Source organism: Streptomyces sp. NPDC001406 (genome assembly GCF_042895285.1).
In the GTDB taxonomy this organism is placed as follows: Bacteria; Actinomycetota; Actinomycetes; order Streptomycetales; family Streptomycetaceae; genus Streptomyces.
In genome coordinates, this window is record NZ_JBIAWG010000001.1 from 57,672 (window position 1) to 168,700 (window position 111,029).

Genomic DNA, 111,029 nt, shown 5'->3' on the forward strand with positions numbered 1-111,029 from the left:
ACTCGGCGAAGCCGTCCCGGCCGAGCAGTTCGGCCCGCCGCTTCAGCTCGGCGCTCAGGGACTGGGCGAACTCCCGCATACGCACCGGGTCGTTCGCGGTGAGGTGGGTCGTGACATGCGGGATGTCCGTGCAGACGCGCAGGCCCTCGCCGTGGCCGCCGGCCGTGCCGACGCCGTCCCGGCCGTCGATCAGGACGACACCCAGCCGGTCGGGGCGCTCGGCGGCGGCGAGCGAGGCGACGACCGCGCGCAGCAGCTCCGTACGGCCGCTGCCGGACGGCCCCTCGACCAGCAGATGCGGCCCGTCGGCCACCAGGTCCGCGCCGAGCGGGCCGCGCGGACCGGCGCCGAGCACGGCCACGGCCCGGCCGGCCGGCGACTCCGTGTCGTCGGCCGCGTCCGCCCAGCGCGCCATCAGCGACGCCGGGGTGGCCCGGGCCAGCCCCAGCTCGTCGAGCAGCCGTGCCGACTGCGGCAGCGGCGCGGCCACGCGCGCGTGCCGCTCGCCGACGGCACCGTCCGTGCGCAGCGGCGCCAGCGCCCGCGCGAACCGCTCGGCCCAGGCCGGGGAGACCGCGTCGACCGAGGCGACCGTGCCGGGGCCCACGGGAACGGCCGAGCCGCTGTGGGAGTCCGTGCGCGCCACCCGCATCAGATGCAGCGCCGTGGCCACGTCGCCGCCGAGCAGCGCCACGGCACCGCACTCACGGAACGTCGGCGCCACCGCGCACGCCGCCTCGTACGTCTCCGTCACCGGCGAGGCGGGCGAGGCGGGGTCCGTCTCGGCCAGACACACGACATGTATCCCGGCCCGGGGGCCCTCCAGCGCCAGCCGTGCCACCGCCTCGCGCAGACCGGCCCCGCCCGGGTCGCCGTCCACGACGACCACGGTGTACGGCCCGGCGAAGCCGTCCGTCCCGTCCGCGCCGAAGTCGTCCCGCGCCCAGGAGGGCCGCCGGGCCGGACGCCGCTCACCGTCGAGGGCCACGGACCGGGGGACGTCACGGGCCGCGGGCCGCGCCGCCGTCCCGTCGGCCACCTGCTCCTCCAGGCGGTGCAGGAGTTCCCCGGTGCGGGCTGCGGCCTGTTCGCGGTCGTGGGCGAGGAGCAGACGGCAGTCCTGGCCATGGCCCGGGCGCACATGCGGGAGCCAGCCGAGCCAGGACCACTCGGCGGTGCGCTCCTCCAGGGTGCGCGTGCGGTCCGCGCTGATCAGGACGATCTCCAGCGAGTCGGGGGAGTGCAGCGCGGCGAGCTGCGCCAGCACCGCGCGGGCCAGCCCGGACAGCCGCGCGCGCGGTCCGGCCAGGCCCAGCGCGCCCGCCTCGCGCAGATCGGCGGTCACCGGCACGCCGGGCAGCAGGCCCGCGCCGTCCGGGGTCGCCCGGTCGGCCGTGCCCAGCCGGACCGTGAGGGTCTCGGGGTGTCCCGGCCCGCGCTCCCACAGCCGCGGCCCGGGGCCCAGCGCCGTCAGCAGCAGGGCGGCCGGGTCCGGCCAGGTGTCGGGCTGCTGGGGGACGTCGGCCGCCGGGGCGGTGGCCTCACCGGTACCCCCCACGCCGTACGCCTCCCGCCCGGTGGCCGGCTGCTCCCCGCGGCCGCCGGTCAGCCGCCGCGCCCACGCGCCTATGCCGCCGCGCCTGCGCAGGCCCTGGGGCACCTCGGTGCCACGCAGGGGAGTGCCCTTGCGTCCGGCGGGAAGTCCGTCCTCACGCGCGCGTGCGTCGGAGTGGGGGGCGTCCGGTGCCGTGTCGTGTCCCGTCGTACCGGAGAAGGCGGCGCCCGTGGCGCCGGCTCCGAAGCGGCCGGCGTGGGTGTCCCCGCCCCGGCTCTCGATCCTGGGCGCGCCGCCCTGTTCCGGTACGACCGGCGGCTCCACGGGGAGGTGCTCCTGAGCACCCGGACCGCCGCCTGGGGAGTCCCAGCCGGCCGGGCCGTACGCGTGATGCGTGCGTGCGCCGGGAGCGTCGCCGGTTGCGGTGCCGTCCTCGCGCGCGTGGGGCGCCGGACCGTCGGGAGCGGTCCCCGGTTCTCCCGGGGTCACCCGGACGCACCCCTCCCCGTCGGGCACGGTCTCCACCCGCGCCCCCGGCCCCCCGGACGGAGTCAGCCGCAGAGCCGATTCGCCGATCCTCAGCAGGGCTCCCGGAGGGAAGCGCACCGGGCGCGTGTCCACCCGGGTGCCGTCCAGGGCCGTGCCGTTCGTGGAGTCGAGGTCGGCGACCGAGACACGGCCGTCGGCGGCCACGGTCACCGCACAGTGCAGCCGGGAGACGTCCGGGTCGTCGAGCGGGACGTCGGCGTCGGCGGAGCGGCCGATGGTGACCTGGCCGCCGTGCAGCAGATGGACCCCGCCCGCGTCCGGTCCCGCCACCACGTGCAGCTGGGTCGGGGCGTCGTCCAGCTCGGGATGCGCCTCGGGCTCGGCCGGTGCGCCCAGGGACAGCACGGCGCCGTCGACCAGCGGGGGCTCGCCGAGGGTGCGGCGCCGGGCGTCCAGCCTCTCCGCCCCCGCGTACAGCACGACCGCGGCGGCCGCGGACTCGCGGCCCAGGCTGCCGTCTCCGGAGACCGCCGAGGCCAGGGCCGACGCCACCGCCGCCAGGTCCGTGCCGGCGGGCGCCGTGACCAGCACGTCGCGGCTCGCGACGCGGCCCCGCCCCGGGGCCGGGCCCAGCGGGTCTACGACGGTCAGCCGGATCTGCATCGCCGTCAGCGGTCCCTTCTGCACGGGCGCGGACTACCCCCCACCCCACGAGCACGTCGGCCAGTACTGCAGGCATCCTCGCACCTGTCACTGACAATCCGCCCGCGACCCGGTATCAAGTGATCTTGATTGGTCAGCTCTGCCCCTAAAAGTGCCTGACCAGTACCTCGCCGACGATCACTTGAGATCGGTCACGTCCGGGCCCGGCAACCGGGCGGCCAAGGCGAGCGTCTTTCCATCGAACGTGCGGGGGAAGGCTTACGTAGTGCCCTACGGAGCGGCACTAGAGTGGATCGGAACACCAGCCATCAGCAGGGAGCGCATGACGTGCGGCCGGTAGGCAGCAAGTACCTCCTGGAGGAGCCGCTCGGACGCGGCGCCACCGGGACCGTCTGGCGAGCCCGCCAGCGTGAGACCGCGGGCGCCGAAGCGGCCGTGCCCGGACAGCCCGGTGAGACCGTCGCGATCAAGGTCCTCAAGGAGGAGCTCGCGAGCGACGCGGACATCGTGATGCGGTTCCTGCGGGAACGGTCCGTCCTGCTCCGGCTGACCCACCCCAACATCGTCCGGGTCCGCGACCTGGTGGTCGAGGGCGAACTGCTGGCCCTGGTCATGGACCTCGTCGAGGGCCCCGACCTCCATCGCTACCTGCGCGAGAACGGCCCCTTCACACCCGTCGCCGCGGCCCTGATGACCGCCCAGATCGCCGACGCGCTCGCCGCCAGCCACGCCGACGGCGTCGTCCACCGCGACCTGAAGCCCGCCAACGTGCTGCTCCAGCAGCGCGACGGCCAGATGCACCCCCTGCTGACCGACTTCGGCATCGCGCGCCTCGCCGACTCCCCGGGCCTCACCCGCACCCACGAGTTCGTCGGCACGCCCGCGTACGTTGCGCCGGAGTCCGCCGAGGGCCGCCCGCAGACCTCCGCGGTCGACATCTACGGCGCCGGCATCCTGCTGTACGAGCTGGTCACGGGCCGTCCGCCGTTCGGCGGCGGGAGCGCACTGGAGGTGCTCCACCAGCACCTCAGCGCCGAGCCGCGCCGCCCCTCCACCGTGCCCGACCCGCTGTGGACGGTCATAGAGCGCTGCCTGCGCAAGAACCCGGACGACCGGCCCAGCGCCGAGAACCTCGCGCGCGGGCTGCGCGTCGTCGCCGAGGGCATCGGCGTGCACGCGAACTCGGCGCAGATCGCCGCCGCGGAGGGCGTGGGCGCCCTGCTGGCCCCCGACCCGGCACCGGCCGCCGTGCCCGGTGTGCCCGGGGCCGCCGACCCGACCCAGGTGCTGCCGACGGGCTCGGCGCCGGGCGCGTACGACCCGAACGCGGCGACCAGCGTCCTGCCGCACACCGGTGGTCCGGCGGGCGCGGCCGACCCCACCGCCGTACTGCCGAACACCGGGGCGGCGGACCCGACCGCCGTCATGCCGCCGGTGCCGCAGCATCAGCCGGGCGGCGGGCAGCAGCCCGAGCAGCCGCACCCCTGGCAGACCCAGCTGCGCGCGGCCCGCGACCGCAACGAGCAGACGCAGATCCAGTACCTCGACCCGAACGAGGACCCGCTGCGCCGCCGGCCCCAGCGGCAGGTGGCCCGCCCCCAGCAGCAGCCGCGGCAGCAGCCCCAGCAGCGTCCGCAGCCGCGGCAGCAGCAGGGCCCGCCGCCCGGTTACGGCCGGCCGCAGCAGTACGCCCCGCAGCAGCAGCCCCAGCGGTACGCGCCGCCCGCCGCACCGGCGGAGCCCCGGCGCCCGGCGCGCGAGCCCCGGCAGCGCAGCGCCAACCCGATGAAGATCCCCGGGCTCGGCTGTCTGAAGGGCTGCCTGTTCGTGATCGTCATCCTGGTCGTCGCGGGCTGGCTCATCTGGGACCTGACCCCGCTGCACACCTGGATCGGGGAGGGCAAGGGCTACTGGCACCAGCTGCGTGACCTGGTGAGCACGGTGAGCGGCTGGGTCAAGGATCTGGGCAACGCCACCAGCGGCAACTGATCGCCAGTCTGTGGATTTGTCGACATCTGGCGGGTGATTTCTGTCTCCGTGGTGAAGGTCGGCACGTCGGACGCGTACTTTTAACGACAACACGCGTCTGTAGGAGCAGTCTTGGCACGGAAGATCGGCAGCCGGTACACCGCCAACCAGATCCTGGGGCGGGGCAGCGCCGGCACGGTGTGGCTGGGCGAGGGACCGGAGGGTCCCGTCGCCATCAAGCTGCTGCGCGAGGATCTCGCGTCCGACCAGGAGCTCGTCGGACGCTTCGTGCAGGAGCGCACGGCGCTGCTCGGACTGGAGCACCCGAACGTCGTGTCGGTGCGCGACCTGGTCGTGGACGGCAACGACCTGGCGCTCGTCATGGACCTGGTCCGGGGCACGGACCTGCGCACCCGCCTGGAGCGGGAACGGCGGCTGGCGCCCGAGGCGGCGGTGGCGATCGTGGCGGACGTCGCGGACGGGCTCGCCGCGGCGCACGCGGCCGGGGTCGTGCACCGGGACGTGAAGCCGGAGAACGTGCTGCTGGACATGCAGGGGCCGCTGGGCCCCGGCGGCGCGCACCCCGCCCTGCTGACGGACTTCGGCGTCGCCAAGCTGATCGACTCCCCGAAGCGGACCCGTGCCACGAAGATCATCGGCACGCCCGACTATCTGGCCCCGGAGATCGTGGAGGGGCTGCCCCCGCGCGCGGCGGTGGACATCTACGCCCTGGCGACCGTGCTCTACGAGCTGCTGGCCGGCTTCACGCCGTTCGGCGGCGGGCACCCCGGGGCGGTGCTGCGGCGGCACGTGACCGAGACGGTCGTACCGCTGCCCGGAATTCCGGACGAGCTGTGGCAGCTGATCGTGCAGTGCCTCGCGAAGGGGCCGGCGTCGCGGCTGCGGGCGTCCGAGCTGGCGGCGCGGCTGAGGGAGCAGCTGCCGCTGCTGGCCGGGATGCCGCCGCTGGACGTGGACGAGCCGGAGGCGGAGGCGGCCGAGGAGACGGAGTCCGCGGAGCCGGTTCCCGCGTCGGCGGGCGAGCCGGTACGACGGCGGGGAGCGGTGTCCCTCGTCCCCGGCGCCCGACCGGACTCCAACCGGGACACGCATACGTCGATGAGGGTGCCGGGCCCCGACGAGCTGGCCGGAGGCGCACGGGGAACGGCCCGGGCCCCGCGCGCCGCCGGAGCCCCCCGCCCCGGCTCCGCCCGCCATCGCGCCGTCGCCCGGCGCCGGAGGATCACCCTGGGGGTGGCGGGGGTGGTGCTGGCGGCGGCGGTCGGCGTAGGGGCATGGCTGGCGACATCGAACGACGACACGGAGACACCCCCACAGGACACGCACACGTCGTCGACCCCCTGACCCACCCCACCTCACCGGGCCGGAACCCCACCCCGGGGCCACGCCCCGACCCCCGTGCGCCCACCTACCCGGCCCGTCTCGGTGGGCTGTCAGGTCCCCACCTGGGGCTCCGCCCCAGACCCCGTTTGCCCACCCGCCCCGCCCGTGGGCTCCGCCCCAGACCCCGGCGGGGCTTCGCCCCTGCACCCCATCGGGGCTGTGCCTCAGACCCCGGATGGGGCTTCGCTCCGGACCCTGCCGGGGACCTGCCCCAGGCCCACCGAGGCACCCCTGCACCCCAGCGCAACCTCGCCCCCATCTCCATCCCCATCCCCGCACGTCACCGCACCCCCGGCGCCAGCCCCCGTCGCCAGTTCCCGCCCCCGCCTTCAGGCTTCCCGCCGTGAGGTCGTTCAGATCGATGCGGGGGGCCGGGGGGCGGCAGCCCCCGGGGTGGGCAGGGAGGGTGCCGGGGCACTCTCGGGCGGGGTCGGGCGGCGGAGCCGTTACGCTGGAGGCGTGGCAGTCCTCGATGTTTCCGAAGAGCTCAAGTCCCTCTCCTCGACCATGGAGTCGATCGAGGCCGTTCTGGACCTCGACAAGCTGAGGGCAGACATCGCCGTGCTCGAGGAGCAGGCGGCCGCGCCGTCCCTGTGGGACAACCCGGACGAGGCGCAGAAGATCACCAGCAAGCTGAGCCATCTGCAGGCCGAGGTCAGGAAGGCCGAGGCGCTGCGGGGGCGGATCGACGATCTCGCCGTGCTCTTCGAGATGGCCGAGGAGGAGGACGACCCGGACACCCGCGCCGAGGCGGAGTCCGAGCTCGCCGCCGTCCGCAAGGCGCTGGACGAGATGGAGGTCCGGACGCTGCTCAGCGGTGAGTACGACTCCCGCGAGGCGCTCGTCAACATCCGCGCCGAAGCCGGCGGCGTCGACGCCGCGGACTTCGCCGAGAAGCTCCAGCGCATGTATCTGCGCTGGGCCGAGCAGCGCGGCTACAAGACCGAGGTGTACGAGACCTCGTACGCGGAGGAGGCGGGCATCAAGTCCACCACCTTCGCCGTCCAGGTGCCGTACGCCTACGGAACGCTCTCGGTCGAGCAGGGCACGCACCGCCTCGTGCGCATCTCGCCCTTCGACAACCAGGGCCGCCGCCAGACCTCCTTCGCGGGCGTCGAGATCCTGCCCGTCGTCGAGCAGTCCGACCACGTCGAGATCGACGAGTCCGACCTGCGTATCGATGTCTACCGGTCCTCCGGCCCCGGCGGCCAGGGCGTCAACACCACCGACTCCGCCGTGCGCATCACGCACATCCCCACCGGCATCGTCGTCTCCTGCCAGAACGAGCGGTCGCAGATCCAGAACAAGGCCACCGCCATGAACGTGCTGCAGGCCAAGCTCCTCGAGCGGCGCCGGCAGGAGGAGCAGGCCAAGATGGACGCCCTCAAGGGCGACGGCGGCAACTCCTGGGGCAACCAGATGCGTTCGTACGTGCTCCACCCGTACCAGATGGTCAAGGACCTGCGGACGGAGCACGAAGTCGGCAACCCCGAGGCCGTGTTCAACGGTGAGATCGACGGCTTCCTGGAGGCCGGCATTCGCTGGCGCAAGCAGCAAGAGAAGTAGACGAGGCCAGTCAACTTGTCGACTTGGTAATCCCCGGCAACTGCCGCCCCCAAGGCGGCAGTTGCCATTTGTCTGGGTTTTACATCACAGTCACAAGCTCCATCCACCGGCAAACGCCCCACAAGTGGACATCACGCGCGCAACGGCCTTGACGTTGCTTTGAAAAATCGGAAGGGTAAAGCGTGGCATGCGTATCTCTGGGGCGCATGTGAACCGGGGGACTTGAGTTGTAGCGGATCTCGTCAGCCGCCCCCGTCGATCACCGCCGTCCCCAGGCGCCGCTCATCGACACTCAGCTACTGGGGGTAGCAACAGATGACCAACAAGACGCGGATCCGGATCGCGCGGATAGCCGCCGGTGCCGTGATCGCCGCGGGCGCCTCGCTGACCGCCGCGGGCGCCGCCTCCGCCGCGGAGTCGGACGACTGTGTGCTCGGCGTGCTGTGCGCCGACGAGTCGCCGAGCCCCGACCCGACCGACACGGGCGTCCCGACCCAGCTGCCGACGGAGACCACGGTCCCCACCGACGAGCCGACGGACCCCACGGAGGAGCCCACCGAGCCCACCGAGGAGCCGACCACCGACCAGCCCTCCGAGCAGCCCACCTCCAACCCGACGCACGGCAACGGCGGCGGGAACGGGAACGGGAACGGCAACGGCCAGGGTCATGGCAACGGCGGCGGCAACAGCAACACCGACCCCGACGGCGGCTCCGGCACCTCCGCCCAGGAGGAGGGCAGCTCCGCCCTCACCGACACGTCCTCCGGCACCCAGACCCAGGGCAACGGCAAGCAGCTCGCCGAGACCGGTGCCGGGCAGACCACGTTCCTGATCGTCGGCGCCGCCACCATGATCGCCGGTGGTATCGGCTTCCGCATCCTGCCGCGCCTCGTGGGCGGACGGGGCGGTGCGGCCGCCTGACGGTGGCCACACGATTACGGAACGTACCCGCGTCGTACGTAGAAGGGCCCGGAGCTTGCCGCTCCGGGCCCTTCAGCCGTCCTGTCGCCGCTCTACGCGGTCTGGTGCGCCAGCAGCGCCACCGCGGCGATCAGCACCGCCAGCAGCGCGATCAGCGCCATCGGGTTCAGTCCCGCGAGGAAGTTCTCCTGCTGCAGCCGCTCGCGGTTGGCGCGGCACACAGGGCACCGGCCCTCGTTCACGGGCGCCGCGCAGTTCGCGCACACCAACCGGTCGTACGTCATGCGCTCGCCCTCCTTGCACCGGCCTTCATCTACACAACGCTTCCCGGAACGAGAACGTTCCCCCTCCACTGTGCCAGGTTCCAAGGCAAAGGGCGCGGTCGTCCGGAGAGAGCTCCCCGGCACAAAAGCACACAACCCACACGCAACCCCTACCGGCGACTGCACTCACGCACCTGGTTCGCGTATGGTCACGCACACCTACCCCCGGCGACCCGTGGTGCATCCGTGATCCGATTCGACAATGTCTCCAAGGTCTACCCCAAGCAGACCCGCCCCGCGCTCAGGGATGTGTCCCTGGAAGTGGAGAAGGGCGAGTTCGTCTTCCTCGTGGGGTCCTCCGGCTCCGGAAAGTCCACCTTCCTGCGGCTGATCCTCCGCGAGGAGCGGTGCAGCCACGGTCAGGTGCACGTCCTGGGCAAGGACCTCGCCCGCCTCTCCAACTGGAAGGTGCCGCAGATGCGCCGCCAGCTGGGAACGGTGTTCCAGGACTTCCGGCTCCTGCCCAACAAGACGGTCGCGGAGAACGTGGCCTTCGCGCAGGAGGTGATCGGCAAGTCCCGCGGCGAGATCCGCAAGTCCGTGCCGCAGGTGCTCGATCTCGTCGGGCTCGGCGGCAAGGACGACCGGATGCCCGGCGAGCTGTCCGGCGGTGAGCAGCAGCGAGTGGCGATCGCCCGCGCCTTCGTCAACCGGCCCAAGCTGCTGATCGCCGACGAGCCCACCGGCAACCTCGACCCGCAGACCTCCGTCGGCATCATGAAACTGCTCGACCGGATCAACCGGACGGGCACCACCGTGGTGATGGCGACGCACGACCAGAACATCGTGGACCAGATGCGCAAGCGCGTCATCGAGCTGGAAAAGGGCCGCCTCGTCCGCGACCAGGCCCGCGGCGTCTACGGCTACCAGCACTGACCGCCCCGACGCTCCACGACGGAAAGGCTTAACCAGACGCCATGCGCGCCCAGTTCGTTCTGTCGGAGATCGGTGTCGGTCTCCGCCGCAATCTGACGATGACCTTCGCCGTCATCGTCTCCGTCGCCCTGTCCCTGGCCCTGTTCGGCGGTTCGCTGCTGATGAGCGACCAGGTCAGCACCATGAAGGGCTACTGGTACGACAAGGTCAACGTCTCGATCTTCCTCTGCAACAAGAGCGACGCCGATTCCGATCCCAACTGCGCCAAGGGCGCGGTCACCGAGGACCAGAAGAAGCAGATCATCTCCGACCTGAAGAAGATGTCGGTCGTCGAGAAGGTCAGCTACGAGTCGCAGGACGAGGCGTACAAGCACTACAAGGAGCAGTTCGGCGACTCCCCGCTGGCCAGTTCGCTCACGCCGGACCAGATGCAGGAGTCGTACCGGATCAAGCTCAAGAACCCGCAGAAGTATCAAGTGATCGCAACCGCCTTCGACGGACGTGACGGTGTCCAGTCCGTGCAGGACCAGAAGGGGATCCTGGACAACCTCTTCGGGCTGCTGAACCTGATGAACCGGGCCGCGCTCGGCGTGATGGCGCTGATGCTGATCGTCGCACTGCTGCTGATCGTCAACACGGTGCGTGTCTCCGCGTTCAGCCGTAGGCGCGAGACCGGGATCATGCGACTGGTCGGCGCCTCCGGCTTCTACATCCAGGCGCCGTTCATCATGGAGGCCGCGGTCGCCGGTCTGATCGGCGGCGGACTCGCGTGCTTCTTCCTGGTCGTGGGGCGTTACTTCACCATCGACCACGGCATGGCCCTGTCCTCGAAGCTCAATCTGATCAACTTCGTGGGCTGGGACGCCGTGTTGACCAAGCTCCCGCTGATCCTCGCCACGAGCGTGCTGATGCCCGCCCTTGCCGCTTTCTTCGCGCTGCGCAAGTACCTGAAGGTGTGATGCATGCCAAGAGGGCCGTACGGTCAACGAACCGTGCGGCCCTCCGCGTTGTCCTAGACTCACCCGCATGTCAGGCCGTGACCTGTTCTGTCAGCCCCGCCGTATCCGCCGCGGGGCGGCCCTGACGTTGGTCTTCGCCGGCGTGCTGGCCGCCGGCGCCGCGACCGGTGCCTTCGACTTCGATCATGCCGGCCGCAGGCCCGCACCGGACTCGGCCCGTACGGCCCCCCGGCACGACGCCGTCCAGCAGGCAGCCGCCGCGGCCCTGGCCGACGGCACGTCCCCCATGGAGGCCGCCGAGCGTGCCGTCAGCCGCAGCGGGGACCGCTGGGCCGCCGTCTACTCCGAGGGCGAGTACGAGGAGTTCCAGGAGGCCCTCGACGGCGAGTACACCGGTGTCGGCCTGTGGGCACGGCGCGAGCGCGACGGACGGATCGAGGTGACCCGGGTGCAGTCCGGGTCGCCCGCGGCCGAAGCCGGAATCCGCAAGGGCGACCGGCTGCGCAGCGTCGACGGCGAGAAGGTCGACGGGCGGCCCGTCACCGAGGTCGTCTCATTACTGCGCGGCGACGCGCACGACGCCCCCGCGGGCACCACCGTCCGCCTGGGCCTGGAACGCGGCACGCACGTGTGGAGCCGGACGCTGCGCCGGGCCCGCCTGTCCACCGACTCCGTCACCGTCCGCAGGCTCCCCGGCGATGTCCTGGTCATCAGGATCGCCGCCTTCACCAAGGGCTCCGGCGACGTGGTCCGCACCGTCGTACGGCAGGCCCCGGCCGGCGCCGGGATCGTCCTCGATCTGCGCGGCAACTCCGGCGGCCTGGTCACCGAGGCCGTCACCACCGCCTCAGCCTTCCTCGACGGCGGCCTGGTCGCCACCTACGACACCGACGGCGAGCAGCGCGCCCTGCACGCCGACGCCGGCGGCGACACCACCAGACCCCTGGTCGCGCTCGTCGACGGCGGCACGATGAGCGCGGCCGAGATGCTCACCGGCGCCCTGCAGGACCGCGGCCGAGCGGTCGTCGTGGGCTCCCGCACCTTCGGCAAGGGCTCCATCCAGATGCCCACCCGGCTGCCCGACGGCTCCGTGGCCGAGCTGACCGTGGGCCACTACCGCACCCCCGCCGGGCACTCCGTCGACGGCCGGGGCATCACTCCCGACCTGGAGGCCGGGCGGCAGCCGCTGCGGCGGGCGGAGAGCATCCTGGGCGGCCTGGGCGACGCCTCCTAGGCGCGTCGCCCGTTGTTAATCGGCTTCCCTCGCACCCCCTCCGTAGTGCGAAAATGGATGGCACTATGAGCAAGGGAATGTACGTACCGAAGGAGTCCCAGCAGAAGCAGGGGACGGCCGCCAAGTCCCGGGACGGCGAGAAGGGCGGCAAGCGCAAGATCGTCGCGCAGAACAAGAAGGCGCGCCACGACTACGCGATCATCGACACCTACGAGGCGGGTCTCGTGCTGACCGGCACCGAGGTGAAGTCGCTGCGTCAGGGGCGGGCCTCGCTGGTCGACGGCTTCGTGCAGATCGACGGGAACGAGGCGTGGCTGCACAACGCCCACATCCCCGAGTACAGCCAGGGCACGTGGACCAACCACTCGGTGCGCCGCAAGCGCAAGCTGCTGCTGCACCGGGAGGAGATCGACAAGCTGGAGGCCAAGTCCGGGGAGACCGGCCACACGATCGTGCCCCTCGCCCTGTACTTCAAGGACGGCCGGGCCAAGGCCGAGATCGCCCTCGCCCGAGGCAAGAAGGAGTACGACAAGCGGCAGACGCTGCGTGCCCATCAGGACCGCCGGGAGGCCGACCGCGCCATCGCGGCGGCGAAGCGCAAGCAGCGCGGAGCCTAGCGGCGGGGAATGCGCTGGCACCGACCGGCGTTGTTCACGTACGATGACATCTGCACCGCACAGCAGGTGTGAGGCCCTCTTCGGAGGGTTTGAAAAATCAACATGGGGATGATCGGTTTCGACAGCGGCTGTCGAGGCAGGGGAAGCGTGTCGAGAAAGCGGCCATGATCTCGTAAACCACAGGCCGAAAAAAATAATCGCCACTGTTAAGAGCGATTCTCCCGAGCGTTTCGCGCTCGCTGCCTGATAAGTAGCGACCAGCGAAACTCTCCTTAATGGGAGTGTCAGCCCGGGGCTGTTCCCGACCCGGATCCTGGCATCAGCTAGGGGACTAAACCTTGATCCCGGTCACGGGGTGAAGAGGGAAACCAAACAGTGACTGGGCCCGTCGGAGACTTGTCCGCGTGATCTCCGGGGCCGAGAAAATCGAAGCGGACTGCACACGGAGAAGCCCTGGTTCCGCACCGTTGGACGCGGGTTCGATTCCCGCCATCTCCACTCATCCCATGTGGGCAGAGGCCTCGTCGCTTTCGGGTGACGAGGCCTTCGTCATGCCCGGATTCGGCCTTGCCTGATGTCCGAGGTGCTGCGCATGGGCGGCCCGGCCATGTACGGCGTCGCGCAGGACGGACTCAACCCGTGATCGGAGCGAACATCGCATGACGTTCGAGGAACCGCGGAGCGTGCTCGTGCACGCCCGGGGCGAGTCCTGCCCGCTGTACGAGCCAGTGGATCCGCAGGCCCACGACGACCTCGGTGCCTTCACCCGCAATGTCCCGCTGGACGACGACCGCCTGGCCCTGCCGGCAGAACTCGTGGACGTACTGCGCTCCTGGTCGTCGGCCCGTCCCCCTACGGGTTTCCCCTCCCGCCCCGACCTGCGCAAGCACGTCGAGCAGGGGCTGGAGACAGCACAGCGACTGGCCAGGTGGCTCGGCCCGTCATGGTCCGTGCGCTACTGGGACGAGCGCCACAGGACGGCGAAATGGGTGTGCTGGGGCTGCGACCGCCTGCACTGGGAGCGTGACGGCCACGGCACACCGCCGCACCCGGTCGACCTCACGATCGAAGGCGAGTTCAAGTACGGTCCGTTGCGCGCCGAGGGATTCGGGGACTTCTTCCCCGACGACCCCGCCGCCGGGCTGGCCCTGTCCGACGCTCTCGTCGCCGATCTGTACACATGGGCGGAGAGCATCGACAGCACGCTGAACCTGGACCTGCGGGACCGGGAGGAAGGCAAGTACGACGCCCAGTGGCAGCGGCTGTTCCGCGAAGGGACGGAGCTGGCGAGACGAATCGCCCACGAGCTCGGCCCCGCCCGGACAGTTACCTACAAAGGTCTGGCCCATGGCGGTCCGGCCGCGTTGACATCGATCAGCTGGCAGGGAGACCGACAGTTGTGAGCGCGAGCCGAAGGTGCCCCGTCCTTGCCCTGGAGAACCCCGTCCGACGGGCACCTACCAGGACGGCGGCGCGGGAGCCTTGAGCTCGAACCAGACCGTCTTGCCGACGCCACCGGGACGAGGGCCGGCGCCCCAGTCGTCCGCCAGAGCTGCCACCAGTGTCAGCCCCCGGCCGGACTCCTCGTCGGGTGATGCCTCGCGGGGGGTCGGCGGCATGTCGTACGCGTCGGCCACCGAGATGCGCAGCCGACCTGCCTCCAGGACACAGCGCGCCCGGATCTCGCGGCCCGGTGGGGAGGCGCCACTCGATGTCCGTGCTCGTGGGGTTCCTTGCGTGTGATTCTCCGTCGTTCAGCGTGCTTGTACACGGTGTGGCAGCGGGAGGCGGGTGAGTGCGTGGCTTCGGGGGAGTCCCAGCAGGCGCAGCAGAACTGGCGGTACGCAGGGGCGGCGCCTGCCTCGAAGTCGCCGTCCGCCCCCGCACCATCCACATCCGAGACTCCAAGCTAGGCACTCAAAGCCCTCGCTTTGCCGTCCGCTGCGACGCCTGGGCCGCCTTCCTCGCGTACGCCTCGCGCGAGATCTGAGCCCCGGGTTCCGGAGGCAGTTCGACGGGCCGAACGGAGTGCCGTTGCCGAGGAGTTGATCAGCAGGGCCAGGGCGGCCGCCGTGACCGGTGCCGTGAAGGCGGTTGTCGGGGAGGTGTGTTCCGACAGGTAGCCGCCTGCCGCCGAACCGCAGGCTATGCCGGTCAGCAGGCCGGTGACGACGAGGCTCATGCCCTCGTTCAGACGGTCCTCGGGCGTGAGCCGCTGGACCAGCGTCATCGCCGTGACCATGGTCGGCGCGGTCGCCATGCCCGCGACGAGCAGGGCCGCGGCCAGCGCCCAGAGGGAGCCGGTCGTGAGCGCGGCCAGCAGCGGCAGGGACATCAGCGCGGTCATCGCGAGCAGACACCTCGACAGCCGCGGGGCGGCCGGCTTCAGCGCCCCGTACAGCAGCCCCGCCGCGCAGGAACCCGCCGCCTGGAGCGCCAGCACCGCACCCGCCGCCGAACGGTGGCCCTGCCCGTCCGCGTACGCGATGGTGACGACCTCCATCGAGCCGAACACCGCGCCCGTGGCGACGAAGCAGGCCAGCAGGGGCGCGATGCCGGGGGTGCGCAGCGGCGACGCGGCCCGGGTGCGCCGCCGGGGCGGCGGCTCGGTCGCGCGCTGTGCGGTGAACAGCAGCATGCCGGCCAGCAGCAGCGCGGCGCCCACGAGCGTGCCCGCCTCCGGGAAGAGCGCCCCGGTCAGGAAGGACGCCAGCACCGGGCCGAGCATGAAGCACAGCTCGTCCGCGGCCTGTTCGAAGGAGTTCGCGGTGTGCAGCGCGCCCGGGTCGTCGTGCAGTACATGGGCCCAGCGGGCGCGGGACAGGCCGCCGATGTTGGGAGTGGTGGCGGTGGCGGCGTACGCGGCGAACAGGGTCCAGTCCGGGGCGCCGAGGCGGACGCAGAGCAGCAGCGCGAGGCTGCCCAGCACGGCGGTGACCGTGGCCGGTACCGCGACCCGCGCCTGTCCGTGCCGGTCGACGAGCCGCGCGACCCAGGGCCCGGCCACCGCGGTCGCGGCCAGCCCCGTCGCGGTGACGGCGCCGGCGAGCGCGTACGAGCCCCGCGCACCGGCGATCATGACGACCGCGCTCACCCCGAACATGCCCATGGGGAGCCGGGCGATCAGATTCCCGGCGGTGAAGGCACGGGTGCCGGGGCGGGCGAAGAGACGCCGGTACGGGGCAAGGCGGAGCCGGGGCACGGTGAGCTGAGGCATGACCCCACCGTCCCCCGGAGTGGATCAAGGGGTCCAACACCTGATCCCTGCCGATTGACGCACCCACGTTGTAAATTCGCCGGATGCCCAACCCCGCCCACCTGGACCCCCGCCTCCTGCGCGCCTTCGTCACCGTCGCCGAGGAGCTCCACTTCACCCGCGCCGCGGCCCGCCTGTACGTCGCCCAGCAGGCGCTCAGCCGGGACGTACGGCGGCTGGAGCGGGAGCTGGCCGCCGAGCTGTTCGTACGGACCACCCGGCAGGTCACGCTGACCGCCGACGGCGAGCGGCTGTTGCCGTACGCCCGCCGGGTCCTCGCCGCCCAGGACGAGCTGCTCGCCGCGTTCGGACAGGCCCGCCCCCTGCTGGTGGACCTGAACTCCCCAGGCCTGGCCACCGGCCGCCGTGTGCTGCACCGGGCCCGGGAACTCGCGCCCGACTGCGAGCTGATGGCCCGCTACGAGAGCGGACTGACGGGCGCGGCCGCCGAACTGCTCGCCGGGCGCCTCGACGCGTCCTTCGGGCGGTTCGCGGGCCTGGCCCCCGCGCTGCGGGCCGGTCTCGCGCACCAGCCCGTGCGGTACGAGCCGATGGCCGTCGTGCTCCCCGACGACCATCCGCTGGCCCCGCTGGAGGCGGTGCCGCTGGCCGCGCTGGCCGGGGAGACCGTGTACGCCGGTGCCGGCAATCCGCGCACGCCCGAGTGGACCGACCTCGCCCACCACCTCTTCGAGGGACGCGGCATCCGGGTCGCCTCTCCCCTACCGCTGGCCGTCGGGGACGAGGAGTTCGAGCGGATCATGGCGAAGACGCGTAACCCCATCCTCGCCGTGGTGGACTTTCCGGCCATGCCTCGGACGGTGCTGAGGCCTCTCGTCGACCCCGTCCCGTTGTCGCCTGTGTCACTCGTGTGGCGAAAGGGGCTGGTCCATCCCGGGTTCGATGCCCTTCGACGGGCAGCGGCGGAGATCACCCGGTCCGAGGGCTGGCTGATACGGCCGGCCGATGGATGGATTCACGCCATGGACGAGGCATTCATGAATGCCCACAAATGACACGCCACGAACATCGGTCCTCATGCGTGCGCTACATTCGCGGCCTGAGCACGCTGTGGTACGAGGGGGCGCTCTGACCAGGTGGGGGCCTGGTTCTGTCGACGTGTGCTCGGGGTCGTCGGTGCACCCGGAACTGTCCCGTGGGGGGATGTACGCGCGTGAAGAAGTGGCGAGAAGACGCCCAACCGGAATGGTCTCAATTATCACCCGCGACCCGGAACATGCCGGTGACGCGGGGAGAGACCCAGGGGTTACTTCGGCGCGGTGGCGCCGGCGCTGATGTTCGCGGGCGGCTGGAACCCGGTGAAGGACCCGGACAACGGCGGCACCTGGGGCGTACTGAAGCTGATCGACTACGTGATCCCCGTCGGCGCCCCGCCGTTCCCCTGGCACATCGGCTCGAAGTCGGGCCTGCTGGAGGACACTTGGGCGGTACAGGCGGCGGGCCCGCTGTGGTACCTCCGCGCCTACCTCTGGTTCGTGCTGGCATCCCCCTTGCTGCTCCGGGCGTTCCGCAGGGCACCATGGCCAACGCTGCTCGCACCCCTTGGGCTGACGGCGACGATCGGCACAGGTCTGATGTCGATCCCGGGCGAGACGGGCAACGCGGTCACGGACTTCGCGGTGTACGGCGGCTGCTGGGTCCTGGGCTTCGCCCACCACGACGGCCTGCTGGCCCGCATCCCCCGCTACGTCGCGGTCTCCTGCACGGCCCTGCTGATGGCCTTCGGCCTGTGGTGGGCGTCGGGCCACCGGGGCCCCGACGGCTGGGACCTGAACGACATCCCCCTCGCCCAGGCCGCCTGGTCCTTCGGGTTCGTCGTCATCCTGCTCCAGTACTCCCCGTCCTGGCAGGAACTCCCGGGCCGCCTGCGCCGCTGGGACAAACTGGTCGCCCTGTCCAACAACCGTGCGGTGACGATCTATCTGTGGCACAACATGCTCATCATGGCGACGGTTCCGATCATCGACCAGGCGTACGACCTCCCGTTCATGCAGAGCGACCGCGCGGCGTCGGCCCTGGACTCGACGTACATGATCTGGATGTTCGTCCTGGTCCGGCCCCTGATCGGCCTGACGATCGCGGCATTCGGCTGGATCGAGGACATGGCGGCAAAACGAAGCCCGAGGCTCTGGCCCAACGGTCCGAGGAACCGCGCACACCGCAGGGCGTGACGCCCTCACTCGGCGCGCCTTCACAGAACCTTTGCAGCGGTCAACGGCCGGGCGGCCCCGGACTGCCGCATTGTCACAGATGGGTAATCATCCCCCTTTACTGAAGCGCCAGTTACCCACCCTCTGCCCTCCTGTGCCCCATTCGTCATACCGCCCGCAGAGCAATTCGCTCTGGTACAGCGACAGTCGGGCCCGATACCGTATAACGCTGCTTCTCAGACCCCAACCGCCCCACCAGGAGCCCACCGTGACCCGCCGACCCCGCCTGCTCACGACTGCCACCGCCGGTGTGACGGCCGTACTTCTGCTTGCCGGTTGCGGTGGGGGTGGGGGCGGGGGGAAGTCGAATGACAAGATTCCGGGGGCGGATACGGGGGGCAATGCGTCTGCTTCTCCCAGCGCTTCGGCCTCCGCGAACGGTGACCGCCCGAAGATCGAGATGCCGTCCGACTTGTCGTACACCTTTGACTGGCCCAAGACGGGCGACGCGGACAAGGATGCGGTCCTGTCCGACAGCGAGCAGTCCATCAAGGCGGTGGACCTTGCGATCGTTCACCAGAACGCGCTCGACAAGCCGTACCTCTACTACTACGAAGGTGAAGCTGCCGCCGGCACGCAGAAGTTCATCCAGAACTATGTGGACCACAAGGCCAGCATCACCGGTGTATATCGCTTCTACTCTCCTGCGGTGGCTGTCTCCAAGGACGGAACGGCCTCCCTCAGCTACTGCGAGGACCAGGGCAAGGCGTACGTCAAGTACCTGCCCAAGAAGATCAAGAAGACCGAGGTCACCGCAAAGAGCTACGTCAGCTACCACACGTCGCTCAAGAAGAACAGCAAGGGTGTCTGGGTGATCCAGAAGATCATTTCGCAGAGTGGGAGTGCCGAGTGTCAGCCCTGATGCGCAAACTGAAGACCCTCCCGCTTCTGGTCACCTTGGGGACGTGCCTGTCGCTTCTTTACCTTCCCGGCGTAGCCCATGCCGACGACACGCTGCCCGGCGGTACCCAGAACTCCGAGCCCGGCCCGAAGGGCGACAGCAGCCCCGACGGCACGATCGCGGCCAGCGCCTCAGGCATAGTTTTCGACCGGTCGAAGAACGGCTCCGGCAGTTCGGTCGGCCCCGTCACCTCAACCACCTCCTGGACCCCGCCGGCCTGCTGGTATGCCCCGAAGTTCACCCCCGACCAACTCAAGGCGTACCTGGAACCCATCTGGGAGGCAGGCTCCACAGGCCCTCAGTGGGATGCTGAGCAGCGCGATCGCTACGTCAACGGCCACCCCTACAAGGACTTCAACAAGGACAAGGCCGACAAGGGCTACTGGTGGGACTCGTTCGTCAACAAGTCGTTCCCGCCGGGCTGGGACAAGTGTGGCAAGCCCATTTTCTGGGTGGACAAGGGTGACCCCCCGCCGCCGGACATCGAAAACGCGGTGACGCCGAAGATCCTGGCTGAACTCGCATACAACGAGATCCGGGTCCCAACTACGAAGGTGACCCTGGCCCCCGCCAACGCGACCAAGGTCAACCTGCCCACTTGGGCTTGGCTGGACGGCGCCGCGTTCAAGCCCGTCTCGGTCACCGCCTCCGTCCCGGTGCTCGGCATCTCGGCAACGACCACCGCCGAACCGGTCTCCCTGAAGATCGACCCTGGCACGTCGGATGCGGAGACCTACCCGGCCTCGGGCGTCTGCCAGATCAACAACGGCAGCATCGGTGAGGCGTACGCCAAAGGCAAGGCCGACGAGACGCCACCCTGTGGAGTGAAATACCTGCGCTCCTCGGGGAGTGACGCGTACCCCCTGAAAGCGACCATCACTTGGAAGATCCACTGGACGGGCACTGGCGGGGCGGGCGGTGACCTGCCTGACGGCACGTTCGGAGCGACTCAGAATGTGGTCGTGCAGGAGATCCAGGCCGTCAACCGATGACAGCCCGCAGCACGGCCGAGGTATAGCCGGACGAAAACATGGATAGCGTGATTCCGCTTTCGGGCGAGGGCTGACAACCCAGGGGAGCGGAACACGTGGCAGACCGACTGACCGTCGACGACGACGAGCTGAAGCACTTCATGAAGTTGCTGAACAAGTCGAGCGACTCACTGAAGGGCCTGCGCAAGGCGCTCGGCGAAGCGACGGTCACCGGTCTCGGCACGGATGACCTGGACTCGGCCTGCGAGGACTTCCAGGACGACTGGAAGTACGGCACCGAACAGATCGGCAAGCAGACCGAGAGCCTTGCGAAGATCATCGGTCAGTGCAAGCACAGCTACCAAGAGGTCGACAAGGCGCTGGAAGCGGCGCTGAGGAAGGGCGGCCACGGCAAGGGCGGGGCCGGGAGGTGACGACCACCGCAGGTGTCGGGGCCGATCCCGGCTCGGACACCCATAGCCCCTACCCCCACCTCGGCTTCAACCCCGCCCCGGGAAGCACCGAGACGGTACGGGCCCTGCACAAGAAGCTCGCCTCCTGCGCCAGGGTCTTGGACGAGACGCACGGCCTGGTCGCCAAGCTGATGGACGGCAGCTACTGGAAGGGCGACGCCGCCGTGGCCTTCCGGGAGGAACTCCAGGGCGGACCACTGGCCCTCAACCTCAAGAACGCCGCGCACTCGGTCAGCAAGGCGGCCAGGCAACTCACCCGCTGGGAGGCCGAACTCGACGACTTCCAGCGCCGCGCCAAACGCCTGAACGACGAGGCGAAGGACGCCCAGGTCACCCTGGACATGGCCAAGAGCCAGGCAAAGAAGGCGAAGAGTACGCCCGACCTGGACCAGAAGGCCCTGACCCAGCTGAACACAGCGACAGAGAACGCCCAGGCCGACCTGGACAAGATCATCGGCAAGGCGAAGAAGCTGGCCGAGGAGCACAGGGAGCAGGCTCGATACCGGGCCGCAAAGATCCACGACGCCACCAGGAAACTGGCACCGCACGAGCCTGGCGCGTGGGACAAGTTCCTGGACTGGGTGGGCGACAACCTGCCTGACGTTCTCAGCTGGACCGCGGCCCTCATCGGCATCATCGCCCTGTTCGTGGCCACCGGTGGAACCGCCGCAGCGGCCCTACTGCTGACCGCCGCTGCTTTGAGCGCGGGAGCCGTCGCCGGAAGGCTGGCCGATCCGGTGGTGCGCGCATCCTTGTGGGACGGATTCCGGCATGGAGAGTTCGACGCGGACTTCTGGAGCAACGCGGTCGGCTTGGCGGCAGATGGGCTGGGCACGCTGCCCGGGTTGGGAGCCGTCGTGAAGGGTGCGCCTGCTCTCCTGAGGGGAGTTGGTGAGGCGGGGGAGGCGCTCACGGCCGGGCCGAGGATTGTCGCTGCCGGCGGAAAGACCATAGCGAGCGCCAGGGAGTTCACCGATTTGCACAACCCCGTGGCGACCTGGGTGGTGGAGAGGGCACCCCGGTTGAGGACGACCTTCGAGACCACCGAGACCGTCGCTCCGTGGGCCGGCTTCGCCACCGCCTCCTATGGGCTGGCCACGAGCAAGGTCGACTCGCTCGACAGCGACACGGCAGCGAACATCGGTACCTCGTTGGACGGTTACTTTCTCGGGCAGGTCGATGTGGGAGAAACCATCGACCTTGCCAGACGTGTCTTCCGCCAGTGATCCGGCCGCTCTGATTCCTCGATCGAGAATGAGGCAACCGCCAATGTATTCCACAGGCCACACCGCGGCGTGGGACCATTCATGGACTCGCGGCGCCTGGGCGATGCACATGTTCACGAACTTGGTCGGGCTCGTCGCTTGGCCCGCAGGGTGGATTGCACTGCTCGGTGTCTCGACGTTCACACCGAACTGGGTCGTGTGGATCTTCATGCCGTACTTCCTCTACGGCTTCTATCGGTTTTTCAATCAGCTCACCTATTTCCCCGCGGCCTTCCGTATGCGCCGGGTCTTGCGCGAGTACCCATGGCAGCTACTAGAGAAGGTTCCCAGTGGTCTCGGGAAGCATCCTGGGGCCCGAGACGACGGAATATGGTTCGAGTTCCGGAATCCGGCCGATCGTGACGAGATGATCCCCATGGTTTTCATCAAGCATCAGCGATCCTACTGGTGGCTGAAGCGCCTGGACGGACCTCGTACCAAACCCGAGCGCAGAGCGCAGATCGAACCTCTCTGGTTTGCAGGCGACCCGCGCTACCTCGCTGTCGTTGCCGCGCCCGCCGCAGGGGGTAAGGCACCGAAGCGCCTTCACCTTCTCTACCAGCGCTCGGTTTTCGATAGCCGTCATGCGCCTGCAAGTTGGGCTGCCAGTGCTGTTGACGTTGAGCGTGCTCGCCGAGCCGGCGCCGCGTATGTCGAGACGGTTCCGGAGTCCCATGCGTAGCACTGGGACCTTCGCGAATTCCTGGTCCGAGGAAGATGGTCTCCGGTTTGCCATCCCTCCCGGGTTCACCCCGCTGCCGATCGATAGCCTCCTTGCCTGCCCCGGCTCTCCCGAGGCGGAACAGTTGAATACGGCAGTGGCGTCCATCCTTGCCTCGGCGCCCGACGAAGCAACACGTGAACGGTTTGTCGTAAACCTGACTGCGGCTCAGCGGATGATTCGCGCGTTGCGAGTGAGTGGTACGGTCCACTGCTCGTTGGGCCTGCATCGCGATGACAGCGGGAGCGGTGACGCAGACGCTCTGCTGTCCCTGTTCACCATCACCTGGGTGGGTACCTCCTGGGCTCCAGGAGCCGTAATTGCTGCGCGGGCCCTTGCAACCTCTCAGGGGCACACGCATATCTCATCCGCCGAACTTGCCTGCGGCCCAGCAGCATTCAGTGAGGCATTGCGCACACCGATCCCGGAATCGGGGATTCCTGCAGCGCCGCTGCTCCAGTTCTACGCCCACCTGCCACACCCGGATGGCACCGGCTTGGCGCTGCTCACCCTGAGTACCACCGCCACGCTCCACCGCGACAGCTATCGCACGTTGCTACGCCGCATCTCCGAACTGGTCACCTTTGAGGAACCGTCTACACGCACAGCCGAGAACGCGAAGTCCCGATAACCAGGAAACCCCTGAGGTCATTGGAAGGTTTGGGTCACGCAGGAGGCCGGAGTGGCCAGGATGTAGGGGTTTGGCGTGGCCCGAATCTTCCGTTCGCCTCCCCCCTCGGCACAGGTCGCGGGTAGGTGCTACTCGTCGAACCACACCACCAAGCGGACGTTCTCCGTGCCATGTACCTCCGCCAGTGTGCCCTCGGGGCAGAGGTCGGGGATGCTGGAGGGGTCCGTCGTCAGCGTGTTGATGCCGCTCGCGCGGGCGAAGGCGCGGGGCCAGACCGCGGGGTCGGTCAGGTGGAGCGTGCCGTCGGGGGCGCGGTGGTAGCGGGCTATTCGGGTGGCTCCGGGGGTTGCCGGTTCGTTCCAGTCGATGGCCGATATCTCCGTCCAGGTCGGCCAGGTGGTGCCGAAGGCCGCGGCGCCCCAGGAGGACAGTTCGGCGCGGGTCGTGGTTGACGCGTCGGGTGGGAGGCCGCGGTCGGCCACGACCGGGCGCCACAGGCCGCTGTAGTTGCGTACGCCGAAGAGGCAGGCGAAGGCCTCGTAGTCCCTGGTCACCATGCCGAGCATCGTGAGGTCGATCGCCGCGTGCCAGGACGTTTCGCCGGCGTCCAGGCCGGGAGCCCAGGCGCGGCATTCGATCAGACCGTGGATGTCGGTTCCCATGCGGTGATTGTGCCGTGAGCAGTGACTGTTCCAAGGCTCTGCCAAGTTCCCGTCAACCGGGGCCCCTCGGCCGCCTCGACCCGTACCGGCGTGGAAAACTACCCGCGTTGCGCAAGTGAAGAGAGTGAAGCCGTCGGCGGGGGAGTGGGCACAGTGAGCAAGCGGCAAGTGCGGAAGATGTTGCAGTTGATGGCGGGCGGTGAGCCTGTTGCGCTCACCAACTCGATGGCTTCTGTGAAGAAGATCGCCCGACTCGCCTTCATCGCCCAGCAGTTCGGGTACGAGTACGCCGACGCCCAGTACACCGGGTCGCGCAACAACGTGCTGAAGATGCTGATCGTGCCGGACCACAGCCCGCAGGCCCGGGCCCGCGCCGCGCAGAACTGGGCGCAGTATCCGAACGCCGCGGACGGCGTCTCGCTGCCGCCCGTCGTGCCCGACGCCCTTGAACTCCTCAAGGCCCGCATCCAGTTCGACCTCACCGGCAAGAACGCCGAGAAGCGGATGCTGTGCGGCGCCGGTGGCATCACCCTCGGACTGATTCTCTACACGGTGCGGAAGGGTGGCGGCGCCTTCAACTTCATTGCTGCCGGAGCTGTTTGGGTCATTTTCATGGGCATCATGGGCATCGGGTTCCTCGTCACCCGGCGCCGCAACGCCAAGTTCGCCGCCCGGCTCCAGGCCGCCGGGTTCATGCCGGTGACCGATGAGGGCGGGAGGTTGCGTCATCTGCCGCCCGGCACCCAGGTTCCGGGACTCCAGCAATGGCAGCAGCCCCAGCCGCAATACGGGCAAACAGGGGCCTACACCGGCGGTCCCTATGGAAACCTCGGCAACTACGGCAACCCCGGCAACCCCGGTGGCTACGGCCAAGCCGCCGCCCCCGGGCCGTACAGCCCCCAGCAGTACCCGAACTGGCAGCAGCCTCCCCAGTCCCCCCAGCCTCCCCAGCCTCCCCAGCACTGATCCCGAGGCCTCCCGCAGTCCGCTCCCCTCCCCCCGCCCCCCCCACGCAATCGCCCTCACCGACGCCCCTCGCGCCGAGTGAGAGCAACGTTCCCTTCCGGTCACCCGCAGCCACAGTACGGAAACGCGTCCTCCCTACCTTCGGGCTCAGTCACTCGTGGAAAGACCGAGCCCCGGAGCACCGTGGAGGCGTCATGACAGCCCCTAGTACAGCCCCCGCCCCCAACAGCAGGGGAGGCCGCTGGATCGAGCACTGGGATCCGGAGGACGAGGCATTCTGGAACGCGACCGGCGAGAAGGTCGCCCGGCGGAATCTTGTCTTCTCGGTGCTGTCCGAGCACATCGGGTTCTCGATCTGGACCATGTGGTCCGTACTCGTGCTCTTCATGGGCCCGGAGTACGGGCTGACCCCGGCCGACAAGTTCCTGCTGACCTCGATGGTCACACTGGTCGGCGCCGTCGTCCGCGTCCCCTACACCTTCGCCGTGGCGATCTTCGGCGGGCGGAACTGGACGATCATCTCGGCCGGGCTGCTGCTCCTCCCGACCGCGGCCGCCTTCGCCGTGATGAAGCCGGGGACCTCCTTCGACACCTTCCTGCTGGTCGGCCTGCTGGCGGGCATCGGCGGCGGGAACTTCGCGTCGAGCATGACCAACATCAACGCCTTCTTCCCGCTGCGGAAGAAGGGGTGGGCGCTCGGGCTGAACGCCGGCGGCGGCAACATCGGTGTCCCAGTCATCCAGCTGGTCGCCCTCGCCATCATCGGAGCCAGCGGCGGTCCGCGTGTGCTGCTGGGCATCTACATCCCGCTGATCCTGATCGCCGCCGTCCTCGCCGCCCTCTTCATGGACAACCTCTCCAGCGTGAAGAACGACACCGGTGCCGCCAAGGACGCAGTCAAGGACGCCCACACCTGGATCATGTCCTTCCTCTACATCGGCACCTTCGGATCGTTCATCGGCTACGCCTTCGCCTTCGGGCAGGTCCTGCAGGTCCAGTTCGGGCGGACCCCGCTGCAGGCCGCGTACCTCACCTTCATCGGCCCGCTCCTCGGCTCGCTCATCCGGCCCGTGGGCGGCTGGCTCGCCGACCGGTACGGCGGCGCGAAGATCACCCTCTGGAACTACGTGGCCATGTCCGCGGCAACCGCCGGCCTCGTCGTCGCCAGCATGCAGAAGTCGCTGCCGCTGTTCGTCTCCGTCTTCGTCGTCCTGTTCGTGCTCACCGGGCTCGGCAACGGCTCGACGTACAAGATGATCCCCGGCATCTTCCAGGCAAAGGCCCTGGCCAAGGGCCTCACCGGTGAGGAGGCGGCCTCCTACGGGCGGCGGCTGTCCGGTGCCTCCATGGGGCTCATCGGGGCGGTCGGCGCGCTCGGCGGTGTCGGCATCAACCTCGCCTTCCGGCAGTCGTACCTCTCCTACGGCTCCGGCACCGGCGCCTTCGTCGCCTTCCTCGCCTTCTACGGCCTCTGCTTCGTGGTGACCTGGGCCGTATACCTTCGCCGCCCGGCCGCAGTGGCGCAGACCACGGCCGCCGCCGAGGCAAAGCCGCAGCTCAGCTACGCCGAGGTGTGACGTAACACCGGTGACATCAAGTCGAACCGAGCCTGTCACGCACCGTTGACAGGCTCGTTCGACATCCAGGTATCCAGCGGGACGAGAGCCATGTACGACGAACAGCAGCGACCAGAACACGGGCCCCTCGCGGGGTTCACCGTGGGCGTGACGGCCGCGCGCCGGGCCGACGAGCTGGGCGCGCTGCTCCAGCGGCGTGGTGCCGCCGTGCTGCACGCGCCTGCCCTGCGCATCGTGCCGCTCGCCGACGACGGTGAACTCCTCTCGGCCACCAAGGAGATCATCGACCAGGCACCGGACGTAGCCGTCGCCACGACCGCCATCGGGTTCCGCGGGTGGATCGAGGCCGCCGACGGCTGGGGGCTCGGCGAGCAGCTGCTCGGCCGGCTGCGCGGGGTGGAGCTGCTGGCCCGCGGGCCCAAGGTCAAGGGCGCCATCCGGGCCGCCGGGCTCACCGAGGAGTGGTCGCCGTCGAGCGAGTCCATGGCCGAGGTGCTGGACCGGCTGCTGGAGGAGGGGGTCGACGGGCGCCGTATCGCCGTACAGCTGCACGGCGAGCCGCTGCCGGGGTTCGTGGAGGCGCTGCGGGTTGGGGGAGCGGAGGTGCTTCCGGTGCCGGTGTACCGGTGGATGCCGCCGGAGGAGATCGGGCCGGTGGACCGGCTGATCGACGCGGCCGTCTCGCGCGGGCTGGACGCGCTCACCTTCACCAGCGCCCCGGCCGCCGCGTCCCTGCTGTCCCGGGCCGAGGAGCGGGGGCTGGTCGGTGAGCTGCTCGCCGCCCTCAACCACGATGTGCTGCCGGCCTGCGTGGGGCCGGTCACCGCCCTGCCGCTGCAGGCGCGGGGCATCGACACGGTCCAGCCGGAGCGGTTCCGGCTCGGGCCCCTCGTACAGCTGCTGTGCCAGGAACTGCCCGGCCGGGCGCGGTCGTTGCCGATCGCCGGGCACCGGGTGGAGATCCGGGGTCATGCGGTGCTGGTGGACGGGGCCCTGAAGCCGGTGCCACCGGCCGGGATGTCGCTGCTCCGGGCGCTGTCGCGGCGGCCGGGGTGGGTCGTCGCGCGGTCCGAGTTGCTGCGGGCGCTGCCGGGGGCCGGGCGGGACGAGCACGCGGTGGAGACGGCGATGGCTCGGCTGCGTACGGCACTTGGCGCGCCGAAGCTGATCCAGACAGTGGTGAAGCGGGGGTACCGGCTGGCGCTGGATCCGGCGGCGGATGCGAAGTACGCGGACGCGTGAGCTGGTGCGGGGTGCTGGTGTGACCGTCCCTGGGGGCTGCCGCCCCCAGGCCCCCGCTTCGGCCTGAACGGCCTCGTCCTCAAGCGCCGGACGGGCTGGTATGGCCGGCCGGGGACCAGGAGCGGCCGTACAGGATCAGCGCCCTCGCCAGGCACCCCAGCGCCACCGTCGACAGCAGGGCCCGTACGGCGTTCCACGCCACCCACGCGCTCTCGAACCGGTCCCGCAGGTCCGACGCGTCCCCGGTCCTGGCCAGCGCGTCGTTCAACGGGATGTTGAAGGCGATCGTGACGAGGAACGTCAGGGCGTACGCGGCGAGCCCCGCCCACACCCACCGGGCGCAGGACGCGTGCCGGAGCTGCCACGCCGACACGCCCGTCAGTACCAGTGCCCCCATGAAGCTCAGGAAGAACACGGGGTTCTGGATCACGTCGTTGATGTTCCGCATGACCTCGACATAGACGCGGTCGCCGCTGCGGTGCAGGGCGGGCATGACCGCGCACGCGAAGATGTAGAAGACCCCGGCGATCAGGCCCATGGTGACCGTGGCCGCGCCCAGGACGGCACCGGCGGTCGTCCGCCGTCTCATGCTGATGCTCTCTGTCATGTCCTTCAGTCAACCCGCGTGATCACCGACAGGACATGGCCGAGACGCGCGGCCGCATACGTGTGCGTCCAGCGCCGGTACGAGGGGTTCCGGACGCGCGAGCGGGCAGGCACTGTGAGAGAGGGAACGGTTCCCTGCCCTAGGCGGTGACAGGCACATGGCACTGGGTACGGCCACGGCCCCGTACGAGCTGCGGTTCGACGCCGGGCGGATCTGCCTGGATCTCCTTGCGACGAGCCATCCTGGTGAACGGCTGGACTCGGTCGCGCCGTTGCGTGCCTGGATCGTCGGCTCCGGGCTCGTCCCGGCGGGCACCGCGCTGGCGCACGCCGACAGCGGCTGGCTCGTGGGCTTCCGTGAACTGCGGGGGCACGTGGAGCTGTTGGTGCGGGGCGAGCTCGCGGCGGCCGACGGACGGTCGTACGGGCCGGCGCTCGGCCGTCTCAACGAGATCGCCCGCATCGCGCCCCCGGCCCCGCGTGCCGTGCGCGGCGAGGACGGCACGCTCATGCGGGAGTTGGACGGCCCGCCCGGGTGCGCGGCGCTGCTCGGGGCCGTCGCCCGGGACGCCGTGGAGCTGCTCACCGATCCTGTCGCGTGGGCGGCCGTGCGGGAGTGCGAAGGGGACAACTGCCCCATCGTGTACCTGGATACGTCCCGGGGACGCCGGCGGCGCTGGTGCTCCAGCGAGGTCTGCGGGAACCGTGAACGGGTGGCCCGGCACCGCCGCAGGGCGGCCCTGGCGCGAGCCTAGGTGTCCGCTTGGCGGCTTCTGTGCTTCGGTGACCACTTCGGCGCCGAAGTGATTTCGACAACACTGCGTTTGTCTTCGGTGTTGCACGGGCACGCGGCGCGCCGCAGGCAATGTGTCGGAAATGTAAAGATCATGCGGTGGGAATGTGCGGCCATGTCCCTCTCGTCATGGCACCCCTGAGAAAAGTGTCACGTCACTTTGAACACGTCGCGGCCCACCTGCGTACGTGTGGGCGAGCGACCGACTGGGGGAACCCCCGGACATCGGAGGTGGGCGTGCGCAAGGATTCCGTCGTGGCCAATGAACGTGGATCGAGGGCCCGACATCGCATGTCCCAGCCCTCGGAACCTGATGAGGAGCTGATGCGTGCTCTGTATCGAGAGCACGCCGGACCACTCCTTGCGTATGTCCTTCGGCTGGTCGCCGGTGATCGGCAGCGAGCAGAGGACGTCGTGCAAGAGACGCTCATCCGTGCCTGGAAGAACGCCGGCCAGCTCAATCGAGCGACCGGATCGGTACGCCCCTGGCTGGTGACGGTCGCACGCCGCATCGTCATCGACGGCCACCGCAGCCGGCAGGCCCGGCCGCAGGAGGTCGATCCGTCGCCGCTGGAGGTCATCCCCGCGGAGGACGAGATCGACAAGGCGCTGTGGCTGATGACGCTGTCTGACGCGCTCGACGACCTGACCCCGGCCCACCGGGAGGTGCTCGTCGAGACGTACTTCAAGGGGCGTACCGTCAACGAGGCGGCCGAGACGCTGGGTATTCCCAGCGGCACTGTCCGTTCTCGGGTGTTCTACGCCCTTCGGTCGATGAAGCTGGCACTGGAGGAGCGGGGGGTGACGGCGTGATGAGTGGATACGGGGGACACGGCGGATTCAGCACGGGTGGTCCGGGTATGTCTGGACCCATGAGCCCCAATCAGGGATCCGCGGTGCCCAACGAGCACGAGACAGTAGGCGCCTACGCCCTCGGGATTCTGGACGACGCCGAAGCAACCGCTTTCGAGGCCCACCTCGCGGGCTGCGATTGGTGCGCCCAGCAGCTCGACGAGCTCGCCGGGATGGAGCCGATGCTGGCCGCGCTCGCGGACCTGCCGGGCTCCGGCAGCACACCCGCGATCGGCGAGTCGCTGTCCGCCAGGCCCACCCCACGGCTGGCGGAGAAGCTGGTCGTCGAGGTCTCGGAGCGCCGTGCGGTCAAGCGCCGCCGGACCATGTTCATGCTCGCGGCATCCGCGGCGCTGATCGTCGGCGGCCCGCTGGCCGTGCTGGCGGCCGGCGGCGGCTCGGACAACGGCGGCAACGACAACATGGCGATGGGACCCGCCCAGGCGGCCTTCCAGACCATGACCGACAAGAAGACGGCCACGGACCCGGCGACCCATGTCACCGCGACCGTCGCCGTCGAGAAGAAGAACTGGGGCACCCACGCGGTCCTCCAGCTCAAGAACGTCACCGGCCCGGAGAAGTGCTCGCTCATCGCCGTGGGCAAGAACGGCGAACGCGAGACGGTGACCTCCTGGTCCGTCCCGAACTGGGGCTACGGCATCGCGAACGCCAAGTCGGAGGAGGCCAAGAACCCTCTCTACGTCCACGGCGGCGCGGCCTTCTCCCCGAACCAGATCGACCACTTCGAGGTCATGACCTTCGACGGCAAGAAGCTCGTGAACGTAGACGCGTAGCTTCCGCGGGTCCCCTTCGCGTACGGTTGACGGCTGCCCAGCACGTCAGAAGGGGGCCCGGTGGCCGCTCAGGCTCAACAATCTGCGGTCGGCTCGGTTCACGACGAGGTACACGACTCCGTACGGGACCGAGAGATCAGCGTCGAACAGGAACACCTCGACCGGGTGTACCGGCGCCTCGCGGAGAAGATCCACGAGGCCGAGTTCCTGATGAACGACGCGGCCAAGCGCGGCCAGGTCGGTACGCCCGGCGCGCTCGCCGAGCGGGACGCCCAGGTATTCAGGGCGGGCGTCCACCTCAACCGGCTCAACAACGAGTTCGAGGACTTCCTCTTCGGACGCATCGACCTGCTGCTCGGCAAGGACGGCAAGAAGGGGCCCGACGGCGCCTACACCGCCATCGAGCCGGCGGAGGGCGCCGTGCGCGCCGACAACACCGCCGACATCGCCGAGACGCTGCACATCGGCCGCATCGGTGTCCTCGACCAGGACTACGCCCCGCTGGTCATCGACTGGCGGGCGCCCGCCGCCGCCCCCTTCTACCGCTCCACCCCGGTCGACCCGGGACGGGTCGTACGGCGCCGGGTCATCCGCTCCAAGGGACGCCGGGTGCTCGGCGTCGAGGACGACCTGATGCGCCCCGAGCTCACGGCCTTCCTCGACGGCGACGAGCTGCCCGCCATCGGCGACGGCGCCCTGATGGCCGCGCTCGGCCAGGCCCGCAGCCACACCATGCGGGACATCGTCGCCTCCATCCAGGCCGAGCAGGATCTGGTCATCCGCGCCCCCGCCGCCTCCGTGACCTACGTCGAGGGCGGACCGGGGACCGGAAAGACCGCCGTGGCCCTGCACCGGGCGGCCTACCTCCTCTACCAGGACCGGCGCCGGTACTCGGGCGGCATCCTGATCGTCTCGCCGACCCCGCTGCTCGTGGCGTACACCGAGGGCGTGCTGCCCTCCCTCGGCGAGGAGGGCCAGGTCGCCATCCGGGCGATCGGCTCGCTGGTCGACGGCGTCGGGGCCACCTTGTACGACTCCCCGTCCGTGGCCCGGGCCAAGGGGTCGTACCGCATGCTGAAGGTGCTGCGGAAGGCGGCCCGGGGCGCGCTGGAGCTGGGGCCGGACGGTGCCGCATCCGGTGCCGCACGTCCGCGTCCCGCCGCCTCCGGACAGCTCGCCTTCGGTGACGAGGGCGCCGGCGCGGCACAAAGCGCTCCCGCCGGCCCGCCCACCCGGCTGCGGGTCGTCGCCTTCGGGCGCCGGCTGGAGCTGGCGGCGGCCGAGCTGGAACGTATCCGACGCAACGCCCTCGGCGGCACCGCGCCCGTCAATCTGCTCCGCCCGCGCGCCCGCAAGCTGCTCCTCGACGCCCTGTGGGCGCAGTCCGGCGGGGCCGGCCGGCACTCCGACCCGGAGCTGGCCGCCGAGCTGCGCTCGTCCTTCGACGAGGACGTCACCTCCGAGGACAGCTTCATCCGGTTCCTCGACGCCTGGTGGCCCGAGCTCACCCCGATGGCCGTCCTTTCGGCCATGGCGGACGAGCGCCGGCTCGGCCGCTGGGCCCGCCGCATCCTCAACCCCGGCGAGGTGCGCAGGGTCGCCCGGTCGCTGCGGCGCGACGGCCACTCCGTGCACGACATCGCCATGCTCGACGAGCTCCAGGCCGTCCTTGGCTCCCCGGCCCGCCCGAAGAAGAGACGCGAGCTGGACCCGCTCGACCAGCTCACCGGTCTGGAGGAGCTGATGCCCGTACGCGAGGAGTCGCAGCGGGAGCGGGCCGAGCGGCTGGCGCAGGAGCGCACCGAGTACGCGCACGTCATCGTGGACGAGGCCCAGGACCTCACGCCGATGCAGTGGCGCATGGTGGGCCGCCGCGGCCGGCACGCCACCTGGACGGTCGTCGGCGACCCGGCCCAGTCCTCCTGGTCCGACCCCGACGAGGCGGCCGAGGCCCGTGACGAGGCCCTGGGGACCCGCCCCCGGCGCCGCTTCGAGCTCACGGTGAACTACCGCAACCCGGCGGAGATCGCCGAGCTCGCCGCCAAGGTGCTCGCCCTGGCCATGCCCGGCTCGAAGTCCCCGTCGGCCGTACGCTCCACCGGGGTCGAACCGCGCTTCACGGTCGTCCGGGGCTCGCTGGAGAAGACCGTGCGGGCGGAGGCCGAACGGCTCCTCGACCAGGTCGACGGCACGGTCGGCGTGGTCGTCGCCATGAACCGGCGCGAGGAGGCCGCGCGCTGGCTCGCCGGGCTCGGCGACCGGGTGGTGGCGCTCGGCAGCCTGGAGGCCAAGGGCCTGGAGTACGACGCCACGGTGGTCGTCTCACCCGCGGAGATCGCCGACGAGTCGCCGGCGGGCCTGCGGGTGCTGTACGTCGCCCTGACCCGGGCCACGCAGCAGCTGACGGTGATCTCGGACGAACGGGACGAGCCGGACGCGGCCGGGGTCCCCGATCTGCTCAGGGACTGAATCACGGGGGTGAATCCTGTGAACTCTCCGTACGGGAATGGTTCCACGCGATCGGTTTGTTAGCCTGGCTGTGGCACCGGCTCGATCCAAGCCCCCGGGCCCAACCTTTGTCGCTACGAGCGACCACTTGCCGCGAGGCGAGCATGGCGGGTCGGTGTCATGAACGGTGAGGGGACCCACGTCATCCGTGACGTGGGTCCCTTTTTTCGGCAGTGCCCCGCGACATTTCGGCAGGCCCCGCGAACAAAACGTTCGCAATTCAGGACCGGCTAACGCCTACTCGACGGTAGGTGCGACGATCGGACGGCACATCTTCGCGACACGGTGAAAGAGGAAGTCGGCCATGGCAACGGCGCCCAGCGTCTCCTACTCGATGACCATCCGGTTGGAGGTGCCCGCGAGCGGAACCGCCGTCTCGCAGCTCACCACCGCCGTGGAGTCCTCCGGAGGCTCGGTGACCGGCCTCGACGTCACCGCGTCCGGCCACGAGAAGCTCCGTATCGACGTCACCATCGCGGCCTCCTCCACCGCGCACGCCGACGAGATCGTCGAGGAACTGCGCGGCATCGAGGGCGTCACGCTCGGCAAGGTCTCCGACCGTACGTTCCTGATGCACCTCGGCGGCAAGATCGAGATGCAGTCCAAGCACCCCATCCGCAACCGTGACGACCTCTCCATGATCTACACGCCGGGTGTGGCCCGCGTCTGCATGGCGATCGCCGAGAACCCCGAGGACGCCCGCCGTCTCACCATCAAGCGCAACTCCGTTGCGGTCGTGACGGACGGCTCCGCGGTGCTGGGCCTCGGCAACATCGGCCCGAAGGCCGCACTGCCCGTCATGGAGGGCAAGGCGGCCCTCTTCAAGCGCTTCGCCGGCATCGACGCCTGGCCGCTCTGCCTGGACACCCAGGACACCGACGCGATCGTCGAGATCGTCAAGGCGATCGCCCCGGGCTTCGCCGGCATCAACCTGGAGGACATCTCCGCGCCGCGCTGCTTCGAGATCGAGGCCCGGCTGCGCGAGGCCCTCGACATCCCCGTCTTCCACGACGACCAGCACGGCACGGCGATCGTCGTCCTCGCCGCCCTGACGAACGCACTTCGCGTCGCGGGCAAGGCAATTGAGAACATCCGCGTCGTGATGTCCGGCGCCGGCGCGGCCGGTACGGCCATCCTCAAGCTGCTGCTCGCGGCGGGCGTCAAGAGCGCCGTCGTCGCCGACATCCACGGTGTCGTGCACGCCGGCCGCGAGGACCTGGTGGACGCCGCCGCGGACTCGCCGCTGCGCTGGATCGCCGACAACACCAACCACGAGGGCCTGACCGGCACGCTGAAGGAGGCCGTGCGCGGCGCCGACGTCTTCATCGGCGTCTCCGCCCCGAACGTCCTCGACGGCGACGACGTGGCCGCCATGGCCGAGGGTGCCATCGTGTTCGCGCTCGCGAACCCGGACCCCGAGGTCGACCCCGCAATCGCCCGCCAGACGGCCGCAGTTGTGGCCACCGGCCGCTCCGACTTCCCGAACCAGATCAACAACGTGCTGGTCTTCCCGGGTGTCTTCCGCGGCCTGCTGGACGCGCAGTCCCGCACCGTCAACACGGACATGATGCTCGCGGCCGCGAAGGCCCTCGCGGACGTGGTGACCGAGGACGAGCTGAACCCGAACTACATCATCCCGAGCGTCTTCAACGACAAGGTCGCGGGCGCGGTGGCGGGTGCGGTGCGGGACGCGGCGAAGGCGGCCGGGGCGGCGGCGCAGCCCACCGTGCCGTAGTGTGCAAGTGCTGTGAGGATCGCCACGGCGGCCCCTCACAGCGGCGCGTCGCGGAACCCCCTACCGCCGGGCGCCCTCTAGGGTGACGGCCGACAGGCGCTTTTCGTGTGACTCCCTAGGGTGTTCTCACGACTCCTGCGGGTGCCGGATTGGCTTTCCCGCCGCAGGTAGGGGCAGGATGCGTCCACGGGCGCGAGCGCATCGGCTTCGCTGTGCCAGAGTGCGGCACCGCCGCCTGGCACACCCCAACGGCAAGAAGAACACGGGAGTAACAACATGAACCGCAGTGAGCTGGTGGCCGCGCTGGCCGACCGCGCCGAGGTGACCCGCAAGGACGCCGACGCCGTTCTGGCCGCGTTCGCCGAGGTCGTCGGCGACGTCGTCTCCAAGGGCGACGAGAAGGTCACCATCCCCGGCTTCCTGACCTTCGAGCGCACCCACCGTGCCGCTCGCACCGCGCGCAACCCGCAGACCGGTGAGCCCATCAACATCCCGGCCGGCTACAGCGTGAAGGTCTCCGCGGGCTCGAAGCTCAAGGAAGCGGCCAAGGGCAAGTAAGCGCTCCGCTGAGAGCGCGGTGGGTAACTGCCGCCGCATGTGGCTGGTCGCGCAGTTCCCCGCGCCCCTTGCGGGGCGCGTCCGCGGCGGGCGCGGACATATCACGATGGGGCGGCCCCTTTCGCCAGGGGCCGCCCCAACGTCATGGCGCTGAGGGCGCAGTGGGTGAGTGCGCGCCCGTCGTGGCTGGTCGCGCCCGCGCGGCGGAGCCGCAGATCGACACGGTCCCGCGCCCCTTCGGGGGCGCGTCCGCCGCGGGCGCGGACAACGACAAACGGGGCGGCCCCCTTTCCACAGGGGCCGCCCCATTGTCGTACTGGAAACTAGCCGAGTGCCTTGCCCGGCAGTTCCACCTTCGCGCCCAGCTCCACGAGCTTCTCCATGAAGTTCTCGTAGCCGCGGTTGATGAGGTCGATGCCGTGGACCCGGGACGTGCCCTGGGCCGCCAGCGCGGCGATGAGGTACGAGAAGCCGCCCCGGAGGTCCGGGATGACCAGGTCGGCGCCCTGCAGCTTGGTGGGGCCCGACACGACCGCGGAGTGCAGGAAGTTGCGCGCTCCGAAGCGGCAGTCGGAGCTGCCCAGGCACTCGCGGTAGAGCTGGATGTGGGCGCCCATCTGGTTCAGGGCGGAGGTGAAGCCCAGCCGGGACTCGTAGACCGTCTCGTGGATGATCGACAGGCCCGTGGCCTGCGTGAGGGCCACGACGAGCGGCTGCTGCCAGTCGGTCTGGAAGCCCGGGTGCACGTCCGTCTCCAGCGCGATGGACTTCAGCTGGCCGCCGGGGTGCCAGAAGCGGATGCCCTCGTCGTCGATCTCGAAGGCACCGCCCACCTTCCGGTAGGTGTTGAGGAACGTCATCATCGAGCGCTGCTGCGCACCGCGGACGTAGATGTTGCCCTCGGTCGCCAGCGCCGCCGACGCCCAGGACGCGGCCTCCAGGCGGTCCGCGAGGGCGCGGTGGGTGTAGCCGCCGAGTTTGTCCACACCGGTGATGCGGATCGTCCGGTCGGTGTCCATCGCGATGATCGCGCCCATCTTCTGCAGAACGCAGATCAGGTCCTCGATCTCCGGCTCGACGGCCGCGTTGGACAACTCCGTGACGCCTTCGGCGAGTACGGCCGTCAGCAGCACCTGCTCGGTCGCGCCGACGGACGGGTACGGCAGCCGGATCTTCGTACCGCGCAGCCGGTTCGGCGCCTCCAGGTACTGGCCGTCGGCACGCTTCTCGATCGTCGCGCCGAACTGCCGCAGCACGTCGAAGTGGAAGTCGATGGGCCGGCCGCCGATGTCGCAGCCGCCGAGGCCCGGGATGAACGCGTGGCCGAGGCGGTGCAGCAGGGGGCCGCAGAAGAGGATCGGGATGCGCGAGGAACCCGCGTGGGCATCGATGTCAGCGACGTTGGCGCTCTCCACGTGCGTCGGATCGAGCACCAGCTCACCGGGCTCGTCACCCGGACGGACCGTCACCCCGTGCAACTGCAGCAGGCCGCGTACGACACGAACGTCGCGGATGTCCGGTACGTTACGCAGTCGACTCGGCGCACTGCCCAGCAGGGCGGCGACCATCGCCTTCGGCACGAGGTTCTTCGCACCGCGGACACGGATCTCACCCTCCAGCGGGGTTCCGCCGTGGACAAGCAGGACATCGTCGTTGACGGTCATGAATCTCGCGTTCCGTGGAGTTGGGCAGGGGCCGGAGAGACAGCGTAATCGCCTACCGCCCCCCTGCCGTAAGCCCAAGTGCCACCCAGCATCGCCACAGCTCTGTCACAACACGAACCGTTCACTCCCGGGCACATGGGGTCACCGGCGCGGGCGTGCGCGTGGGGCGCACCGGTGCGCCCTGAGCTGCATTCACTCCCGTACCCGCATTGGCTCCCCACACGAGGGCAAGATGCGGGATCATGTCTGGCATGACCGAGGTGTCCTCGCTCACAGGGCGGCTGCTCGTGGCCACGCCCGCCCTGGCGGACCCGAACTTCGACCGTGCGGTGGTGCTCCTTCTCGACCACGACGAGGAGGGCTCCCTCGGTGTCGTCCTCAATCGTCCGACCCCGGTGGACGTGGGCGACATCCTGGAGGGCTGGGCGGAGCTGGCCGGTGAGCCCGGTGTCGTCTTCCAGGGCGGTCCGGTGTCGCTGGACTCCGCGCTCGGCGTCGCGGTCATCCCCGGCGGCGTGTCCGGCGACCGGGCCCCGCTCGGCTGGCGCCGGGTGCACGGTGCGATCGGGCTGGTGGACCTGGAGGCCCCGCCGGAGCTGCTCGCCTCGGCTCTCGGGTCGCTGCGGATCTTCGCCGGGTACGCCGGCTGGGGGCCGGGACAGCTGGAGGACGAGCTGGGGGAGGGTGCCTGGTACGTCGTGGAATCGGAACCGGGCGACGTCTCGTCCCCGGCCCCGGAGCGACTGTGGCGCGAGGTGCTGCGCCGCCAGCGGAACGAGCTGGCGATGGTGGCGACGTATCCGGACGACCCGTCGCTCAACTGATACGTGCGAGCTTCAGTACTCTTGGCGATATGAGCACTCTCGAGCCCGAGCGCGGGACTGGTACGGGGACCCTCGTAGAGCCGACGCCGCAGGTGTCCCACGGCGACGGCGACCACGAGCGCTTCGCCCACTACGTCCAGAAGGACAAGATCATGGCGAGCGCCCTCGACGGCACGCCCGTCGTGGCGCTCTGCGGCAAGGTGTGGGTGCCGGGCCGCGACCCGAAGAAGTACCCGGTGTGTCCCATGTGCAAGGAGATCTACGACTCCATGGGCAGCGCCGGCGACGAAGGCAAGGGCGGCGGCGACAAGTAGCACACCGCCCCGGTCCGACCCGATCCGGCACGGTGCGCAGGCGCGCACAGACCGCACGACGGGACCGAAGCGTGGCCGCGGTGCCCCTGCGGGGGCCGCGGCCGATGCTGTATGCGGGGGACGTACGAACGGGACCCTTGCTTGAATTGCCCGAATTGGTCGACGAGCTCAGCCGGAGGGGCTTCTGGGCGCCCGACCCGAGATGGCGGGGGACGGGGCGTGGTCCAACTGCATGACCCGAGGGTCGCGTTGCGGTGGGCACACGACAGCCAGTGGTGCGGGCAGGCTGGGCACTCGACGCGGCGTTGAAAGAGCGGGTCGGCAGCGCCAGTGAGCCGTGGGGCCCGTTGGAGCGGGCCAGGGATTCGGACGGCGGCAGATTGCTACGGGCGCGCGGGACTCTGCCGGAGCGCTGGGACCTCCTCCTCGCGCCGACACGGCTCGCTGTATGCCCGGCATGACCGGCCCGCGGAGGCGACACTGGGCTCCCGCCTTGCTTGGGCGCCACGCTGTTGCGACTCCCTCCGCCGAGGCTTCCGCCTTGCCGGCTCCCGTCCCGCCTGGGCATCCGTCTTGCCGGCCTGTCCTGCTTGGGCTCTGCCCTGCTGGGGCTCCCTCTCGCTGGATCCTTGCCTTGGTGGGCGCCGTCCTGCTGAGTCTTCCTCTCAGCGGCTTCCGTCCTGCTTGGGCTCCGCCCCGTTGGGACTCCCATCGCCTGGGCTCCTGCTTTGCTGGCCTCCGCCTTGCCGGGCCTCCGCCTTGCCGGGCTCTCGCTTTGCTGGGCCCCGCCCCGTTGGTCTCCACCCCGCTCGCCCCCGCCCCGCCGCCCTCCCCCTGCCGAGCCAACGGCTCGCGGCGCACGGGCGTGCAGTGGGCCTGAGTCTTTGTGGATTCGGTGCTGGGGCTTCGGGTGGCGGAATTCGGTTCTGGCTTCGTTCCGTGGCGGGGGATTCCGGTTCTGGTTCACGAGTGCGGGGGTTCGTGAATGGCTTCGAACGTGTTTACTGGCGTGGTGGATCTGATTCCCGAGCCCCGTCATGTGACTGCCTACGGTGCCAACTGGTTCGCGTTGGGCCCCGGAACCGGACTGGCGGCCGGTGAGGGTGCGGAGCGGACCGAGCGCTGGCTGCGGGCGACGTTGGGGGCGGCCACCGGGCTGCCGCTCGCGTCGAAGGAGTCGAGTGGGGACGATGTCATTCGGCTGTCCATCCATCCGATGGTCACCAAGGATCTCGGCGCCGAGGGCTACCGTCTCGCCGTCATGCCGACCGGCGTGCATCTGGTCGGCGGTGGTCCCGCCGGGCTTTTCTGGGGCGCCCAGACGCTGCGTCAACTGCTCGGCCCCGGCGCATTCCGGCGAGCCCCGATTTCCGGCTCCTGGCGGCTGCCGCTGATCCATGTCCAGGACTCGCCCCGATTCCGCTGGCGTGGACTGATGCTCGACGTCGCCCGGCACTTCATGCCCAAGGAAGGCGTCCTGCGGTACCTCGACCTGATGGCCGCGCACAAACTGAACGTCTTCCACTTCCATCTGACGGACGACCAGGGCTGGCGCGTCGAGATCAAGCGGTACCCGAAGCTGACCGAGACCGGTTCCTGGCGTGCGCGTACGAAATTCGGACACCGGGCCTCGCCGCTCTGGGAGGAGAAGCCGCACGGGGGTCACTACACCCAGGACGACATCCGGGAGATCGTCGCCTACGCCGCCGAGCGGCATATCAGCGTCGTCCCCGAAATCGACGTACCGGGCCACTCGCAGGCGGCCATCGCCGCGTATCCGGAACTCGGCAACACCGACGTCATCGACACCACGGCCCTCTCCGTCTGGGACAACTGGGGGATCTCTCCGAACGTACTCGCCCCCACTGACAACACCCTGCGCTTCTACGAGGGGGTCTTCGAGGAACTCCTCGGTCTCTTCCCCGCGGATGCCGCCGAGTTCTCGGCGTTCTTTCACATCGGCGGTGACGAATGCCTCAAGGACCAGTGGAAGCAGTCGCCCACGGCACAGTCCCGCATCAAGGAACTCGGTCTCGCCGACGAGGACGAACTGCAGTCCTGGTTCATCGGCCATTTCGCCAAGTGGCTTTCCGCGCGCGGGCGCAGACTCATCGGCTGGGACGAGATCCTGGAAGGCGGGCTTCCGGACGGCGCGGCCGTGTCGTCCTGGCGCGGCTACGAGGGCGGGGTCGCCGCCGCGCGGGCCGGGCACGACGTCGTGATGTGCCCCGAGCAGCAGGTCTACCTGGACCACCGGCAGGCGGCCGGCGCGGACGAGCCCGTACCGATCGGGTACGTGCGCACCCTGGAGGACGTCTACCGGTTCGAGCCGGTTCCGCCGGAACTGGACGAACAGCAAAGAGGCCGGATCCTGGGGGCCCAGGCCAACGTGTGGACCGAGGTGATGGAGGACCACGCACGCGTGGACTACCAGACGTTTCCCCGCCTCGCCGCCTTCGCCGAGGTGGCCTGGAGCCGTCTGCCCGCCCCCGGGGAACGGGACTTCGCCGCCTTCGAACACCGGATGGCCGCCCACTACCCGCGACTTGACGCCCTCGGTGTCGCCTACCGCCCGCCCGCCGGGCCCCGGCCCTGGCAGCGGCGCCCCGGTGTGCCCGGCCGCCCCGTCGACGGGCCGCCTCCGAACAAGTGATGGAAAAAGGCCTCAAGTGTCACCGAAGAGTGTCAATCGGCCCTCGGTGGCGATGAGGTATGAAAACGGACCATCTACCCGATGAAGTGGGCGAACGGCTCCTAGCGGACCCCCGCGCTCGAGTGTTGCGATGATGTGCCAGAGTTGCCACGTCCGCCCTGTGAGCACGTACCGTACGGCCACACAGGTGGGACCAGGGGGCAGCGGGAAGGGGCAGCCGGTTTGACCACGCACGCACCGCAGGCGGCGCAGGCCGTCACCCTGCCCACGACTCTGGACGAGGCCGTGGCAGCGCTTTCCGCCATGCCCGCGGCCGTTCCCGTGGCGGGCGGCACCGACCTCATGGCGGCCGTGAACTCCGGACAGCTCAGGCCCGCCGCCCTGGTGGGCCTCGGCCGGATCAGCGAGATCCGCGGCTGGCAGTACCAGGACGGCCACGCGCTGCTCGGCGCGGGACTCACGCACGCGCGCATGGGCCGCCCCGACTTCGCCGCCCTGATTCCCGCGCTCGCCGCCGCCGCGCGCGCCGCGGGCCCGCCGCACATCCGCAACGCGGGCACCCTGGGCGGCAACATCGCCTCGGCCGCGCCCACCGGGGACGCGCTTCCGGTCCTCGCCGCCCTGGAGGCGGCACTGATCGTCGCGGGCCCGGGCGGGTCCCGGCGGGAGATCCCGGTGTCCCACCTGCTGGCGGGCATGGAGATGCTGCGCGCCGGCGAGCTGATCGGCTACGTGCGCGTGCCGCTGCTGCACGCCCCGCAGGTCTTCCTGAAGGCGACCGGACGGACCGGACCGGGCCGTGCGACGGCCTCCGTGGCCCTGGTCCTCGACCCCGCCCGGCGTGGGGTGCGATGCGCCGTCGGGGCCATAGCGCCGATGCCGCTCCGGCCCCTGGACGCCGAGCAGTGGGTCTCCCGGCTCATCGACTGGGACAACGACCGCGCGATCGTCCCCGACGCGCTGAACGCCTTCGGGGAGTACGTCGCCGCGGCCTGCATCCCCGACCCGGCCCCGGAGGAGGACGGCTCCGTAGCACCGCTTCCGCCCGCCGTACTGCACCTGCGGCGCACCGTCGCCGCACTGGCCCGACGAGCACTGGGGAGGGCGCTGTCGTGACCGACGACCAGCACGGAGAGGGCGCGTCCCGGGGTCGTAGCCGCTGGGACCCGCTGCCCCAGGGTGACTACGACGACGGCGCCACCGCCTTCGTGAAACTCCCCGAAGGGGGCATCGAAGCCCTCCTGGCCGGCGACACTCCGCTCGCCGCGCCCGGTCACGGCTACGTACCGCCGCAGATAGCGGTGGCCCCCGGCCCGGACGCCGTGACCGACCCGGGGGCGACGGGCACCTGGTCCATGCCGGCCGACGGCGCCCAGTGGCCCGACCCGAACGCCATGCCCCAGGAGGCGGGCGCGGACGACCGGTTCACGTACAACCCCATGTCCACGCAGCAGTGGACCTTCGACGACCCCGCCACGCCCGCCACGCCTGCCGCGTCCGGTGCGCCTGCCGCGTCCGGTGCCGGCCACGACGTGACCGGCCAGTGGTCCATCCCCGTCGCCGGTGGCGACCTTCCGGACGAATCGGGCGAGTTCACCACATCTTCCCTGGTCGAGCAGTGGGGCGGCACCCCGCCGGCCACCCTCCCCGGCGGCGCGCCCGCGCCCTGGGCGACGGAGGGCGCCGGGCAGCCCTGGGGGCAGCAGACGGCGGACCCGCAGGCGGGTGAGACCCGGGCGGGCACCGGACACGCCGTCGTGGAGCGCCCGGACCGCGCGCCCGACGGCGGCTACCCGGGCGCCCCGGGTCGGTCCGCCCCGGAAGGCGGCGCGACCGGCGTCGGATACCCCGAGCCGCCGACCGACCACGACACCGGAACCGGGGCCGGACACGACGCCGACAGCCCGGCGGCACCCGGGGAGGAACCCGACGCCGACCACGCGTCCCGGCCCGCGCCCGCGTACGCCGCGCACGAGGCCGACGGGACGTCGGAGCCGGCCGAGGACGCCGAACCGGCCGAGGGGATCGGGGCCGAGGACGCCCACGAGGCCGAGGAGGCCCCTGAAGGGCCCACCGGCAGCCCCGCGGACCACGACGCCACCGCCGATGCCGAACCCGCCCCGGAAGCCCGGGAGGCGGCCGCCACGGGCGACGACGCGGCCCCGCAGGACCGGGCGCCCGCGCACGACGACCATCCCCTCGCCTCCTTCGTCCTCCGGGTCAACGGCGTCGACCGCCCGGTCACCGACGCCTGGATCGGCGAGTCCCTGCTGTACGTCCTGCGGGAGCGGCTCGGCCTCGCGGGCGCCAAGGACGGCTGCTCGCAGGGCGAGTGCGGGGCGTGCAACGTCCAGGTGGACGGCCGGCTCGTCGCCTCCTGTCTGGTGCCCGCGGTCACCGCGGCCGGCAGCGAGGTCCGCACGGTCGAGGGGCTCGCCGTCGACGGTCAGCCCTCCGACGTACAGCGCGCGCTCGCCAAGTGCGGTGCGGTGCAGTGCGGTTTCTGCGTGCCCGGCATGGCCATGACCGTGCACGACCTCCTTGAGGGCAACCCGGCGCCGACCGAGATGGAGGCGCGCCAGGCGCTGTGCGGCAACCTGTGCCGCTGCTCCGGCTACCGGGGCGTCCTGGACGCCGTCCAGGACGTCGTCGCCGAACGGGAGGCGCACGCCGCGGCGGAGGCCGAGACGGACGCGGACGAGGCACGTATTCCGCACCAGGCGGGCCCGGGTGCCGGCGGCGTCAACCCGTCGGCGTTCGAGGCGTCCGGACCGCCGGTCCCGCACGACCAGTCCTACGGGCACGACCAGTCCTACGGACAGGACCAGTCCTACGGACAGGACGGAGGCCAGGCGTGAGCAACGAAGCCGCCACCGCGGCCGGCGCCGCGGAGGCCGCCCCCGCCCCCGAGCCATTGCCGCACGGCCTCGGTGCCTCCCTGCTCCCGGCCGACGCCCGCGCCAAGACCGAGGGCACCTTCCCGTACGCGGCCGACCTGTGGGCCGAGGGCCTGCTGTGGGCGGCCGTACTGCGCTCCCCGCACCCGCACGCGCGCATCCTGTCCATCGACACCACCCACGCGCGCGAGATGCCCGGCGTACGGGCCGTCGTCACCCACGAGGACGTGCCCGGCACCCCCCGGTACGGCCGGGGCACGCCCGACCGCCCGGTGTTCGCCTCCGAGGTCGTACGCCACCACGGCGAGTCCATCGCGGCCGTCGCCGCCGACCACCCCGACACCGCGCGGATGGCCGCGGCGGCCGTCATCGTCGAGTACGAAGTACTCGATCCGGTGACCGACCCGGAGCAGGCCTTCGAGGCCGAGCCGCTGCACCCCGACGGCAATCTGATCCGGCACATCCCGCTGCGCCACGGCGACCCCGACGCGGCCGGCGAGATCGTCGTCGAGGGCCTGTACCGCATCGGCCGCCAGGACCCCGCCCCCATCGGCGCCGAGGCCGGCCTCGCCGTGCCCCGCCCGGACGGCGGCGTCGAGCTCTATCTGGCCTCCACCGACCCGCACACCGACCGCAACACCGCCGCCGCGGTCTACGGCCTGACCCCCGACCGAGTGAAGATCGTCGTCACCGGTGTCCCCGGCGCCACCGCCGACCGCGAGGACCAGGGCTTCCAGCTCCCGCTCGGTCTGCTGGCGCTGAAGACCGGCTGCCCGGTGAAGCTGACGGCGACCCGGGAGGAATCCTTCCTCGGTCACGTCCACCGGCACCCCACCCTCCTGCGCTACCGCCACCACGCCGACGCCGAGGGCAATCTGGTCAAGGTCGAGGCGCAGATCCTGCTCGACGCGGGCGCGTACGCCGACACCTCCTCGGAGGCCCTGGCCGCCGCGGTCTCCTTCGCCTGCGGCCCGTACGTCGTCCCGAACGCCTTCATCGAGGGCTGGGCCGTCCGCACCAACAACCCGCCCTCCGGCCATGTGCGCGGCGAGGGCGCCATGCAGGTGTGCGCCGCCTACGAGGCGCAGATGGACAAGCTCGCCAAGAAGCTCGGCCTGGACCCGGCGGAGCTGCGCCTGCGCAACGTGCTCGCCACCGGGGACGTACTCCCGATCGGCCAGACGGTGACCTGCCCGGCCCCCGTGGCCGAACTCCTCCAGGCGGTACGGGACTTCCCGCTTCCGCCGCTGCCCAAGGACACCCCCGAGGACGAGTGGCTGCTGCCCGGCGGCCCCGAGGGCGCGGGCGAACCGGGCGCGGTGCGCCGGGGCGTCGGCTACAGCCTGGGCATGGTGCACATGCTCGGCGCTGAAGGCGCCGACGAGGTCTCCACGGCGACGGTGAAGGTCCACGACGGCATCGCCACCGTGCTGTGCGCGGCGGTGGAGACGGGCCAGGGCTTCACCACGCTGGCCCGCCAGATCGTCCAGGAGACCCTGGGCATCGACGAGGTGCACGTCGCGCCCGTCGACACCGACCAGCCCCCGGCCGGCCCGGGCTGCCGAGGCCGGCACACCTGGGTCTCGGGCGGCGCGGTGGAACGGGCGGCCAAGATGGTCCGCACCCAGCTGCTCCAGCCCCTGGCGCACAAGTTCGGCATGTCCACCGAGCTGTTGCAGATCACCGACGGCAAGATCACGTCGTACGACGGCGTGCTGTCGACCACCGTCACCGAGGCGATGGACGGCAAGGAACTGTGGGCAACCGCACAGTGCCGCCCGCACCCCACCGAGCCGCTGAACGCCGAGGGCCAGGGCGACGCCTTCGTCGGCCTCGCCTTCTGCGCGATCCGCGCGGTGGTGGACGTCGACATCGAACTCGGCTCGGTACGGGTCGTGGAGCTGGCCGTCGCCCAGGACGTGGGCCGGGTCCTCAATCCGGCGCAGCTCGCCGCCCGTATCGAGGCGGGCGTCACCCAGGGCGTCGGCATCGCCCTCACCGAGAACCTGCGCACCCCGCGCGGCCTGATCCGCCATCCCGACCTCACCGGATACGCCCTGTCCACCGCCCTGGACGTGCCGGACATCCGGATCGTCAAGCTGGTCGAGGAGCGGGACGTGGTCGCCCCCTTCGGGGCGAAGGCCGTCAGCGCGGTGCCGGTGGTGACCTCACCGGCGGCGATCGCCTCCGCCGTACGGGCCGCGACCGGCCGCCCCGTGAACCGCCTCCCGATCCGCCCGCAGGCCGCGGTGGTGACGGGCCAGTGAGCGGGCCGGAGAACGAGCCGCGCTACGAACCGCCGCCCAGCGTCGGCAAGTTGCTGATCTGGATCCTGCTGTTCGTGTTCGCGGCGGTGCTCGTCGTGCTGGGCGGCGTGTACTTCACCTGAGGGTGGAACGGGCCGGGGGCGTCCTACGTCCTTTATCCGCGGGCCGTTGTCAGTGGTGCGGCGTAGTGTTCTGGGCAGTGGGGGACTGTCGGGCGGACACACCGCCGTACGACGCTGTACTACACAAATCGCGGGGGAGCGATGAGCACGACCGACGCCGGTGTCGCGGCGATCACCTTGACCGAGCACGAGCTCGGTCCTTACGTCACGCACGTCCCGACGCGCGGCCTGCTGACCGGTCCCGGACTGCCGTGCGACGGCGACCTGTTGACGTTCGCGCCGCTGCGCACGGCCGGTCTGCGCACGCTCGCCGACGCCACGGACGGCCCGGCCCGGCTGGCGGAGGAACTGCGGGACCGGCTGGTGATAGGGGAACTGCTCGGCCCGGCGGGCATGGAGACGGAGTCGATCCTGCTCGACGGCGGCACCGGCGAGATCACCACCACGTACCTCGTCGACCCGTCGGACAGCCGCCCGCTCGCGCCCTCCCTGACGACTCTGCTGCGGTTCGCCGCGGTCACCGAGGAACTGGCCGGTCTGCGCGGCCGATTCGCCTCCTTCGCGGGCCACTACGGCACCAAGACGGCGACCGAGGCGTCCCGCCGGCTCCTCGCCCTCTTCGAGGAGGACACCGACGGCGACGTCCCGCCGTACTGGAAGGCGGCCGCGCTGATCCGCCCCCTGGCGCTCGCGGCGGGCCCCGGCAAGGACTCCGGCCTCACCCTGGACGTCCCCGCGCGTCTTCTGGACCAGGAGTTCGGCCACGGCCGCGTGGCCCGCTTCGAGGAGGTCGACTTCCCCGCCACGCTCACCCACGAGCCGACCCGCCGCTTCCTGCGCGAGACGGGCCTGCCCGAGGCCGCGGTCCTCTTCCACCTCGACACGGACGTGCCGTTGCCGACGCTGACGGAGTACTACACGGACGAGCGCCCCGACGAGTACCCGCTCGACGAACTCCCCGCCCACTCCGACCACTTGATACGCCTCGGCTACCTGGTCGAGGACAACAGCCTGGTGGTGGACGGCACGACGGGCGCGGTGCTGAACTTCAGCGAGCCCGAGGCGACCCTCTACCCGCTCAACACGGACGTCTCCACCCTCGCCTTCACCCTCTGGCTGCTGCACCGCGAGCGGGCGATCGACGCGGACCTGGGCGGCGAACTGACCACCGACGCCTACGACCAGCTTGCCGCGGCGATGATCCAGGTGCTGTCGGCGGTCGACCCGACGGGCACGGCGTCCGACGCCGACTGGCACTACTGGACGGAACTGTTCCAGGACGAGGCGGGCGGCGTCCTCTGACCGTCGGCCGCCCGCAGGGGGCAGCCGGTGCCGACACGAGTGTCCAGTTCGGCGCGCAGGGCGGCGAGTTCGGCCATCCGCGCGTCGATGACCCGGATCTTCTCCTCCAACAGCGCCGACAGCGCTTGGGCGGAGTCCGGGGCGTCCCGCAACTCCTCGCCGTGCCGGGCGATCTCGGCCAGGGAGAAGCCGAGGGTCTGGGCGGTACGGACGTAGTACAGCCAGGGCACCGTCTCCGGCGGGAAGTCACGGTAGCCGTTGGCCAGCCGCCGCCCCGCGACTAGGCCGATCTTCTCGTAGAAGCGAATGGTGTCCCTGGTCATACCGGCCTGCGCGGCCAGTTCCCCGATACGCACGACCCTCCACCGGATCCTGGACTCGACGGGCTGGATGGGCTTGCTGGGCTTCACGGGCTTGTTGGGCTTGTGGGGCTTGACCTTGGACAGTACTCCACTGTTTAGCGTCGGACGTCATGAACCGACACCAACACCGACACCGACTCCCCTCCCCGTCCCACCCCGCCTATCTGCGCCTCGTACGAGCGAGCGCCTGGTACGACCTCGTCATCACGGCGGGGTTCGCCACACCGTGGACCTATGCCCTGCTGCACGACGCGCTGTCCTCGCTGGGCGAGACTACGGGCCTGGGCACCCTGCCCGCCCTCGACCCGATGCAGACCCTGTACGCCAACCTGCTGGGCTCGGTGGTGGTCGTCTGGGCCCTCCTGCGGATCACCAGCCCCCTACCACTGCACGGCCTCCTGGACGGCACGGCCCGCACCCTGTTCGCCCTGTGGCAGGCCTACGCCGCAACCCACGGCGGCGTCGACCTCCTGTGGATCTTCTTCACCGCGGAAACGGCATTCGGCGCCGCGCAACTGGCACCTTGGCTGTGGGCACGCCGCACGACACGGAATTCAGAGGCCGTGGCGGGATTCGAACCCACGTAACTCGCTTTGCAGGCGAGCCCCTGAACCACTCGGGCACACGGCCATTGGCACTTCGTTCCTCCACGGCCGTGGTGGGAATCGAACCCACGTAACTCCCCGCGAGCGGAGCTCGCTGATGGATGCAGTGCAGGCGAGCCCCTGAACCACTCGGGCACACGGCCGTGTGCGTGGGATGAACGTAGGGCGGGGCGGGTGGGCGGTTCAAGGGGAGCGTGGGGGCTGCAATGGGACTGCCATGTGGCGTTCATGAACGGGGGGGGTCTAGGACCAAGGTCCGAGGTCGGGGGCGGCTCGCGACAGGGGCGAAGCGGGGCTGTGCGGCTTACTCTGGCGACCATGACCGCCCTTGAGCCGCGCGACGCCGAAGTCGCCGAGGAACCCGTAGACAGAGCCGACGAGAGTGTGCTGGGGCGGTCGTACCGTGCGCTCAGTATCGGGATCGTGTCCGTCGTCCTGCTGATCGCCTTCGAGGCGACCGCCGTGGGGACGGCGATGCCGGTCGCGGCGCGGGAGCTGGACGGGCTGGCGCTGTATGCGTTCGCCTTCTCCGGGTACTTCACCACCAGTCTGTTCGGGATGGTGCTCTCGGGGCAGTGGTCGGACCGGCGGGGCCCGCTGGGGCCGCTGACCACCGGCATCGCGGCCTTCGCCGCCGGGCTGGTCGTGGCCGGCACCGCCGGTGCGATGTGGCTGTTCATCCTGGGGCGGGCCGTGCAGGGGCTCGGCGGCGGGCTGGTGATCGTCGCGCTGTACGTCGTCGTGGGGCGGGCTTACCCGGAGCGGCTGCGGCCCGCGATCCTGGCGGCCTTTGCCGCCGGGTGGGTCGTGCCGTCCATCGTCGGGCCGCTCGCGGCGGGGGCCGTGACCGAGCATCTCGGGTGGCGGTGGGTGTTCATCGGGATACCGGTGCTCGTCGTGTTCCCGCTGGCGCTCGCCACGCCGCAGATACGGCAGCGGGCCGGAGGGCCGGTCGATGCGGGTGCGGCGGAAGCCGTTGGTCCCTCGTTCGACCGGCGGCGCATCCGGCTCGCCCTCGGGATCTCGCTCGGCGCCGGGCTGCTCCAGTACGCCGCGCAGGATCTGCGGTGGCTCTCCGTGCTCCCCGCGCTCGCGGGCGCCGCCCTCCTCGTGCCGGCCGTGCTCGGGCTCCTGCCGCGCGGTACCTACCGGGCCGCGCGCGGGCTGCCGTCCGTCGTGCTGCTGCGCGGGGTGGCCGCGGGGTCCTTCATCGCCGCGGAGTCGTTCGTGCCGCTGATGCTGGTGACCCAGCGGGGGCTGTCGCCGACCCTGGCCGGGTTCTCGCTCGCGGCGGGCGGGATGACCTGGGCGCTCGGGTCGTGGGTGCAGTCGCGGCCGCGGGTGGAGCCGTACCGGGAGCGGCTGATGACCGTGGGGATGGTGCTGGTCGCGGCCGCGATCGCCGCGGCGCCCGGTGTGCTGATCCACACCGTGCCCGTGTGGATCCTCGCCGTCGCCTGGGCCTTCGGCTGCTTCGGCATGGGGCTGGTGATCGCCTCCGCCGGCGTGCTCCTGCTCCACCTCTCCGCCCCTGAGGAGGCCGGCGCCAACTCCGCCGCCCTGCAGATCTCCGACGCCCTCTCCAATGTCGTCCTCCTCGCGGTGGCCGGCGCGGCGTTCGCGACCCTGGGCGGCGGCAGCGCGGCACACGCCACGGCCACGGCGGCGGGCGACGCCTCCGGGTCGCATCCGGCCGCCTTCGCCGCCGTGTTCCTGCCCATGGCCGGGGTGGCCCTGATCGGGGCGTGGGTGACCACGCGGCTGCGGGAACGGTGAGTGAGCCCCCTACGCGGCTGGCGCCCCGCAGCCGTACGCGGTGAGCGGACCGGCAGCCGTACGTCGCGAGCGGCCCGGCAGCAGCCGTAAACCGATCGCCCGGCCCCGACCTCCCGGCCTACCCTCCCCGCATGCACCGGCCCGAGTTGACCTTCCCCCTCGCCCCCGCCACCCGGCAGGCCCTCGACGACCTCGCGGACGCCCAGGGGCGCACGCCGGAGGACGTCGCGCTGGACGCCGTACGCCGGCATCTGCGCGACGAGGAGCTCGCCGTGCGTGCCGTCGCCGAGCGGCTGGCCGGGGCGCACGCCGAGCTGTTGAGGAGGCTCGGCGAATGACCCGTCACCTCACCGTCGCCGAGGTCACCGCGCTCGCCGAGGTCGCCTTCGGGGGACGGGCGCCCGAGGCCCGGGAGCCGGGGCTGCTCGCCTCGGCCGTACACCGGCCCCGCGCCCGGATGTTCGGTACGGCGGCCTACCGCGACCGGTACGAACAGGCCGCCGCGCTGCTCCACGCCATCGCCACCAACCACCCCCTCGTCGACGGCAACAAGCGCACCGCCTGGCTTTCCGCGGCCACCTTCCTCGCCGTCAACGGGGTCGATCTCGACGGCGTGGACCAGGACGCGGCGTACGAGCTGGTCATCGACGTGGCCTCCGGTGAGGAGAGCGATGTCGCCGTGATCGCGCGGCGGTTGCGCGCCCTGTGACGTGGATCCCACCCACGGGGGACCGGGCCTCGTCCGGGCGTTGACACCGCGGGGCCGCCGGTAGGGTGGCCCGGTTGTCATACGTAGCCGAGCCGCCCAACCCCCTTCCACGGAGACCGTGACTACCACCGCCGCTTCCCACTCCCACCACCTCTCCCCGGCCTTCCCGGGCCGCGCTCCCTGGGGCACCGCCAGCAAGCTGCGTGCCTGGCAGCAGGGGGCGATGGAGAAGTACGTCCAGGAGCAGCCGCGCGACTTCCTCGCGGTCGCGACCCCGGGCGCGGGCAAGACGACCTTCGCCCTCACCCTCGCCTCCTGGCTGCTGCACCACCACGTCGTGCAGCAGGTGACCGTGGTCGCGCCGACCGAGCACCTGAAGAAGCAGTGGGCGGAGGCGGCCGCGCGGATCGGGATCAAGCTCGACCCCGAGTACAGCGCCGGACCGCTCGGCAAGGACTACGACGGGGTCGCCGTCACCTACGCCGGTGTCGGCGTGCGCCCGATGCTGCACCGCAATCGCGTCGAGCAGCGCAAGACCCTCGTGATCCTCGACGAGATCCACCATGCCGGTGACTCCAAGTCCTGGGGCGAGGCCTGTCTGGAGGCCTTCGAGCCGGCCACGCGACGGCTCGCGCTCACCGGTACGCCCTTCCGGTCCGACACCAACCCCATCCCCTTCGTGACGTACGAGGAGGGGACGGACGGGATCCGGCGGTCGGCGGCCGACTACACCTACGGGTACGGCAACGCGCTCGCCGACCATGTCGTCCGGCCGGTGATCTTCCTCTCCTACAGCGGCAACATGCGCTGGCGGACCAAGGCCGGTGACGAGATCGCCGCCCGGCTCGGCGAGCCCATGACCAAGGACGCCGTCAGCCAGGCCTGGCGCACCGCCCTCGACCCGCGCGGCGAGTGGATGCCCAGCGTGCTGCGCGCCGCCGACCAGCGGCTGACCGAGGTCAGAAAGGGCATCCCGGACGCGGGCGCCCTCGTCATCGCCTCCGACCAGGACTCGGCCCGCGCCTACGCCAAGCTGATCCGCGAGATCACGGGCTCGAAGGCCACGCTGGTCCTGTCCGACGACACCGGCGCCTCGAAGAGGATCGACGAGTTCAGCGAGAGCGACGACCGCTGGATGGTCGCCGTCCGCATGGTGTCCGAGGGCGTCGACGTGCCCCGGCTCGCCGTCGGGGTCTACGCCACCACCATCTCCACACCGCTGTTCTTCGCACAGGCCGTCGGCCGTTTCGTACGGTCCCGGCGGCGCGGCGAGACCGCCTCCGTCTTCCTGCCGACCATCCCCGACCTGCTCACCTTCGCCAACGAGATGGAGGTGGAGCGGGACCACGCCCTCGACAAGCCGAAGAAGGAGGGCGAGGAGGACCCGTACGCCGAGTCCGAGAAGGAGATGGAGGAGGCGAACAAGGAGCAGGACGAGGACACCGGCGAGCAGGACATGCTCCCCTTCGAGGCCCTCGAATCCGATGCCGTCTTCGACCGGGTGCTCTACGACGGCGCCGAGTTCGGCATGCAGGCCCACCCGGGGAGCGAGGAGGAGCAGGACTATCTCGGCATTCCCGGGCTCCTCGAACCCGACCAGGTGCAGCTGCTGCTCCAGAAGCGGCAGGCCCGGCAGATCGCGCACAGCCGCAAGAAGCCCGACTCCGACGCCGACCTGCTCGAGTTGCCCGCCGAGCGGCGGCCGGTGGTCAGCCACAAGGAGATGATGGAGCTGCGCAAGCAGCTCAACACGATGGTGAGCGCCTACGTCCACCAGAGCGGCAAGCCGCACGGGGTGATCCACACCGAGCTGCGCCGGGTGTGCGGGGGGCCGCCGAGCGCCGAGGCGACGGCCGGGCAGCTGAGGCAGCGGATCGCCAAGGTGCAGGAGTGGGCCACCCGCATGCGGTGACGCTCCGCTGGGTTCGCCGAATTCTTCTGCCCAGCCGCCCACCCGTCTCGGTCGGCCGGAGAGGGCCGTCACGGGGCTCCGCCCCCGCCCCCGTCTCGGTCGCCTGCCCCGGCTGCCCGTCTCGGTGGGCTGCCCCGGCACCGTCTCGGTGGGCTGCCCCGGCCGCCTGCCCCGGCCGCCCGTCTCGGTGGGAAGTAGTCGGAGTGAGGCTTTGCCCCGCTCGTACGGCCCGGTCAAACGGCGTGCGTATCCGGACGAATGCTGGCAGGCCGGATCTGGTCTTGCCCGGATTCTGGACGGAGGCTTCCGCTCAGCGAACCGGCTTCGCTAATGTCCCGCTACGCACACGCCCCGTGGCAGCGCCGCCGCGGAGCGCAGCCGTGAAGCGACTTGGCCCGGAGCCTCCGGGCCGCCATGCCGATCGGCGGCCTCTGAAGCGCGTCGCCGACGGGACTCTGCGACGCATCCGCCGCGAAGGGGTTGCCGACCTCACCACTTAAGGAGTGGGCGTCGTGACCGCGGAGACCTCTCAGACGCTCGACCGGGGACTGCGCGTCCTCAAGCTGCTGGCCGACACGGACCACGGGCTGACCGTCACCGAGCTTTCCAACAAACTGGGCGTGAACCGGACCGTCGTGTACCGGTTGCTGGCCACGCTCGAACAGCATGCGCTGGTACGGCGCGATCTGGGCGGGCGAGCCCGGGTCGGGCTGGGAGTACTGCGCCTCGGCCGGCAGGTGCATCCGCTGGTACGCGAGGCGGCACTGCCCGCACTGCGGGCGCTGGCCGAGGACATCGGGGCGACGGCCCATCTCACGCTCGTCGACGGCACGGAGGCATTGGCCGTCGCGGTGGTCGAACCGACCTGGACGGACTATCACGTCGCGTACCGCGCGGGCTTCAGGCATCCGCTGGACCGGGGAGCCGCGGGCCGGGCGATCCTCTCGGCACGGCAGTCGCCGCTGACGGAGCCCGGCTACACCCTGACCCACGGTGAGCTGGAGGCGGGTGCCAGCGGGGCGGCTGCGCCCCTGCTCGGCGTCACGGGAGTGGAGGGCAGCGTCGGTGTCGTGATGCTGGCGGACTCCGTGCCCGAGCGCGTGGGGCCGCGGGTCGTGGACGCGGCCCGGGAGGTTGCCGAAGCGTTGCGCTAGCCGATCCTCCCGGCACGGCAAGCATGAATTCTTTGGCCGATCCGTAAATCGTCCTGCCCCACCTTTGGCCGATCCCCTCACCCCGGCTTCGTCGTCCCTCCGCATCATCAGGGGCCATAACAGCCCCACGGCGGAGGGAACGACACGGTGGAGACAGTCGGAACACGGCCCAGAGCCGGACAGGAAACGAGGCCGGCAGGCCGCCTCACCCGGCGGCAGGCCGTTGGTTCGCTCGTCGGTGAGGCCGAGGGCAGCCCGCTCAGGCGGACCATGGGGGTCGCACAGCTCACGCTGCTGAGCGTGGGCGCGACCCTCGGCACGGGCATCTTCGTCGTGCTCGGGCAGGCCGTCCCCGAAGCGGGCCCGGCCATCGTCGTCTCCTTCGTGCTCGCCGGGGTGACCGCGCTCTTCTCGGCCCTCTCCTACGCCGAGCTGGCCGGCATGATCCCGGGCTCGGGCTCGTCGTACAGCTACGCCTACGCCACCCTGGGGGAGTTCGTCGCCTGGGTGTGCGGCTGGTGTCTGATCCTGGAGTACGGGGTGTCCGTGGCCGCCGTGGCGGTGGGCTGGGGGCAGTACGTCAACGAACTGCTCGACCTCACCCTCGGCGTCACCCTGCCCGAGTCGCTCAGCGCCCCGCCGGGACTCGGCGGCACGCTCAACATCCCGGCCGCCCTCATCGTCGTCCTCGCCATGGTCGTGCTGCTGCGCGGCGCGAAGGAGAGCGCCGTCGCCAACACGATCATGGTCGCGGTGAAGATCGCCGCGCTGGTGATGTTCTGCGCCGTCGCCTTCACCGCGTTCCACGCAGGGAACTTCCAGCCCCTGTTCCCGCTCGGCGCCGCGGGCATGAGCGCCGGTGCCGCCTCCCTCTTCTTCTCCTACATCGGCTTCGACGCCGCCTCCACCGCGGGCGAGGAGGCCAAGAACCCGCAGCGGGACCTGCCGCGCGCCATCATCCTGTCCCTCGTCCTGGTCACCGCCCTGTACGTCCTCGTCGCCGTCGCCGCGCTCGGCGCCATGCCGTGGACGAAGTTCGAGGGCACCGAGGCCACGCTGAGCCAGGTGCTGGTGCACGCCGTCGGCGGCGGGAACGTCTGGCCGATCCTGCTCTCCATCGGTGCCGTCGTCGCCACCACCAGCGTCGTGCTGACCGTGCAGTACGGGCAGATCCGCATCCTGTTCGCGATGGCCCGGGACGGTCTCGTGCCGCCGCTGTTCGCCAAGGTGCATCCGCGCACCGGGGTGCCGCGCGCCAACACGGTCATCGTCTCCGGCTTCATCGCGGTGCTCGCCGCGCTCGTCCCGCTCGGCAGCCTCGCCGACGCCACCAGCATCGGCACCCTCTTCGCCTTCATGCTGGTCAACCTGGCGGTCGTCATCCTTCGCCGGCGCAGCCCCGGGGCCTCCCGCTCCTTCCGCGTTCCCTTCTCCCCGGTCACGCCCCTGCTCGGCGTCGGCTTCTGCGCCTACATGCTGTTCAGCCTCGGCGCCGACACCTGGATCGCCTTCGGGGTGTGGATGGCGGTCGGCCTCGTCGTCTACGGCCTCTACGGCATCCGTCACTCCAAGCTCAACCAGCTCGACCATCTCAACCAGCTCCCGCAGGACCTCGCATGACCTCCCTGGATCTCACCGCCGACGTCGTCGACCTCACCCGGGCCCTCGTCGACCTCCCCTCCGAGAGCGGTGAGGAGACCGCGATCGCGGACGCCGTTCAGGCGGCCCTGGCCGCCCTGCCCCACCTCACCGTGGAACGCGTCGGGAACTCGGTCGTCGCCCGCACCGGGCTCGGCCGCCCCCGACGGGCCGTGATCGCCGGGCACCTGGACACCGTCCCGGCCGCCGGCAACCTCCCCTCCCGGCTCGCCGACGACCGCGTCCACGGACTCGGCGCCTGCGACATGAAGGGCGGGGTGGCCGTGGCCCTGCGGCTCGCGGCCACCGTCCCGGACCCGGCGCTCGACCTCACCTACGTCTTCTACGAGTGCGAGGAGGTCGAGGGCGAGCGCAACGGGCTCGGCCGGATCGCCGCCGAACGGCCCGGCGTCCTCGAACAGGCCGACCTCGCGATCCTCATGGAGCCCTCCGACGCCGGGGTCGAGGCGGGCTGCCAGGGCATCCTCAGCGCCGACATCGTCGTACGGGGCGAACGCGCCCACACCGCCCGCGCCTGGAAGGGCGTCAACGCCGCCCACAAGGCCGCCCGTGTCCTCCAGCGGCTCGACGACCAAACGCCGGAGCGCGTCGTCATCGACGGACTGGCGTACCGGGAGGGGCTCGGCGCGGTCGCCGTACGGGCCGGGGTCGCCGGGAACGTCGTGCCCGACGAGTGTGTCGTCACGGTCAACTCCCGCTTCGCACCGAGCCGTTCGGCCGAGGAGGCGGAGGCGTACGTCCGCGGGCTGTTCCCCGGGTACGAGGTGCGGGTCACCGAGGTCGTGCCGGGGGCGCTGCCCAGCCTGGAGCAGGTCGGTGACCTCGTCGCCGTGCTCGGCGCCGACCCCCGGCCCAAGCTCGGCTGGACCGACGTGGCCCGGTTCGCCGCACTCGGCGTGCCCGCGCTCAACTACGGTCCCGGGGACCCGTCGCTCGCGCACACGGCGGGGGAGTACGTCCCCGTGGCGCACTTGCGCGAGTGCGAGGACCGTCTCAGGAAGTGGCTCCTCTGAGGCCCGCGAGGACCCTCAACTGGAGCCACAGCACCAGCCGTTCGTCGGGATCGTCCAGGTCGATCCCGATGTGCTGCTGGGCCTGCTTCAGCCGGTAGCGGCAGGTGTTGGGGTGCACGGCGAGCAGCTTGGCCGCGCCCGCCATGTCGCAGCCCGCGTCCAACCAGCAGACCAGGGTACGGGCGTAGTCCGTGCCCTGCTCCGCGTCGTACGCCAGCACCCGCCGCCAGGCGCCCGCGCTCAACTCCCGCCGCTCGCCCAGCAGTTCCGTCAGCCGCAGCAGGGTGATGCGCGGGCGCACCTCGTCCACCGTCGCCACCGGCAGCTCGGGGCCCAGCACCCGCAGCACCAGGTCCGCGTCCGCCCGCGAGTCGGCCGCCCCGCCGGCATCCGGCACCACCTCGCCCAGCGCCGCCCGCACCGGCACCCGCAGCGCCTGCCCGGCCCGCAGCACGATGTCCTCCGCCAGCCGCTTGTGCCGGGCTCCGGGCGCCGGAAGCAGCGCGTACACCACCCCGTCGGCCAGCACGCACGCGTGCCGCCCGTAGCGCGCCTCGCACTGCAGGCGTACGACGTCCAGCAGACGCAGGGCGGTCCGCTCGGAGTCCGGCACGCTCGCCGCCGCGTCGAGGACGAACGCGGCCACCCGCACGGCGCCCTCCAGCCCCAGCCGGTGGCCGGCCGTCGACGCGTCGGCCGTGCCCTCCAGCAGCCGGCGCAGCAGATCGCTGTTCTGGTGCCGGGCCAGTTCCTGCGCGGCCCGGGCGCGCAGCAGGAGCAGCGCGGCCGTGGAGGCGCCCTGCGCGAGGGTCTCCTCGGCGTCGGGCGCGAGCATGCCGTCGTCGACCACCCACACCGAGCCGAGCGTCTCGCCGCCCGCCCGGACCGGCATCGCCAGCCGGGGCAGGTCCGCGTCCCGCAGCGCGGGCAGCCGCACCGGCCGGTCGGCCGCGAACAGCACCCGGTACTGCTCGGTGTTCTCCGAGCTGGGCGGCACCTGGAGGCCCAGGATGCCCTGCCGGCGGTCCTCGTCGACGACCTGGCCGGGGACGGTCGAGTAGGCCAGGATCCGCTGCCGGGTGTCCTCGACGGCGGTGGCCCCGCCCACCGCCGCGGCGATCGCGTCGGCCAGCGCGAACAGATCGCCGAGCCCGCTGCCGGAAGCGGCGGGCCGGGCGCCGATCGCGGACGCCAGCAGCAGATGGATGTGGTGCCAGGCCGCGTCCTCGTCGACCGACAGCAGCGCCACGCCCCGCGCCTGAGCCTCGCCGACCGGACCGTCCGCCCCCCGCACCACCACCCCGGTCATCCCCGCCTCGGCGGCCGCCCGCACCAGCGGCCCGGCCGCCGCCGCGCGCACCCCGACCGCGAGGAGCAGCGCGCCGGGCAGTTGGGGGAGCGGGGCGTGGGCGTCGTACAGCACCGCCTCGGTGACCGGCACGGTCAGTCCGGCGGGGGCGGTCTGCAGGCGTACGGAGGGACCGCCGATGACGTCCAGGAGGTCGCCGAGCGTGCAGGCGTCCATGGGGTCCTCACCTTCCGGTACCGGCCGAGGGTGTCGGCCGAGAGCGTCGGCCGACAGGATTGGTCGACGGTGCTGGCCGCGGTATTGGCCGATCTCCAAACGAACGTACGCATGTGTTGTCCACTCGCACAACACGCGCCCGCCCTCCGCCTCCGAGACTCTGACCATGACAGGAGTCACCATCCGTACCGTCCACGACGTCACCGGGCTCGCGGCCGTGAGCGCCTACTTCAGCGACGTGTGGCAGACACCCCGCAGCGCGCCCCCCTATCCGGCCGAGGTGCTGCACAGCCTCGTCCACGCGGGCGGCGCCGTGCACGCCGCCTACGACGGGGAGCGGCTGGCGGGGGCGTCCGTGGCCGTGTTCGGCCCGGGCCAGGAGACCTACTCGCTGGTGGCGGCCGCCGAACGGGGCCTCGGATACGCGGTGAAGCAGGCCCAGCGCGCCTGGGCACTGGACCTCGGCGCCCGCACCATGCGCTGGACCTTCGACCCGCTGGTGGGCCGCAACGCCCGCTTCAACCTGGCCAAGCTGGGCGCGGCCGGCACCGAGTACCTCGTCGACTTCTACGGCCCGATGGCGGACGGCGTGAACGACGGCGACGAGAGCGACCGGCTGACGGTGACCTGGGACCTGACCGCGCCGACCCCGTCGTACGCCACGGAGGACGACCGCGAGGCGGCGCCGGCCACGCACACGGCCCCCGACGGCGACGCCCTCGCCCGCCGCGACCTCGCCGGCCGGCAGGTGCACTGCCGGGTCCCGGACGACATCGTGAAGCTGCGCGCCGCCGACCCCGTGCTGGCGCTGCGCTGGCGGCACGCGGTGCGCGAGGTCTTCACCGAGGCCTTCGCCGAGGGATTCACGGCCACCGGAATGTCCCGCGACGGCTGGTACACGCTCACCCGGACGGAGGAAGCGGCATGAAGCTGGAGCGCGTAGAGATCGTCCACGTCGAGATCCCGCTCGTCACTCCCTTCCGCACCTCCTTCGGGACCATGACGACGAAGGACACCTTCCTGCTGCACGTCGTCACCGACGCGGCCGAGGGCTGGTCGGAGTTCGCCGCCGACCCCGAGCCGCTGTACTGCTCGGAGTTCACCGCCGGCGCCGAGATCGTCCTGCGCGACTTCCTCGTGCCGCGCGTCGCCGCCCTCCCGCACCTCACCACGGCCGCGCTGGCCCCCGCGATGGCGAAGATCAAGGGGCACGAGCTGGCGAAGGCCGCCCTGGAGACGGCGGTCCTGGACGCGGAGCTGCGCGCGCACGGCATGCCGCTGGCGACCTACCTGGGCGCCGTGCGGGACCGGGTCCCCGCCGGAGTCTCGGTCGGCATCAAGGACTCCCTGGCCGAGCTGCTGGACGACGTCGAGCGCTATCTCGCCGAGGGCTACGTCCGCATCAAGCTGAAGATAGAGCCCGGCTGGGACGTCGAGCCGGTACGGGCGGTGCGCGAGCGCTTCGGCACGGCGCTGCCCCTCCAGGTCGACGCCAACACGGCCTACACCCTCGCCGACGCCGAGCATCTGCGGCGCCTCGACGACTTCGGGCTGCTGCTGATCGAGGAGCCGCTGGAGGAGAACAACCTGTACGCCCACGCGCGCCTCCAGCAGCGCATCAGCACCCCCGTCTGCCTGGACGAGTCCCTGCACAACGCCGCCGACACCGCCTCCGCGATCTCCCTGGACGCCTGCCGGGTCGTGAACGTCAAGCCCGCCCGGGTCGGCGGCTATCTGGAGGCCCGTCGCATCCACGACGTGGCTCACGCGCACGGCGTGCCGGTGTGGTGCGGCGGCATGCTGGAGACGGGTATCGGCCGCGCCCCGAACCTGGCCCTGGCCGCCCTGCCCGGCTTCACCCTCCCCGGTGACACCTCGGCGTCCTCCCGCTACTTCGCCGAGGACATCACCGAGCCCTTCGTGCTCCGGGACGGCCATCTGCCCGTCCCGACCGCGCCGGGCATCGGCATCGAGCCGCTCCCCGAGGCCCTGCGCCGCTTCACCCGGGAGCGCCGGGACCTGTACCGGGCCGGCTCGTGCCGACCCGCCGGCCCGTGCTGAACCGGCCGCCCGTGCCGGTGGCCGGAAGTGCTCGCCACGTTAGATTGACCTCGTGCTCTCTCGTCTCACGCGCCTCCAGGCCGTCGCCGTCTGCGCCCTGCCCGTCGTGGCCCTGCTCGCCACGGCGGCGTTCGCGCCGCTGCCGTTCTCGGTGGCGCAGCCCGGGATGACGGCGAACGTGCTGGGCAAGAACCGGGGCACCGCGGTGATCACGATCTCCGGGGCGCCGACCCGGGACACGAACGGGCAGCTGCGGATGACGACCATCGAGGCGACCGGCCCGGACACACAGGTGCCGCTCGGTGACGTGGTCGACAGCTGGTTCCGCACGGACCGGGCGGTGATGCCGCGCGACGCGGTCTACCCGACCGGCAACAGCGTCAAGGAGATCGAGCAGCACAACGCCGAGCAGATGCGGCAGTCCCAGGACGCGGCGGCCCAGGCGGCGCTGAAGTACCTGAAGCTGAGCGACAAGGACGTCAAGGTCTCGCTGAAGCTGGCCGACGTCGGCGGGCCCAGCGCGGGGCTGCTGTTCTCGCTCGGGATCATCGACAAGCTGGAAGGCAACGGCAGCGGCGGCGACCTCACGGGCGGCCGCACCGTCGCCGGCACCGGGACCATCGACACGAACGGCACCGTCGGCGCGGTCGGCGGCGTGGCCCTGAAGACACAGGCCGCGCGGCGGGACGGGGCGACCGTCTTCCTGGTGCCGAAGGAAGAGTGCCGCGAGGCGAAGTCGGAGCTCCCGAAGGGGCTGCGACTGGTTCCGGTGACCACCCTGAAGGGGGCGGTGGACTCCCTGGTGGCACTGGAGAAGGGGCAGGGCTCGGTACCGAGCTGCTAGCCGCCTACCTCACGAACCCCTGCGCCTTCATCCAGTCCAGAGCCACCTGGTGCGGATCCTCCCCGTCGACGTCCACCTTCGCGTTGAGCGTCTGTGCCACGGCGTTGTCGAGCTTCGCAGTGACGGGGTCGAGTACGTCGGCGATGGCCGGCCACTCCTTCAGGGTGCGGGAGTTGATCTCGGGGGCCGCGTTGTAGTCGGGGAAGAACTTCCGGTCGTCCGCCATCACCTCCAGGCCCATGGCGCGGATCCGCCCGTCGGTCGTGTAGACCTCCCCGTAGGTGCAACTCCCCTTCGCCGTCTCGGTGTAGATGATCCCGGTGTCCATCTGTGTGATGTCCGACGCCGGGACCTTCATCCCGTACGCCTTCTGCATCCCCCGCAGCCCGTCCGCCCGGTTGGCGAACTCGCCCTCCACGCACAGCGTCACGGCCCCGGGACGCGACCTGGTCAGCGCGGCCACGTCCGACAGGGTGCGGGTGCCGTACCTCCTGGCGTCGGCCCGGTTCACGGCGAGGGCGTAGGTGTTGTCCAGCCGCGAGGGCGTGAGCCAGGTCAGCCCGTTGGCGAGGTCGGCGTCGCGCACCGCCTGCCACTGCTTGTGCGGGTCGGGGATCGGTTCGCTGTTGCCCTGGTACGTGATCCAGGCGGTGCCCGTGTAGTCGTACATGGCGTCCGCGTCCCCGCTCCTGACCGCCTCTCGCGCCCCGATCGAGCCCTGGATGCCGGTCCGGTCGAGGACGTCCGCGCCCGCCGCCTGGAAGGCGATGCCCATCGTCGCGCCGAGGATCAGGCTCTCCGTGTCCGCCTTCGACGTCACCGTGAGATGGGCACCCTTGAGCGGCCGCCCCTGCCCGATGGACCCCGGCCGGACGTCGTCGACCATCGGGGACCCACTGCTCAGCCCACACCCGGACACCGCCACCAGTACCCCGACCAGCAACATGCGGGCGCGGCGGCTCACGTCTCCACCCCGGTGTTCCCGGCGGTGATCAGCACGCCGAGGCCGCCGCCTCCGCCGAACGCGGCGAGGGTGGCCGTGCCGACGTTGAGGACCAGCGCCGTGCGCACGCCGGCCAGGATCGGCGGGACGGCGAGGGGGAGTTCCACGTGGGCCGGCCCACCTGGCGAGGACATGCCGATGCCGCAGGCCGGCCGCATGCGGGCGCCGCGGTTCATGTCTCCACCGCCAGTCCGCGTGGTCGCAGCAGCAACTCGGCCAGTGAGGCCAGCCAGTCGACCAGCAGGGCGAGGGTGACGGTGAGGACGGAGCCCAGGATCAGTACCGGCATGCGGCGGGTGGTGATTCCGGCGGTGATCAGCACGCCGAGGCCGCCGCCTCCGCCGAACGCGGCGAGGGTGGCCGTGCCGACGTTGAGGACCAGCGCCGTGCGCACGCCGGCCAGGATCAGCGGGACGGCGAGGGGGAGTTCCACCCGGGCCAGCACACCCGGCGAGGACATGCCGATGCCGCGGGCCGCTTCGAGCAGGGTCGGGTCGTTCGCCTTCAGGCCCGTGACGGTGTTCGCGAGCACCGGCAGCAGGGCGTAGGCGGTGATGCCGATCAGGGCCGCCTTCATGCCGGTGCCGAGCCAGATCACCAGCAGGGCGAGCAGCCCGATCGCCGGTGTCGCCTGGCCCGTGTTGGCCATCGCCATCACGACCGGGGTGGCCCGCCGGAATGCCGCGCGGGTCAGCAGGATGCCCAGCGGGATCGCGATGACCAGCACGAAGAAGGTCGAGATCACGGTGAGTTCGACGTGCTGCCACAGGGCCTTGGACACCTGGCCGCCGGACAGCGCGTTCCGGGAGACCGCGTCCAGGTCGGCCCGCCGGAACCACAGCAGGGTCGCCAGCAGGACCGTCGTCAGCACGGCCGGCATGACGGTCAGCTTCCGCCAGGTGAGCCGGCGGCGTGGCCGGGGCGGCGGGGTCCGGGGCCCTTTCTGGCCGACGGCATCCGCGGACTCGGTCCCGGCCGTCGGCTCCTCCGGCCCGGCTGGGCCTTCCCGCGAATCCAGGCGGCCCGGGGTCGTCACGGCGTGCTCTTCCCTCCGCCGTCCGCCGACCGGTCGGCCGCCAGTAGTTCGTGCACGGAGTGCATCAGCGTGCCCACGTCGACGACACCCGCGTACTCCCCGTCGGCCCCGGTCACCGCGACCCGGCCCGCGCTGTCCGTCAGCAGCGCCTCCAGCGCGTCCCGCAGCGTTGCGTCCCGGGGCACGGTGCGCCGCACCGGTGTGCCCGTGCGCGCCGGCGAGTCCCCTGACCGCAGGAGGTCGCCGCGCCTGAGCCAGCTGCCGGGGCGGCGCTGCCGGTCGAGGAGGAGGATCTCGTCCGTACCGCTTCCCCGCAGCCGGTCGAGGATCTCGTGCAGCGGGGTGTCCTCGGTGGCTGTGGGACAGCCGGCGATTGCCATGTCCCTTACGCGGGTCAGATTGAGTCGCTTGAGCGCCGCCCCCGCGCCCACGAACCCGGACACGAAGTCGTCCGCCGGGCCGGTGAGGATCGCCTCCGGGGTGTCGAACTGGGCGATGCGCGAGCGCTCGCGCAGCACCGCGATCCGGTCACCCAGTTTGATCGCCTCCTCGAAGTCGTGGGTGACGAAGACGATCGTCTTGTGCAGCTCGCGCTGGAGCCGGATCAGCTCGTCCTGGAGGCGGTCGCGGGTGATCGGGTCCAGCGCGCCGAACGGCTCGTCCATCAGCAGGACCGGCGGATCGGCGGCCAGGGCCCGGGCCACCCCGACACGCTGCTGCTGGCCACCGGAGAGCCCGCGCGGATAGCGGTCGTGGAACTCGCCGGGGTCGAGACCGACCAGGACGAGCATCTCCTCCACCCGCCGCCTGATCCGTGGCGTCGGCCAGCCGAGCATCCGCGGTACGAGCGCGATGTTCTGGGCGGCGGTCAGGTGCGGGAACAGCCCGGACGACTGGATCGCGTACCCGACGTTCCGGCGCAGCCGCACCGGGTCCATGGCGGTGACGTCCGCGCCGTCGATCCGGATACGGCCCCCGGTCGGCTCGATCAGCCGGTTGATCATCCTCAGGGTGGTCGACTTGCCGCAGCCGGACGGGCCGACGAGTACGACGGTCTCACCCGCCCCGATCTGCATGGTCACGTCGTCCACGGAGGGGTCCGTGCTGCCCGGGTAGCGCTTGGTGAGGTGCTCCAGCTCGATCGAGGCGCCGTGCGTGCCGGTGCTGCCGCCGGATTCGGCCACGGATCCGCCCGGAAGCTCAGCCATGGACACCCCTGGAATCAGCCACGGATCCCCCTGGAAATGGAATCAGCCACGGATCCCCCTCGAAATCGTCAGCCGTCCGACCAGCACGTACGCGGCGTCGAACAGCAACGCGAGGACGACGATCCCGAGCGTGCCCGCGAGCACCTGGTTGAGCGCGTTCCTGCTGCCCAGGGAGGCGATCCCGCGGAAGATCTCGTTGCCCAGACCCGGCCCGGAGGCATAGGCGGCGACGGCCGCGATGCCCATCAGCATCTGGGTGGAGATCCGGATGCCGGTCAGGATCGGCGGCCAGGCCAGCGGCAGCTCCACCCGCAGCAGCCGTGCGCGGCGCGACATGCCGATGCCGCGCGCCGCGTCCAGCAGCACCGGATCGACTCCGCGCAGGCCCACCACCGAGTTCCGCACGATCGGCAGCAGTCCGTACAGCGTCAGCGCGATCACCGTCGGCGGCACGCCAAGGCCCACGGCCGGGATCAGCAGGCCGATCAGGGCGAGGGACGGAATGGTCAGGACCGTGGCGGTGGCCGTGGTGGCGAGGTTCGCGGCCCATTCGCTGCGGTGGGTGAGGACCCCGATCAGCACTCCGAGCAGGGTCGCCACGACCATGCACTGGAAGACGACACTGGCGTGTTGACAGGCGTCCGTGAGCAGCTGCTGGTGCCGGTCGCCCAGGTACTCCCAGAAGCCCACGCCCTGCTCACCCCCGGGTCGGTCGGGTCAGGTTCCGTCCCGGTCCTCCGCCGCCTGCTCCACCAGCGGGATGATCCGCAGCGGGACGGGGTTCTCCATGACGATCGCCGTGGAGGCCCGGACGATGCCATCAAAACCGACAACCCGGTCGATCACCCGCTGGAGATCGGCGTTCGAGCGGGCCACCAGTCGGCACAGCATGTCCCCGGTGCCCGTGGTGGTGTGCAGCTCCAGCACCTCCGGCACGGTCGCCAAGTGGGCCCGGACGTCGGGGCCTTGTCCCTGCCGGATCTGGAGCGTGGCGAACGCGGTGACCGGATAGCCGAGGGCCGCCGGATCGACCTGCGGTCCGAATCCGCGGATGACTCCGTTCGACTGAAGCCGGTCGAGGCGCGCCTGCACGGTCCCCCGGGCGACCCCCAGCCGACGTGACATCTCCAGGACCCCGAGCCGTGGCTCCCGGGCCAGCAGCAGGATGATGCGCCCGTCCAGATGATCGATCGCCACGTCGTCTCCCGGGTTGGTCATCCTGTACAGAAGGTCCGCCGATACGGCCGTAGTACTGAACATATTGCTCAGTCGATACGGAAACTATTGCGCACCTTGCAGAGCGGAGCCAGTCTTCCGCCATGACGCAGACCACACACCACACTCCCGACACCGCCCGGCAGGCCGACCCCTTCCCGGTCAAGGGAATGGACGCGGTCGTCTTCGCCGTGGGCAACGCCAAGCAGGCGGCGCACTACTACTCCACCGCCTTCGGCATGAAGCTGGTCGCCTACTCCGGACCGGAGACCGGCAGCCGCGAGACCGCGAGCTATGTCCTGGAGAACGGCTCCGCCCGCTTCGTGTTCACCTCGGTCGTCAAGCCGAGCAGCGACTGGGGCGCCTTCCTCGCCCGGCACGTGGCCGAGCACGGCGACGGCGTCATCGACCTGGCCATCGAGGTCCCGGACGCGCGCCGGGCGTACGCCTACGCGATCGAGCACGGCGCCCGCTCCGTGGCCGAGCCGTACGAGCTGAAGGACGAGCACGGCACGGTCGTCCTCGCCGTGATCGCCACGTACGGCGAGACCCGCCACACCCTCGTCGACCGCTCCGGCTACGACGGCCCGTACCTCCCCGGCTACGTCGCGGCCGCCCCGATCGTCGAGCCGCCCGCCCGCCGCACCTTCCAGGCCATCGACCACTGCGTCGGCAACGTCGAACTCGGCCGGATGAACGAGTGGGTCGGCTTCTACAACAAGGTCATGGGCTTCACGAACATGAAGGAGTTCGTGGGCGACGACATCGCGACCGAGTACAGCGCGCTGATGTCGAAGGTCGTCGCGGACGGGACCCTGAAGGTCAAGTTCCCGATCAACGAGCCGGCCATCGCCAAGAAGAAGTCCCAGATCGACGAGTACCTGGAGTTCTACGGCGGCGCGGGCGTCCAGCACATCGCGCTCAACACGAACGACATCGTCGAGACGGTACGGACCATGCGCGCGGCCGGAGTCGAGTTCCTGGACACCCCCGGCTCGTACTACGACACCCTCGGCGAGTGGGTCGGCGACACCCGTGTCCCGATCGACACCCTGCGCGAGCTGAAGATCCTCGCCGACCGCGACGAGGACGGCTACCTCCTGCAGATCTTCACCAAGCCGGTCCAGGACCGCCCGACGGTCTTCTTCGAGATCATCGAACGGCACGGCTCGATGGGCTTCGGCAAGGGCAACTTCAAGGCCCTGTTCGAGGCGATCGAGCGCGAGCAGGAGCGGCGCGGAAACCTGTGACCCGCCCGGGTCCTGCGAGTGCCTCGGGGGCACCCGCAGGACCCGACACCCTCCGACTCACCGTCGCGGTGCCTTCGCGTCGTCGAACACGGGCTCCTCGGCCGACGGCTCGCCCAGCTCCCGCAACGCCGCCTTGGCCGCGGGCGCCTGCAGGGGCGAGAAGTACGGACTGATCCGCAGCGCCTCCTCCAGGTGCCGCCGGGCCGGTCCCTCCAGCTCCAGCTCCCGCTCGATCATGCCCCGGTGGAACGCGTACAGGGCGCTGCGCACTCCGCCGCCGTTGACCTTGTCCGTGGCGATCTCGGCGTACTCCAGCGCCTTCTCGGCGTCCCCCGCCCGGTTCAGAGCCCACCCCAGCGCGTCCGCCACCTCGATCCCCGGCTGCCGCTCCCACTCGGCCTCCAGCCGCTGTACGGCATCCTGCGGGTTGCCGTGGTCCGCCTCGAACTGCCCGAGCACCAGCTCGTCGTCGACCCCGCCCGCCGTGTCCTGGGCCACCCGCACCCGCAGCAGGTCGTACTGCACCCGGGCCTCCGGCCGCTGCCCCAGCGACTCGTACAACTCGCCCAGTTCCAGGGCGTACTGGGGGCTGGGCCGGTTGGCGAGCGCCTCCTGGTAGGCGTTGAGGGCCTCCTGTGTGCGGCCCAGCGCGGCGAGCGCCCGGGCCCGCCCGGCCAGGGCGGTCGCCTGGCCGGGGTCGAGACGCAGGGCCGCCTCGAAGTGCCGCAGCGCGTCCTCGCGGTCGCCGCGCTCCCAGGCCAGCTGTCCCGCCTGCTCCAGATAGACCGCCTGCTCGGTGGGCGTCCGCGCGGCCGCCGAGGCGTCCGCCAGCTGTGCCGCCGCGTCCTCGCGCCAGCCCCGGTCGCGGTAGACGGCGGCCGCCTGCGCCATCACGGCCGGCCGCCGGGCGGCATCGACCTTCAGCCCCACCAGCTTCTCCAGCGTCTCCCGGGCCGCCTTGTAGTCGCCGAGGCCGGTGTACGCGTCGATCAGCAGCGGATACGTCGACCACCGCTTCGGCTCCGCGTCCAGCGCCTGCTCGCCCCAGCGCTTGGCTTCGGCGAAGTCCCGGCGCGCGTTCGCCAGCGCGGCCATTCCGCCGAGCGCCGGCGCGCTCTGCGGGTTGTCCTCGCCCAGCACCCTGAGCGAGGTCCGCAGCGCCCGCTCGGCCCTCGGGAAGTCCGCGGCGTCGGCGGTCCGCCGCCCCTGTTCCACATAGGACGTGCCCAGCACGGCCCAGGCCGGCGCGTCCTGCGGATGTCTCCGCAGATGCCTCTCCTGCTGCCCGATCAGCGCGGCCAGATCGGGCAGCGCGGCCGGCACCCCCGCGTTGACCGCCGTCAGCGCCTGCGGCCCGGACCCCGGCACCGGCGGCCTGGCCCGGGGCGGCGAGGGGAGCAGCATCAGGACTCCGCCGACCGCGGCACCGGCCGCGACGCCCGCCGCGACCGAGACGATCAGTGCGCGCCGCAGCCTTCGGGAGCGGCGGGGCGGCTGCTCCGCCAGCAGGGACGTACCCGGGCGGGACTGTTCGTTCTCCATGGCGCTCACTGTGCGCTAATACGACAAGCCATACGGTCAGCTCAAGGCGCGTCACGGACGGGGTTCACACCGATGGCCGCGGGTGCGACGCTGTGATCATGAGCCGTATCCAAGCCGCACCCGACGAAGCCCAGGGAAACCTCGGCGACCGGCTCCTCGCGGGCCTGCCGGCCGAGGCGGTCCTCACCGATCCCGACGTCACCGCCTCGTACGCCAATGACATGGCGAGCTTCTGCCCGGCGGGCGCACCGGCCGTGGTCGTCCTGCCGCGCACGGTCGAACAGGTCCAGCACGTCATGCGGATCGCCACCGAACTGCGTGTCCCGGTCGTTCCGCAGGGCGCCCGCTCCGGTCTGTCCGGCGGCGCCAACGCCTCCGAGGGCTGCATCGTGCTGTCCCTCACCAAGATGGACCGCATTCTGGAGATCAGCCCGGTCGACCGGATCGCCGTGGTCGAGCCGGGCGTCATCAACGCCACCCTCTCCCGCGCGGTCGAGGAACACGGTCTGTACTACCCACCGGACCCCTCCAGCTGGGAGATGTGCACCATCGGCGGCAACATCGGGACGGGCTCCGGCGGACTGTGCTGTGTGAAGTACGGGGTGACGGCCGAGTACGTCCTCGGCCTGGACGTCGTGCTGGCCGACGGCCGTCTGATGTCCACCGGCCGCCGCACGGCGAAGGGCGTCGCGGGCTATGACCTGACCCGTCTGTTCGTCGGCTCCGAGGGCTCGCTCGGCATCGTCGTGCGGGCCGTCCTGGCGCTGAAGCCCAAGCCGCCGCAGCAGCTCGTGCTCGCCGCCGAGTTCGCCTCCACGGCCGCCGCCTGCGACGCCGTGTGCCGGATCATGGCGGGCGGCCATGTGCCCTCCCTGCTCGAACTCATGGACCGTACGACGGTGAAGGCGGTCAACGACCTCGCCCACATGGGCCTGCCCGAGTCGACCGAGGCCCTCCTCCTCGCCGCCTTCGACACCCCGGACCCGTCCGCCGACCTCGCCGCCGTCGGCGCGCTGTGCGAGGCCGCCGGTGCCACGCAGGTGGTCCCGGCCGAGGACGCCGCCGAGTCCGAACTCCTCCTCCAGGGGCGCCGGCTGTCCCTCACCGCCCTGGAGGCGGTCAAGGGCACGACGATGATCGACGACGTGTGCGTGCCCCGCTCGCGGCTGGGCGAGATGCTCGAAGGCATCGAGCGGATCGCCGGGAAGTTCGGGCTGACCATCGGCGTCTGCGCCCACGCCGGGGACGGCAACACACACCCCACCGTGTGCTTCGACGCGCAGGACCCCGACGAGTCCCGGCGGGCCCGGGAGTCCTTCGACGAGATCATGGCCCTCGGCCTGGAACTCGGCGGGACCATCACCGGCGAGCACGGCGTGGGCGTCCTGAAGAAGGAGTGGCTGGCACGGGAGATCGGCCCGGTCGGGGTCGAGATGCAGCGCGCGGTGAAGCAGGTCTTCGACCCGCTGGGCATCCTCAACCCGGGCAAGCTGTTCTGAGCCCGCCCGCCGGCCGTCACCGGGCGAGCAGTTGGTCGAGCGCGTCGTCGATCCCGAGCTGCCAGGCCTCGGTTCCCGGGGGCACCACGCGCAGCGTCCGCTCCAGCCACGCGGACACCTGCGCGGCGGGCGCTTCGAGAAGGGCGTCGCCGTCGGGCGAGCTGAGCGCGACGAGGACGACGCTGCGGCCCTCCGTCTTCGTCGGCCACACCCGTACGTCCCCCTGGCCGCATGCCCGGAACACTCCCTCCACGAGGAGCTCGCGGGCGAACGTCCAGTACACCGGGTGCTCGGAGTTGATGTGGAAGGTGATGTGGACGGCGTACGGGTCGGCGGTGCGGTAGCTGAGCCGGGCCGGGACCGGGATGCTGCGCTCCGGCGACAGGACGAGCCTCAGCTCCAGTTCGCGTTCCACCACGGTGGAGTGCATGGCGTCGGTTTCCTCTCTCGGTCGGGTGTGCGGGGCCGTGCGGCCGGCCTCGCACGAGGGGAGAGGACGTAAGGGCGCGATCATTACGCGGGTTCGGAGAATTTTTTTCCGACTCTGTGAAGCGGGTGCACGTCGTTGCCCGGAAAGGGGCGGGTCCGGCGGGACTGGCGGTGGGAGTTGCGCACGTCTGATAGATGTGGAGCCCCTATACGACCCCCGAGCAGATACGGGACGACGGACATGAGCGCCCCAACCCCGGCCCCCGGCGACGACCGGCCCCGCGAAGGGTATTACCCGGACCCGTCCATTCCTGGATATGTCCGGTACTGGAACGGTGCTGCCTGGGTGCCGGGCACCAGCCGGCCGGCGCCGCTGGACGGCGAACCGCTCAGCTCACCGTCCGGCGGGCGCCCGGCCGCTCCCGCCGTGGAGGAGACCGGCCCGCACTTCTTCGACGAGGATCCGCAGCCGGAGCCCGGCTGGGGAGCCGACCGGGCCCAGCAGTCCGGGTTCGGCGGCGACCAGGACCGGCGCGTGTCCTGGGGCGCCGATCCCAGGGTCCCCGCGGACCCCCCGTCCCAGCCGGACGGCGCCTCCGTCCACACCGACGGGACGGCGACGATCCCTCCGGCGGACTCGTCCGACGTGCCGTCCGACGGCACCTTCGTCTTCCGCAGGCCGACCGCGTCCTCCGACGCCAACCCCCCGTTCCGCGCGCCCTCCCCGCGCACGGGTCAGCAGGACGGGGCGCCGGGGGCGCAGGCCGGAAGCACGCAGGCCGGAAGCACGCCGGGCTCCCCTCGCCCCGGATTCGGTGCCGGCAAGGCCGCCGCGGACCGTGCTGCCGCGGCGCAGGCCGAGGCGGCCCGGGCGGCGGCAGGGGCGCCGGTCGCCCAGGCGTCCGCTCCCGCTCCCTCCGTACCCCAGCAGTCGGGCGGCGCAACTCCCATGGCCAGCGGTGCCGGTGGCGGGCAGTCCTCCTGGGCCCAGCAGGTGCACCGGCTCGCCGGAGCCGGGGACGACCAGCCCGTGGTGCCGTGGAAGCCGCCGGTGGAGGACCCGTTCCAGGAGGTTGTCCGGCGGCAGGCGGCGGCGCGGCCCGCGGGACTCGGCAGACGGCTGGCCGCCCGGCTCATCGACAGCCTGGTCGTCGCCACCCTGACCGCCGCGGCCGCCGTGCCGTTCGGCGGCAAGGCGGTCGACCACATCCAGGGGAAGATCGACGAGGCCAGGCTCTCCGGCCGCACCGTCACCGTCTGGCTGCTGGACGGCACGACAGGGACGTATCTCGGCATCGTCCTCGCCGCCCTCCTCGTCTCCGGCCTCCTCTACGAGGTGCTGCCCACCGCCAAGTGGGGCCGCACCCTGGGCAAGAAGGTGTGCGGTCTGGAGGTCCGGGACATCGAGGCGCACGAGCCGCCCACCTTCGGCCTCGCCCTGCGCCGCTGGCTCGTCTGCACCGTCCCCAGCCTGCTCGGCATCGGACTCGTCGGCCTCGCCTGGTGCGTGTTCGACCGCCCGTGGCGCCAGTGCTGGCACGACAAGGCGGCGCACACCTTCGTGGCAAGCTGAGCCGGTCCCCCGTACGGCGGCCCGCCGGATGCGGTGCCGGGTTCTTCGCGGTCCACTCGGGCCATGAGCACCGAACCGCCCCCCGGCTCAGGACAGCAGCCACCGGAAGAAGACCCGTTCAGGAAGCAGCCCCCACCGGGCCAGGGGGCGGGCTCGCCGTACGACACCCCATCGGGCGAGGGTGAGGGCCAGGGCCCGGGTCCGGGGCCGGGGCCCGGTTCGGGTTCGCCCTATGACACCCCGCCAGGTCAGGGACCGCCGGGTCCGGGTTCGCCGTACGACGTCCCGCCCGGCGGCCAGCCCCCGCCCTACGGCGGAGGCCCGTACGGAAGCGGCGGCACCCCCGCCGACCCGCTGGCCGGCATGCCCCCGCTCGCCGACAGCGGCAAGCGCACGCTCGCCCGCATCATCGACATGGTCCTGGTGGGCATCGTCGTCTGGCTGGTCACCCTGATCTTCCGGGTGAACGAGCTCCAGATGAGCAGCGACCGGATCGAGGTGGGCAAGGGGTTCGCGCAGTCGATCATCGTCGCGGTGCTCTATGTGGCCTACGACACGCTCCTGATCGCCAAGACGGGACAGACCCTCGGCAAGAAGTGGCTGGGCATGCGGGTGGCCAACCTGGAGGACGGCTCCACGCCCTCCACCCAGACGTCGCTGACCCGCGCGCTGGTCCTGTGGATCCCGTTCGCCTTCTGCTGCGCGTGCATCTGGACCGCGATCGCCGGCGGCTGGAGCTTCTTCGACAAGCCCTACAAGCAGGGCCTGCACGACAAGGCCGCCAAGACCGTGGTGGTCAGCACCGGTTGAGAAGGCGCCACACAGGCGGCGGGCCCGTAAGTCTCACGGACCCGCCGTCCTGGGCTGTCAGGGAGCGCTCGGCTCCCGTATCGGCTCGACCGTGGCGGCCACGGGCTCCCGCGGTGCGGGCACCCGCTGCTGGACGACCGGGGCGGGCTGCGGTGCCGCGACCGTACGCGTCCTGGGCAGTGGCACCGTCATGGCGACCAGCAGCCCGAGGGCGAGGGCCGAGAACGCGATGACCGCGATCCCCAGACCCGAACTCGTCTGTGACAGCAGCAGCATGGCGAGGGTCGAGAAGATCACGGTGCAGGAACCGTAGGCGAGCTGTGCGGCAGTCGGACGAGGCATGGCAATCGTGTCCTCGGAAGATATTGGGGGTGAGACGGGTAACCGGCCTGGCTTTCCGCCGACTTCCGGGCGTTCCACCATTCGACTCTAATCGCGTGCATGCCCGAGTGGAACGGCCGGTAAGCGTGACCTAACCCACGGTACCGGTGCACAGGGGGCGCACGGAGTCATGGGGTCCGCCAAGTGGACGGACTCGCGCGCCCGTCAAGTCGTATGCGAGGCGTTCGTAAAGCGAACTCCCGCTCCGCATAGTGCACTTGTCCTGTTCAAGTCAAGGTCTGTCTTTTCTTTTAAACCTCTAGTCAAATGTCGTCACTTGACTACACGCGTTGATCAGGCGCGCACGGACCTCTCCATGACCAGGACCCCCTTCCGTGTGCCCGGACGCGGGGGAGGAAGCAAGTGATCAGCAGACCCTGGACGTTCAGAGCGGCCGCGATCGGTGTGGCACTCGCGGCGGCCACCGCCACGTTCTCGACGTTCGCCGTGGCGGAGGCCGGTACGACGGCCAAGTCCGCTGCCGCGAACCGGCACGACCCGGCGCCGGTGAAGCAGCAGGAGCACAACCTCGACGGTCCGCTCAGCAAGACCCAGGAGGCCCAGCGCCAGGAGGCCCTGAACCAGGTCATATCCGGCGAGGCCAAGGTCAAGAACCGCAACGGTTCGCAGGTCGTCCAGCTCAAGAGCAAGAAGGGCGACAGCAAGTACGTCGAGCTCGGCCGCGAGAAGACCGACAAGATCTTCACGATCCTGGTGGAGTTCGGCGACCAGACCGACCCGAAGTACGGCGGCACGGCCGGCCCGCTGCACAACAAGATAGCCGCGCCGGACCGGGCCAAGGACAACTCGACGGCCTGGCAGAAGGACTACAACCAGAAGCACTTCCAGGACCTCTACTTCGGCACCGGCAAGAAGACCGAGTCGATGAAGAAGTTCTACGAGAAGGAGTCCTCGGGCCGCTACTCGGTCGACGGCGAGGTCGCCGACTGGGTCAAGGTCCCCTACAACGAGGCCCGTTACGGCAACAACGCCTGCGGCTCCACCAACTGCCCGAGCGTGTGGAACGTCGTCGGCGACGGCCTGAACGCCTGGGTCGCCCAGCAGAAGGCGGCCGGCCGCACCGACGCCCAGATCAAGACGGACGTGGCGAAGTTCGACCAGTGGGACCGCTACGACTACGACGGCGACGGCAACTTCAACGAGCCCGACGGCTACATCGACCACTTCCAGATCGTGCACGCCGGTGAGGACGAGTCCGCGGGCGGCGGAGTCCAGGGCAAGGACGCGATCTGGGCCCACCGCTGGTACGCCTTCGGCACCGACGCCGGCGCCACCGGCCCCACGGGCAACAAGCTGGGCGGCGCGCAGATCGGCGACACCGGTGTCTGGGTCGGCGACTACACCATCCAGCCGGAGAACGGCGGACTCGGCGTCTTCGCCCATGAGTACGGCCACGACCTCGGTCTGCCGGACCACTACGACACCACCGGCGGCGACAACTCCACCGGTTTCTGGACCCTGATGTCCTCCGGTTCCTGGCTCGGCCGGGGCAAGGACTCCATCGGCGACCTGCCGGGCGACTTCAGCGCCTGGGACAAGCTGCAGCTCGGCTGGCTGAACTACGACACGGCCAAGGCCGGCAAGCAGTCCACCCACAAGCTGGGCGTCGCCGAGTACAACACCTGGGACAAGCAGGCCCTCGTGGTCTCCCTGCCCGACAAGGCGGTCACCACCACCATCGTGACCCCGGCCGAGGGCGCGACCCAGTGGTGGAGCGGCAGCGGTGACAACCTCAAGAACACGCTGACCCGTTCCGTCGACCTCACCGGCAAGTCCTCGGCCACGCTGAGCATGGACGGCTGGTACGACATCGAGGCCAACTACGACTACCTCTACACCGAGGTGTCGACCGACGGCGGCGCCAACTGGACCGCCCTCGACGGCACGGTGGACGGCCAGGCCATCCCGCGCGACGCCAGCGGCGCCCCGGCGCTGACCGGCACGGTCGACGGCTACAAGAAGCTGTCGTACTCGCTGGACGCCTACGCGGGCAAGAAGATCGACGTCCGCTTCCGCTACGCGACCGACGGTGGCGTGGCCCAGAAGGGCTTCGCCGCCGACGAGATCACGCTGACCGCCGACGGCGCGACCGTGTTCTCCGACAACGCCGAGTCCGCGGACGCCGCTTGGACCGCGAACGGCTTCTCCCGCATCGGCGCGTCCTTCACCAAGGACTACGCGCAGTACTACATCGCGGAGAACCGCCAGTACGTGTCGTACGACAAGACCCTCAAGGTCGGCCCGTACAACTTCGGCTTCTCGACGACCCGTCCGGACTGGGTGGAGCACTACCCGTACCAGAACGGTCTGCTGATCTGGAAGTGGGACACCTCCCAGGCGGACAACAACACCAGCCAGCACCCGGGCGTCGGCCTGGTCCTGCCGATCGACGCGCACCCGAAGGCGCTGAAGTGGGCCGACGGCACGCTGATGCGCAACCGCATGCAGGCCTACGACTCGCCGTTCAGCCTGTACGGCACGGACGGCATCACGCTGCACAAGGCGGACGTCGCGACCAAGATCAAGTCGTCGAAGGGCGTGTCGGTCTTCAACGACCACACGAGCACCTACTACGACGAGTCGAACCCGACCGGTGGCGTCAAGATCACTGACACCAACACCAAGATCAAGATCGTCAAGGAGGCCAAGAATGGCTCCACGATCTTGCTCCAGGTCGGACCCGCGGTGAAGTAGTCCGCGTTTTCGCAGGTCAGAAGCGTATCGGCGGTGACCCCCTGGCGGGTCGCCGCCGATCGTGTTTAGGTGCGTCCTGTGGCTTTCTTATTGACACCGACGCACACGGGGGTGTGACCGCATGGCCGCAGGAGGTTTCTGCAAGCTGCCGAACGGAACGGTGGTGGTGGCACTGAACCTGCCCCGTCCCACCGCCGACGGCTCCGGCAGCGTGCGCGTTCTCGTCCATGCCCACAACCGCGCCCGCGCCCTGACGCGACTGCGCAATCTGGGCATGCGCGCGGTCTACCTGCGGGGCAACGCAGCCCCGCCGACCCCGGACGAGATCACCGCGGTCCTGCACCACCCGGACGGCCTGATATGGCGCACGGCTCCCGACAACGGTGTCCCGGTACTAGAACTCGAACCGGTGACCGAGCTGTGGCGCCCGATCAGAGCCCTGCTGAGACGGCAGCCGACGGCGCAGACCTAGCACACGACGGGCTGGGGCCGCGAACGACGGGCCCGCGGGCTCAGACGACCGGCTTGCCCGACAGCTCCACGCCCGCCTCCCGCAGCTCCTCCAGGGCCCGCTCGGTCGTGCCCTCGGCCACCCCCGCGGTGAGGTCGAGCAGGACGTTCGTGCGGAACCCCTCCCGCACGGCGTCCAGCGCGGTGGCGCGTACGCAGTGGTCCGTGGCGATGCCGACCACGTCCACCTCGTCGATCTCCCGGGCCCGCAGCCAGTCGGCCAAGGGGACGCCGTTCTCGTCCACGCCCTCGAAACCGCTGTACGCGGCCGCGTACGCCCCCTTGTCGAAGACGGCCTCGACCGCGCCGGAGGCGACCGCCGGAGCGAAGTTCGGATGGAAGCCCACGCCCTCCGTCCCCGCGACGCAGTGCGCCGGCCAGGAGCGGACGTAGTCGGGGTTGTCGGCGAAGTGGCCGCCGGGCGCGATGTGGTGGTCGCGGGTGGCCACGACATGCCGGTAGCCGGCGGGGGCCTGCCCGATCAGCTCGGTGATCGCGGCGGCCACATCGGCACCCCCGGCCACCGCGAGGCTGCCCCCTTCACAGAAGTCGTTCTGCACGTCAACGACGATCAAGGCGCGGCGCATGGTCGGTGTCCTTCGACTGGGGTCCCCCGCTCGTGGAGCGAGGGGGAGAGTGAACTTACGAGCCTAGAGACTTCGGCGGCGGTGTGGGAGGGGGCACCTGCTCTAGCTACCCGAGTCCCCGTGCACGTACTCCGTCGGAAGGACGGGTTCCCCTCGGGACAGCTGGGTCGCGGACAGCGGAAGGTTGGCGCGGGCGGCCGTGTGCCGGTCGCGGACCACGTCCAGCGGCTCGCGGGCGACGACCTCGCCCCCCTTGACCAGCTCGACGAGCAGCTGCCGGTCGACCAGGTCGGCGGGCATCGGCCCGGTGCCGACGACCTCGGCCTCCGCCACCCCGTCCGCGTCCAGCCGCCGCGCGGCCCACTTGCGGCCGCCGATGGAGGTCTTGCCGCTGGTGGACTTCTTCGCCACCGGCACCAGCGGTGCCCCGGGGTCGGTGGACTCGGCGCGGGCGACCAGCTTGTAGACCATCGAGCAGGTCGGATGCCCGGAGCCGGTCACCAGCTGTGTACCGACGCCGTACGCGTCCACGGGCGCGGCGGCGAGCGAGGCGATGGCGTACTCGTCGAGGTCCGAGGTCACGACGATCTTGGTGCCGGTGGCGCCCAGCTCGTCCAGTTGCTGGCGCACCCGGTGCGCGACGAGGAGCAGGTCGCCGGAGTCGATGCGCACCGCGCCCAGCTCGGGTCCGGCCACCTCCACGGCCGTACGGACGGCTTCCGCGACGTCGTACGTGTCCACGAGCAGAGTGGTGCCCCGGCCCAGGGAGTCGACCTGGGCCCGGAAGGCGTCCCGCTCGCGGTCGTGCAGCAGGGTGAAGGCGTGCGCGGAGGTGCCGACGGTGGGAATGCCGTAGCGGAAGCCGGCCGCCAGGTCCGAGGTGCTCGCGAAGCCGCCGAGGTAGGCGGCCCGTGAGGCGGCGACGGCGGCCAGCTCGTGGGTGCGGCGGGCGCCCATCTCGATCAGCGGCCGGCTCCCGGCGGCCGAGGACATTCGGGAGGCGGCGGCCGCGATCGCGGAGTCGTGGTTGAGGATGGACAGGATCACGGTCTCCAGGAGCACGCACTCGGCGAAGGTGCCCTCCACCCGCATGATCGGCGAGCCCGGGAAGTACACCTCGCCCTCGGGGTAGCCCCAGATGTCACCGCTGAACCGGTAGCCGGCCAGCCACTCCAAGGTCTCCTCGTCGACGATCTGCCGCTCGCGCAGGAAGCCGAGGACGCCCGCGTCGAACCGGAAGTTCTCGACCGCGTCCAGGACGCGCCCGGTGCCCGCCACGACGCCGTAGCGGCGGCCCTCGGGCAGCCGCCGGGTGAAGGCCTCGAACACGCTGCGCCGTTCGGCGGTACCCGCCTTCAGGGCGGCCCGCAGCATTGTCAGCTCGTACTGGTCCGTGAAAAGCGCCGTTGAGGGAACGTCCACCGGCAGCCCAAGGTCCGCTGTGTTCATGGCAACCGATGGTACCCCCATTTCGTCAGTGTGACGATTTATGGTGTGCGTGGCAGCATGGGCCCTGTGACGTCACCCGCTCCCGTAGAGATCGAACGCACCGAATCGGCGGAAGAGACCTTCGCCGTACCCGAGCCCGACGTCCCCTGGGTCACGATCGTCCACAACGACCCGGTCAACCTCATGAGCTACGTGACCTATGTCTTCCAGGCGTATTTCGGGTACACGAAGGACAAGGCAACCAAGCTCATGCTCGACGTTCACCACAAGGGCCGGGCGGTCGTCTCCAGCGGCAGTCGCGAGGAGATGGAACGCGACGTGCAGGCGATGCACGGTTACGGCCTGTGGGCCACCCTCCAGCAGGACCGGAAGTAGCGAATCTCCTCCATGCCCGGAACCTTTGAACCGCTCCCCGGCGGCGGCGCGGCCGTCGCGCTCGACGATGTCGAGATCTCCATCATCCGGTCGCTTGCCGTCCAGCTCCTGGAGCTCATCGGCCCCGGCCCCGGCGAGGACGCCCCCGCGGACCCGCTCGCCGAACTGTTCGCCGAGGGCCCGAGCGAGCCGCCCGCCGACCCGGTGCTGCGCCGGCTCTTCCCGGACGCCTACTGCGACCCGGAGCTGGCCCCGGACTCGCCGAAGGACGCCGAGGAGCAGTGGGCCCACTCCGCGGAGTTCCGCCGCTACACCGAGAACGACCTGCGGGCCGGCAAGCGCGAGAGCGCGCTCGCGGTGATCGGCTCGCTGGACGCGCTCGCCCCGGTGGGGGAGGAGGGGGCGGTCCTCAAGCTCTCCCCCGAGGAGTCCCGGCAGTGGCTGGGCGCGCTCAACGACCTGCGTCTGGCGATCGGCTCCCGGCTGGAGATCACGGACGAGGACGACACCGATCTGCTCTACCGGCTCCCCGACGAGGACCCGCGCAAGCCGATGGTGATGGCGTATCTGTGGCTGGGTGGGCTCCAGGAGACTCTCGTCGCCACCCTTATGGCCTGATTCACACCGGTTTCGCGTTCGCTCAGAGGACGCTCAAATCCGGATAACGATCATGTCACCACTGCGGCCTGTTATGCGCCCTCTGGGTGCTCTTTGTCCGCTTCTTCCTGTGCGGTGCGCCACAGCGGGCACAGTTGATCATTGTTGCGGCCGTGATAAATCTTCACGACCGCCCGGCGAACACCACCCATGTTCGGCCGGGTGCGCCACCGAGCCGGCGACCGCCGGCCAGGCAACAGCTCCATCAATCCGGGGGGATCGAAACCCGATCCGAGGCCGACGAGAGGCCCGGGTCGGCATGGAGAAAGGCGCACACGACACATGACCTCCGCTCAGGTCGGCACGGAGAAGACCTCCGAAGAGGGGTACGAGCGCGGACTCGGCAGCCGTCAGGTCCAGATGATCGCCATCGGCGGCGCCATCGGCGTCGGCCTGTTCCTCAACGCAGGTGCGAACATCGCCAAAGCGGGGCCGAGCCTCATCCTGATGTACGCCCTCGCGGGCGTGATCATCTTCTTCATCATGAGGGCGCTCGGCGAGCTGCTCCTCTACCGCCCGGTCTCGGGCTCCTTCGCGGAGTACTCCCGCGAGTTCCTCGGCCCGTTCTTCGGCTACTTCACCGCCTGGACGTACTGGCTGATGTGGGTGGTCACCGGCATGGCGGAGCTGACCGCCGCGGCGATCTACATCCACTACTGGTTCCCGGCGATCCCCCAGTGGGTCTCCGCCCTGGTCTTCCTGGTCGTCCTCTTCGTGGCCAACCTGATCTCGGTGAAGGTGTTCGGCGAGATCGAGTTCTGGGCCTCGATGATCAAGGTCACCGCCCTGATCGGCATGATCGTGATCGGCCTGGGCGTCCTGACCTTCGGCTTCAGCGCAGCCGGCGACACGGCATCGGTCTCCAACCTCTGGCAGTTCGACGGCTTCTTCCCCAAGGGCATCGGCTCGTCCCTGATGACGCTCCAGGGCGTCATGTTCGCCTACCTCGCCGTCGAGCTGGTCGGTGTCACGGCAGGCGAGTCGGAGAACCCGGAGAAGACGCTCCCCAAGGCGATCAACACCCTGCCCTGGCGCATCGCCCTCTTCTACGTCGGCGCCCTCACGGTCATCCTGTGCGTGGTGAAGTGGACCGAGTTCGCGCCGGGCGTGAGTCCCTTCGTGAAGGCGTTCGCGATGATCGGCATCCCGGCGGGCGCGGGCATCGTCAACTTCGTCGTCCTGACCGCGGCTCTCTCCTCCTGCAACTCGGGCATGTACTCCACGGGCCGCATGCTGCGTACGCTCGCCGAGAACGGCGAGGCCCCGCGCGGCTTCTCCCGGCTGTCGGCCTCCAAGACCCCGGCCCTCGGCATCACGGTCTCCGTCGCCTTCATGGGCATCGGCGTGGTCCTCAACTACATCGTCCCGGAGAAGGCGTTCGGCTACGTCACCTCCGTCGCCACCGCGGCCGGCATCTGGACCTGGCTGATGATCCTGATCAGCCACGTGCTGTACCGCCGCGCGGTCGTCGCGGGCCGGCTGCCCGCCTCCGCCTTCCCGGCGCCGGGCGGCGCGGTGTGCAGCTGGATCGCCATCGTGTTCCTGCTCTTCGTCACGGGCCTGATCGCGTACGACGCCGACTCCCGCGTCTGCCTGTACGTGATGGCCGGCTGGGCCGCCGCCCTCGGTGTCGGCTGGGTCGTGCTCAAGGCCCGCAACCCGCAGGTCACCGAGCGCCGCGAGCCGGTGCTCGAAAAGGTCGGCTGACCTCACCGAAGGACGTCCCGTCGCAGGGAGCACTCGTGGTGCCCCCTGCGGCCGCCGCTCAGGACGTCCGGCATGTGGGCCGTCCCGTACCAGCCTTCGGTACGGGGCGGCCCTCTGCTTATCCTGACCGACATGCTGACCATCACCCAGGCCCTCCACGACCAGATCGTCGCGCACGCCCGCAAGGACCACCCCGACGAGGCGTGCGGCGTCGTCGCGGGTCCGGCGGGTTCGGACCGCCCCGAGCGCTTCGTCCCGATGCTGAACGCGGCCATGTCGCCCACCTTCTACGAGTTCGACTCGGGCGACCTGCTCAAGCTCTACCGAGAGCTGGACGACCGGGACGAGGAGCCGGTGGTGATCTACCACTCCCACACGGCGACCGAGGCGTACCCGTCCCGCACGGACATCTCCTACGCCAACGAGCCCGGCGCCCACTACGTGCTGGTCTCCACGGCGGACACCGACGGCCTCGGCGAGTTCCAGTTCCGCTCCTTCCGTATCCAGGACGGCGAGATCACCGAGGAGGAGGTCGAGGTCGTGGCGGCGTACTGAGGGGGGATCCCGCAGTTCGGTCAGAATTCATCCACGATGCGAGATCACACTCCAGGATCCGGACCGGGAATCGATACGATGAGCCCATGGTTCTCCACGACGTGAGCGAAAAGACGCCGGGCATGCTGCTCGTGGCGCGGCTGCACGTCGACCTGTGCAGGCTCGCCAGCGCCATCTGTTGACGCCGAACACTGCCGCCGTACGGCCGTGAGCCGCGGCGCTCTTGACCCGCGTACGAGTACGCCCCCCCCGCGCCGCCGCGCGCCCACCGACCTGACTACTTCCGACAGGAGCCCGCACCCATGGCCATCGAGGTCCGCATCCCCACCATCCTCCGCACGTACACCGACGGTCAGAAGGCGGTGGAGGGCAGTGGTGAGACCCTCGCCGAGCTGCTCGCCGACCTCGAGACCCGGCACGCGGGCATCCAGGCCCGCATCGTCGACGAAGGCAAGCTGCGCCGCTTCGTCAACGTCTACCTGAACGACGAGGACGTCCGCTTCCTCGACAACATCAACACCAAGCTGTCCGACGGTGACGCGGTGACGATCCTCCCCGCTGTCGCCGGCGGCATGGCCTGATCGGCCGCTGATCACTGATGCGCTACGACTCCCCGCTGGCCGCGGTGGGCAACACCCCTCTGGTGCGCCTGCCGCGGTTGTCGCCGTCCCCCGAGGTCCGGATCTGGGCCAAGCTGGAGGACCGCAACCCCACGGGCTCGGTCAAGGACCGTCCCGCGCTGCACATGATCGAGCAGGCGGAGAAGGACGGCCGTCTGACCCCCGGGTGCACCATCCTGGAGCCCACCTCCGGCAACACCGGCATCTCGCTGGCCATGGCGGCCAAACTCAAGGGCTACCGCATGGTGTGCGTGATGCCGGAGAACACCTCGCAGGAGCGCCGGGACCTGCTCGGCATGTGGGGCGCCGAGATCATCTCCTCGCCGGCCGCGGGCGGCTCCAACACCGCCGTGCGCGTGGCCAAGGAGCTGGCCGCCGAGCACCCCGACTGGGTGATGCTCTACCAGTACGGCAACCCGGACAACGCGGGCGCCCACTACGCGACGACCGGCCCGGAGATCCTCGCCGACCTGCCGTCGATCACCCACTTCGTGGCCGGCCTCGGCACCACCGGCACCCTGATGGGCGTCGGCCGCTATCTGCGCGAGCACAAGCCGGACGTGAAGATCGTCGCCGCCGAACCGCGCTACGACGACCTGGTCTACGGTCTGCGCAACCTCGACGAGGGCTTCGTACCGGAGCTCTACGACGCCTCCGTCCTCACCACCCGCTTCTCGGTCGGCTCGGCCGACGCGGTCACCCGCACCCGTGAACTCCTCCAGCAGGAGGGCATTTTCGCGGGCGTCTCGACGGGCGCCGCGCTGCACGCCGCGATCGGCGTCGGCAAGAAGGCCGTCAAGGCGGGCGAAAGCGCCGACATCGTCTTCATCGTGGCCGACGGTGGCTGGAAGTACCTCTCGACGGGCGTCTACACGGCCGCCACGACGGAGGAGGCCATCGAGACGCTCCAGGGTCAGCTCTGGGCATAGGGCTCATCAAGCAGCCGCCAGCCCCCTCTCATGAGGGGGCTAAACGCTGCCCACGGAGCGGCAAAGATCTTTCTGCGGTACTGCCAGGGTCCCCACGCCGGGGCTACGGTCCTCGCGCACTCCCCTGAGTGTCATGCTCATGGCTGCGCGGTTCCCGCCGCTACGCGCGTCACGGGCCTGCCCATCCAGTTCGACCCCACCGATGGAGGCAGTACCCCATGCGTGATTCACGCCCGAGCAGGCGCCGCCGAAGTCTGCGAAGACTCCTGGCTGTTGCCGTTCCCGCCCTGGCCCTGACCGTCGCCGGACTCGTCGCGGCACCGACGGCCGGGGCACAGACCCCCACCCACACCACTCGGGCCACCCAGAACGCGAAGGCCCTGACCGACCCCCACCGGCAGACCTTCCACACCACCGGCAAGGCCGGTCAGAAGGTGCCGACCAAGCACCTGTGCGCCACCGCGAAGCCGGGCCACGCGTCCTGCTTCGCCCAGCGCCGCACCGACATCAGGCAGCGTCTGGCCGCGGCCCTCGCCGCCGCACCCTCCGGCCTCAGCCCGGCCAACCTGCACAGCGCCTACAACCTGCCCTCGACCGGCGGTTCCGGCCTGACCGTCGCCGTCGTCGACGCCTACAACGACCCCAACGCCGAGTCGGACCTGGCCACTTACCGCTCGACGTACGGCCTGTCCGCCTGCACCAAGGCCAACGGCTGCTTCAAGCAGGTCAGCCAGACCGGTTCGACCACCTCGCTGCCCACGAACGACACCGGCTGGGCCGGTGAAGAGGCGCTCGACATCGACATGGTCAGCGCGGTCTGCCCCAACTGCAACATCATCCTGGTCGAGGCCAACTCCGCGAACGACACCGACCTCGGCACCGCCGAGAACGAGGCCGTCGCGCTCGGCGCCAAGTTCGTCTCCAACAGCTGGGGCGGCTCCGAATCCTCCTCCCAGACCAGCGAGGACACCCAGTACTTCAAGCACCCGGGCGTCGCGATCACCGTCTCCTCGGGTGACTCCGCCTACGGCGCCGAGTACCCGGCGACCTCCCAGTACGTGACCGCCGTCGGCGGCACCGCGCTGTCCACGTCGTCGAACTCGCGCGGCTGGACCGAGTCCGTCTGGAAGACCAGCTCCACCGAGGGCACCGGCTCCGGCTGCTCCGCCTACGACCCCAAGCCCAGCTGGCAGACCGACAGCGGCTGCTCCAAGCGCATGGAGGCCGACGTCTCCGCGGTCGCCGACCCGGCCACCGGCGTGGCGGTCTACGACACCTACGGCGGCTCCGGCTGGGCGGTCTACGGCGGCACCAGCGCCTCCGCCCCGATCGTCGCCGGCGTCTACGCCCTCGCGGGCACCCCGGGCTCCAGCGACTACCCGGCGAAGTACCCCTACTCCCACACCTCCAACCTGTACGACGTGACCAGCGGCAACAACGGCTCCTGCTCGACCTCGTACTTCTGCACCGCGGGCACCGGCTACGACGGCCCGACCGGCTGGGGCACCCCGAACGGCACCGCCGCCTTCACCTCCGGCTCCAGCAGCGGCAACACGGTGACCGTCACCAACCCCGGCAGCCAGTCGACCACCACCGGCGGCTCGGTCAGCCTGCAGATATCGGCGAGCGACAGCGCGGGCGCAAGCCTCACCTACAGCGCGTCCGGGCTGCCGACCGGCCTGTCCATCAACAGCTCGACGGGCCTGATCTCCGGTACGGCGTCCACCGCGGGGACGTACAGCGTGACCGTCACCGCGTCCGACTCCACCGGCGCCTCCGGCTCGGCGTCCTTCACCTGGACCGTCGGCTCCTCCGGCGGCACCTGCTCGTCCGCGCAGCTGCTCGGCAACCCGGGCTTCGAGTCGGGCAACACCACCTGGACCGCGAGCAGCGGTGTCATCACCAACGACACCGGTGAGGCGGCCCACGCCGGCTCCTACAAGGCATGGCTCGACGGCTACGGCTCCTCGCACACCGACACGCTCTCCCAGTCGGTGACGGTCCCGTCCGGCTGCAAGGCGTCCTTCACCTTCTATCTGCACGTCGACACCGCGGAGACCACCAGCAGCACCCAGTACGACAAGCTGACGGTGACCGCCGGTTCGACGACGCTGGCGACGTACTCGAACCTCAACGCCGCCTCCGGCTACGCCCAGAAGACGTTCGACCTGTCCTCGTTCGCGGGCTCGACGGTCACGATCAAGTTCAGCGGGGTCGAGGACTCCTCGCTGCAGACCAGCTTCGTCGTGGACGACACCGCCGTGACGACCAGCTGATCACGTTCCGCTGAGCGGGGGACCCCGGCCGTGCGAGTCGGCCGGGGTCCTTCCGGGATCCGCGGGCGCAGGTGGAACGTCACATCTGCATCAGGTCCGGTCCCGGCGGAAAGGCGGTCCCCCATGCGCCGTACGACGCTCCACCGCGCGACGGTCACCACCGTCGCGGCAGCGACGCTCCTCCTCATGGGCTGCGGCTCACAGGGCGGGGGAACGCCCGCGGGCAGCGGCGGCACGGTCTCACCGTCCCCGACCACGACGGCATCCCCGAGCGGCTCGCCGTCCCCCAGCGGGTCACCGTCCCCGACCGCGACCGCCTCGGACTGCGCGCGCCACTTCCAGCTCACCGCCGCCGACAACGGCCGCACCATCTGTATGCCGAAGGGCGGCCAGGTCCGGCTCACCCTGGACGGAACGCAGGAGCGGCCCTGGAAGCCGGTCACCGTGACCGGCGACACGCTGAAGGCCGCGAACCCGGGCATCGTCATCCTGCCGGGCGACGCCGTCGCCGCCTACGACGCGGTGGCCCCCGGAACCGCGAAGCTCTCCTCGTCCCGCCCGCTCTGCGCCGAAAGCCCGAGTCCGGGTCGGGTGTCCTGCAAGGGCATCGAGGAGTGGACGGTCACCGTCCAGGTGCGCTGAGGCCGACTTCAGCCCGCCAGATGCCGTACCTGGTCCCACAGGACCGGGTCGACCACGCCCACCCGGCGGCGGAAGTCCCACACCGGGACCTGGCGCAGTTCGTCGGTCTCCAGGAAGCTCGGGCGGCCGTGGGCGTCGCCGACGGATCCGGGCGGCAACGGGATGACCCCGGAGCGCTCGTCGTGGTACTTGCTGGTGATCTTCGCGACCGTCGCGCGCTTGCCGCGCACGGCGAGAACCAGACATGGCCGGTCCTTGGTGCCCGGACCGTTCTCGAACGGCACGTTCGCCCACCAGATGTCCCCGGGCCGCGGCCGCTCCGCACGGCCCCGGGGCCCTTCCGGACGACCCGGCGGCCGCTTCCTGCGTCCCTCCGGACGGTGTCCCCGTCCCCAGCCGTCGACGAGCGTGGCGACCAGCGCGAGCAGCACCACCGCCACCAGCGCAAGCCACCACGACGTGTCCATACGAACGACGTTACCGGCGTGCGATCCCCATTGCGCGCCCTCTCCAAAGCCCATTGCGCCCCGGGTCCAGCCGAACCGGTGACAGCACAGGTGAGTTCGCCCACAACGGCCCCTGGCGGAGGAGCGACCGGCCCTTTTGCGCCTTACGCTCAACGAACCGCACGACCCCCGTCTGCCCCTTTCCCGACTCTTTTCCCGCCAACGGAGGTTTCTGCTTCATGAAGCTCACCGTCGTCGGCTGCTCGGGGTCGTTCCCGTCCGCGGAATCGGCCTGTTCGAGCTACCTCGTCGAGGCCGACGGCTTCCGGCTGCTCCTCGACATGGGCAACGGCGCCCTGGGCGAGCTGCAGCGCCACTGCGGTCTTTACGACCTCGACGCGATCTTCCTGAGCCACCTGCACGCCGATCACTGCATCGACATGCTCGCGTACTTCGTGGCCCGCTACTACCGCCACGAGGGCGGCCGCTGCGACCCGATCCCCGTCTACGGACCCGAGGGTACGGAGCACCGGCTGACCACCGCCTACGCCGACACCCCCACCGCTTCGTCGATGAGCGAGGTCTTCGACTTCCACACGGTCAAGCCGTCGACGTTCGACATCGGCCCGTTCACGGTGCACACCGAGCGGGTCCGCCATCCCGTGGAGGCGTACGCCATCCGGATCGAGCACGGCGGGAGGTCGCTGACGTACTCCGGCGACACGGGTGTCACCGAGGTGCTCGACGCGCTGGCCCGGGACACCGACCTGTTCCTGTGCGAGGCCGCGTTCACGTACGGCAAGGAGAACATCCCCGACCTGCACCTCAACGGCCGCGAGGCGGGCGAGACGGCGACCCGGGCAGGCGCCCGCCGCCTGGTCCTCACCCACATCCCCCCGTGGACCGACCCCATGGTCAACCTCGCCGACGCCCGCGAGGTGTTCGACGGCCCGGTGGAACTGGCGGTCCCCAGGGTGACGTACCAGATCTGAACCCCCCACACGCGCACGAAGGCCCCGGAACCTGCTCGGTTCCGGGGCCTTCGTCATGTCGTACGGGGACTCACGCCTTCGTGAGGTCCTCGAGCTCCTCCTCGGGCTCGCGGCCCGGGGTGGGGAGGTTCCACTTGGTGATGGCGAAGCGGAAGACCGAGTAGTAGATGGCGGCGAAGACCAGGCCGATCGGGATGATCATCCACGGCTTGGTGGCCAGGCCCCAGTTGAGGAAGTAGTCGATCGCGCCGGCCGAGAAGCTGAAGCCGTGATGCACGCCCAGGGACCAGGTGACCGCCATCGAGAGGGCGGTGAGCAGCGCGTGGATGACGTAGAGCACCGGGGCGATGAACATGAACGCGAACTCGATCGGCTCGGTGATGCCGGTGACGAACGAGGTCAGCGCGAGCGAGACCATCATGCCGCCGACGGCCTTGCGGCGCTCGGGACGGGCGCAGTGGGTGATCGCCAGCGCGGCGGCCGGGAGGGCGAACATCATGATCGGGAAGAAGCCCGTCATGAACTGGCCGGCGGTCGGGTCGCCGTGGAAGAAGCGCGGCAGGTCACCGTGCCAGACGGTGCCGGAGGAGTCCTTGAAGGAGCCGATCTCCTGCCAGGCAACCGTGTTGACGAACTGGTGCATACCGACCGGCAGTAGCGCACGGTTGATGGCGCCGAAGATGCCCGCGCCGACGGCGCCGAGGCCGGTCATCCACTGGCCGAAGTCGGTGATGACGTTGCCGATGGGCTCCCAGACCAGACCGAAGACCACACCGACGCCGGTGCCGATGAAGGCCATCAGGATCGGGACCAGCCGGCGGCCGTTGAAGAAGCCCAGCCAGTCGGGGAGCTTGGTGCGGTGGAAGCGCTGCCAGGTGACCGCGGCTATCAGGCCCATCACGATGCCGCCGAGGACCTTGGGGTCGTTGTACGTGGCGGCGACGTCCGCGCCCTTGGTGATCTTCGCTTCGGTGATCGGGAACGCGGTCAGCACGTTCTTGTAGACCAGGAAGCCGACCAGCGCCGCCAGCGCCGTGGAGCCGTCGGCCTTCTTGGCGAAGCCGATGGCGATGCCCACGCAGAACAGCAGGGGCAGGTTGCTGAAGACGGCGTCGCCGGCGGTGGCGAACACCGCCGCGACCTTGTTCCAGCCGAGGCCGTCCTTGCCGAACACATCGGGCTGGCCCAGCCGGAGCAGAATGCCCGCCGCCGGAAGCACGGCGATCGGAAGCTGCAGACTGCGGCCGACCTTCTGCAGGCCCTGGAACAGACCTGATCCCCGCTTCTTTGCGGGAGCCGCCGAGGACGCGGTGGCGGTGCTCATGGTTCCTCCATCGGGTGGTGGTCTACACCACTCAGTGGTGTAGACCTGTTGTAGCACGATGAAGGTGAGATAAGGAACCCGCGATTCCCGTGATGGAGGAAGTGCGTTCGGTTACGCCTTGGTGGTGTCCTCGACCTGCTCCTCCGGCTCCCGTCCCGGTGTCTTCAGGTCGAAGGTCGTGATGGCGAAGCGGAAGACGACGTAGTACACCGCGGCGAAGCACAGGCCGAGCGGGATGATGGCCCACGGCTTGGTGGCCAGGTTCCAGTTGATGACGTAGTCGATGAGGCCCGCGGAGAAGCTGAAGCCGTCGTGCACCCCGAGCCCCCAGGTCACCGCCATCGAGGCACCGGTGAGCAGCGCGTGCACCACATACAGAAGGGGGGCCACGAAGAGGAACGAGTACTCGAGGGGCTCGGTGATACCGGTGACGAACGAGGTCAGCGCCACCGAGAGCATCAGTCCGCCGATCTCCTTGCGACGGTGCGGCTTGGCGCAGTGGGTGATCGCCAGCGCGGCGGCCGGCAGCGCGAACATCATGATGGGGAAGAAGCCCGAGGTGAACTGACCCGCGTTCGGGTCGCCCGCCAGGAACATGTTGATGTCGCCGTGCACGACCGTCCCGTCGGGCTTGGTGTAGCTCCCGAACTGGAACCAGATGGGCACGTTGAGGAACTGGTGCAGCCCCACGACCAGCAGCGCCCGGTTCGCCACACCGAAGACCCCCGCACCCCACGCGCCCAAGTTGCTCAGCCAGTTGCTGAAGCTCTCCAGCGCCCCGCCGATCGGCGGCCAGACCCACAGGCACAGCGCCGCGAACACGATGGCGGCGAACGCCATGATGATCGGCACCAGCCGGCGCCCGTTGAAGAAGCCCAGCCAGTCCACCAGTCGGGTGCGGTGGTAGCGGGCCCAGAAGAACGCTGCCATCAGACCCAGGACGATGCCCCCGAAGACCCCCGGGTTCTGAAAGGTGAAGGTCGACACCGTCCCGTCGGACACCTGGCAGCCGATGGAGACCGGCTTCGAGCCCTCCGGGCAGGGCTCGGGGAACTGGTGCAGCACCCCGTAGTAGACGAGAAAGCCCGCCACCGCCGCGAGCGCGGTCGAGCCGTCCGCCTTCTTCGCCATGCCGATGGCGACACCGACGCAGAACAGCAGCGGAAGACCGAGCGAGCCGTCGAGCAGCGCGCCGCCCGCGCCCATCATCACCTTCGAGACGGGGGTCCAGCCCAGACCGTCCTTGCCGAACACATCGGGCTGGCCGAGCCGGTTGAGGATGCCGGCGGCCGGCAGCACCGCGATGGGGAGCTGGAGACTGCGGCCCATCTTCTGCAGGCCCTGGAACAGGGTGTTCCAGCGGGCGCGGCCGGGGCTGACCGTGCCTTCGGCGCTGCTGTCGGCGCTCATGCGCGTCCTCCGGGCCGCTCGGCGAAGAGGCGGGTTTGGCGACCGTCCCCGGGGTGGTGTAGACCAGTTGGCGGACGGTTCCGCTGTCGTGAACGCCATCATTCGGGACGTACGACATGACCGCTCGCGAAGATGGGCCAACTGTAGGTTACTGCGACAAAGCGGTTCGGATCAGGGAGAAGGATCATGGCCACCAAGGCTGAGAAGATCGTCGCCGGGCTCGGCGGCATCGACAACATCGAGGAGATCGAGGGCTGCATCACCCGCCTGCGGACCGAGGTCTCCGACCCCTCGCTGGTCGACGACGCCGCCCTGAAGGCCGCCGGCGCCCACGGCGTCGTCAAGATGGGCACGGCCATCCAGGTCGTCATCGGCACCGACGCCGACCCGATCGCCGCGGAGATCGAAGACATGATGTGAGCCGCGCCGCTCACCTCGAAGGGGCTCTTTCCCATAGGGGGGAGGGGCCCCTTCCTCATGTGCGGCTAGGCTCGTCGCCATGTCTCGAATCGACGGCCGCACCCCCGATCAGCTCCGCCCGGTCACCATCGAACGTGGCTGGAGCAAGCACGCCGAGGGCTCCGTCCTCGTCTCCTTCGGCGACACCAAGGTCTTCTGCACCGCCTCGGTCACCGAAGGCGTCCCCCGCTGGCGCAAGGGCAGCGGCGAGGGCTGGGTCACCGCGGAGTACGCCATGCTGCCCCGCGCCACCAACACCCGCGGCGACCGCGAGTCGGTCAAGGGCCGGATCGGCGGCCGTACGCATGAGATCTCCCGCCTCATCGGCCGCTCCCTGCGGGCGGTCATCGACTACAAGGCGCTCGGCGAGAACACCATCGTCCTGGACTGCGACGTCCTCCAGGCCGACGGCGGAACCCGCACGGCGGCCATCACCGGCGCCTATGTGGCCCTGGCCGACGCGGTCACCTGGGCCCAGGGCAAGAAGCTGATCAAGGCCGGTCGCCAGCCGCTGACCGGCACGGTCTCCGCGGTCTCAGTCGGCATCGTCGGCGGGGTCCCCCTCCTCGACCTCTGCTACGACGAGGACGTGAAGGCCGAGACCGACATGAACGTCGTCTGCACCGGCGACGGCCGCTTCGTCGAGGTCCAGGGCACCGCCGAGGCCGAGCCCTTCGCCCGCGAGGAGCTCGACGCCCTGCTCGACCTGGCCGTGACGGGCTGCACGGAGCTCTCCCTCCTCCAGCGCGCGGCACTGGAAGCGACCCTGGAGACGAAGTAGACCCTGGGGAAGAAGCAGAACCAGCCCCTGGAGAAGAAGTAAAGGGAGCCTCAAAAGACGAGGCGGCGGACGGCAACCCGGTCGGCCTCCCCGGCGTCCCTATGGGTACGGGCGCACGGCACACCGCCGTGCGCTCGGCCGACGAGGGAGAGGGACCAACACCATGGGCGCGAGCCGACACCGACGTCGAGGCCGTATCACCGCCATCGCCGCCACCGTGGCCGCCGTAGCGCTCACCGCGGGCCTCACCACCGGCTGCGACGCCGTCAACAAGGCCCTGGACTGCGTCCAGACCGCCGACTCCATCGCGGACAGCGTGACCGACCTCCAGCAGGCGGTGGAGAACGCGGCCAACGATCCGACGCAGACCGACGAGTCCCTCGACTCGATCCAGAAGAACCTCGACAAGATCGGCGACAGGACGGACAACGCCGATGTCAACAAGGCGGTCGACGACCTCCGCAAGGCGGTCGACAACGTCCGTCGGGCGATCAAGAACGGCGACGAGACCCCGGACATCGGCCCGGTCACGGACGCGGCGGGCGAACTGACCAAGGTCTGCACCCCGTAGCGAGCTCCAGAGGCCACGCAGGGCAGGTCGTGGGGCCAGGGATACTGAACCCCATGACCCGCCTGATCCTCGCCACCCGCAACGCCGGAAAGATCACCGAGCTCCGCTCGATCCTCGCCGCAGCAGGCCTGCCGCACGAGTTGGTCGGAGCCGACGCGTTCCCCGACATCCCCGATGTCCCGGAAACGGGAGTGACGTTCGCCGAGAACGCCCTCCTCAAGGCCCACGCCCTGGCCCGGGCCACCGGTCTGCCGGCGGTGGCCGACGACTCCGGCCTGTGCGTGGACGTCCTGGGTGGCGCACCCGGCATCTTCTCCGCCCGCTGGGCCGGCAACCACGGCGACGACAAGGCCAATCTGGACCTCCTGCTGGCCCAGCTCTCGGACATCGCCGACGAACACCGGGGCGCCCACTTCGCCTGCGCCGCGGCTCTCGCACTGCCGGACGGGACGGAGCGGGTGGTCGAGGGCCGGCTGACCGGAACCCTGCGGCACACCCCGAGCGGCACCAACGGCTTCGGATACGACCCCATCCTCCAGCCGGAGGGGGAGTCGCGGACGTGCGCCGAGCTGAGCCCCGAGGAGAAGAACGCGATCAGCCACCGGGGCAAGGCGTTCCGCGCCCTGGTGCCCGTCGTAAGGGAGTTGCTCGGTCGGTAAGGAGCTGGTGCGGCCGGAGGGACTCGAACCCTCACGGGAGTTACCCCACTGGGACCTAAACCCAGCGTGACTGCCAATTCCACCACGGCCGCCCGGTGCTGCCCGGCCATGCTAGCGGCCGGGCAGCGCGGTCAGATGCCCAGATCCTTGATGATCTTTGCCACGTGGCCCGTCGCCTTCACGTTGTAGAGGGCGCGTTCGACCTTGCCCTCCTCGTCGACGACGACCGTGGAGCGGATGACACCGACGACCGTCTTGCCGTACAGCTTCTTCTCGCCGAAGGCGCCGTAGGACTCCAGGACCTGCTTGCCGGGGTCGGCGAGGAGGGTCACCTTCAGGGACTCCTTCTCGCGGAACTTGGCCAGCTTCTCCGGCTTGTCGGGGGAGATGCCGATCACGTCGTAGCCCGCGCCCGCCAGGACCTCGAGGTTGTCCGTGAAGTCGCAGGCCTGCTTGGTGCAGCCGGGAGTGAGGGCCGCGGGGTAGAAGTACACGATGACCTTGCGGCCCTTGTGGTCGGCCAGGGACACCTCGTTGCCGTCGGCGTCGGACAGGGTGAAGTCGGGGGCCACGTCCCCGGGCTGGAGTCGCTCGCTCATCGGACCAGAGTAACGGGGGGTCCTGACAGTGCGGCGGCGTGCGAAGCTGACAGACTGTCCAGAACAGCATCGAAGACTTCGGAGGCCGTACGGTGGCGGAGACGTCGGACACCAGAACCCCGGCGCAGATCGAGGCGGACATCAAGCGCCGTCGCGAGGTGCTGGCGGAGACGCTGGACGAGATCGGGGTGCGGGTGCATCCGAAGACGATCGTGGGCGACGCCAAGGCGAAGGTCGTCGCGAACGTCGACCACACCCTCGGCCGTGCCTACGTCCAGGTCAACCGCGTGGTGAGCGAGGTGCGGGCGCAGTTCGTGGACGAGGAGGGCGCGCCCCGGGTCGAGCGCATCGTGCCGGTCGCGCTCCTTGCCGTCGGGGTCGTGGGGCTGCTCGCGTTCGGCACCCGGCGCCGCAAGAGCTGACCCGGTCGCGTACACAGGCGTAAAAGGCAGGTAGGTTCGAAGGCGTGAGCGCCAACAGAAATGTCCCCAGTACCCACCACGACAAGCTGCCCATCCGCATGCTGCACGACCGCGTGCTCGTGCGGCAGGACACCAGTGAGGGCGAGCGGCGGTCGGGCGGCGGCATCCTGATCCCCGCCACGGCTGCGGTCGGGCGGCGGCTGGCCTGGGCCGAGGTGGTGGCGGTCGGGCAGAACGTACGGACGGTGGAGCCGGGCGACCGCGTCCTGTACGACCCGGAGGACCGGGCCGAGGTCGAGGTGCGCGGCACCGCGTACGTGCTCATGCGGGAACGCGATCTGCACGCCGTGGCGGCGGACCGGTTCGAGGGGTCGGAGGACTCCACGGGGCTGTATCTCTGAGGGACCTGCACCGCTGACGGGCCTGAGCCTCTGAATCAACGGCGAAGAGGGCTGGTGACCATGGTCACCAGCCCTCTTCTCATTCCCTTGCTATCGTCGAAAGGAAGCCCGACGAGACGCGCCGTACCGGGATGGATGTACGCAAAGACGACGCACCCCTGTCCGTCAGCACGTACGCCCCGGAGGTGCCCCCCATGGCCTGGGTCCTGCTCGTCGTCGCCGGTCTGCTGGAGGTCGGCTGGTCGATCGGAATGAAGTGCACCGACGGCTTCACCCGGCCCGTCCCCAGCGTCCTCACCGGCGCCGGCATCGTCGCCAGCATGCTGCTGCTGTCCTACGCCGCCCGGACCCTGCCCATCGGTACCGCCTACGGCGTGTGGGTGGGCATCGGGGCCGCCGGTGCGGCGGTGCTCGGCATGGTGGTGCTGGGGGAGCCGGCGACCGCCGCCCGGATCTTCTTCGTGTGTCTGCTGCTGGTCGCCGTGGTGGGGCTGAAGGCGACCTCCGGTCACTGACGGGTCAGCGACCGGTCACTGCCTCCTCGTCGCGGCCTGCGGGCCCGCAACGGTGCCGCCCGTGGTGCCTCCCGGGGTTCCCCCGGTCGTGCCCGTGTCCGTGCCGCCGGTGGTTCCGCCGGTGGTGGTGCCGCCGTCGGCCGTGCCTCCGGTCGTGCCGCCGGTCGTGCCGCCGGTGGTCGTCCCGCCGTCGGCCGTGCCTCCCGTCGTGCCGCCGCCGGTCGTGGTGGTGCCGCCGGTGGCCGTGCCGTCCGTGGGGGTCGCGGTCGTGCCGCCGTTGTCCTGGCCCTGGGTCTGCCCCTGGTCCTGGCCGCCGTCGGTCGTGCCGCCGTTGTCCTGGCTGCCGGTGGTGCCCGGCTGGGTCGGCGCCTGCGAGCTCGGGGCCTGGACCTCGGCGCCCTGCTGCAGTTGGAGGTCGAACTCGGTGGCGGGCTTCCCCTCCAGCGCGGTCTTCGTGTACTGGGCCCAGATGTCGGTGGGCGCACCGCCGCCGTTGATGCGCGGCAGCCCCATCACGCCGTACAGCGACCTGTGGGCGGCCGTCACCGGGTCCTGGCCCATCACGGAGACGACCGTGGCCAGATCGGGCGTGTAGCCCGCGAACCAGGCCGCCGTGTCCTCCTCCGCGGTGCCGGTCTTGCCCGCCGCGGGGCGGCCGGCGTTCTGCGCGGCGGTCGCGGTGCCCGTCTGGACCACGCTCTGCAGGATCGACGTCGTGGTGTCGGCGGCCTCACGGCTGACGCCCTGCTCGGCCTTCTCCCCGGGCAGCTCGACCTCGTCCTTGCCGTCCTTGGTGATCTTCTCGATCATCGTGTACGTGCCGTGCTTGCCGTGGTTGGCGAGCGTGGCGTACGCCTCCGCCATGTCCAGCACGCTCGCGGTGGCGGTGCCCAGGGCGATGGACGGGTACGGGTTCAGGTCCTTGGTGTCGGACGGGATGCCGAGGTCGACCGCGGTCTTCTTGACCTTGGCGGGCCCCACGTCGACGGCCATCTGCGCGTACACCGAGTTGACCGAGAGGTTGGTGGCCTGCCGCACCGTGATCTGCCCGTACGACTTGGAGTCCTCGTTCTCGGGGGCGTACGCGCCACCGCTCCAGCCCTGTACGGGCCGCTGGTTGGTGCCGTCGTAGTACGTGTTCGGCGAGATCGGCTGGCCGTCCTGGGTCGTGGAGGCGTTCTGCACCGCCGAGGTGAACACGAAGGGCTTGAACGTGGAGCCGACCTGGAAGTCGCCCCGGGTCGCGCCGTTCGTGTACTGCTTCACGTAGTCGACGCCGCCGTACATCGCGACGACCTTGCCGGTCTTCGGGTCGACGGAGGCGCCGCCCGCGCGGACGTAGTTGTCGACCTTGCGGTTCTTCTTGTCCAGCTTGTCCATCAGCTGGTCGTTGACCGCCTTGACGAAGGCGTTCTGCTTGTCCTTGTGCAGGGTCGTGGTGATGCGGTAGCCGCCGCCCTCCAGGGCGTCCGCGTCGATGATCTTGTTCGTGGTGAGGTAGTGCTTGATCGCGTCCACGATGTAGCCGCGCTGGCCGGACAGGCCGGTGGAGACCGTCTGCTCCTTCGGCATCGGGAACTTCATGCCGGCCCGCTCGGACTTGCCGAGCCAGCCCTTCGTGACCATGCCGTCCAGGACGTAGTTCCAGCGGGCCACGGCCGCGGACTTGTTCTCCGGGTGCGCGACGACGTCGTACTCGCTGGGCGCGTTGACCAGCGCGGCGAGGTAGGCGGCGCGGGCCGGGTCCAGGTCGGTGGCGTCCACGCCGTAGTAGGCCTGGGCGGCGGCCTGGATGCCGTAGGCGTTGCGGCCGAAGTAGCTCGTGTTGAGGTAGCCCTCGAGGATGTCGTCCTTCGACTTGTTGCGGTCCAGCTTGATCGAGATGAAGAACTCCTTGGCCTTACGGGTGACCGTCTGTTCCTGGGCCAGGTAGTAGTTCTTCACGTACTGCTGGGTGATCGTCGAGCCGGACTGCTTGCCCTTGCCGGTCGCGGTGTTCCAGGCGGCGCGGATCATCGCCTTGGGGTCGATGGCCGACTCGGTGTAGAAGTCGCGGTCCTCGGCGGCCAGTACGGCGTGCTGGGCGTCCTTGGAGATCTGCGCGAGGGTGACGTTCTCCCGGTTGATCTCGCCGTCACGGGCCAGCTGGGAGCCGTCCGCGTACAGGTAGACGTTGCTCTGCTTGGTGGCGAGCGCGTTGGCGGGCGGGATCTTCACCATCGAGTAGCCGAGGAAGAACAGCCCGATGATCAGCAGCACACCGATGAGGAAGGTACCGAGCACCATCCGCCAGGTGGGGATGATCCGCCGCCACCCGGTCCGCTTGGGCCTCTTGGGCTTCTTGCCCTTGCCGGGGGCCTCCGGGGCCACCGGGCCGGCGGGGGCGGGGGCGCTCCGGGCATTCGCCGCGCCTGCCGCGGTCGCGGGGTTGGCGGTGGTCCGTGCGCCTGCCGCGGTCACGGGGGTGGCGCCGGACCGTGCGTTGACGGCGCCTGCCCCACCGCGCGCCGCGCTGCCTGCCGCGCCGGCTGCGCCCGCGCCGCGCGCTGCGTTGCCGGCGTTGCCCGAGGTCCCGGGGGCCTTGCCGGTCGGCGGGGTGTCCTTGATCGGCGTGAGCCGGGTGGTTTCGTCCGTCAGCGGCGGCTTGGCTGTCGGGGCGCTTTCCTTGATCCGAGCGAGCTGGGTGGTGTCGGCGGCGCCGGGGCTTGTCGCGCCGGCTGTGCCTGCCGCTCCAGCGCCGTGTGCCGCGCCTGCGCCGCCTGCCGCGCCCGGGCCGCGCGGTGCGCCTGCCGCGCCTGCCGCGCCCGCGCCGCTCGCCGCGCCCGCAGCACCTGCCGCGCTGGCCGCACCTGCCGCGCCAGCTGTGCCTGCCGAGCCCGAGCCGCTCGCCGTGCCGGCCGAGCCCGCCGCGCGCGCTGCGTTGCCGGCGTTGCCCGCAGCCCCGGGGGCCTTGGTGGCCGGCGGGTCGTCCTTGATCGGCGTCAGCCGGGTCGTCTCGTCCGTCAGCGGGGGCTTGGCTGTCGGGGCGTTCTCCTTGATCCTTGCGAGACGGCTGGTGTCGACGTTGCCCGGCCCGGAGGGCTCCGAGGCCCGTGCCTTCGGGACCGTACCGGCCTTCTCGGCCGGCTTGCCCCCCTGCTCGGCGGGCTCTTCGGCCGCCGTCGGCTGCGTCGTCGCACCGCCTTCGTTCGGCTGTTGCGGCTGCGGCTGCGGCTCGTCGCTCATGTCGTGCACGGACTCCTGTTATCGCCTCGTACGTTGCCGTACGCCCTCATACGCCATCTGCGCCCCCGGATGAAGACTCTCGCACCAAGCGTTCCGTTCCCGGATTCCGGCACGCGTCCGGGACAGAAAATGCGTGGCACGCCGCGTCGGTCCCGGACTAGGCTCCTGCGCTTCGGTGTCGTGCGGTCGGGGAGGTTGACTGGCGTGGGCGCGGGACGGTTGTACGGGGCCGTCGCTGCAGGGGGTTTCAGACGGTACGCGACGTATCGGGCGGCCACTGCGGCAGGGGTGTTCACCAACACCGTCTTCGGCCTGATCCTCGTCTACACCTATCTCGCCCTGTGGGACGAGAAACCGCACCTGGGAGGCTATGACCAGGCGCAGGCGATCACTTACGTGTGGTTGGGGCAGGCGCTGCTGTCGACGCTGGCGATCGGGGGTGGTGGCGTCGAGGACGAGCTCATGGAACGCATTCGTACGGGTGACATCGCGATCGACCTGTACCGCCCCGCCGACCTGCAACTGTGGTGGCTGTCAGCAGATTTGGGCAGGGCCCTGTTCCAACTCATGGGCCGGGGAGCGATCCCCTTCGTCTTCGGCGCGCTGTTCTTCCCGGTGGCGCTGCCCTCGGACGCGGGAACCTGGGCCGCCTTCCTCGTCGCCGTCCTGCTGGCGATGCTGGTCGGCTTCGGGATCCGCTTCCTGGTGGGGCTGAGCGCGTTCTGGCTGCTGGACGGCACCGGGGTGGCGCAGGCGGCGTGGATCACGGGCTTCTTCTGCTCCGGGATGGTGCTGCCGCTGAACGTCTTCCCGGGCGCGATCGGCGAGGTCGTACGGACCCTGCCCTGGTCCTCGCTGCTGCAGGCCCCGGCCGACGTACTGCTCGGGCAGGCCGATCCCTGGGGCGTCTTCCTCTTCCAGGCGGCCTGGGCGGCGGCGCTGCTCGCGCTGGGGCGGCTCGTGCAGTCGCTGGCGACGCGGCGGGTGGTGGTGCAGGGTGGCTGAAATCAACCGGGTCGCCGACGGGATGCGCGCCTACCGGATGATCGCCGCGATGTGGATCCGCTCCACGATGGCGTACCGGACGTCCTTCGTGATGACGACGGTCGCCAACTTCACCGCGACCGCCCTCGACTTCGTGGCGATCCTGCTGATGTTCTCCCGCGTGGACGCGCTCGGCGGCTACTCGCTGCCCGAGGTCGCCTTCCTGTACGGCCTGTCCAGTACGGCCTTCGGGCTGGCCGATCTGGTGATCGGCTCGATGGAACGGCTGGGGCGCCGGGTGCGCGACGGCACCTTCGACACCCTCCTGGTCCGTCCGGCGCCGGTGCTGGCGCAGCTGGCCGCCGACCGGTTCGCGCTGCGCCGCCTGGGCCGGGTGACGCAGGGCTCGCTGGTGCTCGGCTATGCGCTGACGGCCGTCGACATCGAGTGGACCCCGCTGAAGCTGCTGCTGATGCCGGTGATGGTGATCAGCGGCGCCGCGATCTTCAGCGCGGTGTTCGTGGCCGGCGCGGCCTTCCAGTTCGCGGCGCAGGACGCCTCCGAGGTGCAGAACGCGTTCACCTACGGCGGCACCACGCTGCTGCAGTACCCGCCCACCGTCTTCGCGAAGGACCTGGTGCGCGGGGTGACCTTCGTGCTGCCGCTGGCCTTCGTCAACTGGCTGCCCGCAACCTACGTTCTGGGGCTGCCGTATCCGCTGCACCTGCCGCAGTGGACGGCCTTCGCCCCGCCGCTCGTGGCGGTGGGGTGCTGCGCGCTGGCGGGAGCGGCATGGCGGGCGGGGCTTCGGTCGTATCGGAGTACGGGGAGCTGAGGGACCCATGGACAGCGACTTCACCGAGGGCGTCACCGAGGACTTGATCGTGAACTTCATCGAACTCGACCGCGTCGAGAAAGTCTTCGACGTGCGGAAGAAGGCCGGCTTCCTCAAGCGGGAGCGCCGGGAGGTGCGGGCGGTGGACTCGATCTCCTTCACCGTGGCGCGCGGCGAGATGGTCGGCTACATCGGCCCCAACGGCGCGGGCAAGTCGACGACGATCAAGATGCTCACGGGCATCCTGACCCCGAGCGGCGGCCGCCTGCGCGTGGCCGGCATCGACCCCTCCCGCGAACGCGCCCGCCTGGCGCACCGTATCGGCGTGGTGTTCGGGCAGCGGACCACGCTGTGGTGGGACCTGCCGCTGATCGACTCCTACCGGCTGGTGCACCGCATGTACCGGATCCCGGACCGGCGTTACCGCGAGAACCTGGACCGCTGTGTCGAACTCCTCGAACTCGCCGACCTGTTGGACGTCCCCGTCCGCCAGCTCTCCCTCGGCCAGCGCATGCGCGGCGACATCGCGGCGGCGCTGCTGCACGACCCCGAGGTGCTCTACCTCGACGAGCCGACGATCGGCCTGGACGTCATCTCCAAGGCCAAGGTCCGCGGTTTCCTGCGGGAGTTGAACGCCGAACGCGGCACCACGGTGCTGCTGACCACGCACGACCTCCAGGACATCGAGCAGCTCTGCTCCCGGGTGATGGTCATCGACCACGGCCGGCTGATGTACGACGGTCCGCTCGCCGGCCTGCACGAGGTGGGGGCGAGCGAGCGGACGCTGGTGGTGGACCTGGAGCGGGAGCTGCCGCCCGTCGAGGTGCCGCCGGCCCGCGTGGTGAAGGTGGAGGGCCCGCGGCAGTGGCTGGCCTTCCCGGCGTCCGAGTCGGCGGCGCCGCTGGTGGCGCGGGTGGCGGCGGAGTATCCGCTGGTGGACCTGTCGGTGCGGGAGCCGGACATCGAGGCGGTGATCGCGAAGATGTACGCGGACAAGGCCACCGCATAGTGCCCGGCGCGGGGAACTCGTAGGCTGCTCTCCATGACCGACGATGCCCCGGAGCTGCGTGCCTCCGACGCCGATCGTGAACGAGTCGCCGAGGTCCTGCGGGACGCCCTCGCGGAAGGGCGGCTCGACATGGAGGAGTTCGAGGAGCGGCTGGAGGCGACGTACAAGGCGCGTACCTACCGCGAGCTGGCACCCATCACCCGGGACCTGCCGGGTCCGGACGTGGCGGCTCCTCCCGTGGTGTCCCTGCGCAAGGACCCCGTGGAGAGCGGGAGTTGGGCGGGCCGGATCACCGGCAGCGAGGGCTCGTCCGCCTGGGCGGTCGCGATCATGTCCGGCTTCCAGCGCAAGGGCCGCTGGACCATGCCGAAGCGGCTCAACTGCTTCGCCTTCTGGGGCGGCGGTGAGATCGATCTGCGGGAGGCGGACTTCGCGGACCGCGAGGTGGAGATCAACTGCGTCGCGATCATGGGCGGGGTGCAGGTCATCGTGCCGCCCGGGGTCGAGGTCGTCGTGCGGGGCATCGGCATCATGGGCGGCTTCGACCACCGCGAGGAGGGCGTGGGCGGCGAGCCGGGCGCCCCGCGGGTGATCGTGAGCGGCTTCGCCTTCTGGGGCGGGGTCGGGGTGGAGCGCAAGGTGACGCGGGCCGAGCGGCAGCGGCTGAAGGAGGAGCGCCGCCAGGAGAAGCTGGACCGCAAGACGGCGCGCAAGGAACTGGAGAACTCCTTCCGGGACGACATCCAGGATGCCCACACCAGGATGCTCGAAGGCCACCGCGACCTGCTGCGGGAGCGCCACGAGGAGCGCCGTGAGCGCCAGCGGGAGCGCCGGGAGGAGCGGCGGCGCAGGCGCGGGGACTGGTGAGAGGCGGGCGCGGGGACCACTGAGGCGCCGCAGGCGCGAAGGAACTGCTGAGCGGGGCCGCCGTACCGGCTACAGCTCCGCCTGCCCCGCACCCTTCAGCTCCCGCAGGTCGAAGACCTCCGCCATCTTCCGGAAGCCCTCGTCGCTGGGGTGGAGATGGTCGCCCGAGTCGTAGTCGGGGCGGAGCCTGCGCGGGTTGTACGGGTCACGCAGGGCGTGGTCGAAGTCGACCACCGCGTCGTAGACCTGCCCGGCCCGGATCCGGGCGTTGACCTGCTGCCGTACCGCCTCCCGGGCCGGCGAGTACCCGCGGTGGCCCTGGAAGGGCATCAGGGTGGCGCCGACGACCTTGAGGCCGCGGGCGTGGGCCTGGCGGACGAGGGTGCGCAGGCCGTCGGTGATCCGGTCGGGGTCGGCGAGGCGCGGGTTCCTGAGGATGTCATTGACGCCCAGCTCGATGACGACGACCTTGACGTTCGTACGGGAGAGCACGTCCCGGCCGAAACGGCCGAGCCCGCTCTGGTTGTCGGCGGGCCGCCCGAGTCCGTTCGCGAGCACCTGGTTGCCGCTGATGCCCTGGTTGACGACGCTGTAGCGGGGCACGTCCCGGCGGCCATCGGCGAGCCCCGTGCGCAGCCGCTCCGAAAGGACGTCCGTCCAGCGGTGGTTGGCGCCCTCGGTGGAGGTGATCCCGTCGGTGATCGAGTCGCCGAACACGACGACCGTGCCGTCGGACTCGTTGCTCAGCACGTCGAGGGCCGTCAGATAGCGCCAGTACGGCGTCTGTTCGGTGTACGGGGCGGCGGCCGGGTCCTCCGTGTGGTCGCCCTCGGCGACGTACGACACCTGCCGCGCGTGCGGGTGGTAGGTGACCGGTCCCGACGGGACGGGGGAGTACGTGGTGACCAGCACGTCCGTCCCGCGCGGTAGCGCGATGCGCACGGCGTCGCTCAGCACCTGCCCGCCCGCCGGTATGACCACGTCGGGGCCGCCGCCGAAGGTGAGCCGGCGCATCGTCTGTGCCGCGGCTGCCGCGGTGTCGTCGCCGGCCGCGACCGCGATCGAGGCGTGGCTGATGGTCAGCGGCGCCTGGCCGTAGAGATTGGACAGCGTGATCCGGGCACTCGTACCCCCGGCGCTCGCGTGCACGACGTTGCGCACCGAACGCCCCGCCAGTCCGTCGGTCTCGGTGCCCGGCTCGGCGCCGACCGGGGAGGTGGACCAGGAGCCGACCCAGGTGCCGGTGGAGGCGGGAGCGGCCGAGGCGTCGTGGTGCGGGCGGCCCGCGCCACCGTCGAGCGGGACGCCGTCGTCGGCCGCGACCGTGACGAAGATGGCGGCGCACAGGGCCACGACCAGCGCGAGGACGGCACTGAGCAGGGCATAGCCATGGCGCCTGGTCATGCTGGTGTTGTTCTCCTCGGGCACTGGGAGCCCGGGGCTCCGATCTGTTGTGTCCATGATCCGACATGGGTCCGGGAGAACTGACAGGACCCTGTCCAAACCCCCTTTCTGACAGACGCCGGGAACTCCTGTTCCGTTCCAGGAGTCGGTCAGGAAGGGACAATGTGTGAGGGATCACCGAACGGGTGGAGCAGATGGAACGTACGGAAACGACGGAAACGGAAGTGGCAACGGCACCACGGACCAGCGCCCCGTCCTACAAATCCATGAGCGCCTTCACTCCCGCCGACGAGGAGCGGCAGCGCGGGGTACGGCGCATGAAACTCACGGCGACCGGGATGCTGCTGTTCGTGGCGGTGGTGTACGCCCTCGCCAAATGGGCTTCCGGCCAGGGCGCCGGCCCCTGGGCGGACTACGTGGCCGCGGCCGCCGAGGCCGGCATGGTCGGCGCCCTGGCGGACTGGTTCGCGGTCACCGCGCTCTTCCGCCACCCCCTCGGCGTGCCCATTCCGCACACCGCGATCATCCCCAACAAGAAGGATCAGCTGGGCGTCTCCCTGGGCGAATTCGTCGGCGAGAACTTCCTCTCCGAGGATGTCGTACGGCAGCGGCTGCGCGCCGTCGGCATCGGCAGCCGCCTGGGCGCCTGGCTGGCGGAACCGGAGCACGCCGACCGGGTGACGGCCGAGCTGGCCACGGCCCTGCGCGGCGCCCTCACGGTCATGCGCGACTCCGACGTCCAGGCGGTGGTCGGCGAGGCGATCACCCGCCGTGCCGACGCCCAGGAGATCGCGCCCGGCATTGGGAAGATGCTGGAGAAGGTCGTCGCCAACGGCGGCCACAAACGCTTCGTCGATCTCGTCGTCTCCCGGGCCCACGACTGGCTCGTCCTGCACGACGACCAGGTCATGGACGCCGTCCAGGGCGGCGCCCCCGGCTGGACCCCGCGCTTCGTCGACAAGAAGGTCGGCGAACGCGTCTACAAGGAGCTGCTCCGCTTCTGCGCCGAGATGCGCGACATGCCCTCCCACCCCGCCCGTGGCGCCCTCGACCGCTTCCTCACCGACTTCGCCTCCGACCTCCAGTCCGACACCGACACCCGCGCGCGCGTCGAGCGGCTCAAGGGCGAGGTGCTGGGCCGTGGCGAGGTCCAGGACCTGATCGCGTCCGCCTGGACGGCCGTACGATCCATGATCGTCTCCGCGGCCGAGGACGAGCGCAGCGAGCTGCGCCTACGAGTCCGCGCCTCCCTCCTGTCCCTGGGCGCCCGGATGGCCACCGAGCCCAAGGTCCAGGACAAGGTCGACAGCTGGGTCGAGGGCGCCGCGGTGCACGTCGTGACGACCTACCGCAAGGAGATCACCTCCCTGATCACCGACACGGTGGCGAGCTGGGACGCCGAACACACAACCCGCAAGATCGAGGCCCACATCGGCCGCGACCTCCAGTTCATCCGAATCAACGGCACGGTGGTCGGCTCACTGGCGGGCCTGCTGATCTACACGATCTCGCGGGGGCTAGGGGCGTAACTCAGGCGGCCGGGGCCGCCTAACTGCGGTGACCAACGCCCCCGGACTGCGGCGGCCGACGCCGCCTCACTGCGGGCAGTCGTGCCGCCTGGGGCGGCACGGGTGGGCGATGGGGGTCCCCCCTGTTCGAGCGAAGCCGAGAGCTTGGGGGAGGCACCCCGACAGCGCCGGGCTGCGCGACCCACCCCCGCCCGGCACCAGCACAGGGCACCTATTCAGCCGAGCGACCACCCCGCCCCCGCCGCCGCAGCAGAAGCAGCCCTCCAGCAACGGCGGTGACCCCCGCAGCAGCGGTCAAGCCCACGACACCGCTGGACCCGGTGGCAGCAAGGTCACGCCCGCCACCGGTCCCGGCCGCGGCAGCCGACGGAGTACCCCCCGACTGCGCCCGAGCACCGCCCCCTGAGCCACCCCCCGAAGCCTCCCCCGCCCCCGCGGCCCCCCGATCCCGAGTGAACGCCAACGTCCCAAAGCCAAGCTGGTCGTACCCCCCACTGTTGGGCCCATAGTCCCCACCCCCACCCTCGGGCGAAGCCTTGGCCGCGATCCGGGTGACGTACGACGCGGACAACCCCCGCCGCTTCGCGTAATGGTTGGAGATCATCGCCCAGATAGGCCGAGTCATCGCCGGATCCACACCCGCCGCCGCACTGGCGCTCTCAGTCCCCGACCACCCATGCAGCGCCCCCTTCTTCCGAGTGTTGGGCGTATACGGCACATCGCCACCAAGACTCCACTTGGCCACGTACTGCGCCCCCTTGAGGAACCGGCTGTCGTCATAGCCGTACAGATCGATCCCCTGATTCCAGGCCATCTCGCACACGGTGCCCATCAGCCCAACACCCAGCAGCGCATGCCCCTGGTCACGCCCGGCCTCCACCCACTCGGCGAGCCCGTCGTCGTACACGACCGGAATCGCGTTGCGGACAGACCCCATCCCCGCACCGTGCTTGAAGTACTCCACCGCCCGTTCCACCTTGGCGTGGTCGTCGCAGAAGATGCCGACGGCCAGTACGCAGGCGAGGGCGGTGAGGTCCCAGTTGGGCCAGTAGTTGGTGACGACGGCGTCGTTGTGCCGGGCGAGGAAGGACTCACTGAGCGGACGGAAGACGTCGAGCAGCACCTTCTTCGCCGCGCCCAGGTCGAAGTCCGGGTGGTCGCGGACGAGTTCGGCGGCATTGGCGAACTGGTAGCCGTACAGCCCCGCCGCGAGGAACCGGTCCGCGGACCCGCCGATCGAAGTCAGTTTCGCCGACCACGCGTTGAGGATCGCCACGGCGGTGTCGGCGTGCGCGCTGTCGCCGCTGTCTCCGCTGACGTGGTGGCGGAGGGCGTTCTGGTAGGCGGCGTGGATGTCGTTGTAGAGGATCGCGTAGTTCTGCGGGCTGCCCGCTCCCCGGTACACCGTCGCCTGCGGATTGGCCCGCCAGCCGCTCTGCGCATGCCGGTTGGCGGTCAGCTTGGCGAAGCCCGCCGTATAGGGCGCGGCTCCCGCCTTCACCTTGGCGGCCATGCGGTCCAGATCGGTACGGGTGTGCAGCAGGCCGGGGTGTGCGAAGGCGCTCCCCGCGTCCGCTGCCGCGGCAGGGGTGGCGGTGATCCCGGCCGCGCCGGCTGCGGCGGCACCCATGGCGGCTGCCCCGGCTCCCGTGGCCTTCAGCATGTTCCGGCGGCTGATCTCTAGAGTCACGTGCATGCCGGGGAGACGGGCCGGGGCGGGAGCCGATAACGGAAACTCAGGCGCCCGTGGTAGACCCGGGCCGCACGATCATCAGGATCGTGACCGTGGCCCACAGCAGGTTGAACAGCCCCGTGAACATCGCGAGCCGTACGGTCGCCTCCCGGGTGCTGCCGCCCTCGACGAGCGCGCTCTGCCGGGGAAGTACCAGCGCCACCAGCACGAGCGCGGCGAGGGCGGTCAGCGCGATCGACACGATCAGCCAGGCATCGCCGAGCACACCCATATTGCTCGCGGTGGCGAACCCGAAGACGGGAACGACGACGCCGACGACGCCGTACACCTGGCATATCCGGTGCAGCAGCCCGACGGTCTCCGTCGCCCGCGGATCATCCGGGGACTCCAGGGCGCGGCGGGCGGCGGGCGGGAACATGCTGGCCGCGACGGTGACGGGTCCGACGGCGACGATGGCCGCGAGCACGTGCACGGCGAGGAGGAACTTGGTCACGGGGTGACGCTAGGCGGCACGTGGATCTTGCAGAAGTGGCAGTACTGCCAGGAGCCAACGGAATCTCGCCACCTTGAGGACCACAGACCAAGGCAGAGGCCGTCCCGAGGCCGTCCCACTTGGCGACAATCCGTCGTAGGTTTACCTTCTTGCCATGCACACCGTGGCCGTACTGGCGCTGGACCAGGTCATCCCGTTCGACCTCACCGCCGCGATCGACGCCTTCGGCTGGGCCCGGCTGCCGGACGGCCGGCCCGCCTACCGGGTGCGGGTGTGCTCGCCCGCGGAGGAGGTGAGCGTGGCGGCCGGGGCGTTCACGGTGCGGGCGCCGTACGGGCTGGAGGAGCTGGCCGAGGCCGACACGATCATCCTGCCCGGGGTCGCCGACCCCACGGTCCCGCCGGCGCCGGAGGTCGCGCAGGCGGTGCGCGCCGCGGCGGCGAACGGCACGCGCATCGCCTCGATCTGTGTGGGTGCGTTCGTCTTCGCGGCGACGGGCCTGCTGGACGGGCTGCGCGCGACGACGCACTGGGCCGCGGCCCGGGACCTGGCCGCGATGCACCCGGAGGTGACCGTCGACCCGAACGTCCTGTACGTCGACAACGGACAGTTCCTCACCTCGGCGGGCGCGGCCGCCGCGATGGACATGTGTCTGCACATGATCCGCACGGACCACGGCTCGGCGGTCGCCGCGCACGCCGCCCGCATGTGCGTCATGCCCCTCGAACGGGAGGGCGGGCAGGCCCAGTTCATCGTCCACGACCAGCCCCCGGCCCCGGCCGGCGCGACCCTGGAGCCGCTGCTGGGCTGGCTGGAGGACAACTGCGACCGGGACTTCACCCTGGACGAGATCGCCGCACAGGCGGGCATGAGCACCCGTACCCTCAACCGCCGCTTCCGAGAACAGACCGGCACGACGCCCTTGCAGTGGCTGCACCGGGCGCGGGTGCGGCGTGCGCAGTACCTGCTGGAGAACACCGCGCACCCCGTCGAACGCATCGCCACCCAGGCCGGTTTCGGCTCCCCGACGGCCTTCCGGGAACGGTTCCGGCGGGTGGTTGGGACGAGCCCGCAGGCATACCGACGGGCGTTCAAGCGGACGGAGGGCGAGCCGCTACCGACCGCCTGAGCCCCCCTGCTGTCCGCCTTGCTGTCAGGCCCGGCGGTCGGCGACGGCCCAGGAGGCCAGGGCGACGGCGCTCGCGACGCCGAGGACGGACGGCCAGGCGCCGACCTTCTTGGCCAGCGGGTGCGACCCGGCGAAGGCTGCGACATACGCGGCGCTCAGCGCCCCCGCGGCCTTCGCGCCGGCCTGCGCCCGCCACTGCTGAGCGGCGGCCGCCCCGGCGACGGCCAGTACGACCCCGCCCAGCGGCCGCTTCTTGGTCCAGCGGGCAACGCCGTACCCTCCGACGAGCCCGCCCGCGGCAATCACCGAGCTGGGAACCTTAGCCATGCCTGCCTCCTTCTGTCCTTGTCCGGTGCCCCGAGGCTAACGCCGACGCGGGGCCGCACCGTCCACGGGCGCGGACGGACCGGACTGGGCAAAGACGCGCACCAGACTTGGATCGTTGAAGGCCGTGATACGAGCGATCCGCTCTCCGATCAGGGTCAGCACCTGGACACCGTAAGCCTCGTACCGACCGCCACCCACCTGCTTGTGGACGACGAGGGCGGGCTGCCCGTTGGCCCGGGTGGGCACCATCCGCCACCGGCCCCCGCGCAGGACCCGACCGCTCAGGAAGCCGATGACGGCCTGCCGCCCGGTGAACCAGGTAGGGATCGGCGGCATCTCCATCTCGACGTCGGCCCGCAACAGCTCCACCAGCGCGTCGGCGTCGGCGCGGGTGAACGCGTCGACATAACGGTCGAGCAGCTCCCGTCGCGCCCCCTCATCCGGCTCGCCCAAGTCATCCTCGACCGGCCCGGCCTCGGCCAGCCGGGCCCGAGCCCGACGCAGCGCACTGTCGACGGCGGCGGTCGTCGTATCGAGAATCTCGGCGACCTCGACCGTCCGGAAGGCCAGCACGTCGCGCAGGGTCAGCACGGCCCGCTGCCGCGCGCTCAGCAGTTGAAGCGCGGCGATGAAGGCGAGCCGCACTCCGCTCCGCCCCGCCACGACGGCTGCCGGGTCTCCGGCACCGAACAGCGAGTCGGGCGCCGGCTGGAGCCACGGCACCGAAGGATCACGGTCGGCCACGGCAACCCGGTGATCGTCCGAGGGCGCGCCCAGCCCTGACGGGAGCGGCCGCCGGGACCGCGTTTCCAGGGCCGTGAGACAGGCCATGGTCGCGATCTTGTAAAGCCACCGCCGCACCGAGGAGCGCCCCTCGAACCGCCCGTACCCCCGCCAGGCCCGCAGATAGGTCTCCTGCACCAGGTCCTCGGCGTCGTGAATCGACCCAAGAATCCGGTAGCAGTGCGCGAGCAGCTCGGGCCGATAGGGCTCGACCAGGGTGGCGAAGTCGGTGTGGGACGGCATCGCGGCCACTCCCCGTGGTGCGGCGAATTCCATTGTCACGCGATTCAGTCGAGCGGGCGCAGCCCGGCACCGCTGACCCGGTACTCCGCGGCGCTGCCGGAGTCCCCGGCGACGTGGATGACGGCCTTGGCGACCTGCTCAGGACTGAGAACCGACTCAAGCCCTTCTACAAAGGTGTCCGGGTCGACCCCCTGCCGGGCGGCATACCCCGCGACTCCGACGGAGCCGAGCCCGGTGGCCGGAGTCAGCTGCGGAAGCAGCGCGACGAACCGAATACCAAGCCCACCTTTCTCCGATTCCTCCGCCGCATACCCCCGCATATACCGGATGGCCTGCTTGGCACTGGCGTACCCACCACTCAGCGGAGACCCGGCCAGAGCGGCCCCACTCGACATGGCGACGACGACACTCCCCGGCGCCAGCGGCTCCAGCAGCGCGGCCCGCATCCAGAGGAATGCATGCCGGGTATCGACGTGCCAGTTCCGACTGAACGTCTCCCAGGTCTGCTCCTGCAGGGGAGCCATGCGTGGGGTGGCCCCGGCGTTGAGCACGAGCAGCCCGGGCCGGTACTCACGGATCACGTCCCGCACGAGACCCTCATCGGCGGCATCGCCGACGACGGCAATGAACTCCTCACCGAGCACCTCACGTACGGCACCCAGCTCCCCCTCGTCACGGGCGACCCCGACGACGCGGGTCCCCCCGGCGACGAGAGCGGCGGCAATGGCCCGCCCGAAGCCACGGCTGGCACCGGTGACGACGGCGGTCTCAAAGGTTGTCTCGGACATCAGGCACTCCCAGTGGGTAGCAGCTTGCGTTCCACATCAAGACCAGCCGCCACCGGAAAATCCGTCGCCGAACCCCAAAAAGTTTTCGGCCACCCACCCGCAAGCCACTGGGCCCACACCGCAGCCCACGGCTGGACAGCAGACGTACCTCTACAAGACGGTGGCACGGTGAACGACCGCGACCGCGACGACCCCGCTCAATACCCGACTGACGACGCCCTGGACCTCGACCGAGCCCTGACGATCGCGACAGACCTGGCCGCCTGGGCATCGCAGACGATCCGCCACCCGCGTGCCGGCGAAGTACGAGAGAAGGCAAGCCCGGCGGACATCGTCACGCAGACGGACGAGACGATCGAGACCCACGTCCGCGCAGTCCTACGATCAGCCTTCCCAACGCACGGCATCGAGGGCGAGGAGTACGGCACCCACGAGCCGGCCACCCCGAACGCCCCGTACTGGGTGGTGGACCCGGTGGACGGCACCACGAACTACGCCCACGGCATCGGCTGGTGCTCCTTCTCCCTGGGCCTGGCAGCCCCCGACGGCACACCCTTGCTCGGCTTGGTGGCAGACCCCTGGCGCGGAGAGACCTTCACAGCAATCCGAGGCAGAGGCGCCCACCTGAACGGCACCCCCATCCACGCAGCCGCCCACACCACCCTCACGGGCCACATCTTCCTGACGGAATGGGCAGCCCACGCCCACTGGCCGGGCCTGGACTCTCTTCTGGCGGCCCTGTCACACCGCCACTGCACGACAAGGGTGATGGGCTCGACAGCACTCTCCCTCTCCCAGGTAGCCGCAGGCCGAGCCACCGCCGCGGCGATCGGCGAATTCCACGCGGTGGACGGGCTACCGGCGTACCTGATCGCGACGGAGGCGGGAGCGGTGGCACTCCCGCCCGTGCCTGCATACGACGAGCCGTTGCTGTTGGCGGCGCCAGGGGTGGCGGGGGAGATGGCCGGGCTATGGCACGCTGCCCAGGGCGGGGAGGCGTGACAGCGAACAGGCGCTCACAGCACGACTGAATCTACTTCGCGGCAGAACCGCCGCGGCTCCAGAAATCGAGCGCTTTGGTGATTAGTTTCCGCGCCGCGTCCCCGTACGACGTGGCACCGCGTAGGGCACCGAAGGCCTTGTCATGGAGGGCGAGTTCGGCGGAGTCGGTGATGTCCACGCCGCAGGAGACG

Annotated in this window: 107 protein-coding genes, 3 tRNA genes, 1 other RNA gene, 1 pseudogene and 1 riboswitch (2 of these 113 cut by a window edge); of the genes and pseudogenes, 77 read left to right on the top strand and 35 right to left on the bottom strand. The window is 70.6% G+C overall.

The window, feature by feature from the left end:
* Positions 1-2,707, bottom strand: partial view of an FHA domain-containing protein gene (locus tag ACFY1J_RS00210; RefSeq protein WP_390730551.1) — the 5' portion only. It extends 671 nt beyond the left edge of the window; 2,707 of the gene's 3,378 nt are visible here — the first part of the coding sequence; the start codon lies at positions 2,705-2,707; the stop codon falls past the left edge of the window.
* A 327-nt stretch (positions 2,708-3,034) separates the two neighbouring features.
* Between ACFY1J_RS00210 and ACFY1J_RS00215 the strand changes: the two genes are divergently transcribed.
* The 4 genes from ACFY1J_RS00215 (at position 3,035) to ACFY1J_RS00230 (ending at position 8,566) form a co-directional block, all read left to right on the top strand.
* Positions 3,035-4,696 carry a protein kinase gene (locus ACFY1J_RS00215; protein WP_390730305.1) on the top strand — a complete coding sequence of 554 codons (1,662 nt, stop codon included), beginning with the start codon at positions 3,035-3,037 and terminating at the stop codon, positions 4,694-4,696.
* A gap of 111 nt (positions 4,697-4,807) precedes the next feature.
* Positions 4,808-6,040 carry a serine/threonine-protein kinase gene (locus tag ACFY1J_RS00220; RefSeq protein ID WP_390730306.1) on the top strand — a complete coding sequence of 411 codons (1,233 nt, stop codon included), beginning with the start codon at positions 4,808-4,810 and terminating at the stop codon, positions 6,038-6,040.
* A gap of 498 nt (positions 6,041-6,538) precedes the next feature.
* Entirely contained in the window at positions 6,539-7,645 is a 1,107-nt protein-coding gene (prfB, locus tag ACFY1J_RS00225; protein ID WP_390706905.1) for a peptide chain release factor 2, read from the top strand.
* Positions 7,646-7,960: 315 nt separating this feature from the next.
* Positions 7,961-8,566 (top strand): hypothetical protein, encoded by a 606-nt coding sequence (locus ACFY1J_RS00230; protein WP_390730307.1) that lies wholly within the window; start codon positions 7,961-7,963, stop codon positions 8,564-8,566.
* A gap of 92 nt (positions 8,567-8,658) precedes the next feature.
* Here ACFY1J_RS00230 and ACFY1J_RS00235 read toward each other — a convergent pair whose 3' ends face one another.
* Entirely contained in the window at positions 8,659-8,850 is a 192-nt protein-coding gene (locus tag ACFY1J_RS00235; protein WP_316753993.1) for a hypothetical protein, read from the bottom strand.
* Positions 8,851-9,075: 225 nt separating this feature from the next.
* On the opposite strand from ACFY1J_RS00235, the gene ftsE reads away from it, so the two are divergent.
* The 6 genes from ftsE to ACFY1J_RS00265 all read left to right on the top strand — a co-directional run bounded on the left by ftsE (position 9,076) and on the right by ACFY1J_RS00265 (position 13,978).
* On the top strand, positions 9,076-9,765 hold the full coding sequence (gene ftsE, locus ACFY1J_RS00240) for a cell division ATP-binding protein FtsE (RefSeq protein WP_194045450.1): 690 nt from the start codon (positions 9,076-9,078) through the stop codon (positions 9,763-9,765).
* 41 nt (positions 9,766-9,806) lie between these two features.
* Positions 9,807-10,724: a permease-like cell division protein FtsX gene (ftsX, locus tag ACFY1J_RS00245; protein WP_390706903.1), complete on the top strand. Its 918-nt coding sequence runs from the start codon at positions 9,807-9,809 to the stop codon at positions 10,722-10,724.
* Between the two features lie 67 nt (positions 10,725-10,791).
* Entirely contained in the window at positions 10,792-11,958 is a 1,167-nt protein-coding gene (locus ACFY1J_RS00250) for a S41 family peptidase (protein ID WP_390730308.1), read from the top strand.
* A 77-nt stretch (positions 11,959-12,035) separates the two neighbouring features.
* Positions 12,036-12,575 carry an SsrA-binding protein SmpB gene (gene smpB, locus ACFY1J_RS00255; RefSeq protein ID WP_390706985.1) on the top strand — a complete coding sequence of 180 codons (540 nt, stop codon included), beginning with the start codon at positions 12,036-12,038 and terminating at the stop codon, positions 12,573-12,575.
* Positions 12,576-12,679: 104 nt separating this feature from the next.
* Positions 12,680-13,076, top strand: a transfer-messenger RNA (tmRNA) gene (gene ssrA, locus ACFY1J_RS00260).
* 158 nt (positions 13,077-13,234) lie between these two features.
* Positions 13,235-13,978, top strand: a complete 744-nt coding sequence (locus tag ACFY1J_RS00265) for a hypothetical protein (RefSeq protein ID WP_390706901.1) — start codon at positions 13,235-13,237, stop codon at positions 13,976-13,978.
* Between the two features lie 54 nt (positions 13,979-14,032).
* Here the strand turns inward: ACFY1J_RS00265 and ACFY1J_RS00270 are convergent, their stop codons facing one another.
* Positions 14,033-14,212, bottom strand: coding sequence for an ATP-binding protein (locus tag ACFY1J_RS00270; protein ID WP_390706900.1), 180 nt, complete (start codon positions 14,210-14,212; stop codon positions 14,033-14,035).
* Positions 14,213-14,370: 158 nt separating this feature from the next.
* On the opposite strand from ACFY1J_RS00270, the gene ACFY1J_RS00275 reads away from it, so the two are divergent.
* Entirely contained in the window at positions 14,371-14,565 is a 195-nt protein-coding gene (locus tag ACFY1J_RS00275) for a DUF397 domain-containing protein (protein WP_390706899.1), read from the top strand.
* On the opposite strand, the gene ACFY1J_RS00280 is transcribed toward ACFY1J_RS00275, so the two are convergent.
* The gene (locus ACFY1J_RS00280) at positions 14,485-15,792 is read right to left on the bottom strand and encodes an MFS transporter (protein ID WP_390706898.1); all 1,308 of its coding nucleotides are present in this window, start codon (positions 15,790-15,792) and stop codon (positions 14,485-14,487) included. The genes ACFY1J_RS00275 and ACFY1J_RS00280 overlap by 81 nt on opposite strands.
* Positions 15,793-15,875: 83 nt before the next feature.
* On the opposite strand from ACFY1J_RS00280, the gene ACFY1J_RS00285 reads away from it, so the two are divergent.
* The 8 genes and pseudogenes from ACFY1J_RS00285 (at position 15,876) to ACFY1J_RS00320 (ending at position 23,024) form a co-directional block, all read left to right on the top strand.
* Positions 15,876-16,847, top strand: coding sequence for a LysR family transcriptional regulator (locus ACFY1J_RS00285; protein WP_390706897.1), 972 nt, complete (start codon positions 15,876-15,878; stop codon positions 16,845-16,847).
* Between the two features lie 243 nt (positions 16,848-17,090).
* Positions 17,091-18,023, top strand: a pseudogene (locus tag ACFY1J_RS00290) (acyltransferase); the annotation flags it as partial.
* A gap of 247 nt (positions 18,024-18,270) precedes the next feature.
* Positions 18,271-18,924 (top strand): hypothetical protein, encoded by a 654-nt coding sequence (locus tag ACFY1J_RS00295; RefSeq protein WP_390730309.1) that lies wholly within the window; start codon positions 18,271-18,273, stop codon positions 18,922-18,924.
* Complete coding sequence (locus tag ACFY1J_RS00300; RefSeq protein ID WP_390730310.1) at positions 18,924-19,955, top strand: hypothetical protein; 1,032 nt, start codon at positions 18,924-18,926, stop codon at positions 19,953-19,955. The genes ACFY1J_RS00295 and ACFY1J_RS00300 overlap by 1 nt, the downstream gene beginning before the upstream one ends.
* Before the next feature lie 95 nt (positions 19,956-20,050).
* Positions 20,051-20,368, top strand: coding sequence for a hypothetical protein (locus tag ACFY1J_RS00305; RefSeq protein WP_390706895.1), 318 nt, complete (start codon positions 20,051-20,053; stop codon positions 20,366-20,368).
* Positions 20,365-21,633 (top strand): putative T7SS-secreted protein, encoded by a 1,269-nt coding sequence (locus tag ACFY1J_RS00310; RefSeq protein WP_390730311.1) that lies wholly within the window; start codon positions 20,365-20,367, stop codon positions 21,631-21,633. The genes ACFY1J_RS00305 and ACFY1J_RS00310 overlap by 4 nt, the downstream gene beginning before the upstream one ends.
* Positions 21,634-21,676: 43 nt before the next feature.
* Positions 21,677-22,354: a hypothetical protein gene (locus ACFY1J_RS00315; RefSeq protein WP_390730312.1), complete on the top strand. Its 678-nt coding sequence runs from the start codon at positions 21,677-21,679 to the stop codon at positions 22,352-22,354.
* Positions 22,347-23,024 carry a hypothetical protein gene (locus ACFY1J_RS00320; protein WP_390730313.1) on the top strand — a complete coding sequence of 226 codons (678 nt, stop codon included), beginning with the start codon at positions 22,347-22,349 and terminating at the stop codon, positions 23,022-23,024. Before ACFY1J_RS00315 ends, ACFY1J_RS00320 begins: the two co-directional genes overlap by 8 nt.
* Before the next feature lie 128 nt (positions 23,025-23,152).
* Here ACFY1J_RS00320 and ACFY1J_RS00325 read toward each other — a convergent pair whose 3' ends face one another.
* A complete protein-coding gene (locus ACFY1J_RS00325; protein WP_390730314.1) occupies positions 23,153-23,686 on the bottom strand; it encodes a hypothetical protein in 534 nt (177 codons plus the stop codon).
* 153 nt (positions 23,687-23,839) lie between these two features.
* Between ACFY1J_RS00325 and ACFY1J_RS00330 the strand changes: the two genes are divergently transcribed.
* From ACFY1J_RS00330 to ACFY1J_RS00340, 3 genes are all read left to right on the top strand, one after another.
* On the top strand, positions 23,840-24,652 hold the full coding sequence (locus ACFY1J_RS00330) for a hypothetical protein (RefSeq protein ID WP_390730315.1): 813 nt from the start codon (positions 23,840-23,842) through the stop codon (positions 24,650-24,652).
* Positions 24,653-24,846: 194 nt separating this feature from the next.
* The gene (locus ACFY1J_RS00335; RefSeq protein WP_390706889.1) at positions 24,847-26,229 is read left to right on the top strand and encodes a nitrate/nitrite transporter; all 1,383 of its coding nucleotides are present in this window, start codon (positions 24,847-24,849) and stop codon (positions 26,227-26,229) included.
* Positions 26,230-26,319: 90 nt separating this feature from the next.
* Complete coding sequence (locus ACFY1J_RS00340; protein WP_390706888.1) at positions 26,320-27,471, top strand: uroporphyrinogen-III synthase; 1,152 nt, start codon at positions 26,320-26,322, stop codon at positions 27,469-27,471.
* A gap of 79 nt (positions 27,472-27,550) precedes the next feature.
* Here the strand turns inward: ACFY1J_RS00340 and ACFY1J_RS00345 are convergent, their stop codons facing one another.
* Complete coding sequence (locus tag ACFY1J_RS00345; protein WP_390730316.1) at positions 27,551-28,060, bottom strand: DUF1772 domain-containing protein; 510 nt, start codon at positions 28,058-28,060, stop codon at positions 27,551-27,553.
* Between the two features lie 175 nt (positions 28,061-28,235).
* Between ACFY1J_RS00345 and ACFY1J_RS00350 the strand changes: the two genes are divergently transcribed.
* From ACFY1J_RS00350 to ACFY1J_RS00375, 6 genes are all read left to right on the top strand, one after another.
* Positions 28,236-28,832: a CGNR zinc finger domain-containing protein gene (locus ACFY1J_RS00350; RefSeq protein ID WP_390706886.1), complete on the top strand. Its 597-nt coding sequence runs from the start codon at positions 28,236-28,238 to the stop codon at positions 28,830-28,832.
* Between the two features lie 329 nt (positions 28,833-29,161).
* Positions 29,162-29,683, top strand: a complete 522-nt coding sequence (locus tag ACFY1J_RS00355; protein WP_010039908.1) for a sigma-70 family RNA polymerase sigma factor — start codon at positions 29,162-29,164, stop codon at positions 29,681-29,683.
* Positions 29,684-29,742: 59 nt separating this feature from the next.
* Positions 29,743-30,516: an anti-sigma factor family protein gene (locus ACFY1J_RS00360; protein ID WP_390706885.1), complete on the top strand. Its 774-nt coding sequence runs from the start codon at positions 29,743-29,745 to the stop codon at positions 30,514-30,516.
* Positions 30,517-30,576: 60 nt separating this feature from the next.
* Positions 30,577-32,985 carry a HelD family protein gene (locus tag ACFY1J_RS00365; protein WP_390706884.1) on the top strand — a complete coding sequence of 803 codons (2,409 nt, stop codon included), beginning with the start codon at positions 30,577-30,579 and terminating at the stop codon, positions 32,983-32,985.
* A 343-nt stretch (positions 32,986-33,328) separates the two neighbouring features.
* Positions 33,329-34,759, top strand: a complete 1,431-nt coding sequence (locus ACFY1J_RS00370; RefSeq protein WP_390706883.1) for an NAD-dependent malic enzyme — start codon at positions 33,329-33,331, stop codon at positions 34,757-34,759.
* Between the two features lie 276 nt (positions 34,760-35,035).
* The gene (locus ACFY1J_RS00375; protein WP_263209294.1) at positions 35,036-35,317 is read left to right on the top strand and encodes an HU family DNA-binding protein; all 282 of its coding nucleotides are present in this window, start codon (positions 35,036-35,038) and stop codon (positions 35,315-35,317) included.
* A gap of 323 nt (positions 35,318-35,640) precedes the next feature.
* Here ACFY1J_RS00375 and murA read toward each other — a convergent pair whose 3' ends face one another.
* Positions 35,641-36,981, bottom strand: a complete 1,341-nt coding sequence (gene murA / locus ACFY1J_RS00380; protein WP_363295454.1) for a UDP-N-acetylglucosamine 1-carboxyvinyltransferase — start codon at positions 36,979-36,981, stop codon at positions 35,641-35,643.
* Positions 36,982-37,232: 251 nt separating this feature from the next.
* Here murA and ACFY1J_RS00385 point away from each other — a divergent pair, with 251 nt between their 5' ends.
* From ACFY1J_RS00385 to ACFY1J_RS00420, 8 genes are all read left to right on the top strand, one after another.
* Entirely contained in the window at positions 37,233-37,805 is a 573-nt protein-coding gene (locus ACFY1J_RS00385) for a YqgE/AlgH family protein (RefSeq protein ID WP_390706882.1), read from the top strand.
* A 29-nt stretch (positions 37,806-37,834) separates the two neighbouring features.
* Positions 37,835-38,119 carry a DUF3039 domain-containing protein gene (locus tag ACFY1J_RS00390; RefSeq protein ID WP_390706881.1) on the top strand — a complete coding sequence of 95 codons (285 nt, stop codon included), beginning with the start codon at positions 37,835-37,837 and terminating at the stop codon, positions 38,117-38,119.
* A 985-nt stretch (positions 38,120-39,104) separates the two neighbouring features.
* The gene (locus ACFY1J_RS00395; protein WP_390730317.1) at positions 39,105-40,772 is read left to right on the top strand and encodes a beta-N-acetylhexosaminidase; all 1,668 of its coding nucleotides are present in this window, start codon (positions 39,105-39,107) and stop codon (positions 40,770-40,772) included.
* A 222-nt stretch (positions 40,773-40,994) separates the two neighbouring features.
* Positions 40,995-41,888, top strand: a complete 894-nt coding sequence (locus ACFY1J_RS00400) for an FAD binding domain-containing protein (protein ID WP_390706879.1) — start codon at positions 40,995-40,997, stop codon at positions 41,886-41,888.
* Complete coding sequence (locus tag ACFY1J_RS00405; protein ID WP_390730318.1) at positions 41,885-43,630, top strand: 2Fe-2S iron-sulfur cluster-binding protein; 1,746 nt, start codon at positions 41,885-41,887, stop codon at positions 43,628-43,630. The genes ACFY1J_RS00400 and ACFY1J_RS00405 overlap by 4 nt, the downstream gene beginning before the upstream one ends.
* Positions 43,627-45,936 (top strand): xanthine dehydrogenase family protein molybdopterin-binding subunit, encoded by a 2,310-nt coding sequence (locus ACFY1J_RS00410; protein WP_390706877.1) that lies wholly within the window; start codon positions 43,627-43,629, stop codon positions 45,934-45,936. Before ACFY1J_RS00405 ends, ACFY1J_RS00410 begins: the two co-directional genes overlap by 4 nt.
* Positions 45,933-46,058 (top strand): hypothetical protein, encoded by a 126-nt coding sequence (locus ACFY1J_RS00415; protein WP_390706876.1) that lies wholly within the window; start codon positions 45,933-45,935, stop codon positions 46,056-46,058. Before ACFY1J_RS00410 ends, ACFY1J_RS00415 begins: the two co-directional genes overlap by 4 nt.
* A gap of 141 nt (positions 46,059-46,199) precedes the next feature.
* Entirely contained in the window at positions 46,200-47,360 is a 1,161-nt protein-coding gene (locus tag ACFY1J_RS00420) for an SUKH-4 family immunity protein (protein ID WP_390706875.1), read from the top strand.
* Here the strand turns inward: ACFY1J_RS00420 and ACFY1J_RS00425 are convergent.
* Positions 47,315-47,716, bottom strand: a complete 402-nt coding sequence (locus ACFY1J_RS00425) for a MerR family transcriptional regulator (protein ID WP_390706874.1) — start codon at positions 47,714-47,716, stop codon at positions 47,315-47,317. The two genes, ACFY1J_RS00420 and ACFY1J_RS00425, sit on opposite strands and share 46 nt — an antisense overlap.
* A gap of 116 nt (positions 47,717-47,832) precedes the next feature.
* On the opposite strand from ACFY1J_RS00425, the gene ACFY1J_RS00430 reads away from it, so the two are divergent.
* Positions 47,833-48,309 carry a hypothetical protein gene (locus ACFY1J_RS00430; RefSeq protein WP_390706873.1) on the top strand — a complete coding sequence of 159 codons (477 nt, stop codon included), beginning with the start codon at positions 47,833-47,835 and terminating at the stop codon, positions 48,307-48,309.
* Here the strand turns inward: ACFY1J_RS00430 and ACFY1J_RS00435 are convergent.
* Positions 48,281-48,352: transfer RNA gene (locus ACFY1J_RS00435), tRNA-Cys, on the bottom strand. The genes ACFY1J_RS00430 and ACFY1J_RS00435 overlap by 29 nt on opposite strands.
* 20 nt (positions 48,353-48,372) lie before the next feature.
* Positions 48,373-48,470, bottom strand: a tRNA-OTHER gene (locus ACFY1J_RS00440).
* Positions 48,471-48,645: 175 nt separating this feature from the next.
* Here ACFY1J_RS00440 and ACFY1J_RS00445 point away from each other — a divergent pair.
* From ACFY1J_RS00445 to dapE, 7 genes are all read left to right on the top strand, one after another.
* Positions 48,646-50,103, top strand: coding sequence for an MFS transporter (locus ACFY1J_RS00445; protein WP_390706872.1), 1,458 nt, complete (start codon positions 48,646-48,648; stop codon positions 50,101-50,103).
* A gap of 131 nt (positions 50,104-50,234) precedes the next feature.
* Positions 50,235-50,441, top strand: coding sequence for a hypothetical protein (locus ACFY1J_RS00450; RefSeq protein ID WP_390730319.1), 207 nt, complete (start codon positions 50,235-50,237; stop codon positions 50,439-50,441).
* The gene (locus ACFY1J_RS00455) at positions 50,438-50,812 is read left to right on the top strand and encodes a type II toxin-antitoxin system death-on-curing family toxin (protein WP_390706870.1); all 375 of its coding nucleotides are present in this window, start codon (positions 50,438-50,440) and stop codon (positions 50,810-50,812) included. The genes ACFY1J_RS00450 and ACFY1J_RS00455 overlap by 4 nt, the downstream gene beginning before the upstream one ends.
* Positions 50,813-50,930: 118 nt before the next feature.
* Positions 50,931-52,724 carry a DEAD/DEAH box helicase gene (locus ACFY1J_RS00460; protein ID WP_390706869.1) on the top strand — a complete coding sequence of 598 codons (1,794 nt, stop codon included), beginning with the start codon at positions 50,931-50,933 and terminating at the stop codon, positions 52,722-52,724.
* 512 nt (positions 52,725-53,236) lie between these two features.
* On the top strand, positions 53,237-53,878 hold the full coding sequence (locus ACFY1J_RS00465; RefSeq protein WP_316754028.1) for a helix-turn-helix domain-containing protein: 642 nt from the start codon (positions 53,237-53,239) through the stop codon (positions 53,876-53,878).
* 270 nt (positions 53,879-54,148) lie between these two features.
* A complete protein-coding gene (locus ACFY1J_RS00470) occupies positions 54,149-55,498 on the top strand; it encodes an amino acid permease (protein WP_390706868.1) in 1,350 nt (449 codons plus the stop codon).
* Positions 55,495-56,550: a succinyl-diaminopimelate desuccinylase gene (gene dapE / locus ACFY1J_RS00475; RefSeq protein ID WP_390730320.1), complete on the top strand. Its 1,056-nt coding sequence runs from the start codon at positions 55,495-55,497 to the stop codon at positions 56,548-56,550. Before ACFY1J_RS00470 ends, dapE begins: the two co-directional genes overlap by 4 nt.
* Here the strand turns inward: dapE and ACFY1J_RS00480 are convergent.
* A complete protein-coding gene (locus tag ACFY1J_RS00480) occupies positions 56,531-58,075 on the bottom strand; it encodes a PucR family transcriptional regulator (protein ID WP_390706866.1) in 1,545 nt (514 codons plus the stop codon). The genes dapE and ACFY1J_RS00480 overlap by 20 nt on opposite strands.
* A gap of 166 nt (positions 58,076-58,241) precedes the next feature.
* On the opposite strand from ACFY1J_RS00480, the gene ACFY1J_RS00485 reads away from it, so the two are divergent.
* Genes ACFY1J_RS00485 through ACFY1J_RS00495 form a run of 3 tightly spaced genes read left to right on the top strand, consistent with a single transcriptional unit; the run spans position 58,242 to position 60,980 of the window.
* Positions 58,242-59,003: a chorismate synthase gene (locus tag ACFY1J_RS00485; protein WP_390706865.1), complete on the top strand. Its 762-nt coding sequence runs from the start codon at positions 58,242-58,244 to the stop codon at positions 59,001-59,003.
* Positions 59,000-60,136, top strand: a complete 1,137-nt coding sequence (gene menC / locus ACFY1J_RS00490; protein ID WP_390730321.1) for an o-succinylbenzoate synthase — start codon at positions 59,000-59,002, stop codon at positions 60,134-60,136. The genes ACFY1J_RS00485 and menC overlap by 4 nt, the downstream gene beginning before the upstream one ends.
* A gap of 52 nt (positions 60,137-60,188) precedes the next feature.
* Positions 60,189-60,980: a S16 family serine protease gene (locus ACFY1J_RS00495; protein WP_390706863.1), complete on the top strand. Its 792-nt coding sequence runs from the start codon at positions 60,189-60,191 to the stop codon at positions 60,978-60,980.
* Positions 60,981-60,984: 4 nt separating this feature from the next.
* Here ACFY1J_RS00495 and ACFY1J_RS00500 read toward each other — a convergent pair whose 3' ends face one another.
* Genes ACFY1J_RS00500 through ACFY1J_RS00525 form a run of 6 tightly spaced genes read right to left on the bottom strand, consistent with a single transcriptional unit; the run spans position 60,985 to position 65,424 of the window.
* Entirely contained in the window at positions 60,985-61,926 is a 942-nt protein-coding gene (locus ACFY1J_RS00500; protein WP_390730552.1) for a glycine betaine ABC transporter substrate-binding protein, read from the bottom strand.
* A gap of 14 nt (positions 61,927-61,940) precedes the next feature.
* Entirely contained in the window at positions 61,941-62,159 is a 219-nt protein-coding gene (locus ACFY1J_RS00505) for a hypothetical protein (RefSeq protein WP_390730322.1), read from the bottom strand.
* Entirely contained in the window at positions 62,156-63,019 is an 864-nt protein-coding gene (locus tag ACFY1J_RS00510) for an ABC transporter permease (protein WP_390706861.1), read from the bottom strand. The genes ACFY1J_RS00505 and ACFY1J_RS00510 overlap by 4 nt, the downstream gene beginning before the upstream one ends.
* Positions 63,016-64,227 (bottom strand): ATP-binding cassette domain-containing protein, encoded by a 1,212-nt coding sequence (locus ACFY1J_RS00515; RefSeq protein ID WP_390730323.1) that lies wholly within the window; start codon positions 64,225-64,227, stop codon positions 63,016-63,018. Before ACFY1J_RS00515 ends, ACFY1J_RS00510 begins: the two co-directional genes overlap by 4 nt.
* A 42-nt stretch (positions 64,228-64,269) precedes the next feature.
* Positions 64,270-64,917: an ABC transporter permease gene (locus ACFY1J_RS00520; RefSeq protein ID WP_390706859.1), complete on the bottom strand. Its 648-nt coding sequence runs from the start codon at positions 64,915-64,917 to the stop codon at positions 64,270-64,272.
* Positions 64,918-64,944: 27 nt separating this feature from the next.
* Complete coding sequence (locus tag ACFY1J_RS00525; RefSeq protein ID WP_316754041.1) at positions 64,945-65,424, bottom strand: Lrp/AsnC family transcriptional regulator; 480 nt, start codon at positions 65,422-65,424, stop codon at positions 64,945-64,947.
* 122 nt (positions 65,425-65,546) lie between these two features.
* On the opposite strand from ACFY1J_RS00525, the gene hppD reads away from it, so the two are divergent.
* Positions 65,547-66,692 carry a 4-hydroxyphenylpyruvate dioxygenase gene (gene hppD, locus ACFY1J_RS00530; RefSeq protein ID WP_390706858.1) on the top strand — a complete coding sequence of 382 codons (1,146 nt, stop codon included), beginning with the start codon at positions 65,547-65,549 and terminating at the stop codon, positions 66,690-66,692.
* A 57-nt stretch (positions 66,693-66,749) separates the two neighbouring features.
* Here the strand turns inward: hppD and ACFY1J_RS00535 are convergent, their stop codons facing one another.
* On the bottom strand, positions 66,750-68,234 hold the full coding sequence (locus tag ACFY1J_RS00535; RefSeq protein WP_390706857.1) for a tetratricopeptide repeat protein: 1,485 nt from the start codon (positions 68,232-68,234) through the stop codon (positions 66,750-66,752).
* Positions 68,235-68,326: 92 nt separating this feature from the next.
* On the opposite strand from ACFY1J_RS00535, the gene ACFY1J_RS00540 reads away from it, so the two are divergent.
* Positions 68,327-69,733, top strand: coding sequence for an FAD-binding oxidoreductase (locus tag ACFY1J_RS00540; protein ID WP_390706856.1), 1,407 nt, complete (start codon positions 68,327-68,329; stop codon positions 69,731-69,733).
* Between the two features lie 16 nt (positions 69,734-69,749).
* Here ACFY1J_RS00540 and ACFY1J_RS00545 read toward each other — a convergent pair whose 3' ends face one another.
* On the bottom strand, positions 69,750-70,163 hold the full coding sequence (locus ACFY1J_RS00545; protein ID WP_390706855.1) for an SsgA family sporulation/cell division regulator: 414 nt from the start codon (positions 70,161-70,163) through the stop codon (positions 69,750-69,752).
* Between the two features lie 240 nt (positions 70,164-70,403).
* Between ACFY1J_RS00545 and ACFY1J_RS00550 the strand changes: the two genes are divergently transcribed.
* Entirely contained in the window at positions 70,404-71,735 is a 1,332-nt protein-coding gene (locus ACFY1J_RS00550) for an RDD family protein (RefSeq protein ID WP_390730324.1), read from the top strand.
* Positions 71,736-71,798: 63 nt separating this feature from the next.
* Positions 71,799-72,545, top strand: coding sequence for an RDD family protein (locus tag ACFY1J_RS00555; protein ID WP_390706853.1), 747 nt, complete (start codon positions 71,799-71,801; stop codon positions 72,543-72,545).
* A gap of 57 nt (positions 72,546-72,602) precedes the next feature.
* Here ACFY1J_RS00555 and ACFY1J_RS00560 read toward each other — a convergent pair whose 3' ends face one another.
* Positions 72,603-72,887 carry a hypothetical protein gene (locus ACFY1J_RS00560; protein ID WP_263209233.1) on the bottom strand — a complete coding sequence of 95 codons (285 nt, stop codon included), beginning with the start codon at positions 72,885-72,887 and terminating at the stop codon, positions 72,603-72,605.
* A gap of 402 nt (positions 72,888-73,289) precedes the next feature.
* On the opposite strand from ACFY1J_RS00560, the gene ACFY1J_RS00565 reads away from it, so the two are divergent.
* The gene (locus tag ACFY1J_RS00565) at positions 73,290-75,641 is read left to right on the top strand and encodes an immune inhibitor A domain-containing protein (protein WP_390730325.1); all 2,352 of its coding nucleotides are present in this window, start codon (positions 73,290-73,292) and stop codon (positions 75,639-75,641) included.
* 121 nt (positions 75,642-75,762) lie between these two features.
* Positions 75,763-76,113: a hypothetical protein gene (locus ACFY1J_RS00570; RefSeq protein ID WP_390706851.1), complete on the top strand. Its 351-nt coding sequence runs from the start codon at positions 75,763-75,765 to the stop codon at positions 76,111-76,113.
* A 40-nt stretch (positions 76,114-76,153) separates the two neighbouring features.
* Here ACFY1J_RS00570 and ACFY1J_RS00575 read toward each other — a convergent pair whose 3' ends face one another.
* Entirely contained in the window at positions 76,154-76,738 is a 585-nt protein-coding gene (locus ACFY1J_RS00575; protein ID WP_390706850.1) for an isochorismatase family protein, read from the bottom strand.
* 102 nt (positions 76,739-76,840) lie between these two features.
* Positions 76,841-78,187, bottom strand: coding sequence for a nicotinate phosphoribosyltransferase (locus ACFY1J_RS00580; RefSeq protein ID WP_390706849.1), 1,347 nt, complete (start codon positions 78,185-78,187; stop codon positions 76,841-76,843).
* A gap of 57 nt (positions 78,188-78,244) precedes the next feature.
* Here ACFY1J_RS00580 and clpS point away from each other — a divergent pair, with 57 nt between their 5' ends.
* From clpS to ACFY1J_RS00625, 9 genes are all read left to right on the top strand, one after another.
* Entirely contained in the window at positions 78,245-78,562 is a 318-nt protein-coding gene (clpS, locus tag ACFY1J_RS00585) for an ATP-dependent Clp protease adapter ClpS (RefSeq protein ID WP_263216486.1), read from the top strand.
* Between the two features lie 12 nt (positions 78,563-78,574).
* Positions 78,575-79,180, top strand: coding sequence for a DUF2017 domain-containing protein (locus tag ACFY1J_RS00590; RefSeq protein ID WP_390730326.1), 606 nt, complete (start codon positions 78,575-78,577; stop codon positions 79,178-79,180).
* A 321-nt stretch (positions 79,181-79,501) separates the two neighbouring features.
* Positions 79,502-80,926, top strand: coding sequence for an amino acid permease (locus ACFY1J_RS00595; RefSeq protein WP_390730327.1), 1,425 nt, complete (start codon positions 79,502-79,504; stop codon positions 80,924-80,926).
* Between the two features lie 132 nt (positions 80,927-81,058).
* Complete coding sequence (locus tag ACFY1J_RS00600; RefSeq protein WP_390730328.1) at positions 81,059-81,481, top strand: Mov34/MPN/PAD-1 family protein; 423 nt, start codon at positions 81,059-81,061, stop codon at positions 81,479-81,481.
* 86 nt (positions 81,482-81,567) lie between these two features.
* Positions 81,568-81,663 carry a putative leader peptide gene (locus ACFY1J_RS00605; RefSeq protein ID WP_312025360.1) on the top strand — a complete coding sequence of 32 codons (96 nt, stop codon included), beginning with the start codon at positions 81,568-81,570 and terminating at the stop codon, positions 81,661-81,663.
* 120 nt (positions 81,664-81,783) lie between these two features.
* Positions 81,784-82,062, top strand: a complete 279-nt coding sequence (locus ACFY1J_RS00610) for a MoaD/ThiS family protein (protein WP_363295417.1) — start codon at positions 81,784-81,786, stop codon at positions 82,060-82,062.
* 17 nt (positions 82,063-82,079) lie between these two features.
* Entirely contained in the window at positions 82,080-83,030 is a 951-nt protein-coding gene (locus ACFY1J_RS00615; RefSeq protein ID WP_384474164.1) for a PLP-dependent cysteine synthase family protein, read from the top strand.
* A gap of 218 nt (positions 83,031-83,248) precedes the next feature.
* Complete coding sequence (locus tag ACFY1J_RS00620) at positions 83,249-85,306, top strand: putative Ig domain-containing protein (protein WP_390706845.1); 2,058 nt, start codon at positions 83,249-83,251, stop codon at positions 85,304-85,306.
* Positions 85,307-85,429: 123 nt separating this feature from the next.
* The gene (locus tag ACFY1J_RS00625) at positions 85,430-85,948 is read left to right on the top strand and encodes a hypothetical protein (RefSeq protein WP_390730329.1); all 519 of its coding nucleotides are present in this window, start codon (positions 85,430-85,432) and stop codon (positions 85,946-85,948) included.
* 8 nt (positions 85,949-85,956) lie between these two features.
* Here the strand turns inward: ACFY1J_RS00625 and ACFY1J_RS00630 are convergent, their stop codons facing one another.
* On the bottom strand, positions 85,957-86,415 hold the full coding sequence (locus ACFY1J_RS00630; RefSeq protein ID WP_316754062.1) for a type II toxin-antitoxin system PemK/MazF family toxin: 459 nt from the start codon (positions 86,413-86,415) through the stop codon (positions 85,957-85,959).
* A 218-nt stretch (positions 86,416-86,633) separates the two neighbouring features.
* Here ACFY1J_RS00630 and ACFY1J_RS00635 point away from each other — a divergent pair, with 218 nt between their 5' ends.
* Entirely contained in the window at positions 86,634-87,386 is a 753-nt protein-coding gene (locus ACFY1J_RS00635) for an MBL fold metallo-hydrolase (protein WP_390730330.1), read from the top strand.
* A 70-nt stretch (positions 87,387-87,456) separates the two neighbouring features.
* On the opposite strand, the gene ACFY1J_RS00640 is transcribed toward ACFY1J_RS00635, so the two are convergent.
* Complete coding sequence (locus ACFY1J_RS00640) at positions 87,457-88,710, bottom strand: PTS transporter subunit EIIC (protein WP_390706841.1); 1,254 nt, start codon at positions 88,708-88,710, stop codon at positions 87,457-87,459.
* Between the two features lie 111 nt (positions 88,711-88,821).
* Positions 88,822-90,120 (bottom strand): PTS transporter subunit EIIC, encoded by a 1,299-nt coding sequence (locus tag ACFY1J_RS00645; RefSeq protein WP_390706840.1) that lies wholly within the window; start codon positions 90,118-90,120, stop codon positions 88,822-88,824.
* A gap of 186 nt (positions 90,121-90,306) precedes the next feature.
* Between ACFY1J_RS00645 and ACFY1J_RS00650 the strand changes: the two genes are divergently transcribed.
* The 4 genes from ACFY1J_RS00650 to rdgB all read left to right on the top strand — a co-directional run bounded on the left by ACFY1J_RS00650 (position 90,307) and on the right by rdgB (position 92,590).
* A complete protein-coding gene (locus ACFY1J_RS00650) occupies positions 90,307-90,540 on the top strand; it encodes a glucose PTS transporter subunit EIIB (RefSeq protein WP_067243776.1) in 234 nt (77 codons plus the stop codon).
* A gap of 79 nt (positions 90,541-90,619) precedes the next feature.
* Positions 90,620-91,360: a ribonuclease PH gene (rph, locus tag ACFY1J_RS00655; RefSeq protein ID WP_390706839.1), complete on the top strand. Its 741-nt coding sequence runs from the start codon at positions 90,620-90,622 to the stop codon at positions 91,358-91,360.
* A 163-nt stretch (positions 91,361-91,523) separates the two neighbouring features.
* The gene (locus ACFY1J_RS00660) at positions 91,524-91,931 is read left to right on the top strand and encodes a hypothetical protein (protein ID WP_390706838.1); all 408 of its coding nucleotides are present in this window, start codon (positions 91,524-91,526) and stop codon (positions 91,929-91,931) included.
* 53 nt (positions 91,932-91,984) lie between these two features.
* Positions 91,985-92,590 (top strand): RdgB/HAM1 family non-canonical purine NTP pyrophosphatase, encoded by a 606-nt coding sequence (gene rdgB / locus ACFY1J_RS00665; protein ID WP_390706837.1) that lies wholly within the window; start codon positions 91,985-91,987, stop codon positions 92,588-92,590.
* Positions 92,591-92,595: 5 nt separating this feature from the next.
* Here rdgB and ACFY1J_RS00670 read toward each other — a convergent pair.
* Positions 92,596-92,682: transfer RNA gene (locus ACFY1J_RS00670), tRNA-Leu, on the bottom strand.
* Between the two features lie 39 nt (positions 92,683-92,721).
* Positions 92,722-93,189: a thioredoxin-dependent thiol peroxidase gene (bcp, locus tag ACFY1J_RS00675; RefSeq protein WP_390706836.1), complete on the bottom strand. Its 468-nt coding sequence runs from the start codon at positions 93,187-93,189 to the stop codon at positions 92,722-92,724.
* A 92-nt stretch (positions 93,190-93,281) separates the two neighbouring features.
* Between bcp and ACFY1J_RS00680 the strand changes: the two genes are divergently transcribed.
* The 3 genes from ACFY1J_RS00680 (at position 93,282) to ACFY1J_RS00690 (ending at position 94,527) form a co-directional block, all read left to right on the top strand.
* Positions 93,282-93,611 (top strand): DUF3618 domain-containing protein, encoded by a 330-nt coding sequence (locus ACFY1J_RS00680; RefSeq protein WP_263209192.1) that lies wholly within the window; start codon positions 93,282-93,284, stop codon positions 93,609-93,611.
* A gap of 98 nt (positions 93,612-93,709) precedes the next feature.
* The gene (locus ACFY1J_RS00685) at positions 93,710-94,012 is read left to right on the top strand and encodes a co-chaperone GroES (RefSeq protein WP_203634995.1); all 303 of its coding nucleotides are present in this window, start codon (positions 93,710-93,712) and stop codon (positions 94,010-94,012) included.
* Positions 94,013-94,091: 79 nt separating this feature from the next.
* Positions 94,092-94,169: riboswitch (guanidine-III (ykkC-III) riboswitch) on the top strand.
* 37 nt (positions 94,170-94,206) lie between these two features.
* Positions 94,207-94,527, top strand: a complete 321-nt coding sequence (locus tag ACFY1J_RS00690; protein WP_390730553.1) for a DMT family transporter — start codon at positions 94,207-94,209, stop codon at positions 94,525-94,527.
* A gap of 15 nt (positions 94,528-94,542) precedes the next feature.
* On the opposite strand, the gene ACFY1J_RS00695 is transcribed toward ACFY1J_RS00690, so the two are convergent.
* Positions 94,543-96,813, bottom strand: a complete 2,271-nt coding sequence (locus ACFY1J_RS00695) for a transglycosylase domain-containing protein (protein ID WP_390706982.1) — start codon at positions 96,811-96,813, stop codon at positions 94,543-94,545.
* 1,143 nt (positions 96,814-97,956) lie between these two features.
* Between ACFY1J_RS00695 and ACFY1J_RS00700 the strand changes: the two genes are divergently transcribed.
* The 4 genes from ACFY1J_RS00700 to ACFY1J_RS00715 are packed head-to-tail and all read left to right on the top strand — an operon-like array spanning position 97,957 to position 101,447.
* The gene (locus ACFY1J_RS00700; RefSeq protein ID WP_390706834.1) at positions 97,957-98,757 is read left to right on the top strand and encodes an ABC transporter permease; all 801 of its coding nucleotides are present in this window, start codon (positions 97,957-97,959) and stop codon (positions 98,755-98,757) included.
* Between the two features lie 22 nt (positions 98,758-98,779).
* The gene (locus ACFY1J_RS00705; RefSeq protein ID WP_390706981.1) at positions 98,780-99,571 is read left to right on the top strand and encodes an ABC transporter permease; all 792 of its coding nucleotides are present in this window, start codon (positions 98,780-98,782) and stop codon (positions 99,569-99,571) included.
* 7 nt (positions 99,572-99,578) lie between these two features.
* Positions 99,579-100,580, top strand: coding sequence for an ATP-binding cassette domain-containing protein (locus ACFY1J_RS00710; RefSeq protein ID WP_390706833.1), 1,002 nt, complete (start codon positions 99,579-99,581; stop codon positions 100,578-100,580).
* A 33-nt stretch (positions 100,581-100,613) separates the two neighbouring features.
* The gene (locus tag ACFY1J_RS00715; protein ID WP_390706832.1) at positions 100,614-101,447 is read left to right on the top strand and encodes a DUF1707 domain-containing protein; all 834 of its coding nucleotides are present in this window, start codon (positions 100,614-100,616) and stop codon (positions 101,445-101,447) included.
* Between the two features lie 69 nt (positions 101,448-101,516).
* On the opposite strand, the gene ACFY1J_RS00720 is transcribed toward ACFY1J_RS00715, so the two are convergent.
* Positions 101,517-102,851 carry an SGNH/GDSL hydrolase family protein gene (locus tag ACFY1J_RS00720; RefSeq protein ID WP_390706831.1) on the bottom strand — a complete coding sequence of 445 codons (1,335 nt, stop codon included), beginning with the start codon at positions 102,849-102,851 and terminating at the stop codon, positions 101,517-101,519.
* Positions 102,852-103,117: 266 nt separating this feature from the next.
* On the opposite strand from ACFY1J_RS00720, the gene ACFY1J_RS00725 reads away from it, so the two are divergent.
* Positions 103,118-104,380 (top strand): DUF445 domain-containing protein, encoded by a 1,263-nt coding sequence (locus ACFY1J_RS00725; RefSeq protein ID WP_390706830.1) that lies wholly within the window; start codon positions 103,118-103,120, stop codon positions 104,378-104,380.
* A gap of 211 nt (positions 104,381-104,591) precedes the next feature.
* Here ACFY1J_RS00725 and ACFY1J_RS00730 read toward each other — a convergent pair whose 3' ends face one another.
* On the bottom strand, positions 104,592-106,076 hold the full coding sequence (locus ACFY1J_RS00730; RefSeq protein WP_390730331.1) for an alginate lyase family protein: 1,485 nt from the start codon (positions 106,074-106,076) through the stop codon (positions 104,592-104,594).
* 40 nt (positions 106,077-106,116) lie between these two features.
* The gene (locus tag ACFY1J_RS00735) at positions 106,117-106,566 is read right to left on the bottom strand and encodes a hypothetical protein (RefSeq protein ID WP_390706829.1); all 450 of its coding nucleotides are present in this window, start codon (positions 106,564-106,566) and stop codon (positions 106,117-106,119) included.
* A 154-nt stretch (positions 106,567-106,720) separates the two neighbouring features.
* Between ACFY1J_RS00735 and ACFY1J_RS00740 the strand changes: the two genes are divergently transcribed.
* Positions 106,721-107,695 (top strand): GlxA family transcriptional regulator, encoded by a 975-nt coding sequence (locus ACFY1J_RS00740; protein ID WP_390730332.1) that lies wholly within the window; start codon positions 106,721-106,723, stop codon positions 107,693-107,695.
* Between the two features lie 24 nt (positions 107,696-107,719).
* Here the strand turns inward: ACFY1J_RS00740 and ACFY1J_RS00745 are convergent, their stop codons facing one another.
* Genes ACFY1J_RS00745 through ACFY1J_RS00755 form a run of 3 tightly spaced genes read right to left on the bottom strand, consistent with a single transcriptional unit; the run spans position 107,720 to position 109,836 of the window.
* Positions 107,720-108,022 carry a hypothetical protein gene (locus ACFY1J_RS00745; RefSeq protein WP_390706827.1) on the bottom strand — a complete coding sequence of 101 codons (303 nt, stop codon included), beginning with the start codon at positions 108,020-108,022 and terminating at the stop codon, positions 107,720-107,722.
* 36 nt (positions 108,023-108,058) lie between these two features.
* Positions 108,059-109,081, bottom strand: a complete 1,023-nt coding sequence (locus ACFY1J_RS00750) for a sigma-70 family RNA polymerase sigma factor (protein WP_390706980.1) — start codon at positions 109,079-109,081, stop codon at positions 108,059-108,061.
* Positions 109,082-109,092: 11 nt separating this feature from the next.
* Complete coding sequence (locus tag ACFY1J_RS00755; protein ID WP_390706826.1) at positions 109,093-109,836, bottom strand: SDR family oxidoreductase; 744 nt, start codon at positions 109,834-109,836, stop codon at positions 109,093-109,095.
* A gap of 168 nt (positions 109,837-110,004) precedes the next feature.
* Here ACFY1J_RS00755 and ACFY1J_RS00760 point away from each other — a divergent pair, with 168 nt between their 5' ends.
* Positions 110,005-110,838, top strand: coding sequence for an inositol monophosphatase family protein (locus ACFY1J_RS00760; RefSeq protein WP_390730333.1), 834 nt, complete (start codon positions 110,005-110,007; stop codon positions 110,836-110,838).
* Positions 110,839-110,869: 31 nt separating this feature from the next.
* On the opposite strand, the gene ACFY1J_RS00765 is transcribed toward ACFY1J_RS00760, so the two are convergent.
* A protein-coding gene (locus tag ACFY1J_RS00765) for a DUF5753 domain-containing protein (protein ID WP_390706979.1) crosses the window boundary here: on the bottom strand, positions 110,870-111,029 show its final stretch. 452 nt of this gene lie beyond the right edge of the window; the window shows 160 of its 612 coding nt (coding positions 453-612); its start codon lies beyond the right edge, outside the window — the gene reads right to left on this strand; the stop codon is at positions 110,870-110,872.

Bases quoted from the DNA above. Each gene is read 5' to 3' on its own strand.
- ACFY1J_RS00500 (WP_390730552.1), bottom strand. From the start codon at position 61,926: ATGTTGCTGGTCGGGGTACTGGTGGCGGTGTCCGGGTGTGGGCTGAGC.
- ACFY1J_RS00300 (WP_390730310.1), top strand. From the start codon at position 18,924: ATGCGCAAACTGAAGACCCTCCCGCTTCTGGTCACCTTGGGGACGTGC.
- ACFY1J_RS00620 (WP_390706845.1), top strand. From the start codon at position 83,249: ATGCGTGATTCACGCCCGAGCAGGCGCCGCCGAAGTCTGCGAAGACTC.
- ACFY1J_RS00450 (WP_390730319.1), top strand. From the start codon at position 50,235: ATGCACCGGCCCGAGTTGACCTTCCCCCTCGCCCCCGCCACCCGGCAG.
- ACFY1J_RS00375 (WP_263209294.1), top strand. From the start codon at position 35,036: ATGAACCGCAGTGAGCTGGTGGCCGCGCTGGCCGACCGCGCCGAGGTG.
- ACFY1J_RS00750 (WP_390706980.1), bottom strand. From the start codon at position 109,081: ATGGAATTCGCCGCACCACGGGGAGTGGCCGCGATGCCGTCCCACACC.
- ACFY1J_RS00630 (WP_316754062.1), bottom strand. From the start codon at position 86,415: ATGGACACGTCGTGGTGGCTTGCGCTGGTGGCGGTGGTGCTGCTCGCG.
- ACFY1J_RS00360 (WP_390706885.1), top strand. From the start codon at position 29,743: ATGAGCCCCAATCAGGGATCCGCGGTGCCCAACGAGCACGAGACAGTA.
- ACFY1J_RS00515 (WP_390730323.1), bottom strand. From the start codon at position 64,227: ATGGCTGAGCTTCCGGGCGGATCCGTGGCCGAATCCGGCGGCAGCACC.
- ACFY1J_RS00605 (WP_312025360.1), top strand. From the start codon at position 81,568: ATGGTTCTCCACGACGTGAGCGAAAAGACGCCGGGCATGCTGCTCGTG.
- ACFY1J_RS00335 (WP_390706889.1), top strand. From the start codon at position 24,847: ATGACAGCCCCTAGTACAGCCCCCGCCCCCAACAGCAGGGGAGGCCGC.
- ACFY1J_RS00560 (WP_263209233.1), bottom strand. From the start codon at position 72,887: ATGCCTCGTCCGACTGCCGCACAGCTCGCCTACGGTTCCTGCACCGTG.
- ACFY1J_RS00660 (WP_390706838.1), top strand. From the start codon at position 91,524: ATGGGCGCGAGCCGACACCGACGTCGAGGCCGTATCACCGCCATCGCC.
- ACFY1J_RS00640 (WP_390706841.1), bottom strand. From the start codon at position 88,710: ATGAGCACCGCCACCGCGTCCTCGGCGGCTCCCGCAAAGAAGCGGGGA.
- ACFY1J_RS00745 (WP_390706827.1), bottom strand. From the start codon at position 108,022: ATGGCTAAGGTTCCCAGCTCGGTGATTGCCGCGGGCGGGCTCGTCGGA.
- ACFY1J_RS00550 (WP_390730324.1), top strand. From the start codon at position 70,404: ATGAGCGCCCCAACCCCGGCCCCCGGCGACGACCGGCCCCGCGAAGGG.
- ACFY1J_RS00635 (WP_390730330.1), top strand. From the start codon at position 86,634: ATGAAGCTCACCGTCGTCGGCTGCTCGGGGTCGTTCCCGTCCGCGGAA.
- ACFY1J_RS00235 (WP_316753993.1), bottom strand. From the start codon at position 8,850: ATGACGTACGACCGGTTGGTGTGCGCGAACTGCGCGGCGCCCGTGAAC.
- dapE (WP_390730320.1), top strand. From the start codon at position 55,495: ATGACCTCCCTGGATCTCACCGCCGACGTCGTCGACCTCACCCGGGCC.
- ACFY1J_RS00420 (WP_390706875.1), top strand. From the start codon at position 46,200: ATGAGCACGACCGACGCCGGTGTCGCGGCGATCACCTTGACCGAGCAC.
- ACFY1J_RS00385 (WP_390706882.1), top strand. From the start codon at position 37,233: ATGACCGAGGTGTCCTCGCTCACAGGGCGGCTGCTCGTGGCCACGCCC.
- ACFY1J_RS00430 (WP_390706873.1), top strand. From the start codon at position 47,833: ATGAACCGACACCAACACCGACACCGACTCCCCTCCCCGTCCCACCCC.
- ACFY1J_RS00650 (WP_067243776.1), top strand. From the start codon at position 90,307: ATGGCCACCAAGGCTGAGAAGATCGTCGCCGGGCTCGGCGGCATCGAC.
- ACFY1J_RS00390 (WP_390706881.1), top strand. From the start codon at position 37,835: ATGAGCACTCTCGAGCCCGAGCGCGGGACTGGTACGGGGACCCTCGTA.
- ACFY1J_RS00695 (WP_390706982.1), bottom strand. From the start codon at position 96,813: ATGGTGCTCGGTACCTTCCTCATCGGTGTGCTGCTGATCATCGGGCTG.
- ACFY1J_RS00725 (WP_390706830.1), top strand. From the start codon at position 103,118: ATGAGCGCCTTCACTCCCGCCGACGAGGAGCGGCAGCGCGGGGTACGG.
- ACFY1J_RS00395 (WP_390730317.1), top strand. From the start codon at position 39,105: ATGGCTTCGAACGTGTTTACTGGCGTGGTGGATCTGATTCCCGAGCCC.
- ACFY1J_RS00340 (WP_390706888.1), top strand. From the start codon at position 26,320: ATGTACGACGAACAGCAGCGACCAGAACACGGGCCCCTCGCGGGGTTC.
- ACFY1J_RS00285 (WP_390706897.1), top strand. From the start codon at position 15,876: ATGCCCAACCCCGCCCACCTGGACCCCCGCCTCCTGCGCGCCTTCGTC.
- ACFY1J_RS00740 (WP_390730332.1), top strand. From the start codon at position 106,721: ATGCACACCGTGGCCGTACTGGCGCTGGACCAGGTCATCCCGTTCGAC.
- ACFY1J_RS00610 (WP_363295417.1), top strand. From the start codon at position 81,784: ATGGCCATCGAGGTCCGCATCCCCACCATCCTCCGCACGTACACCGAC.
- ACFY1J_RS00345 (WP_390730316.1), bottom strand. From the start codon at position 28,060: ATGAGACGGCGGACGACCGCCGGTGCCGTCCTGGGCGCGGCCACGGTC.
- ACFY1J_RS00690 (WP_390730553.1), top strand. From the start codon at position 94,207: ATGGCCTGGGTCCTGCTCGTCGTCGCCGGTCTGCTGGAGGTCGGCTGG.
- ACFY1J_RS00570 (WP_390706851.1), top strand. From the start codon at position 75,763: ATGGCCGCAGGAGGTTTCTGCAAGCTGCCGAACGGAACGGTGGTGGTG.
- clpS (WP_263216486.1), top strand. From the start codon at position 78,245: ATGGGCCCTGTGACGTCACCCGCTCCCGTAGAGATCGAACGCACCGAA.
- ACFY1J_RS00280 (WP_390706898.1), bottom strand. From the start codon at position 15,792: ATGCCTCAGCTCACCGTGCCCCGGCTCCGCCTTGCCCCGTACCGGCGT.
- ACFY1J_RS00480 (WP_390706866.1), bottom strand. From the start codon at position 58,075: ATGGACGCCTGCACGCTCGGCGACCTCCTGGACGTCATCGGCGGTCCC.
- ACFY1J_RS00710 (WP_390706833.1), top strand. From the start codon at position 99,579: ATGGACAGCGACTTCACCGAGGGCGTCACCGAGGACTTGATCGTGAAC.
- ACFY1J_RS00575 (WP_390706850.1), bottom strand. From the start codon at position 76,738: ATGCGCCGCGCCTTGATCGTCGTTGACGTGCAGAACGACTTCTGTGAA.
- ACFY1J_RS00315 (WP_390730312.1), top strand. From the start codon at position 21,677: ATGTATTCCACAGGCCACACCGCGGCGTGGGACCATTCATGGACTCGC.
- ACFY1J_RS00485 (WP_390706865.1), top strand. From the start codon at position 58,242: ATGACAGGAGTCACCATCCGTACCGTCCACGACGTCACCGGGCTCGCG.
- ACFY1J_RS00600 (WP_390730328.1), top strand. From the start codon at position 81,059: ATGCTGACCATCACCCAGGCCCTCCACGACCAGATCGTCGCGCACGCC.
- ACFY1J_RS00755 (WP_390706826.1), bottom strand. From the start codon at position 109,836: ATGTCCGAGACAACCTTTGAGACCGCCGTCGTCACCGGTGCCAGCCGT.
- ACFY1J_RS00720 (WP_390706831.1), bottom strand. From the start codon at position 102,851: ATGACCAGGCGCCATGGCTATGCCCTGCTCAGTGCCGTCCTCGCGCTG.
- ACFY1J_RS00615 (WP_384474164.1), top strand. From the start codon at position 82,080: ATGCGCTACGACTCCCCGCTGGCCGCGGTGGGCAACACCCCTCTGGTG.
- bcp (WP_390706836.1), bottom strand. From the start codon at position 93,189: ATGAGCGAGCGACTCCAGCCCGGGGACGTGGCCCCCGACTTCACCCTG.
- hppD (WP_390706858.1), top strand. From the start codon at position 65,547: ATGACGCAGACCACACACCACACTCCCGACACCGCCCGGCAGGCCGAC.
- ACFY1J_RS00230 (WP_390730307.1), top strand. From the start codon at position 7,961: ATGACCAACAAGACGCGGATCCGGATCGCGCGGATAGCCGCCGGTGCC.
- ACFY1J_RS00325 (WP_390730314.1), bottom strand. From the start codon at position 23,686: ATGGGAACCGACATCCACGGTCTGATCGAATGCCGCGCCTGGGCTCCC.
- ACFY1J_RS00505 (WP_390730322.1), bottom strand. From the start codon at position 62,159: ATGAACCGCGGCGCCCGCATGCGGCCGGCCTGCGGCATCGGCATGTCC.
- smpB (WP_390706985.1), top strand. From the start codon at position 12,036: ATGTACGTACCGAAGGAGTCCCAGCAGAAGCAGGGGACGGCCGCCAAG.
- ACFY1J_RS00355 (WP_010039908.1), top strand. From the start codon at position 29,162: ATGTCCCAGCCCTCGGAACCTGATGAGGAGCTGATGCGTGCTCTGTAT.
- ACFY1J_RS00705 (WP_390706981.1), top strand. From the start codon at position 98,780: ATGCGCGCCTACCGGATGATCGCCGCGATGTGGATCCGCTCCACGATG.
- ACFY1J_RS00455 (WP_390706870.1), top strand. From the start codon at position 50,438: ATGACCCGTCACCTCACCGTCGCCGAGGTCACCGCGCTCGCCGAGGTC.
- ACFY1J_RS00470 (WP_390706868.1), top strand. From the start codon at position 54,149: ATGGGGGTCGCACAGCTCACGCTGCTGAGCGTGGGCGCGACCCTCGGC.
- ACFY1J_RS00555 (WP_390706853.1), top strand. From the start codon at position 71,799: ATGAGCACCGAACCGCCCCCCGGCTCAGGACAGCAGCCACCGGAAGAA.
- ACFY1J_RS00685 (WP_203634995.1), top strand. From the start codon at position 93,710: ATGCTGCACGACCGCGTGCTCGTGCGGCAGGACACCAGTGAGGGCGAG.
- ACFY1J_RS00350 (WP_390706886.1), top strand. From the start codon at position 28,236: ATGGCACTGGGTACGGCCACGGCCCCGTACGAGCTGCGGTTCGACGCC.
- ACFY1J_RS00445 (WP_390706872.1), top strand. From the start codon at position 48,646: ATGACCGCCCTTGAGCCGCGCGACGCCGAAGTCGCCGAGGAACCCGTA.
- ACFY1J_RS00595 (WP_390730327.1), top strand. From the start codon at position 79,502: ATGACCTCCGCTCAGGTCGGCACGGAGAAGACCTCCGAAGAGGGGTAC.
- ACFY1J_RS00250 (WP_390730308.1), top strand. From the start codon at position 10,792: ATGTCAGGCCGTGACCTGTTCTGTCAGCCCCGCCGTATCCGCCGCGGG.
- rph (WP_390706839.1), top strand. From the start codon at position 90,620: ATGTCTCGAATCGACGGCCGCACCCCCGATCAGCTCCGCCCGGTCACC.
- ACFY1J_RS00625 (WP_390730329.1), top strand. From the start codon at position 85,430: ATGCGCCGTACGACGCTCCACCGCGCGACGGTCACCACCGTCGCGGCA.
- ACFY1J_RS00730 (WP_390730331.1), bottom strand. From the start codon at position 106,076: ATGCACGTGACTCTAGAGATCAGCCGCCGGAACATGCTGAAGGCCACG.
- rdgB (WP_390706837.1), top strand. From the start codon at position 91,985: ATGACCCGCCTGATCCTCGCCACCCGCAACGCCGGAAAGATCACCGAG.
- ACFY1J_RS00645 (WP_390706840.1), bottom strand. From the start codon at position 90,120: ATGAGCGCCGACAGCAGCGCCGAAGGCACGGTCAGCCCCGGCCGCGCC.
- ACFY1J_RS00265 (WP_390706901.1), top strand. From the start codon at position 13,235: ATGACGTTCGAGGAACCGCGGAGCGTGCTCGTGCACGCCCGGGGCGAG.
- ACFY1J_RS00580 (WP_390706849.1), bottom strand. From the start codon at position 78,187: ATGAACACAGCGGACCTTGGGCTGCCGGTGGACGTTCCCTCAACGGCG.
- ACFY1J_RS00320 (WP_390730313.1), top strand. From the start codon at position 22,347: ATGCGTAGCACTGGGACCTTCGCGAATTCCTGGTCCGAGGAAGATGGT.
- ACFY1J_RS00545 (WP_390706855.1), bottom strand. From the start codon at position 70,163: ATGCACTCCACCGTGGTGGAACGCGAACTGGAGCTGAGGCTCGTCCTG.
- murA (WP_363295454.1), bottom strand. From the start codon at position 36,981: ATGACCGTCAACGACGATGTCCTGCTTGTCCACGGCGGAACCCCGCTG.
- menC (WP_390730321.1), top strand. From the start codon at position 59,000: ATGAAGCTGGAGCGCGTAGAGATCGTCCACGTCGAGATCCCGCTCGTC.
- ACFY1J_RS00535 (WP_390706857.1), bottom strand. From the start codon at position 68,234: ATGGAGAACGAACAGTCCCGCCCGGGTACGTCCCTGCTGGCGGAGCAG.
- ftsX (WP_390706903.1), top strand. From the start codon at position 9,807: ATGCGCGCCCAGTTCGTTCTGTCGGAGATCGGTGTCGGTCTCCGCCGC.
- ACFY1J_RS00370 (WP_390706883.1), top strand. From the start codon at position 33,329: ATGGCAACGGCGCCCAGCGTCTCCTACTCGATGACCATCCGGTTGGAG.
- ACFY1J_RS00715 (WP_390706832.1), top strand. From the start codon at position 100,614: ATGACCGACGATGCCCCGGAGCTGCGTGCCTCCGACGCCGATCGTGAA.
- ACFY1J_RS00590 (WP_390730326.1), top strand. From the start codon at position 78,575: ATGCCCGGAACCTTTGAACCGCTCCCCGGCGGCGGCGCGGCCGTCGCG.